Here is a 114,817-nt window from a genome sequence, read left to right as displayed (position 1 = left end):
GACCGGGTCAGTTCCCTCGGTGTCGGCGTCGTTCTCGACGACGAGGAGGTAACGGCCGCGGCGGTCCGCGACGCTGTCGACTCGATCACGGCCGAACCGTATCACGAAGCTATCGAGGAGTTCAATGCGTCGGTTCGGGCCGCTGGCGGTGCTGAACGGGCGGCCGATACCATCGAGGAACTGGGAACGGCACCCCAACTCACCGAAGGCTGATCGGTGGCGCGTCGGCGACACACGAGTGGGCGTAACAACCGTTGTGGGACATCGAAATGCAGTGAGACATCGAAATAGAGACCGATTTTTCGAACCCTCGTACGGTCACCCCGAAGACCGGTCGATCAGTTCTCGTAGGTACGTTCGATTCCGTGGCGACGCAACAGGTGGCGCACGATGTTCAGTTCCCATCTCGTCCGTGTTACGAGGTCCGTTTCGTACCGGGTCGCCTCGACGATGAATCCGGGTTTGCCGAGGTCCGCATCGACTTTATGGATGAGTAACGGTCGGGTTCCGTTTATCGTGTTTCCTCGTTTGAACCGGTAGTACTCGGGGAACGAGTCCGGGAGATGGTGTCGGTTCATGTACCCCGCCGCCTGCACTGCGTCCTCACCGGCACCGGACGCGGTAGTGGGATAGATGGCTTGTCCGACCCCGTCGGGACCGACGTCCTCGTGATATATCCCTTTCGAGCTGTGAAGGTTGATCACGACGTCCGGGTCGGACGATTCGACGACGTCCCAAATCGCCCGTGCGAGCGGCGTGGTTGGGGTCTCCCCCGGCGGGAACTTTCGGTTGAGGTTCCCGTTGTCGTTGACGTAGGTATCGCGTTCGATGGCGACTTGGTTCGCCCGCGGAATCGTGATGAGTTTTCCACTGTCTATCGACCACGATTTGATACCGCCCGCTGCCCTGTTCCCGGCCGGTTCGTTCCCCTGAATGCCGCCGACGACGACGGCAGTCGTTCCACTCTCCCCCGCGTCCGTGACGTACACGTCGGTCTCGTCCGGCGTCCCGTCACGAATCGTGTACGTCGTTCGATCCGCAGCACTACTCGTTCCTTGCATGGCGAGCACGGCAGGGATTCCGGCGGCTACGAGACCTGTACGACGCATAAACGAACGACGCGTTCGATCCGACCCCGCTGTCTCTGTCGACTCCTGTTCTTTCATAACATCCCGCATTACGGACAAATTCGATTTAGTTATAATCCGACATCCCTTTCGAAGGGACCGAATAGCAGCGAACAGGTTCGGTTTGAGTCCGTACGCAGCGGCGGGACGTATCGTGGCGACGAATATCCGATTTCCGAACCGACGCCCGGTCGAACGACCGAACTCGTCGAAAATCGGACGGACGATCACGGTCGAATTACGCGCATCCATCCACGAATTTTGTTCTTCCTGTCGGACATTATTCCGCCGACGAACCCCGATTCGACTCATGCCGGGACGATCGACGGCACTAGCCGACGTTCTTCGACCACGTCCCCGAGGAAAACGAGGTATTGGCGGTCCATAGGACGACGTAGTGGATGCCTGTGGTGCGCTCGAACCTCCGTCGGTTCTCTCGCGGGTCCAGGAACGTTCCACTCGAATCGGCCCTTTCCAAGCACTGTGGAAGTACGGAGTGGGAGCTGAATCCGGCGAATTACTCGGAGAGCGTTTCCGCATCGACCGGTGACGAGCGCTGCCAGTATTCCTCGAATTTTCCACGCGCCCACGAGAGGACCGCCTCGTCGTCCGTGTCCAACGCCGCACGAAGGAAATCGTCCTGATCGCGTAACAGGAGGTGCGTGACGTCGTCGGTAATCGTCACCGCAAACGGAATCTCCCCGTCGTACAGACGGATTTCGGCATCCCCGGACTCGACGAGGTCACGCAGTTGCTCCCGTAACGCCGAATCGTGTGCGATCATGGCGAGCGCATCCTCGGACAGTACCCCTTCGAACGTCTGTGGTCCGTCCAGTACCCGTTGCCGAATCACACCGAGGCTCTGTTCGTTGAACGCGTACGAGAACAACTGGACGTGGCTGGAGCGATGGAGGAGTTCGAGCACTCGCTGAACCGGCGCGCCCGGTTTCGTTTGACTCGGCGTCGTGATCGTCGCGTCCGACAGGTGTCGGAGATCGAAGTCCATCGCCTCGGTGGGTAACCAATCGACTACCTCTCGCAGTTTGAGCTCCGTCTCGACGGTTTCCAACAGGTCCACGAACGCCTCCGCGACGAGTTGACCGGTCGCCGTGGTGGTGTATCTGCGACCATCGTACGTTATCCATCCCCGTTCCTGCAGGTCGCGAAGGATACGTCCGAGCGTCGGTTGGGACGCGGTCAGTTGCGCTTCGAGTTCGCGTCGCGTGTACGAATTATCGCACAACGTATCGAGAACAGTAACGCGATTACTCGACAACGCGAGGAATTCGATCTCGTCGAGTGCGGAGTCCATAGCAACCCCATTTCTCCCGACGCGTATAGCTGTTTTCACACCGTGAATTTTATTCACGGTATGAACGCTCCACACGGAGTAGTTGTTCTTCCACTGTATGAATCTATTTCTGGACAAGTTCATACGGATATGCGTCTTCGTTAGAGTGAAGAACGATGTCTACCGGAATTCAATTTGAGATACTCAAGAAAAGTGTGGCTCCGTTTCGTCACTGGAGGTGTCGGTAGGGATGGGACGGAGTCGCTACCACCTCCTCGGTTTCTTCCTCGCCGCGAGCGCCTTCTTCGGCGGAACCTTCGTCGCGGCGAAAGCCGGGTTGAACTACTTCCCGCCGTTGTTGTTCGTCGCGTTTCGGTTCGACATCGGAACGGCGCTGTTGCTGACCTACGTGTTGTTCGCGTTTTCACGGGAGGAGTGGCTCCCCCGTACGCGCTCGGATTTCGCCGGTATCCTCGCCGCTGGCGTGTTCACGGTCGGCTTGACGAACGCGTTCATCTTTCTGGGACAGCAGTACACGTCGAGCGGGGTCGGGTCGATCATCTACAGTCTCAACCCGATTCTGACTCCCGCCCTCGCGGCCGTACTGCTATCGGACGAGGACCTCACCCGCGTCGGTGCCGGTGGGTTGGCGCTCGGATTCGTCGGCGTCGCGCTCGTGGTCGACATCGACCCCGCTCACGTGCTGGACGGTGCCGTTATCGGGAAGGGAATCCTCCTCGGTGCCGCGGTCTGTGGTGCGCTCGGAAGCGTTCTGATTCGGCGAGCGGGTTCCTCCCTCGGCAGTACCGTTCGCACCGCATGGGCACTCCCGGTCGCCGCGCTCCTCTGCCATACATTGAGTTTCGCCGCCGGTGAACAACCGGCCGCAATCGCGTGGACGCCGACCGCGTTCGCTGCGCTCGGTTACGTCGGCGTCTTCTCGGGCGCGCTCGCGTTCATCGCGTACTTCGGCCTGCTGGACGAGGTCGGGGCGATTCGGGGGAACTTGATTTTCTACCTCGTTCCCATCGTGGCCACGCTCGGCGGATGGGCACTTCTGGGCGAAGCGATCTCGGCACGGACGGTCGTCGGATTCTTCACGATCTTCCTCGGGTTCTCGATACTCGGGCACCGCGTGATCGGAGCGGAAGTCTCCCGAATTCGGAACCGGGTCGCGACGACGCTCGATCCGGCGTCGAAGCCAGTGGCGACGCGCGTCAACGAGACGTCGAGTTGGGGCGAGCAGGATTGAGGGCGAAGAACGAAAATTCGAACCGAGGCGACCATAACCCCGAATCAGTGCCGAACCTGTCCCCGTCTACTTTCATTCGGTTACACGATCCGACTATCGGTTATTTCGACCATCGCGCGATCACGAACAGTACCGCGGTGATCAAGACGAACGCGGTCAACGAGAGGTTCGGGACCGTTATCCCGCCGATTCGATACTGCACGATGCCGCAACTGATCTGGCCGACGGAACAGGCCGTCGGAGCCCCCGTGTACTGTATCCACGAGTGGTACCCCGCGATCAAAACGCCGCCGACCGCGAGTGGGAACGCGGTCCGGTAGACGAGCGGTCGCCCCTCGATCGTCGCGACACCGAGTATGACCACGAGCGGATACATCAGGATCCGTTGGTACCAGCACAGTTCGCAGGGAACGAGTCCGAGGCCGAAACTCAGCCAGAGACTTCCGCCAGTTGCGACTGCTGCGATGATCGTCCCCACCGCCAGCCATCGTCGGCTATCGATCGTTGTAACGTGTCTCATTGGTTTAGCTAACTGACTCGGTAACTGCCTCCAACGCGGTCACCGTTCGTGATTGGTGTGGGTATCGAAGCCCGAAGGGTGGTATCGAAGACGATGGGGTTCCCGGTTCGACCACCATGTGCCCGTACGCAGTGGTCGGCGAAACCCCACAGACTGCGCACATGACACGGGAACCCAATCGGTCATACACCTACGTACGTAAGCGGGGTATGCTAAATGTTCGCTTCTTTGCACGCGAGCATCGTTCTAGCTCGTCGAAACGAATCGACCGCGTCCCGGATCACGCCAACCGGAGGCAAAGAGAGCGGAGACCAGAGAATTCATTTGCCCTCGATTATGAGTGGGCGTATGGTCACATTCGAAGTATCCCTCCCCGACCGTATCGACTCCGATATCGATCGACTCGTCGACCAAGGTGATTTCCTGAATCGAGAGCAAGCGATCGAAGAACTCATCACGCTCGGCGTGTCGGCTCACGCACCTGCTAACGAAGTCGACGAAGAAATGGCTGAGAGCCTCTTTACCCAGGCCGTCGACGACCAACAGGACCCGGCCAGTTACCAGGACGAGCCCCTCTAGTTCGCTAGTTCGAGATAGCGACCGACCTCGTTTCGGGTCGTGTTCTACCGCTGCGGACTTCCGTGGCGGATTCCGTGCACACGATTCGAACAGGGATCATGCGGTATCGAGAATAATAGGTGGCTCAGGTAGAATAGACGGCTCAGGTGAAATTTGTGAATTGGGTCGAATTGTATACCTCGGTAGCGTCGTTCGGGTAGAAGAAATCCCGTAGAAGGAACCGAATTCGGTCCGTCGTCCGGCAGTAGTGTCGAATTCGGGACCTCTCCCAACGATGATTTTTCGGAACCGGTCGAAAGTTACCGTGACAGTAGTATTTTATACTCACCAGAGATGTGTAGTTACCGTTGCTAGAATCGCTAAACTTCGGACATGAGATCCGCATCTCGACGGTGGAGACAGGCCGCAGTTCGTACACTGCGAGGGCCCCGATCCTCCTCAAGAGCAGCTGGGTTGCACACGGGGCGCACGTTGCTCACGACGAGTCCCGACAGATTTCCGATTGATTTAGTTATGTTCAGTCAGAATAGACTTCGTGGTATCGACGAAGGGAACCCGATGACCCGACAGTCTACCCATCGAGTTGTTGCACACTAATGTCACTATCATTTCATTTCGTTCTCGTTCTCGCGCTCGTCTATGGAACGAGTCTGGTTTTCAAATCGCTGACCGAGTACAACGTTCCGATATTGGCGGTCGAGATGTTGGCCGGGATACTGTTCGGCTCGATATTCGACATCGTCAATCCATCGATGCCCGGGTTCGAATTCTTCACCGCGCTCGCGGCGTTCGGACTCCTCATGATCATGTTCGACGCCGGTTTGGAACTCGATCCGGACACGATCCGACGGAATCCACAACAGATCGCGGAGCTAGCCGTGTTCACGTTTTTGCTCCCGTTCGTCTCCGGATTTGCCCTCGCACGGGTGCTCGGACTCAACCTCTTCGCGTCGTTTCTGACCGGCGTCACCATCTCGACGACGTCGCTCGGCCTCATCTATCCACTCGTCGAGGACTTCTCGCTCCTCCAGAGCGATACCGGGCAGACGATTCTCTCCGTCGCGGTGATGAACGACTTGTTATCCGTCGCGGCACTGGCATACGGAATCACCTTGATCACCGCCCCGAAGCCGGTGATCGGCGTCATCCTCGTGACGATTGCGCTGTTCGTGTTCTTCATCGGCCTGCCGTTCTTGCTCGAAGACTATCTCTCGAACACGCTTCAGGAGGGAATGTTCGAAAATCCGGTGAAAGTGGGCGTCTTCCTCATGGTCACGCTGGCGTACTGCATGGAACTCATCGGTATTCACGCGATTCTCGGCGCGTTCTTCGCCGGGCTTCTCGTCGCGGTGATCACGCACGAGGGCCACTCCATTCAAAACTCGATGAAGCCGGTCTCGGACCTGGTGACCCCCGTATTCTTCTTTTACGTCGGGCTGAATTTCGATCTCGAAAGCTTCTCGTCGCGAGCCCGCTTCTGCTCGCCGGAATCCTCGTCTTGGGAATCGGATCGAAAGTGGTCGGTTCGGTGGCAGGTGGGTGGTTCGTCGGTCTCGAACAGGAAACCGTCGCGCTCCTCGCGTCGGCGATGCCGGGTCGTCTCAGTATCAGCGTTGCCGCGGCGGAGATCGGCCTGACACGCGGCATCATCTCCGAAGGTCTCTACAACGCGTTCCTGATCCTGTCCGTCGTCTCCGTCTTCCTGGCGATCCTTTCGTTCCGGTACTTCGTCTTGCGGGACTCGGAGATGGAGTTACCCAGACAAGTGTTGTAACCGCTCGAAACGATTCCCGCCAACAGATAAGTCGATCCGTGTCGTTCTATACGGGGGATACCGCAGGTCGCTACGGCCAGCGTTCGTGGTCTCTATGGGGGATACGGGATGAGTCAAACACTTCCGGAAACGTGGTTTATCAAGGACACACGAGTGAACGCGATGATCGCATGGGCGCTCGCAATCGTTCTCGTCGCACTCGCAATCGTGAGCTTCCTGAACGTTCTGTTGGTCGAAACGGTGATGGCCGCGATTGCGGCGTTCGTCGCCATCTCGCCCGCCGTCGTCTTTCGATCGTGGACTCGGACGGTTCCGTGGCCACTGCTGCTCATCGCGTCGTTGCCGCTGTTCGTCGCGACGGCGCGGCCGGAGTTCTTCGGCGAAATCGTGACCGGGATCAGTGTCGCGACCCTCGCGATGCTCGTCGTCGTCGCGCTCGAATTGACGACGACGGTTCGAATGACGCCACAGTTCGCGGTCTTCTTCACCGTCATCGTGACGCTCGCGACCGCCGGATTCTGGGCGGTGGGATCCGCGGCTTCGGCGACGTACCTCGGGACGACGTTCATCAAAACGAACACCGAACTCATGACCATCTTCACGGCGACGCTCATCGCGGGTATCGTCGCTGGCGTGCTGTTCTGGTTGTACTTTCGGCGTCAACTCGCTGCGAACGCCGACCGATCACGGGGGAGTAGCACGTGAGTTTTCACTCGCCCGTTCACGTTTCGGAACGCCGGGAAGTTCAGTTGGTTCGGTTCCTCCAGGCGGCGATGGTCGTAATCCTACTGATCGGCTTGTGGCAGGGGAACGCCGGTATCGTCGTGAACTCCGGTATCGGTTTGCTCGTCACGTTCCTCCCCGCGTTCTTCGAGCGAAATTACCGTGTCACGATGAACGGGGGAATCGTGCTCTGGATCTCCGTCGCCATGTTTCTACACGCGTTCGGGACGCTATCGGTGCCCGCCTTGGGTTTCATCAGCCCGTACAAGTCGACGTGGTGGTGGGATCACATGACGCACGCACTGTCCTCCTCGCTCGTCGCCGGTGTCGCGTACGCCGTGACGCGAGCGCTGGAAGAACACACGGAGTACATCGTGATGCCACCCCGGTTCATGTTCGTCTATCTCCTGTTGTTCGTCATGGCGTTCGGCGTCATCTGGGAACTCATCGAGTTCTACGTCGGCGTCGTATCGAGCCTCGTCGGCGTCGGGAAAGTCCTCACCCAGTACGGACTGGACGATACGATCTTGGACCTGTTCTACAACACGATCGGCGGATTGCTCGTCGCGACCTTCGGAACCGCCCACCTGTCCGATCTATCCGACCAGTTACGGGCGCGGATGGACTCCACGAACCGATAGGTGATTTTTCCGTCGCGGGTTCCACTCCGTCGTCCTCTCAAAACCATAATATCGATACGGGACGACGAAACGATCAAATGGAGAACGATGCGCCCTCGATCGGCATCCTCGGCCTCGAAACGCACGGAACGAACTACGCCGAGGTACTGACCGCATTGGACTGTCCTCCCGTCTGTGGCGCGGATGCTGATCCGACCGCTCGTCGCGAGTTCCGGGAACGATTCGGTGCCACGACCTACGAGAACCTTTCGGACCTCCTCGAAGCCGATCTCGATGCCGTCATCGTTTGTACTCCCACGAAGTTCCACGAACCGACGGCGACGGCCGCGTTGGAACACGGACTCGACGTCTTTCTGGAGACCCCGCTCAGCCACGACTTGGAATCCGCGGAGAACATCGCCGCGGTCGCCGAGGAAACCGACAACATCTGTATGGTCGGCTTCTACGAGCGGTTTCGAAACATCTGTGACGTCACGAAATCGTACATCGAGGAGGGATACTTCGGGGAGATAATTCACATCCACGGGAAGTTCGTCAGGCGGCGCGGCGTTCCGGGCCGAGGGACGTGGTACACCTCGAAGGACATCGCTGGCGGCGGTGCTCTCATGGACATCGGCGGGCATCTCCTCGACCTCCTGTTGTACTTCCTGGAGTGGCCCGAACTCTCCGATATCATGGCGACGTCCCGCTCGGATTTCGGCCATCACAAGGACTATTCGTACATTTACATGTGGGGGGACGACGGGGACGCGAAGATGTACGACGTCGAGGATTCGGTGACCGCGTTCTGTCAGTTCGATACGGATACGACCGCGACGATCGAAGTCGCGTGGGCGACGAACTCCGAATCCGAACACTCCTACACCATTCGTGGGACCGAAGCGGGTGCCTTCCTCGATCTCACGGACACGTTGCCCGAGGTCGAACCGGTCCCGGATCGACGGAACCATCTCGAACTGTACGAAGCGCGAAGCAATGGCACCGACCACTTCGTGAACTCGGACGTCGTCGCCCCATCGAACTACGCCTATCACGACGAGTTACGCATGTTTATCGACGCCGTTAGATCCGGCGACCGACCGGAGGCGAACAATATTCACCAGGGTCTCGCAGTCCAACGCATTATCGACGAAATCTATCGGGCCGGTACCGACGACTGAGTGTCCTTTCCGACGGCTGTTCGGTCGTCGATTACTTCCGGTTTCTCCTTCGGGAGCGTGGAATACAACTGAATTGCCGACCACGCTCGGTGAAATCGATACCTTCTCGGAACGTATTGACACGTGTTACCTATTTGCGTATGTGGGTTACTACAATTGATTTTTGTGCTACCGGAACGCGTTTTATCCCCCCGCCGAATGGTACAGGTGCACTCTCACCACTTGCCAGGGCGTTTCCCAAAGTCAGTTATGCGACGCTGCCTTGTGCGACGCTGCCGCACTCGGCTAGTGGTGAGGGTTTTGCGGTAAAACCGTTCTTCGAGGAGTGAATATTGGTGGTACGACTATCGGCGATGAAACTGTGAGTGGAAGTGGAGCGGTTATTTTCGGAAGACATCCATTCACTCACGGGTCGATTAGAAACCAGTCAGGAACCGGTTCGGAGCGGTTGAAACGGTCAGGAACCCGTCGAACCGACCGAGGAATCGCGTTCGATATTCCGATGCATAATGTTGGACATTGTCGGACAGGGATATCCAATTAATTTCTTAATAGTGGCTCCTGTCTACCGACTCGTCAAGGGCAGTAGACACAATAATTCCTTGCGATGTCAGGGTAACTGTTCTTGTGAGAGGAGGATCCAGATGGACACAACAGAATCCGGGATGGAATCGTCGAAGAAAAACGCGGCTCGCTTCTTGAGCACCCGAATTCTCACCGCGATTGCGGAGCGAGACGACCGATCGATAGACGACCTTCGACCGTTGTACGAGGTGATCGATCCGGACGCACTCGACGCGCTCTTTGCACCGCGAATGGACGGATCACTACGGGAGGGTGGCTACGTCTCGTTTCCGTATGCGGGATACGTGGTAACTGTATCAAGTGACGGTGTCGTCGAAATCGATCCCGAGGGCGATCAGCCCGGCGGTTGAGTGCCACAATCGGTGTTTCTCGGACTCCACAATCATCCAAACTATTATAGCGGTTCTCGCTCTTTCCCCCACCGAACGTTGCTACGACATCACATATCGCCATGACTCATCAACCCGATCACGATCACGATCCCAATACCGATCCCGAGGAGTCCGCAACCCGATTCCGTCGTAATGGCCCTTTCTTTCGTGATCTCGTCGAACATTCACTCGATGGGTTCCTTACGTTCGATCCGGGCGGTACCATCGTATTCTCGAATCACGCGGCCGAACGTCTATTCGGATGGACCGAGGGCGAACTCGTCGGTGAGTCGGTCACCCGACTGTTTCCAAAACGGTTCCGTGATGCCTATTTGGAATCCCTTCACCGACACGTGCGCGACGGTTCGGGGTCGCCCGATAACGAGTACGTCGAACGAATCGGACTCCGGAAGGACGGTTCCGAGTTCCCCCTCGCGTTCTCGTTCTACGAACACGAACACGATGGACGCCGACTCCTCACGGCGATCATCCGTGATATTTCGGAGCGAAAGCAACGGGAACGGGAACTGGAGAACACCAAGGAGAAGTACGAGCGACTCGTCGAAGCGGCCCCGGACGCGATTTTCATTGCGGACACGGAAACCGGGACGATCGAAGACGCGAATCGAGCGGCGGCGACGCTCATGGGGAAGTCACAGGACGAACTCTGCGGGATGCATCTGGCGGACCTGCACCCGGAAAAACAGTCGGAGCAGTATGCGACACGACTTCACGAGTACTCAGAGAACGGCGGCGATAACGGGGACGCGACGGGCACCAGCGGACACGAACGGACCCGGCATATCGTCCGCGATGATGGAACCCACATTCCCGTCGAGGTCAGTACGGGCGTCACCGACCTCGCCGACAAAACGGTCGTCCAGGGAATCTTCAGGGACGTCTCCGGCCGACAGGAGCGTAAAGAAGAGCTCCGACGGGAACGTGATCTCACCGAACGAATTCTCGAAACGAGCCCGATCGCGATCGGCGTTTTCACACCGGATAGACGGCTCGTTCGGGCGAACGAACAGGTCGCCGAGATTCTCGGTGAACCCATCGAGCAGTTGTTGTCCCGTCCGTCACTGGACGATTTCACTCTGTACGATTCCGAGAACCGGCCGGTCGATCCTCGGGACGCTATCATGGCGGAAGTCATCGAAACCGGCTCCGCGGTGTACGATTACGAAGCGATTCTCGAACGAGCGGACGGCGAGCGACTGTGGGTTTCGTTGAGCGCTGCTCCACTCCAGTCCCCCGACGGTGAACTCGAATATCTCGTCCTGGTCGGGGAAGATATCTCCGAACGGAAGGAACGTGAAGCGGCCCTCGAACGCCACCGTGATCATCTCGATACGCTCAATCGGATCAACCGCCTCATCCGTGAGATCAATCAGACGCTCGTTCGAACGACGACGCGGGAGGAAATCGAGACCAGCGTCTGTGAACGACTCGCCGAGTCCGACCTCTATCAGGGCGCATTCATCGGCGAACGCTCGTTACCAAGTGGCGCCATCGAGCCCCGGACGGGGGCGAACCTCGATGCGAACTATTTTGATCTCCTCACCGAGACGGATACGGTCGAAACGAGTACCGGCGGTGCTGCCGAAGCGATCAGTACACAGGAACCCCAACTGATCACGTCGATCCAGTCCGACCCTCGATTCCCCGATTCGTTACGGGACGAAGCGCTGTCCCGCGGATTTCGCTCCGTGCTTTGTATCCCGCTCGTGTATCGGGAGACGACGTACGGTGTGTTGGTTCTCCATGCGTCTCGTTCCGACGCATTCAGCGAACGGGAACGCGCCGTCTTTCAAGAACTGGGTAGGACCATCGGCCACGCGATTCACGCCGCGGAGAGTAAGAAGCTACTCCACACGGATAGCCGCTATGAACTCACGTTCGATCTCACCGAGACGACCGCGTTCTTCGTCACTGCATCCGCCGACTTGCAGTGTTCGATCACGCTCGAAGACCTCGTACCTTCGACGGACCGGGAACTGCTCTACTATATCTCGTTGGAGAACGCACCGGTCGACGCGTTTCTCGAAATGACGCGTCAGCAATCGATCGTGAAAAAGGCCCGCTGTATCAGGGAGGAACAGGAGCAGAGCTTCCTCGAAATCGTGTTCGTTGGCGCATCGACCTCCCCACAGGTTCTCATCGAACGGGGTGCCCGTATCAAACACGCGAAGGTTATCGAAGGGAGGGGATCGATCGTTGCGGAAGCCCCGGCGGATGCTGATGTCCGTGTACTCACGGACGCCGTGCAATCGATCTATCCAAATGCTCGGCTGACGACGAAACGGGAGGTAAAACGGTCCCTCTCTTCCTTCGGTAGACGCCAGATGCACCTCACGGACCAGTTGACCGACCGGCAACAGGCCGCCTTGACCGCGGCATACAATGCCGGGTTTTTCGAGTGGCCGCGTGAGAGCACCGGTGAAGCGGTCGCAGATTCGTTCGGCGTATCGGCACCGACGTTCCACCAGCATCTCAGAGCGAGCGAGCGAAAACTGTTGCAGATGCTCTTCGAAGAAACGGACACGATGGAGTAGCACGTCATTCCTAACTGTTTAGGGCCCCCGTTTTTTGAGAGGGCTACTCAATCACTGCTCATGAGTACGCATCAATCGACCAGTTCGGATCACCTCACAAAAGCTCAGGTCATCGGCCTGTTACAGCATCGACACCGCCGTGCGGTCATTGCCTTCCTCAAGCGAGAACGGACCGGTCGTGCCCGCTTCGATGACCTCGTCGAATACGTTCTTTCCACGAGCCCACGGGAGGAATCGTCGGCCGACCGGCGCCAACCGGTCAAAATCGGGTTGCTTCACAATCACCTACCGAGATTAGCGGATGCCGGACTGCTCGAATACGACCGACGGAGCGAAACGGTACGGTATTGGGGTGATTCTCGGTTCGAACCCTTCCTCGAAACCGTTTCCACCGACGAATTCCCGCAGTAGTCTTTCCTCCACAGTCCCGCCTCGACTCGCGTCCTCCGCTGGTCACAACGCACGATAGCGGTACTGAAAAAGGCCGAAATTACCGATTATCCGAATTTGGCGTCCGAAACTCCCCCGATCAGGCTTTTGCTTCGTGTGATCCACGTCGGCCGCCGGAGTACGCCGACCACCACAGAATTATCGCCGCGATGACGAGGGCGACGAGGTCGAACAGGGAAACGACGAGGTGAATCGCGACGAGCGTTTGCGACGGGTCCGGGACACCCGTGAGGACACCCAGATAGGCTTCCAGCGGAAGCACTGCCGTGGCGGCGGTGAGGCTCCACCGTGTGATGGTGAATTCCTTGACGCGCCACCACGCGAGTCCCGTCGCGACGAGCATCAGCACTCCGGTGACGAACGCCGTCGCCCGGTGGAACCATTCGGCGAGAATCTGTCCATGGGTGTACGTTTGGGAGAGTGATCCGGGGGTGTGAAGCAGGGGAATGTAACTCCCTGCACACTTCGGGAACCCACCGCCACAGGCCATCCATCCTCGAAGCGCGACGGAGTACGTCGCTGCACCCATCAGAATGAACATCCCGATCAGCGAGATAGTAACGAGGTATCGGAGTACGGTTCGTTCGGTCGTCGCCCGGCCGTCATCGCCGAACGACTCCCCTGTCGTGTCCGATCCGCTGTCTGTCATGGCTTACGGGGTAATTCGGCTCTTCGTCGTATAACTCCCTCGAAACACCGACGTCGAACCCTCATAACCGTGTTTATAATTTCTCCCAGCGGTAACTATTCTCATGCCTTCCGTGTCGTGTACGAGCGTCCTCGACGGTACGCGTTCGACTACGAGGGACTCGGTGTCTGAACGCGGGACAGATACGCCGTGAGATCCGTCGTGGAAATCATTCCGATAACCCCTTCCGTTTCATCCACCACAGGCATGTGGTGAATTCCGTGCGTGATCATACGATCGGAAACATCGCGGATCGAGTCCTGTGCCGTCGCAGTCATGACGTCGGTCGACATGTACTCGGATACCGGCGTCTCGTCCTTGGGTTGCCGTTCGGCAACGATTCGAACGAAGTCGGTGGTCGTCAGAATTCCCAGCAGATGGTTCTCGTCATCGACGACGATAACCGAACCGATCCCGCTCTCGATCATCTCCTGTGCTGCCTCTTCGACGAGCGTGTCGGGTGATGCGGTGTGGAGGGTCGTCGTCATTAGCTGACCGACGAAAATATCGTCCATACACGTAGTCTTTTTCGAATATTGATAAAAGTTGTCGCTACTCACGCTCCTTGCCGACTTTCTCCCCTTCGCCAATCGTGCGACACCGTTCGACTGCGAACCTCGTTCGAGGATACCCCGATCCAGCCAAAGACATATACGGGATAGCAGTGCATTAGTGTTAATGGTTGGCAAACCGGTCTACCTCGGAGCGTCACTCACCGCAGTGATCAGTACGCTCGCGGGGATTCTCGGTGGCAGTGGCGCGCTCGCCCCGTGGGGAATCGTCGGTGGACTCGTCGCGGGATGGACCGCAGAAACGGTCTCGGACGGACTATACGACGGTGCGCTCGCCGGACTCTTCGGTGCCGTCGCGACCGTGATACTCATGGGTGTCTTCAGCGCGGTAAGTACCGCGCTTACTGCCGCGAACGTCGGCATCGCTGGCTTCGTCGGTGCATACACGTCCACCGTCATCGCCGTGATGATCGTTCCTACGTTTGCGGTGGAAGGGATGATCATCGGTCCACTCACCCGGTACGCGAAAACCACGCTCCAGCGACGGCCCTCGAACGGTAGCGGCAAGGTGGAGGAAACGTGATCGCGGAGATCGGTTGATCGTCGTTTGCGGACGACTCCTCGGACGGTGATCGTCCAACGGACGCTCCCGGCCGTCGCGTCGCATCTCGGCATGTGAACGCGTTCGCCATCCGGCCGACGAGAATAGCGCTGGAAGCGACCGCCCGAACCGTTTATGGCCATGTCGGTCGAGTGATACTCCGCGATGCCATACTTCGAGACCCACGATGGCGTGCCGATCTACTACGAGGATCAGGGAGAGGGGGAGACGATTCTACTCGTCCACGGTTGGATGATGAACGCCGAGTACTGGTGGCAGAAGAACTTCGATGCCTTGGCCGACTCCCACCGCGTCGTGGCACTCGACCTCCGAGGACATGGACGCTCCGGAAAGACCGACGCGGGCCACACCCTCGCACAGTACGCACGGGACATCCGGGAACTGATCGAGACGCTCGAACTCACCGACGTTACCCTCGTGGGATGGTCGATGGGGACGATGGTCATGTTCGAGTACTTCGACCAGTTCGGAACCGACCGGCTATCCCGTTCCGTATTCGTGGATCAGAGTCCGAAACTACAGTACGATGATGACTGGCCTCACGGGTCCCCCGGTGAGTTCTCGGGTATCGATGGCGTCGATATCACGACGAACCTCACGTACAACCGTCCGTCGGTTGCAAAACCGTTCCTAAAGGCGATGTTCAACGAACCACCGTCGGCGGACACGATCGACGAGATGTACGCAGAGACGACCAAGACACCGACGAGCGTCGCCATCGATATCTTTCTGGACGTCGTGTATTCCGACTTCCGACCGGTGGTACCCACGATCGACGTGCCGGTCTTGTTGCTCTACGGCGAACGGAACGACATTTTCCCGACGGACGTAGGGGGGTGGCTCGAAGACCACCTCCCCGAGGCGACCCTCGTACGGTTCGAACGGAGCGGACACTGTCCCTTTTGGGAGGAACCCGAAAAGTTCAATCGGAAGGTATCGTCGTTCGTGGAGTGAATCCGTCACGAAGACGATCGTGCTGTGTCCGGATCGATCCTCTTAACGGATCGACCGAGGGGAACTGCTCGTATGGTCGTTACGGAGTCCGTACTCGTGTCCCAAACGTTCAGACCGGAAAATATGGCTCCTTAAGTGGTCCATAGTGCCGATTCTCACTTTTTGGGAATGCGAAAAAGAACTATGCCCCCTGGAGCAAACGAAATGGATGTGGCGAGCAAGACGGCCACTGGCTTGCTCACTCGACCACCGTCAACACTCTGTGGAACGACAAGGACTGTCGTCGTCGAAAACTGTGGTTGAATCGAGCTTACCCGCGTCGATTCGGCAATCGAAGCACGAAAATTCGCGGTCACCCCGGACCTCCCGGACTTGAATCGTTTCCCACCCGCACCCATGTGACGTTCGACCCAACGGGGAACGAGAGACGCCGGTTTCAAGCACGTGAGGTCGTGGGACAGGCCACAAACGTCTGCCCGAAATCCTCCCATCGGAAGGTGGGAGGAGAGTAGGCCGTCTCCCGCCAATTTTACACTGACGACGAGATTCTCACCCAGTGCATGCTGTGAATTACGGCCATCGGACACGACTCCGGCGACGGAGTGTCGATAAAAATCGATAAAACGGGACGATTTATCCGGTGTTCGTAAGCCCACCGTCCAGCACGAGCGATTCCCCGTTAACGTAATCCGCGAGATCGGAAGCCAGGAACAGCGCTGCATTTGCGACGTCCTGTGGTGTCCCAAATCGCTGCGAAGGAATCATCTGCTCGTACATTTCTCCTTCTTCGGTGCCGACGATTTCGACGTCGTCGGTGGTCATCATCGTTTCGATGACCCCGGGGTGAATCGAATTGACACGGATTCCTTCGGAACCGAGCGCGTCAGCGAGTGCGTAGGTCATCAATCGAACGGCACCCTTCGAGGTACAATACGTAACGTATTCCCCGGTTCCTTCGAGTCCGGCGACACTGGAGAGGTTGATGATACTGCCACCACCGTTCGCCACCATACGCTTGGCAGCGGCTTGCGCCCCGAAGAACACGCCTTTGACGTTGATGTCCATGAGTTGGTCGTAGTCGTCTTCGGACACCTCCAGGAAATTTTCACCGCGGAAAATCCCGGCGTTGTTGATCATGATGTCGACCCCGCCGAACTCCTCGGCCGCTTCGACGCTCGCTTCGAGATCGTCTGTTTCGGTGACGTCACATTTGACGAACGTTGCCTCGGATCCCGTTTCCGCAGCGATCACTTCGTGCGTCGGAGTCCCTCCTTCACGCGGAGCGTCACGAATATCGGCAACGACGATGTCGGCACCTTCCTCGGCGAACGTTCTTGCAATCGCACGACCATTGCCACTCGAACCGCCCGTTATGACTGCTACCGAACCGGAAAGCAATTGATCCATGGTACCACATCCTGTCACACGCCACCAATCAAAATATTTCTTATATATTAATGATGTCACGATTCTGGCTCAATTCTCTATCCGGTTCGTTGTCGTTTCCTTCCGACGTTCATAGTCAAGCTTCTCGGAATCAAGATCGCGACACTTCGCGAAAATATTGATGCTCATACACCACCTAGTCGGTGAATATGAGCGCGTCCGGTCCAATTACAGGCCAACGGATCACCGAACTCGTCACGGCTAATCAAGTGATCAGAGCACCCTACTACCAAGCCGACCACGACGAAGGGGTTCGTTTCACGGACCCGGAAAAAGGGCTCCAATGGGGTGCCGACGTCGTTCCCGCCATGATGAGTCTCTTCCGAGTCGAAAAAGACACCCGTGACGACCACCCCGACGGCTGGGTGGGATTCGCTCGCCACTGGCGAGGAGGGACGATGCGGCTGGACTTCGACCTGTTTTCTAGATCCGATGAGACGGACTCGATCCTGGTCGTGACCGCGATATCGGGGCGAAAGGGAGAGCAGACCATCGTGGACGATGACTTCGGAGAAATCGAGCTTTCGGATCAGGTTCCGACGCGGGAGGAATGGGGAGAGCGGCAAAAACGGTACCAGGCGATTCGGAGGAACGATACTGCCGACGGATCGGCAGCGGTAAACGCGTACATTGCGGCGCTGCCGGGGTGGAAGCGTGGGGTTGCGGCACGATTCGACGAAATCGTTCGAAACGAACTTCCCCATGTGCGCCGCGCCGTGAAGTATCACCAGCCGTTCTACGGCGTCGAGGATCAGGGCTGGTTCGCGTCATTCAGTGCGTTCTCGAAACACGTGAAACTGACATTCGTGTGTGAAACGTACCTTGAGCCGAAGCCCCCCAGCGGGACGGGTCCGAAGAGACAGGCCTTGGACCTGAAGGAGACGGACACACTGGACGAGGAGCAGGTCGCTTCCTGGGTCCAACAGGCCGCCGCCGATCCGGGAATGGGCTGGTGAGGAACCCGACGCCTCCGCCCACGAATCCGACATCGAGGGCGAAGTGCAACCCCCTGACGAACGTTTCGATGAGCGGGTCTCCGAGCGTCCGCGGATTTGCTACTCGAAGACCTATTTTCCTTCCCGAATCGCTTCATGGGATAGTGATGAGGGAACGATCCGCAGTATTAGCTCTCGTAGGTCTCTAAAAGCTCCGTGTATCGTTTTCTGATCGTCACGGGGGCGATATGGGCAACGGACCCGACCGTTTCCTGTGTCACCGATTCGTTGCTCAGCGTTGCGGCCGCATAGACCGCTGCCGCCGCAAGTGCGACGGGACTCTTTCCAATGTGGACGTTGTGCCGTTTTGCGGTATCCAGCAAGGCACGGGCCTGCCGCTCCGCATCACCGCTTAGATCGAGTTCGGAGACGAAACGAGGAACGAACCGTATCGGATCCGTCGGTGCGATACCGATCTCCAGTTCGTCCGTGATGTACCGATACGCTCGGTGAATACGGCGCCGCTCGACTCGACTGACGACCGCAAAATCGTCGAGACTGAGCGGTGCGTTTGCCTGACGAGCGGCAGCATAGAGGCTCGCGGTCGCCATCCCTTCGATCGACCGTCCGGGAAGCAGGTCGGCTTCGAGCGCACGCCGATAAATGACACCGGCGGTTTCTGTATCCGACCGCGGTATATCGAGCGCCGCAGCCATGCGGGAAATCTCCCCTAGCGCCTGCTTGAGATTTCGCTCCTGATTCGATTTCGAGCGGTACCGTTCGTCCCACGTACGAAGTCGTTTCATTTTCCGCCGCTTTCGACTCCCGAGGGGCTTCCCGTTCGCATCGATGTTTCGATGGCTGATCGTCGTACTCAACCCCTTGTCGTGGAGTTGATTGGTCATCGGCGAACCGACGCGGCTTCGTTGTTGATCCTCTTCGGTAGAAAACGCCCGCCATTCGGGGCCGTGATCGATTGGACTATCGGAGATGACGAACCCACAGTCATCACAGACTATTTCCGCTGCTTGGTTTGCGACCGAAACCCGTGTCTCACATTCCGGACACTCAACGGTGCCAGCAGCGACATCCCTCTCTCGACGGTTCGAACGGTCCGTCTCGGTTTGCTGGTCCGGGGGTCGTGTTCGTCGTTCCATTTTAGCAACTCCTTCCGTATTTCAGGTTCTTCTGTGACTATGACTGCCATATACCATAGTCGGGGGCGATGGTTTTCACAAAGTAGGAATGAGGGATGGAAACCAGCGGACTCGAACACACGAAGGATGCAATGATGCAATCGACGACCGGCTAGCCGTCCTTCCGTGAACGGCCGTCTATCCATCATCGGCCGTCTGAACGTCTCCGTCTGCCAGTCGATGCTCGTTGAGTCGCCATCGTATTCCGGGAGGCTGATTCAGCGAAACTGTTGGGTCCACTCATCAGGGCGGTACTTCATCCGAGCGAAATGTCGAGATACAGCATCACGATCGTTCCGAAAATCGTCCCGAGGGTTGCGATACGCTCGTACCCTTTCGTGTGTGTCTCCGGAACGATTTCGTCGCTGATGACGAACAGCATCGCTCCCGCGGCGAATCCCATCGCGTAGGGGAGTAAGGCCGAAACCGATTGAACGGCGTACGCACCGAGGACCGCGAGTGGTATCTCGACCAGGCCGGAACGAACCCCCGCGAATGCAGCATAGAAGCGTTTGTCCAATCCCGCGTTGATCGCGGCCACTGAAACCGCCAATCCTTCCGGAATGTTCTGGATACCGATGGCGAGCATTAGCGGAATCGCGGTGCCGATATCACCGCTGCCGAAACCCACGCCAACCGCGAGCCCCTCGGGCATATTGTGGAGCGTAATCGCGAGAATAAACAGGATGACACCGGAGAGTCGTTCGTCGTCTACGGGTAAATCGGTACTCGGATGAGCGGCGTCCGCTCTCCGTCGACCGGTGAGTAGAAAGTGTGCGTGCGGTACGAGTACGTCTGCGCGGTCCAAAAAGAGCGCGCCCAGTGCGATTCCGACCAGGACTGGGATGGGATTTCCATCGGAATAGGTTTCGATCCCGGGAATGATCAGGCTCGTAAAACTCGCAGCAAGCATTACCCCGGCAGCGAATCCGAGCGCACCGTCCATCGCTCGTTCGGATGGATCCCGCCAAACGAAAACCAACGACGCCCCGAGAAGGTTGAAAAATGCGATGATCACCCCCCCGATAAGCCCGTTGACGACCGGGTCCGACCCAAACCACGCTGTAACCTGTGCGACTACCACCGAGGCCACCTCTCATCGTTCGAAATCATCGTTCCCCGGAGAATATTCACCGTCTTCCCGTATTAATGGTTGAGCGACACTGGTTTCGGGAATCGGTTCACTCGGTCCGTCGGGTCTGGGCTGACAAGCACGGTTCGGGAGCAGTCTAACACCATCACCGCCGGGTTTCGGCGTTTCCTTCGTGCGAGAGCCAGTTCATCCCCACGTCCACCGCGCGTCGAGAACGTACCGGTACACTCCACTGATTCCGATCGCAACGGCGTTCGCGAGTAGATAGAGGACGTTCCCCCAGTTCACGAGGCAAAAGAGGATGCCGAGTTGAATCGGAATCGCCGTCCCGCGGACGACGTTCGTTTTGAGCAATCCGACGAGGTAGCCTTTCGAACTCGTGTTTCGACTCGCCTGGAACGTCCAGACGTTATTGAGATTGTATTGTAGCAGGATCGTAATCTCGATGGCGATCAGTGCGCCAAACAAGTAATCGAGGCCCGTTTTATCGACGAACATCCATAGCAGGATCGTTTGCACTCCCGCGGCGACACCCCCGACGAAAACGAACCGCCGCAACTGGGGCGTGAACAGGCTTCTTTGGAGATTACGAGGGAATCCCCGGGACATCTCTTATACCTGAAGTGCTCGGGTCGTGTAGTCCTGTCGCTTCCGTCGCGGCTGTGAACGTCCCTTCGAACAACAGGGTGGACGCCCGTTCGAACCGGAACGATCGGCCGTTCTAGGCGGCGGGGCGTCCTGCAGTGGTGTCCTCGTCGTCGCTGGCCGTCTCACCGAACTCGTCATCTTCGTCCGCCGTGAGTTCGGTGTACGCCGTTGCGAGCACGGCGGTCGAGAAGACCGTCGTGATGGCGCTCGCGGCCTGCGCGAACACCAAGGCGACGATATCGCCAGCGAGACTCCCACTCGCGAGGTCACCGAGGCCGAAGACGAGGTTGATGAGTACCACGAGGAAGAACACGGCGACGCCCAACACGAAGAGGTTGAGGCGGTATCCACGCGTCAATCCCCAACTGCTGCGGAACGCCGTGATGAAGTTCTGGTCTTCGACGGCCACGTACACCGTCCAGAACGCCAAGGTCACGAGCAGGAAGATACCCGGGACGACGAACGCGACCAAACCCAGTGCGACGATGATTCCGAAGACGATCACGCCGACGAAGAGGTTGATCGCGGCCCAGACCATATTCCGGGTGAAGTACTCTCGGGGGAGACGTTCGGTTTCGTCGCTCACGAACACGCGAATGGCCGCGATGCTTACGACGAGCAACGCGATGCCCAACAGTAACGAGACGATTCCTGCACCGAGGGACGGGACGAGCAACGTCGGGTCCACTTGTCCACTGTTGGCGAACTGCTGTCCGGCGTTCAATCGATCGACCCCGAGTCCGAGCACGCCGTCGAGGACGGAGATGACGAAGATGATCCCCATGAGGGTGAGTCCGTTTCGTTCGGTACTGCGGCTGTAGCCACGCTTGAGCACGTCGGTGATATCGATCGGCATAATCACCTGTACAGTACGTCATGTGAGGTGATATAGATGTCGTGTGGTTGCCATCTGGCGAGAACTAGATCGTGATCAACGCCGCGGCGGCGGTGATCAGCGGCCGATCAGGGTAACTATCAACGGCCGACCGGGGTAACTATCAGCAGTCAACCGAGGTAACTATCAGCAGTCGACCGGGGTAGCGATCAGCAGCCGTGGGGGGTAAGTTCCTTCGTGTACAGCGAATCGTCGTTCATATCCTTGAGCGTTACCGTCAGTGCGTCGGATCGACCATCGACGTCGACTTGCCCGAAGAACTGCAGTCCGTCGCTCGGCGGAAGGTTCGCTTCCCCTTCCGGTGGGCTCTTCTCGAAGACGACTTTCGGTCCGAAGGTGTCGTCGAGTTCGTTCGGTCCGAACGTCCCGGCGTGAAGCGGCCCGGAGACGAACTCCCAGAACGGTTCGAACTCGGAGAACGACGCCCGCTTCGGGTGGTAGTGGTGTGCCGCCGCGTAGTGGACGTCCGCCGTTAGCCAAACGACGTTCCGAATGCCTTCCGAGCGCATGAACGAGAGCAACTCCTTGATCTCCAGTTCTCGGCCTTTCGGTATCCCATCGTCCGCGTTCGCGACCGCTTCGTACTTGTCGCCATCGGTGACCACGAGTCCGATCGGCATGTCCGCCGCGATGACCTTCCACGTCGCCTCGGAGTTCGAGAGCGCGTCTTTGAGCCAGTCCAGTTGCGTGTCGCCGAGGAAGTCCGTTTTCGGCCCCGGTTCCGTCTGCGTGTTCCCCGTGTTCGGTCCCCGATAGCTCCGCATGTCGAGCCGAAATAGCTCCAGCGAAGGGCCGTACGGGAAGCGCTGATAGATCGCATCGTCGACGTCGTCTCGCGGACGAATCGGCATGTAGTCGAGGAACGCTCGCTGGCTTCGCGCCGCGAGCAGGTTCACGCTTTTGACGTCGTGCGGGTCGTCCGCCGGTAGTTTCTCGTTCGGATACCAGTTGTTGAGGACCTCGTGGTCGTCCCACTGTGGAATCATCGGAACCTCGGAGACGAACTCCCGGTAGTGGTCGTCTCGGAGGTTGTACCGGTAGTTCCCACGGAACTCGGCGAGGGTGTCGGCGACGTCGGATTTCGCTTCCGTGACGACGTTGTGCCAAACGCTGCCATCGTCGAGTTCGACGCGTTCTTCGAGCGGCCCATCGGCGTAGATCGAATCGCCGGAGTGGATGAAGAAGTCGGGGTCCGTTTTCCGCATCGATTCGAACGTCTTCATGCCACCGAAGTCGGGGTTGATCCCCCATCCTTGCCCGACAACGTCTCCACCCCAAACGAACCGGATATCAGTTCGATCAGTCGGGGGCGTTCGAACGACCCTCCCACCGGATCGCTTCGGGTTCCCGGATCACGAAGGCTCTCGAACTCCACCCGATACTGAATCACTTCACCCCGAGGAAGCCCCTCGATGTCGATCGTTGCGGTGTAGTCGCTGTCAGCGAGCGCGGCCGGTCCTCGGATCGTCCGTTTCTCGGAGAACTCCCGGTCGGTAGACAGGTGGAGGAACATCCGTGCCGGGCCGCTCGCTCGACTCCAGATGAGGGCTCTATCCCCGACGATATCGCCGACCTGTGCACCGTTCGGTGCCGACAGTACGTCCGTCGAACGGGAGTCCCGATCCGCTGGCTTCGACTCTTCGGCTATCGCCGATTCGGGAACCATCGTCCCGCCGAAGGCGACAGCGGCGGTCGTTCGCATCGCATCCCTTCTCGTTACGTTTTCCAGCATGTTGTTTATCGATTCCAGGACGATACTATAGAATTTTATAAGAGTGAACAATACTGCTATGGTATCCCCCGAAACTGTACGAGGGGCCATGGAGACGTGGAAGTCCGAGGAGAATCGACGGTACGAGAGCGGACTAGTCTGCGCGCGGATAGAGGTTTCGAAGGAACCGATCCCCGAATACGAGCACGAGCAGCGCACCGAATAGATCGAACAGGAGGTCGAAGAGGATATCCGATCTGCCGTAGGAAACGAGGATCGGTTCGCGGTCGAAGCGATCGGCGACGGCGTGAATCAGATACTCCATGAGTTCCCACAGAACGCCGAGGCCGACGACGACCGCCAGGACGCGCGGACGGGGGTCGCGGCCTTGGCGGCGAGCGGTAACGAAGGCGAGTCCCCCGAGAAGCGTCGCCGAGTGCGTGTGGGTGAGGTGGTCCCACCACCACACGTCGTCGTACGGACCGAGCATACCGACGGTGTGGGTCAGCATCGCGGCGTCCGAATAGACGCGCTGCCACGGTCCAAAGCCGACGTCGTACTTGTGGTCGATAGCGTCGGGGAGATACGTCGCTACGAATGCAACCAGCGCGTTGACGGCTGCACCGGGATTCCGCCGACGAAGGCCGACGACGAACACGGCAAGAATCGCGTACCGAATCCCTCGCTCCGCTTCTCGGGCCATCGGTTGGTGTTGATCCTCTGCCACGGGTATCAATCGGATGATAACGGCTGCGTTGCACAAATACTGTGCGCTTCCGTCTGTTCGATTTCGGACAAACCGACGACCGATCTTTCGGAAGTCGGAATCGGAAACCGCGGAATCGTCCCGAATCTCGAAGCCGCGGTCCCGCTCCTTCGAGGGGGAGATGACGATTCGGGTTCGTGTCCGACCGTGGTATCCTCGACAGTGGGTCCCCATCTATTGTGCCGTGAAACCGGTTCGGTGAGCGGTGGGGCGTTCGTTTCAACCCCATCGGTCGAACCACCCGACATCATCCCGCCGTCCTCGATTTCCACGAGCGAACTGGCGGATTTTCACCCGCCGGATATTCCGTGACGTCTCGTTCTCACAGACCGTCCTCCTCATCGGGTTCCTTCGTCTACACCACCACTCGTTGCGGAGGTATTCCTGTCACGGTCCGATGTTCGGTGCGACGATCACGGGGACTCGGTGGCGTCGGTCTTCCGGTATCGGAACATTCGGAACCGACCCTGGCTTGCCTATCCGATAGTCGGTCGACGTAGCAGTCGTGATGATGTCCGATACGCCGCCGGAACTCCCGTCGCTCGACGCCGGAGTCACACTGCTCACTACGAACGAGCGCACGACCGGTCCACTCCACTCGCTCGTGCTCGACCGACTGCTCCTCGATCAGGGGTCGGCCGTTTGGGTCGACGCTCGTGGTCACGGAACGACGCGCTCGCTCACCCAAGTCACCCCGTCGATGCGTGTCCTCGACCGGATTCACATCGCTCGGGCGTTCACCCCGTGGCAACACCTGAGTCTCGTGCGGGACCTCGCTGGCGAACTCACGGACGAAACGTCGATCGCCGTCCTCCCCGCCGTCGACTGGTTCTATCGGTCGGAGGACCTCCCCCGAGGAGCGGACGAACGCATGCTCTCGGCCGCGGCCGAACGGATCGAAGCGCTCGCCGAGACGTTCGAGAATCCGATACTCGTGACCTTGCATGCGGACGATGCGCTCTCGGCACCGATTCGCGAGATTGCGGATCGGACGGTCCGGTGTGAGCGAACGCGGTTCGGACCACGGTTCACGGGCGATGAGTACGAGACGTTGGTCTACCCCCTGGAGAATGGAATGGTGCAGACGACGCTCGCGTATTGGAAACGCGTCCTGGCGGATCGGCATCCGGCGATGGTCGATGCCGACGTTCCACCGGAGGTGCGTGCGAATGGGGCGCACTAACTCGACGTATCGTGAGTTGCTCCGGGCGACGGAGTCCCGATGGGGTGACTACCGACGGGCACTCCGACGCGCCGACCAGGGCGTCTTCGATCGCCTGTTCGAGTATTCCCGTGCCCATGCCGACGCAAGTGGATTTTTGAATCATCAACTCGTCGAGATTCCGGCGCTCGTCTCGATGCTGATCGAACAACAGAAGCGACTCGACGATCTGGAGGACCGACTCGCTCACGTCGAGGACGCTTTGAACGATCGGGGATGAGGCCATGGTGTACAAAATCGACTACGTCGACGGCGACGTGCTCACCTGGTCGGTAACCGAGACGGGTGTGAACTGCGAAGTGGACGAATCGTACACGCCGACGATTTACGTGTCGGTGCACGGCGACGGTGAGTTTTCCACGGCACGTGCTGCGCTCCGTGACCTCCCTGCCGTCGCGGGGGTCGCCGTCGTCGATCGACGCGTGAGCTTTCGTCACGATCCCGAGCGGGTACTTCGGGTCGATGTGACCGACCTCACGGCAGTCGACTCGGTGGCCCGAACGGTGAGCAAGTGGGGGTCGCCCGGCGAGTACCGATGTTACAACGTCGACTTCTCGCGGGAGTTTCGCTACTGTCTCGAAGCGGGAATCGACCCGCTTCCGGAGCACGAACTCTCGCGGATGCGAATCGCCATCGCGGAGACGGAACTCGCGAGCGGGACCGTCACGGAACTCACGATCGACGACGAGACGGTAACCGGAAGCGGTGCGGACGTGCTAGCCACGCTGTCGGCCCGCGTCGAACGGGCCGATCCGGACGTTCTCTTCCTGAATACCAGCGACCTCGTTCCCGTCCTCTTTGGGCAGGCCGAGCGGCTCGACGTGGCATTTCAGCTCGGACGACGGCCGGGGTGGCAGCAGTTGGCGGGTGAATCGACGTACGAGAGCTACGGACGAGTCGGCCACTCACCGGCACGCTACAACCTGCCCGGTCGGGCGATCATCGACGGTTCGAACACGTTCATGTGGAATCAGACGAACCTCGATGGCTGTCTGTATCTCGTGAAGCGGTCGGGGAAACCACTGCAGGAACTGGCGTGGTCGTCGATCGGGAACGTTTTGACCGGGATTCAGATCCGGGAAGGCCGCGAACGGGACGTGCTCGTGCCGTGGCACTCGTGGCGTCACGAGCGGTTCAAAACGATGCGTCAACTGCGCGATGCCGACCGAGGTGGATTCACCTTCGCGCCGGACGTCGGCCTGCACGAGAACGTCCACGAACTCGACTTCTCCTCGTTGTATCCGAACATCATCGTCACGCGGAACGTGAGCCCGGAGAAGATTCGCTGTGAGTGTCACGCCGGGCGAGAGGACGTGCCGGGAATCGGCTACTCGATCTGTGACGAGCGGGGCTATCTTCCGGACGTGCTCGAACCGCTCATCGAGGATCGAGAGGGGATCAAAGCCGAGATTTGCGGGACCGAGAACGATGATCGTCGCGACGAGTTGGCGGGCCAATCGAGCGCGATCAAGTGGATCTTGGTGTCGTGTTTCGGCTATCAGGGCTTTTCGAACGCGAAGTTCGGGCGCATCGAGTGTCACGAGGCGATCAACGCGTTTGCCAGGGAAATCCTGTTGGAGACGAAAGCGGTGCTCGAAGCGAACGGGTGGCGGATCGTGCACGGCATCGTCGATAGCGTGTGGGTGACACCGATCGAAGGCGAAGAACGGACGCCGCTGTCCGAGCTTGCGACTCGGATTTCAGCGCAGGTGGAGATTCGGCTCGAACACGAAGCCCACTACGACTGGATCGCGTTCGTTCCGTTGCGCGATTCGGATGCCGGTGCGTTGACGAAGTACTTCGGGAAGGTCGCTGGCGAAGACGAGTACAAGTACCGCGGGATCGAGTGTCGCCAGCGAAGTACGCCGTCGTACATCGATGAGGCGCAGAAAGCGTTGATCCGAGCGGTGGACGAGCATCGTGATCCGGAGGCGGTTTGTGAGGAGTTACGGTCGTGGATAGACCGACTTGAGCGTGGCGCGGTCGACCCGAGCGAGTTGGTGATCACGAACCGGGTTTCGAAAAATCGGGAGGAGTACACGCAATCGACGCGGAGCGTGGCGGCACTGGAGCGAGCGGCCGAGTTGGGGTTGGCGCGGTCGCCGGGTCAGAGCGTGTCCTACGTGGTGGTGGACGATGCGAAGAAATCGCGCGAGCGAGTGGCGTTGGCGGTCGAGAAGCCGACCGAGTATGACTCCGAGTTCTATCGGGTGTCGCTAATACGGGGGGCGGAGAGTGTACTGTCACCGTTGGGATGGCGCGAAAAACACATCGAACGATTCCTCTCGGGTCACGACGAACGCAGCCTCGAATCGTTTCTCTAACGAGTTCGAATTCGGAAAGTTGATCGTATTTAGTCAGCTGCTTGACCGCCGTCCACCGGCAGTGTGTGGCCGGTGATATACGAGGCGTCGGACGAACAGAGGAATGCGACCACACCTGCCATTTCCTCCGGCTCTGCAACGCGTCCCATTGGAACATCGGTCATCGCCGACGTATCGAACGGCATCGATGTCGGGTCGCTCCCACTTCCCACCGACCCGGCCTGAATGTTCGTTTTCGTCGGACCCGGCGCGATTGCGTTGACCCGAATTCCCCGAGTAGCGTATTCGAGGGCGGCTGTTTTGGTTAGACCGACGACGCCATGTTTGCTGGCTGAATAACTAGCGAGTCCGCCCATCCCAACCAGTCCCGCCTCGGAAGCGGTATTTACGATTACTCCGCTTCCCTGCTCTTCCATGACAGGGAGTTCGGCCCTCATGCACGCCCAAATACCCTTCAGATTGATCGCGAGGAGTTTGTCCCAATCCGCTTCTTCGATGTCCGCCATCTCTACGAAGCCGGTGAGGATTCCCGCGTTGTTGTGCGCGAAATCGAGGCTTCCGTACGTATCGACCGCCACATCGACCATCCGCTCGACTGACTCGACGTCGGAAACATCGATTTCGACGAACGTCGCGTTACCGCCATCGTCTTCGATCAGATCAACCGTTTCTCGTCCAGTTTCCTCGACCACATCCGCGATAACGACGTTTGCTCCCTCCTCCGCGAGACGCCGTGCCGACGCGCGTCCGATCCCCGATCCTGCTCCCGTTACCACTGCCGTCTTTTCGTTTAGTCCGTTCATGATCATTCCTCGATGGTGCACGTGAGCGATTCGAGACCGTACAGGCTGTATAGCGGCTGTCGATCCGTCAAATCCGCCTCTATCGTTTCGAATCGGTCGAGCAGTACTTCGAACGCGACGTCCGCTTCGATTCGTGCGAGCGGCGCGCCCAAACAGTAGTGGACACCCTTTCCGAATGCGATGTGGCGATTCGGACGTCGCTCGGGACGGAACTCTTCGGGAGCATCGAAGAGTTCAGGGTCACGGTTGGCCGCACCCAGCCACGCCGTTACGACGTCTCCTTCCCGAATCTGGTGCCCGTTCAATTCGACGTCCTCTAACGCAACACGGTCCAACGATTGAATCGGAGAGCGATATCGGAGCACCTCCTCGATCGCCTGTTTTCGATCGATCTCTCCGGTTCGAATCGCATCGGTCATTCCCCGCTCCTCGAAACACCAGAGGGCGTTCGTCAGAAGGTTCGTCGTCGTGATATTCCCCGCAACGAGAAGGAGCATACAGAAACCGATCTGTTCTCCCCTGCTCAACTCCTCGCTCGTCGCGGCAAGCGTAATGAGATCGTCCCCGCTTCCGTCTTGGCGCTCTTCGAGCAACTGGGCAAAGTACTGACCCATCTGTTGTTGTGCCCACTGAGTCCGCTCTTGGCTCCGTTTGATCGAAGCTTCGGATCCATCCTCGGGACGCGCGACGAGTGCGTCCGACCACTCCTTGAATTCATCACGACGTTTGACAGGAATTCCCAACAGTTCAGCGATGATCGTTATCGGAAGCCGTATTGCGAACTCGTCGACGAAATCGAATCGGTCCTTGCCGTCGATTTGGTCCAATACCTCTTCGGTCAACTCCTCGATTCGAGGCCGATACTCTCTGAGCGTCCCCGGTTGGAATCGTTCGTTGACGAACCCGCGCAGTCGCTCGTGTCCCGGTGGGTCGACCATGATCATCGTCTGAAACATCGCCCCGTCATCGTCCGTGACGTTCTCGGAGCCTGATCGATTCGCGGTAAACGACTCGTAATCGGTGAGCACGTGATTGACCTCCTCATACTGAAAGAGGTCCCACTGCTGTCGCTGCTCGTCGAAGTGTACAGGAGAGCGCTGACGCATTTCAGCGTACCACTCGAAGGGCTCCAATTGTCCGTTTGGACTACGGATCGCTTCCGGCAGTTCGCTCTTCCCCGCGACCGGATCTGTGGACTGCATGAGTTAATTGACCAATTAATCAATTATGGGCTTTTTTCTTATTCTATCTGATACCGGGGTGCAGAAACACAGTTTGGGCAAGAACAGAAACCCTACAAACGGCTCTCAAAGGGCCGCCGTTCCGGAAATAGGGTTTCTCGAATTCGGTTTAGAAGTCGTTCGTGATTTCGAAACGAGGACTCGACGGGAAACCGATGACAAACCGCCTACGCAAGAGCGGAGACTAGTCTTCGCGGGAGATGTCTGCTACGATTCCATCGATAATCGTCAGAACCCGTTCGACGGCGTCGTCGCGGTTCGTCGTCGTCCGTGTGTGTAGTCCCTGCTCGATAAGAAAGCAGATGTGGTCCGCCGTCAGTTCCGCATCGACCGACTGGAACTGCCCGCTTTCTATCCCCGCTTGGAGTATTCGGGTGATCATCGTCCGGAGACTGTCCTCTGCTTGCGTCGTTTCCTTTCGGAAGTCGTCGTCCCACGTCGCGTGCGCCCACAGTTCGACGTAAACCCGTGAAACCGCCGTCTCGATGTCCGACGGTGGGGAAAATATGGCTCGTTCGACTTGTGCTGATGTCGGATGTAGTATCTGTCTCACGAACCGTCTCAGTTCGTCCTCCGCATCGATGATCGGTTGCTCGTTCTGCTGTCCGACGAATATCTCGACGAAGACGTCGAGCATCGAGCGGAGGAGGTCGTCTTTACTATCGTAATAGTGGTATATTATGGAGGGATTTTGACCCAGTTCGTTACCGATATCCTTGATCGATAGATCCGCGTATCCGTGCTCGACTAGCGCGCGAAACGCGGCCTCTCTAATTCGCTGTTCGGTTTCCGGATAGCTGCTCATCGTAGTATCGTTATGTTGGATGTAGGACTAGAAGGTGACTTCAATATTGCCCATGGCGGGAGCGAATCCGATCATGTAAAAAGGAGGTGTCGTTAGTACGCCTTCGTCGCGACCGATGCTCCACTGCTGTCGGTGACTGAAACGGTGTCACCGCCGTTATTCCAAACGGCACCCGACCGACCCCAGTACACATCGCTATTCGTATCCGACCCGCTTCCCGAATGAAGCGTGACCGTCTGGCCCGGACTGAGCGTCGAACTGGAGAACGTGTACGTTTTCCCGGACTCGTCCGAGACGGTCCATCCGGTTACGTCGATCGATGTCGTACCGGTATTCTCCAGAACGACATATTCGTCGTTCAGATTGTCGTTATCGTTGCCCGCTGCATCCTCGTGGATCCGTGAGATACTCACTGACCCGCCGCTGTCTCCGACATTTCGACAACCCCATGCGTTCTGTTCGGCGTCCTGTGCCGACGCTTCGGCGCTGTAGTACGAGTCACTCTTGGTGAACGTCGAATCGTACACACGAGCCTGACCACTTTGGACGAGTTTGTAATTGTAATCGGCTCCCCCATAGTAAACGTAGGCGAGGAGACGACCGTAATATCCGCGGTGGTCCGATTCGGAATCGAATTTGAGCGTTATCTGTTTCCCTTCGAGATTGTTCTTCATGAACGCTTTTGCATTCTCGCCCTCCGAGTGGAGACAATCCTTTCCGGCCTGTGTGTTTGGAACGCCCTCCCACTCATCGGGAGTATTTTCACCGTACGTTTCAGGGGTGTCGACGCCGAGTAAACGAACGGTATCGGTCGTCCCGTTTGCATACTGAACGTCGAGGGTATCGCCATCGACGACGTTCGTTACCGTCACTTGTTGGCTATCGGTTATCTCGGCAGTAGCTGGTGTGACGACGAGTGCGACTGTTAGGCCACAGACCAGTAATACTGTCACTGTCGCTATAACAACCTTCGCGCCGCTGTTTTCTTTTCCCACAAGAAGGAATTAATTTGAAGGCGTATGTAAATTTGTATTGGGAATATGATGAAATAAATAGCCGAATATATCGTCCGCTTTTCGGACCGTAGACTATCCCGTCTACCCCTACCCGGTATACAGATTGCCGATATTCTCGCCGGAAAACGTTGTACAACGGTGCTCCTCGTCGCTGATAACGCTCGTTCAGTCGCTGAAAGAGGAAGACTTTCCTCTTGTCTTTTCTTCGTCGGTTCGAGACGACCCCTCCGACCAAGGATAGATGGAACGCATCAGATGAGCGATTCTCGACGGCAAAGACGGCGATTCCGTCTTTCGTTGTGCCACTGTAACGTGATCGTCTATCTTCGTCAGTCGTCGTTCGATATCCTCTTCGAACTGTGCCAGTGGCTCTCGGTCGATATGTGGATTCTTTCGGAAGCGTTCCAAATCCGACCTGATGTCGAGCAAAGCGCGTGCTCGTTCTTCCGGTTCCTGTTCTGCCGCTCGATCCAACCGCCGTTTCATGTGATTAACTAATGACTTCTTCATCGTTCCCCCACCCGGGCCAATGATGTGATGAGTGATCAGGGACGACCCGGTATAACCGCTTACCTGGTATGCCGTTGTCCATTAAATTTCTACTGGTAGAATGTCCGGTTTTATCCCGATAGATCCGGTTCTATATTCTTCAGAACATTCGTGAGAACGATTACAACATATCTCCCGATCGCATTTCCACAAACGACAATCGTCTATAATAACGGCCGAAATAGCTCTACAAACGGTCCGACCGTTGCTGTCGCTTGTGTCTTCGCTGTCCCCGGTTCGATTCTGACACCAAAACGCCAGATTATTTATACGATGTCTGTCCGAGATATGTATCTATGGGATAGTATGAGTGGGTATTTCTCACACAGTATCGAAGACGTCCTCTAAATCGAGCAGTGGACCAAATAACGGAACTTTGCCATGATTCGTTCTGCAGTCAGCAACAGTTCGACACGATGTCGAGATGATCGTCTCTGGATGCGAAAGAAAATGGCATAAATCTGCGGTCCACGGGGACAGGACCCGTAAAGACATGAAGGCCGGCGACGATTGAATTTTCATGACACGATCTGAAGAGTTGGCAGAGTTCAAAGAATCGCTCGGGGAACTGATCGAAGAGGCACCCGAACTCGAACAGTTCGTCGGGTTCGTCGAGTCCTCGGAAGCGACGTCCGTTATCGACCACAAGACCAAGGAGTTGATGTCGCTCGCCATCGGCGTCGTCACCCGCTGTGATCATTGCATCCTCTGGCACACCGACGCCGCACTGGAGGCCGGTGCGACCCACGAGGAGATCGTCGAGACGCTGAAGATCGCCGTCGTCATGGGAGGTGGCCCGGCGATGACCTACGCAACCGTCGCGTACGAGACGCTTCGGGCGCTCGAAGCCGAGCGCGAGACGTAACTCGTCGATGGAACCATCGGTGCCGACGTCGGAAACCGTCGAGACGACCGCGGGGCAACTCGAAGCGCTAGCCGATGACCGTCACAAACGCGATGAGGATGACTCCCGACGCACGTACTATCCGCTCGATTGCTCTTTTCATCCATCAGCCAAAATCGTTTACCGACTCCGTGCTCTCGTCATCGCGTGGGTGCTGGGTGACTCGGCCTTGACCAGTACAACGGTCGATATCATATCGTAGGACACCGAGTCACCGTACCCTTGTGAGGGGGAAGTGGCGAACTGATAACTCTCCACGCTTCCCTCGTTCACTCCATCCTCGGCTAGTTCGACGTGTCTTCCCATCGCTGGAACCGTCGTTCTGGAGGCGAGGATATCGAAACGACACTCGTAAGCCCCGCTCTCGATGTGTCCGGATGAAGTTTATCTTGTTGGGTATCTAACCATCGCACGATGTTCCGTATGCTCCTTTCGGCAATCGGCATCGTCGAACTGTTGTCTCCGGACGTACTCATCGACCGGGCGGAGCGCCTCGCACTCGATAATCCCGACGACTGTGAACTGCGGCCATGGGTCGTTCCCGGTGCGCGGGTCGAAGGATTCGTCTTCTTGATCACCGTGTGGCGAAGCGACCGCTCGTACGCCGCGTTCAAACGGTTCCTCGGTGTTATCGGACTTCTCGCGCTGGCGTTCCCACGTGCCTACGTCGACTATGGGACCAAACTCGCGTACACCGATGCCAACAACTGTCAGTGGAAACCGTGGGTCTACTTCGGTACCCGCTTGATCGGAGCGCTGTACGTGATCATCGCCCTCGACGAACTACGGAAGGACTGATATCGAACCGGTGTCCGTGTGGTAAGTGCTACCGAGCGATCGGAGCCGATTATTCCGTCTTTCGCCAGCGCGGTGCAGAATGAAGTTTTGGGACTGCCGCACTCAGGTCCATTTGAGCGGCGCCGTAGAACTGCTCCCTGCCGACGGGAGTAGTAACGCGGATGATCGAGGTCTCACTCGTCGATCGGAAGATGGACAGTTTCCAGCGGTTCTCGTGTCCCCATTCACTGTGGAGCGTCGACTCGGAATCTCCGACGGACCGTGACCCCAACTCCCAACTCAACCGAGTCAGATGGGACAGATCGAACGGCACTACGCTCGGTAACGTCACACAACTGGAGGGATTTTTCGGAGTGTCGTGGATGGCCATACCATACTACTTCGAGACCATGATTAAAAATGTAGGTATCTGCCGCTCATCTGAAATCTCGTTCCGTCCGTCTCGTTCGGTATCGGACTTCCCGCCGGTGTGACGCGTCGAATCCGTGGTCGAGTCGGCATCGCCGCTTGGCTACCCACTTTGAAATCGGATCCGGTTACGGATACTCACGCGCTGAAATAGCCCTGACCATCAGACCACGTGAACAGGGACGTCGGAAAGGCCGAGGACGCGCTTCGTCGTCGAACCGATGAGGGGTTTGTCGGGGTCCGACCGCCCCCGCCGTCCCATCACGACCAGATCGATGTCGTTTTCGTGGACGTATTCGACTACCTCGTCCTCCGGGATTCCGGATTTTACGACGGTAACACAGTCGACGCCGCTTTTGCTGGCTCGCTTTTTTACTTCGTTTACGAACTTCTGTCCTTTTTTCTCCAGTCGCTTTCGGGTCTCCTTGATATCGCTCGGGATCGCGACGAACCCCGCGTCCCCCATGTCCATCACGTAGAGCGCGTGGACGGTCCCACCGCTATCCTTCACGAGTTCCACTGCCTGTTCCGTTGCGCGTTTCGCCGCTCTGCTCCCGTCGGTCGGCACCAAAACACGCTCGTAAACCGCCCCCTCCGTTTCGTCCATACGTACTGTCTCGACCCAACAACTAATGAATCGACGCCCATCTCTTCGCGCGGTACCGCCTTCGTTGAACGGATGGTGCTCGTTAAATGACGGCGAGTCAGCGGATGCGCTCGGTCGCGATCTCGGCACCGTCGACGAGCGCCCCTAGCTTCTCCCACGCGATCTCGGGGGAAACCATTCCGAGTCCGGCCTGCGTGCCGAAGCCACAGTCCGGCGCGGCGATCAGCGGCGTCGAATCGTCGACCGCGTCGGCGACCCGTTCGAGGCGGTCCGCAATCGTCTCGGGGTGGTCGATGATGTTCGTTTTCACGTCGACGACACCGGGAATCAACGTCCAACCGTTGGGTACCGGATGTTCGGAGAACGCACGGTACTCGTGTTGGTGGCGGGGGTTGGCCTGCTCGATACTGAGTCCGGTGATGTCGGCCTCGTATATCTCCGGTAGCATCTCGGCCAGATCCATATCGAGGTGGTGGGGTCCCTCGTAGCTTCCCCAACAGGTGTGGAGTCGGACCTGCTCTTCGGGAACGTTCGACAGCGCTTCGTTGAGCGCCTCGACGTGGAGGCGCGTGGCTCCCTTGATGTCTTCGAGGGACTCGCCCGCGTACGCCGACGTCTGACCGACGGTGAGGAGTTCGGGGGCGTCGATTTGGAGGGTCATTCCGGTCTCGACGACGAGTTCGTACTCCTCGGCCATCGCGTCCGCGGCGGCGAAGAGGAACTCCTCGTAGGAGTCGTAGTAGTCGTTGACGTGCGTGGCGGTGACGATACTGGGCGACGCGGAGGTCACGAACGTCTCCTCGAAATCGGCGTCGGTGGCCGCCAGCGCGTCGCGGAACCCTGCGAGTTCGGCCTCCGCCTCGTCCTGGCCCGTGTACTCGATGGGACCGGTGACGACGGGTTGCATCGAGAGGTCGATGACGTCCGTCTTGAACGTCTCGTCCGCGTACTCGGGGAACTCCTGCAGGTCCGCCCAGAGTTCCTGCTCACGCTTGCCCTCGATACCGCTGAGTCGGTCCGCGACGTACCAGTTGAACGAGACGCGGGACTGTTCGCCGTTGTTTGCGATGTCGATACCGACCTCGGCCTGCCGTTCAACGATGTCGCGCGTGGCGTCCGCGACGGTCGCGTCCCACTCGTCGTCATCGACGGCCTCGCCGTCCTGGCGCTTCGTGAGGAGATCGAGCAATTCCGGCGGTCGGGGAAGGCTTCCGATGTGCGTCGTGCGAATTCGGTCGTCGTTCGTGGTCATTCGATAGTCATGTGGGTAATAGAATCCAAACGAAATATAACCCACGGTAGTCACAAATTCGTTCTCACGGCACTATTCGGGTTCGATCACGGCGAGGTGATATCGAACGGCGGTTCGGTCCCCGGCGGGAGCGGCGTTTCGTAGCTCCGCTCGCCGGTTACCTCGTGGAACTCCTCGGTGGCCTCCGCTACGATGGCCGGGTTTTCGAGGAGTTCGTACGCGGTTCCGCCGAGAACCTTCGCGGCATAGACGGCTCCTTTCTTCCCGAAATCGCCGTTAGCCGCCGTCGCCTGCCACGTATGTCCCGGCGTCCCGACCGCCCACGTCGCGGCGCGGAATTGGCCGGTCGGGGTGATCCAACTCACGTCGCCGACGTCGGTTGACCCCCCGCCGACGTTCCCCTCCGCGTGTGGCGGCACCGGGACATCGTAGATGCTCGCATCGCGTATCTCGTCCGCGTACTCCTCGGGGACGTCTTCCAGACCCGCTTCGACTTGTTCGTCGGGAACGGTTCCCTTGAGATCCGCCGCGAACGCTCGGTCTTCGTCGGTGTACCCGACCTCACCCAGTTCCCGCATCGTTTCCCAGATGACGTCGCTCACCGTGCGATTGGGGAGGTAGTCCCAACAGCCGGTGACGAACTGGCGATCCACCTCCGTCTGTGTCATCATCGCCGCACCGTCGGCGATCTCGGTCATCCAGTCGCTGATGCGCTCGACTTCGGCCCTCGTCGGGGCGCGAACGTAGTACCAGACGGTCGCCTCTGCGGGCACGACGTTGGGGGCCTCGCCGCCGTTCGTGATGACGTAGTGAATACGGGCCTTCTCCGAGACGTGTTCCCGCATGTACTCCACGCCGGTGTTGAAGAGTTCGACGGCGTCGAGCGCACTCCGGCCGGATTCCGGCGACGCGGCGGCGTGGGCCGAGACCCCTTCGAACGTGAATCGAATCGAGTCCATCGCGAGCGACCGGTCGAGCGTCGGCGTACTGAGAGTCGATGGATGCCAAGTTATCGCGGCGTCGAGGTGATCGAACGCACCATCGCGGGCCATGAAGACTTTGCCCACGAGCGTCTCCTCCGCCGGACAGCCGTAGAATTCGATCGTCCCGTCGACGTCACCGCGTTCGATGGCACGCTTCACCCCGATGGCTCCACCGACCCCGGCGACCCCGAAGAGGTTGTGACCGCAACCGTGTCCCGGCCCACCGGGTTCGACGGGGTCGTGTTCCGCCTTCACCTTCTGTGAGAGGTCCGGCAGCGCGTCGTACTCCCCGAGGATACCGACCGTCGGGTCGCCGCTTCCGTACGAGGCCCGGAACGCCGTCGGCATCCCACCGAGTCCCTCCTCGACGTCGAACCCTTCTTCCTCCAATCGGTCGATGAGAACCGCGCGGATTCCTCCTCGTGGAGACCGAGTTCCGGTGTCTCCCAAATACGCTGTGCCATCGATCCCAGTCGCTCCCGTTCGCGTTCTATCGCTTCGAATACGTTCGCTCTCGCCATGCCTTCGGCTCTCGTGCCGCGAGTATGAACGTTCGGCTCCCTAGCAGGGTTCTCCGGTTTTCGGGGGTCATCACCCCACGTTCGCCCTCGCGGGTATGTTCCGTGCGATCAAGCCGTGGACAAATTCGGGAAAATAGCACGGACAAATCCAGGGAAGAAGGTCTTTTTGTGAACCGGAGCCAATACCACGTAACGCCATGATCGACAGGCTCAAAGAGGACGTCCAAACCGCGATGCGCAAGGACCCTGCGGCACGGCACCCGCTTGAGGTCGCGCTTGCGTATCCCGGTCTCCATGCGATCTGGCTGCATCGCATCGCACACGGCGTGTGGTCCGCGGACCACTTCATCATCGCCCGGTTGATTTCCCATCTCTCCCGATTTCTCACGGGCATCGAAATTCACCCGGGTGCCTCGATCGGTCGTCGGTTCTTCATCGACCACGGGGACGGCGTGGTGATCGGTGAAACCGCGGAGATCGGTGACGACGTCATGCTCTATCACGGGGTGACGCTCGGCGGTGATTCGATGGAACGCGAAAAGCGTCATCCGACCGTCGAGGACGGCGTCACGATCGGAACGGGTGCAACCGTACTCGGCCCCATCACGATCGGGAAGGAAGCGAACATCGGCGCGGGGGCCGTGGTGTTGAATTCGATTCCACCACACTGCACCGCGATCGGAAACCCCGCGGAACTCACGGGTGATTGCACACAGACGGTCCGTGAGTGGGAAGCATCACTCCGCGATACGGACGAATCCTAGCTCATCAGCGATCGTTTCCCGACACATAGATTTCGATTCCCTGCTATCCGCTTTTGGACGCCACTGATCGCTCCGAGGGCCGGATCTAGTCGGATTCGAGATCGTCGCCGAGCGAACCCTCGTACTTGTCCTGCTCCTCGTCGGGAAGATACTGCCGCTCCCACTCGATCACCTCCGGAAATCCGGCGAATTCGTGAAAACTACCGACGGGCTGGGCGTCGAAGTTCTCATCGATGCGTCTCATCGCTGCGACGGGGTCGTCGGCGAAGTCGCTGAAGTCGGAGTAGACGTTGGCGATGGTCGATAACGTCGCGGCGATGGGGAACAACACGATGTCGAATCCCCACGATTCGAGCGACGGCAGGTCGACGTACGGCGAGGTGCCGGTCTCACCGACGAAATTGTAGACGAGGGGGCCGTCGACTTCCCGGCCGACGTGTTCGAGTTCCGATTCGTCGGTGGGTCCCTCGACGAACGCGACGTCGGCACCGGCTTCGAGGAACTCGTTTGCGCGAATGATCGCTTCGTCGAGCGACCCATCGCCGGTTCCTCGCGCGTCGGTCCGGGCGATAAGAACGAAGTTCGGGGCGCGGTCGTCCCGAACGTCGGCCGCGGCCGCTATCTTCCCGACGGCTTCCTCCCGCGGGATGACCCGTCTCCCTTTCGTGTGGCCGCAGCGTTTCGGGAACGTCTGGTCTTCGAGGTGGATCGCACCGACACCAGCTTTGATATACTCCCGAACGGTCCGGACGACGTTCGTCGCGTTTCCGTAGCCGTTGTCGGCATCGGCGACGAGTGGAACGTCGATACGCTCCTGGATGTTCGTCGCGTTGCTGATCATCTCCGGCATCGTGATGAAACCAGCGTCGGGATAGCCGGTCTTCGACAGCGAAGTCCCGTATCCGGTCATGTAGATGGCGTCGAAGCCGACAGCATCCGCGACGGCGGCGGTGAGTGGATCGTGAACTCCAGGGCAGACTAGCAACCCGTCGCTATCGAGACGTTCCCGGAGCACAGCACCGTAGTCAGTCATGGACGATCACGCGGTCGACGCTGGGGAGTCGTTGGGGAATCGATGTCGGTGCCGTTCGGACGTCGCCGATGTCCTCACACAGTGTCGGAGCGGTGTTCGAGTACATCGTCGGTCAGTACGACAGCACCGTACTTTGCGTTGGCGTCGAAGCGCGTGGCGAGATGTCCGTCTTCGGCGGGAACGTACGAAAACCGTGCTGGTGAAACGACCTCTCGTTTCTAATCGCCGAAGGACTACCGGTAACTGGTAGCCTGTCGTCGACCGTGTTATTCCATTCGTTCGGACGGATGCTGTCTGATAGCAACGGTTAAGTATGATACCATGCCACATGAAATTGCGTCGTATTGGCTTACAAAAACTACGCTCAGGACGTTCACCTGTCGTCCACGCCTAAAGCAGATGTCGTCCTATCGTCTGCTTTCGTTTACTCACAATTTTCACTGCTCGTACGGGTCTCAGTAGTCGATTGCAACGAAACGACAGGACGGAGGACCTGAAGAATGATCACTGCAGCGAGGGTCGAAATGTCCAAATCACGTGCCAGTAATTGGAGGGTCACCTCACCGCGTTCACGCACAACGGGAGGTGGGAGACGGTGAGTGTGTTTCCCAGTTCGCGCCTTCCATGACACAATAGTGGTAAAAAGACTTTAGACCAAATTCAATGTAGCTTTGCTACCCACTAACAATGGGAGTGAGTCACCGATGGGTTCCGATATTACACGAGATATGCACGTAGAACTGTTCGTCCGAGTAAATCCCTCACATGGAGCAGAGCAACAAAAGCAAGCAGTTATCGACCGGCTCAGGACGCTCGAACGAAACGGAAACATAGAGAGCGTGGACGTCCATGTCTGGGGGAGAGAGTTTCGATTAGACGGCCCGCTTGAGGGAACTGACTATCACGAGTCAATCAGTAACCACGTGAACGAGTTCGAACAATGGCTCGCTGAAAACAGCGTGTCCATGGACGGGTTCTTTTCCCACCGGGACATCGATTCCAGCATTTCGGACGAGCGCTATTCAGTCATCTCACTCCCGTTTATTTGCCTTGCAGTATACCAGGATGACGAACTACGGGATCTCTACCCCCATCGTGATAGTGAGATGACCTACACGGTTCACGACTGTCTCAACCGTCTCGAAACGGAGGGTTCTCGAAGTGGGGCACGATAAATATTTTTGCTTCGGTTGCCCTTCGGTGACCCGTTTTTTGAGATGTCTATGCTTCGTTTGCAAGAAGTAGTCGAACTGTAGAAATATCCATTTGTTAAATACCGGAAATAAAATCATAGACCTTAGCATTGAACGCTCCGGAATTATCCATATTCACTAAATGTCCCGCGTTGGAGATCTCGATTTGAGAACTGTTTCGTATATTTTTCGCGATTTGGTCGTTCTGCTTGCGGACTGCATGGTGCTCGTGATCACTAGTAATCACTAGTGTCGGACTAGTTATTCGAATATCGTTTCGTAAATCACAATCGTACATCGCATCAAATATCTTCACGAATTCGTCGGAGCGTATTCGATCGACGTCACTTAGCACGTAATTCCGAGTATCTTGTTCGAGTGATATCCACTGGTGTCCCTGTGAAAGTTGGAAGAATGGAAATGAAAGTTCGAAGTACAATTGTGGTCCCAACCCATAGAGCATAAGATGTCTCTGTATCTTCGGAAACAGCAATTCTTTTTGGGCGTGTGTTAGCGGGAGCGGTGGGAACGATTGAACCGTATTCGCAAGAATAATCCCCGAAACATCGTTCGCATATCGGCTTGCATACTTTTGTGCAATCATGCCGCCAAGCGAGAGTCCACAAAGAACAGGCATTTCGACGGAAAGGTCGGTGAGCAGGCGTCGGAGATCCTCTGTAAAAAGATCGATCGAATAGGTTGATTTGGGTGAGCCACCAGTTCGACCATGACCACGAATATCGTACGTAATAACGCGATATTCGTCCTCAAATCGCTCGATTTGGTTTCCCCACATCTTTTCGCTCAACCATCCACCATGGATGAATACGAGCGGAGAACCCGTGCCGCGTTCCGTATAGTTCGTCGTCAAGCTTTTAGTTTCCATTAGTCGAATTTCCCAATTTCTGACCGAGTGCGATTATATTCCTTTGATAGCAGGACAACGGTACGAGTTACTAACGGCGGTGACCCATTTATTGACGTTTTCCAACACCTGAAGCGCTGGGTATGCGCTAATGGCCCGTATCACTTTGATTCCTGTTCTGAGTCTGGAAGCTCATCGATGAGAACCGTCGATTTCCCTTTGATAATCTCCAGGTCGTCTTCGTTGTAGACGAACGTCGAAAGTGAATATCGGTTGTCGTCGAGAATATCAATCACCTCGACCACTGCCGTTAATGTTTCACCGGGTTCGACTGGCCTGAGGAATTCGAGGTCTTGAGAGAGATAAATCGTTAGACCCGGTAGACGTGCCAATGCCGCGCTGATCAATCCTGAAACAAGCGTTCCATGGGCGATTCGTCCACCAAATCGGGTCTGCATGGCAAATTCATCGTCCAAGTGGAGCGGGTTCGTGTCCCCACTAGCTTGTGCAAAAGCACCGATATCCATGTCAGTGAGGGTCTTGGTAAACTCGACGGTATCTCCAAGGGAGATGTTGTCCGGCTCTTCGACGGAGCGCTCAAAAGACCAGGTGGGTTGTTCGCTATATTCTGGTTCGTCATCAACACTGTTTTCTCCGGTCGAGAAGCCAAAGGCAGCGAGTGAAGCTCGATTTACCTCGACGAAACTATTTAACACGTGCCCGGAAGCTTCCAGCCATGATTTGGTGATACTTCGAGTGGGGTCGAGCGAGGATTCGTTTTTGCTCATGATAAGCTATTATCCGAACTAAAGAGTACGTGGTGGAGCATATTAATAGTAATTTCGGCATTTTCAACTCGACTGTTCGATAGGGTAGAGAAATTAGAACATGAATATCGATGTGGAAGCCCACTGAAAACCACTCAATGGTTCTCCTCACCACTAAATGTCTTTCAGGGGTAGATTTTTACAGTAGGACCTCGTACTGCCGGTCGAAGATGGCGAATCAGGACGACCGAACCATGTGGCCACCCGCACTGTTTGCAAACCAAATGCAACAGGCGAGTGAGGACGTAGCAGAGCAGCAGGTAGAGATGTGGAAGCAGATGGTATCTGGAAACGCTGGCGCGAGGGATGATGAGCTCTCGAAGATCAGATCGCTCGGGAGTGAAACCGCGATTTTCAAAACTCGCGTCCAGAGCGGCGGGCGAATCAGTATCCCGGATGCCGAGCGAGAAGCGCTCGATATCGCTGAAGGGGACATCGTCCAGACGATCGTCATCCCCATGAAAAATCAGTCGGAGGAAACCCATGAATAACAACCCATTTGCCCCGATGTTCGAACTGCAGCGTCAGTCGATAGAACAAGGTCAGAAGATGATCGAACAATCTATCGAAGTCCAGAATGAGATGAACAAATCCTTTGTCAAGGCGGTTGAGAGTCAAAAATCGGCTCAAGAGAAAGGTGTTGATGCCTGGAAATCGGCCACCGAGACGTCCCTCAACGTCGCCGATGCGACGGCACCAACGGACTCGACGGCATTCACCGATATGCAAGAAACGATCGATGATCAGTTCGATGCGTTGAGCGACATCCACACCGATGTCTGGGAGTCGGTTGAGCGCAATATCGAGACCGGTGCGGAAGTCTCGGAAGACGTGAACGAAACACTTCTTTCGTTCGTTACCGATTCCGTCGAGATGGCGATGAAGACAAGCGAACAGTTCGAAGAGCAGTCCGAGACCGTCGTCGATGCGACTGACGTTGAGATTGAGTAGCCCCGCAACAACATTTTTGCCACCCTACGTCATAATAATCATCCATGACAAATTCATCCGAGAATTGGAACGAGTATATGGGAGAGATGAACGAGGCGTTCCTCGAGTCACTCGAACGGAACGTCGAAGCACAAACCGCCTTCGTCGACTCTTGGATGAACGCATTCGAGAGCCATGAATCGGACGAAATAACAAAAGACGGAATGGAAGGGTACGTTGGTGCGTATGAAGCGTGGATGAATGCCGCTCAAAAACAATTCGAGCGAATAAATGATGCACTTGAGGGCGAAGAGGTCCCCATCGATGAGTTCCGTGATATCTGGCTGAAGGCGGCCAACGATGCATTCAAGGAAGTAACGACTACCTCGGCATTTTCGTCGATGACTGGCGAATCCGTCGAGAACTCGATGGCATACAAGCAGACCGTCGACGAAGCCACTGAACAGACGCTCGGTACCTTTGGCCTTCCGACCGAAAGCGATATTCAAGAAGTCGGTGAGCGCTTACTCGAAGTAGAACGCCGCCAACACGAAATCGAACAGAAACTGGATCAAATCCTCGAAGAGATTGAGAGTGAATGAACCCCTTTACGCTCATCGCCGACATGCAGCGTCAGCAGTGGGAACAAGCAGCCGAGATCATGGAACGTGGCGCTGCTCTCCCGGAGCAGACCGAACGGATGATGGATGTCGAGGTCGGTCAGACCCCGTGCGAGGAGGTGTACTCCGAGAACAAACTCACCCTCAATCACTATGAACCAACGACGGACGAGCAACACGACGTTCCGATCCTCATCGTTTATGCGTTGATCAATAGGCCGTACATTCTAGACCTACAACCGGATCGCAGCGTGGTCAAAACGCTGCTCGACGAAGGATTCGATGTGTATCTGATCGATTGGGGCGAGCCGTCGAAGCTCGATGCACACCTCACACTTCACGACTATGTGGACCGATACATCGACAATTGCGTCGATGTCGTCCGCGAACGCTCCGGTGAGGATGCGATCAATATTCTCGGCTACTGTATGGGTGGGACGATGAGCGCGATGTATGCGTCGTTACATCCGGAGAAAGTTAGAAATCTTGGACTGATGGCTGCTGGACTGTGCTTCGATGGAGAAGGAGGTGTTCTCGAACAGTGGGGGGACGAAGAGTATTATTCTCCAGAGGCAATCACGGAGACGGTTGGGAACGTCCCTTCGGACTTCCTCGATGTCGGATTTGCGCTCATGGATCCCGTCGATAACTTCGTTACGAAGTACGTTCGTTTGTTCGATAACATCGAAAACGACGAGATGGTCGAGAATTTCGCCCGAATGGAAAAGTGGATCGGCGATGGGATCGATGTCGCTGGGGAAACGTATCGTCAATTCATAGAAGACATCTATCAGGATGACAAATTGGCGAAGAACGAACTGTATCTGGGAGATGAGCATATCGATTTGGACAATATCGATATGCCTGTTCTTCAGATCGTCGGGGAGTATGATCATCTGATCCCTCCAGAAGCCAGCAAGCCGTTCAATACTGTAATCGCGAGTGAGGATACCTCTATCATCGAATTCCCAACAGGACATATCGGCCTGTCCGTTTCATCTAGCTCGCATACAAAACTGTGGCCCGAAGTCAGTGAGTGGTATGCGGAGCGGTCAGTAACTCGGACTGATCTCGAGGACGTTCCCGGGATCGGTTCGGCATATACTGAACGATTGCAGCATGCCGGTATCGACAGCCTGACGAAGCTCGCTAACGCCGATGTAAATCGCCTTGCAGAAGAAACCGATGTTTCGGAAGCAACCGTGCGTAAGTGGGTCGATGAGGCGGCTCAAATAGAGGCGTCCGAGTAACCTCATTTCGGAAAGTCGATTGAAGAGATATCCGATTTCGGGCTTAAACGGTGAAAACAGGAACTCCCGAGGATCTGATCACTCGTTCTGTGGTGCTTCCAACGTGGGGAGATCCGTGTGCTGAAATACCGTGTTTTCCCATCACGATCAAGTCGATATTATTCCCACTCGCGTACTTTACGATTTCCTGATGCGGAACTCCTCTGAGACATTCGGCTGTCGTTTCCAAATCTCTCTTATTGGCGTTCGAAGCGACCTGTTCGAGTAACTCGTTCCCGTTCGTTTCGATTTGTTCGAGAAACAGTTCTTCACTACTCATGGCTGGTGTCTCTCCATAGACTCCTTCATCGACGACAAATAGTATGTGAAGCTTCGAATCGTATTTCTCGGACAGATCGATCGCGTGTTCCACTCCCCGTTTTGCTCCTTTGCTTCCATCAGTGGGCACGAGTATGCTTTCGTACATCGCTGTATTCTCTATCAGCTCGATTGCACTTCAATTGGTGGGTACTCTTGAGAATGAGGGCACTATTATTGCGTATAGTTCACTTGTATGAAATAAAAATGCGAAAAAGAGATGGTCATGTCGGGATCTTCCCACGAAATTGTGCTAAGTTGCCGTCCGTCTACCACTCCATGCCGCCGTTGATACCGAGGATTTGGCCGGTCATGTACGATGACTCTTTGCTCGCCAGGAACCGAACAACGCCGGAGACGTCTTCAACTTCGGCAAACCGATTGAGTGGAATTCGATTGCGGATCTTGTCCTGTATTTCACCGTCGACATCTGCGAGCATGTCCGTCTTCGTGAAACCTGGTGCTACACAGTTAACAGTCGATCCCGAGTTTGCTAATTCGAGCGCAAGTGTGCGGGTAAATCCAAAGATTCCGCTTTTCGTGGTTGCGTAGTTTGCCTGGCCGTAGTTTCCCTGTTGCCCAACGACGCTAGAAATGTTGATGAGCCGCCCTTGTGGTGATTCCTTGATATCGTCGTAGAAGGCTTTCGTGCAATTGAAAACGCCACCGAGGTTAACATTGACGACGTGATCCCAATCTTCACGCGTCATATTCTTGAACGTTCGATCCACGGTGATTCCCGCATTATTCACTAGCACATCAGCAGGACCAAACGTATCACGGACGCGTTCTTCCATCTCGTCGACTTCCTCTCTGTTGGTTACGTCTGCCTGTATGGCGATCGCACTGTTTCCTTCGGCTTCGATCCCCTCTGTAACATCAAGTGCTTCACGTTCAGAAGATCGGTAGTTCACAACGACATTTGCACCGTGGTAACCGAGATCTTTGGCGATTTCTGCTCCAATTCCCCGTGAAGCACCAGTGATGACGCACGTTTTCCCGCTCAGATATTCCGTTTCGCTCATGTATTCTGTCATAGTATGACGGTCTTGTTGATATCGTTATTTGCAAAATTCAGCCACCCTCCGACTTCTACTTGTCATCTTTGAAATTTTAACGCTTGGTTCGACTACGACTCTGTATATAAAAATTGTCCACAAATTAGTTATCTTTGCGTTTTTATATGTATGTTTTCACGGCTTTACTAAACAAACACCCCAACGCTTATAAAATATTTTGAACATATGGCAGGAGTATCCCTCTCTTAGCGGTGCCCGTCTTTCCATAGCATCGATAGACGAACGAACATTCACTTTTCGTAGAGAAGTCGATTTCTCGTCTCGGAGACAGCAACCGATGGTACTCGACGACTACTCGTTTAGGGAACGGTACGGTTGGACCGAAGACAAGTATCGCGTGTCGTGGTAAATCATCCCGTTATCCCCTCCGGAGTTCTGCAGAACGAGACGCTGAAACAGCAGGACGAGTTCCGAGATAAACGTTCCACGTGAAGAAAATCGAGATATCAACGTCGGCGGGAATGTATCCAGCTAAGTAAAGCAGAATGTGGATTCGAATCTCGATTTTCCTCGTCAACCTCGTCTTGTTACTCCCTGTGACGTCCCCATTTTTGACAAGCATGGGAAAGAGAAGTGGCGGAAAAACGGTCGTCCCGTTCGGGGAGATTCTGTAAGTTGATTAATATCTAATAAGCCCGTTATCGACAGTAGATGCCAACACAGAAGTTTCGAGTTTCGATGCTTATCGTCGTGGTCGTTCTTCTCGCACCTGTCGTATCGAGTGGATTGACGCACGAGGATTTGGCGGTCCCAGAGGAAACAAATCACCGGGCGGACGAGGTTCCGATAGAGAACGTCACGTTCGTTTCCGCACAAGGGAAGGAGTTTCCGACGGGGCAGGCGAGGTTAGTAGCGTTCGACACGGCGACGAACGAACCGATCTGGATTCACAGCAAGTACGACCGATATATGGATGTGGATCCGCTCGGAGCGAATCGCATACTCTTCGTCGCACGCGATGGGAGTATGGACAAATCCGCCTTTTCCTTCGATGTGACGTTTTACGCCATCGAGATGAACTGGCGCACGGGGACGGTGCTCAAGAAGTTCGAGATTCCTCCCGGTACACACGATATCGACTATCTCGGAAACGATCGATACGCCATCGCCGACTTGAGCGCCAAAAATCGGGTTTTCGTGTACGACCGTTCCGAAGATGAGATCGTGTGGGAGTATCGGTTTCGTAACCACTTCCCCGCGAGTGCGGGCGGCGGCCCCGGTGGATACACCCACCTGAACGACATCGACGCGGTCGACAACGGTTCCGCGTTTCTCGTCAGTCCACGGAACTTCGACCGTGTCATGCTTATCGACCGAAAGACGAAACGCGTTCGCTGGACCTTGGGGGAGGAGGACAACTACGACATCCTCAACGAACAGCACAACCCGGTTCTCCTCTCGCAGGACCCGGTTACGGTTCTCGTCGCGGATAGCGAGAACGACCGCGTCGTCGAGTACGAAAAGACGAAGAGCGGGTGGAAGCGAACCTGGTCCTATGGGACCGGGTTGGATTGGCCGCGGGACGCGGATAGACTTCCGAACGGAAACACACTCATCGTCGACAGCAACAACAATCGGGCCCTCGAAGTGACACCGGGTGGCGACGTCGTCTGGAAAGTCGAGATACCGTTCGAACCGTACGACATCGAACGACCGGTGTACGGCGACGAACCGTCGGGACCACCGATAAACGAACTCAGGAAAAACGGTACCATCGGTACGAAAGCCGTCGGGCAGGAGCGGACGAACGTAGCGGAAAGAATCGATGCCACATACACATACGTCTACACTACCGCACAATGGGTTCTCCCGACCTGGATCGGTCCGCTAGAATTCAATCTCCTCATCCTCGCAGCGCTTGTCATCGGGGCGTGGGGCGCTGTCGAGGCGTTTCATTGGAGGGAGTGGACGGTAGCGAAGCGAATGAGGTTCCGACAGGGCGACAACTGAGGACGGTTCGGTTACGAGTGGCCGAATGAAGGCTCCTGATCCGGTCATCGATCGAACTCACCGGCGTTTTCGGTGCCCTACGAGAATCCGGGAGACCGCCGGTCGTCTCCATTGGCGATGCGGTTATCCGATTTGTTTGGCTCGGGGAAAATATCTTTATTATCCCGGAACAGTAGCGGAACACATGGGCCTAATACACGTCTGTCTTAACGTGACGGATGCCGAAGAGTCAGTCCAGTTTTACACGGAACAACTCGGATTCGAGGAGTCGTGGTCGTTCGAGAGCGGCGACACCATAAACCGGTACGTCACCGACGATGATGGCGTCGAAATCCAACTCTCGGATACTAGCGGGGTGGACGAAGTGGATGCCGGTACCGCTTGGGACCACCTGGCGCTATCGGTCGAGAGCGTCGACGACGCGTTCGAACGAATCGATCACTTCGGGACCGTCCAAGAACCACAGGATCAACCCGCGGCGGGGGCGCGCACGGCGTTCATCGAAGACCCGGACGGCCACGTCGTGGAACTCGTCGAACCACTCGAGGAGTAACCGACCGTACGAGTGCGGTTTACGGAGGAGCATCGATTTCGAAAAAATACCGAGCTGAATCGTTCCACAAAATATCAATGTGACACAATTTTATCCATAAATCGAGTTTGCGTGAACAACAGTACCAGTTCTTTAGGAAAATGGATCCAACCGCTACGCTACTGACAAGAGTATTGATTATCTATAGCAATACTATCTCGCTCTGATTACGTTATTGTGACTGGCATCGTCGCGACTAATCCAGTAATAGAAAAAATACCAATCAATATATAACGCTCAATGATGTGGTTGGCGGACAGAATGGATTCTCGTGAGAATGAACCCTCTGATGCACCAACGGAAAGGGATGGTGAGTGGCGGATACACTATTGTGAATAAAACAAAATACTGACTGGACCCGCCCGATGTCTAAAACATATACTTTAATAGGAAAGTAAATATAAAATATAATAGGATAATTTTCGACTTTGTTAGAATATTTCCTATCAGTCTTATCATACTGTAGCCGGAAGCCTTCACAATGTACACACCGCATTACACGCGTTCGAACGGAATCACGGGAGATATCCGCCATGCGTCAAACGTTCACAACCGGTGTTCAATACTATTGAATGGTCGAGTCTAAAAGTACGTCCGACTGAGTACTCGATTGAACCGTTATTACGGACTGAACCACGTATTTAACCCCCTTAAGGGTTTTAAACCGTTTATCTCTTCTCTGGAGATCAGAAGGATAGTCGACTGTAATTGACGAATATTCGATTAAGATTACAGGCATATATTTGTAATCCCTTTTCGATTCAGTTCTACCTCGATCTTCATGCGTGGAAATCCGTTCAATACTGTTGAATGGATCGAACTCGATACGTTTCCCGACATCCCATGGTGGAACTAGTAGTGAGTGTAGCGGAGTTCGATAACGTTTGCCGCCTGCTTAACCGCGCTGACGAGTTCTTCGAACATTTCGGATTCGTCCAGACGGCTTTTCGGGCCCGAAACCGAAATCGCACTGATGACCTCGTCCGTGCTTCGGTCCATGATGGGCGTCCCTATCGTAAGGACACCCTGTCGCCGTTCCTGATCTTCGACCGAGTATCCACGGTCGCGAATTTGCTCCAACTCGGCAAACAACGTGTCCCTATCCGTTATCGTGTGTTCGTTCGCTTTCGGGAGCCCGTGCGTCTCGACGATGGATTCGACGCGAGATCGAGGAAACTCCGCCAACATCGCCTTTCCGAGCGCGGTCCAGTGCATGTGCGTATACTCCCCAATAGGAGCGTTGTCGTGAATAGCGTCCCTCCCACCTGCCTTGTAGAGTAAGATACGTTGTCCATCCTCCTCGATGCCCAGATTTGCGACCTCGCCCGTGTCCATCGCTAGCTGGTCCACTTCCAATTTCGCGACTTGGTAGAGCTTAGAACGGTTCCTGATCCGCCCACCATACTCTAGGAACCGGTAGCTGAGCGAGTAGTCGTTGTTCTTCTGGACGACGAAACCCAGTTTCCGGAACGTTTGGAGGTAGATGTGAACCGTACTCTTCGGAAGGGCTAGTTCCTTGGAGAGGTCCGAGACACCTGCCCGTTCGACAGTCTTCAATTGCTCCAGGATGAGAAACGCTTTTTCGACCGACCCCAGTGTGTCCGCCCCGGTATCGTTCGTCGCGTCGTCGTTCATCGAGTTCCCGCACATACCCACCACCACGCAGCAGTTCGGTTTAAACGTAATTCCTCCACGATTGTGAAATCGGGGACCGGTGTGATCGACACTTCTTTCCGGAGGAGAGACTACGAGTTAGGATCGAACGACGTTTTCCAACTCCTCCCCCCTGTTCGTTTCGGCGAGTCGATTCACGTTGCTCGCAACGATCTCCGCCAACCGATCCCAGTGCTTCGGACTGTGACCCGCGTTGTGCGGAGTGATCGTGACGTTCTCGAATCGCCATAGTGGATGATCCGCCGGTAACGGTTCGGGATCCGTGACGTCGAGTGCCGCACCGTTGATCTGGTTCTTCTGAATCGCGGATACCAAAGCATCAGTGTCGATTATCCGTCCTCGACCGACGTTGACCACCCTCGCGTTTGGCGGCAACGTCTTGAACTCCTCCTCCGAAACGAGCCCACGGGTCGTGTCGCTCAGCGGGGCGGCGATCAGGAGATAATCCGTCCTCGATACGGCGTCGTGGAACGCCTCCCGTTCGAACCCGATGACCTCGTCGGTCGGACCACCTTTCTCGGGAGTGTACCGTACCCCGATGGTATGGACATCGAACCCGGCGAACCGATCGACGATCGCCGTTCCGATCGCGCCGAGTCCGACGACGGTGACGGTGCTGTCTTTCAGTTCCTCGGCTTGGAAATGTCGCCACTCGTGGCGCTTTTCGCGCTCCCATCCCTCCCGAAGTCGACGCGAGAAGGAAAGCACGTAGCCGAGGACCTGTTCCGCGATGTTCGGCGCGTGAATACCTGAGGCGTTCGTCACCGTGACACCCATCTCGGAGAAGGCTTCGAGCGGGAGATGGTTGTAGCCCGCCGCAACGCCCGCGAACAACCGAAGGTTTTCGGCGTACTCCAGGAGGCTTTCGTCGATATCGACGCCGGTGACGACGTCCGCTCGCTCGATGAGGTCACGCTCGTCGGACGAAGTTCGGGCGAGATGGACCCGGTGAGTCGGCAGGCGTTGGGAAAGCCGGTCAGCGTAATCTTTCGCTGGCAATCCGTGCGTGTCACTTCGCAGTACGAGGATGTCTGCTGTCTCGTCGTTCATGGATATTCTCCGCCGTCGGGTATGACACCCGTGGCAGTAATACTAAACAGCCCAAGGTCGGTATATTAGTGTTTTTCTCAATGATTTATGCTACAGAACTCACGACATATCGTTCATCATTGTTTTCTGAATAGATAATTTCCAAAATTGCACCAAAGATTTATACCTGTGTGCTTAATTGTGGCAAACCATGTCGGCTGAGGCATCAAGACGACAGTTTGTCAAAACGATAGGAATCGGTGGAATCGCCGGGCTTTCCGGCTGTATCAGTGCCGTCACCGACGGAAACAGTTCAGGTGGAAACGGGAAGGACTTCCAATACTGGGAGTACTTTCACTCCCAGTCGGAGGTCGCAAAGCAGTTGATGGAGTCGTCGGTCGACGACTTCGAGAAGCAACACGACGCGACGATGAAGATGAACTGGGCGAGTTGGGACGACATCAACGGCGGCAAATGGAAGAACAACATGCAGAACGGAAACCGCCCGGTTATCTACGATTCGACGAACTCGCTCAACGGACAGTTCATCGACCCCGGATGGGTGAAACCGGTCGACGAGTACAAACACCGACTCGACTCTGACGCGCTGAAAAACGCCAAATGGGCCTTCGAAATGGCCCAGAGTTGCTACCGTGGCTTCGACGCGGACCTCTACGAGATCCCGATCGGACTCGAAGTCGGCGCACCGTTCATCGCCCGGGCCGACCACTTCGAAAAGGCCGGTCTCTCCATCGAGGACGACTTCCCGCCGAAGGATTATCAGGACCTCCTTCGAATCGCGAAGCAACTACAGAACAAGGGTCCGGGAGACTACGGGTTTCAGATTTACGGCGCACAGGGGGACGTCACCGACGAAGCGCTCATAACGTGGACCGCATCCGATGGCGGCTACGACGGTATGTACCTCAACGAGGATTGGTCGGACGTCAACTACGACAACGACGTGTGGAAGAAAGCGACCAGACGGTACGTGGATATCTACCAGAAACACGGACTCTCGTCGGACAAGGCCCCGACGGCGTCCAACGAATCCGTCGCCCAGAACCTCATCTCCGGTTCCGTGAGCATGTACCAGGGTAGCACGAAGGACTTCGGGCTCTTTCGGAGTCGTGCCGAGGATATGCTCAAGTCGGGGAAAATCGTGTTCGCACCGTCGTGGAAAGGGAACGCCGGGAATAGAGGCGATTTCTTCACACAGTGTGTCGCGCTCATGCGCAAACCGGACGGCGTGAAAAAGAGCGTCTGGAAGAAACACGAGGATACGGCTATCGCCTGGATAAACAAGCTCCTCTCGAAGGATTTCCAGAAACAAGTTCCGAGTTCGTTGGCGACACTCCCCGTCAGAAAGGACGTTTGGGACGGCGTGAAAAACAACGAAGCGATCGGAAACAGCAAGTTCATCTCCACGCTGGAGACGACGGTGGACGGCATGGAGAACGGGTGGGCAAGCCATCCCAAGATGAACGCCATCCAGTACAACATCGCCGGTCCGCTCTTCCAGGAGGCCGTTCGCGGGAAAATCTCCCCCGAGCAAGCCTGTGACCGCACCGCGAAACAGATCCGCAAACAAATAGAGCTCTGATATGTCGACACGAAACCTATTCGACGTGAGAAATCGAACCGAACAGTTATCGGAGGACTGGTTCTCATATCTGCTGATACTCCCGGTTCTCCTCTTCCTCGTCGTGCTCATGTGGATGCCGTTCATGCAGGGAATCTACATGAGTTTCAACAACTGGCCGTTCGGCGGTGAACCGACGTGGACCGGCATCGAGAACTACACGTTCCTGTTCGGATGGAACCCCTTCTACACGTCGCTGAAGGTGACCTTGATGTTCACGCTCACCACCGTGTTTCAATTGGTCGTCGCCGTGATGGCCGCGCTCGCGGTTCGTGAACTTCGGCGTGGAAAAGGGTTCGTAACCGGGACGTTCCTCATCTCGTACACCGTCCCTCCACTGATAACGGGCACCATCTGGGCGTATATGCTCGAACCGGACCTCGGGCCAGTCTTCGGCTTTCTCACGAAATGGCACGTCCTAGATAAGACCATCTACTGGGGTAGCCACGGGGATATGGCACTCGGCGTCGTCATGTTCGTGACGACCTGGACGTTCTGGCCGTTCATGTTCCTCATCATCTCTGCGAACCTCGAAAGCATCCCCGAGGAGATGTACGAAACGGCACAGATGTACGGTGCGAACCGATATCAGACGTTCCTTCGTGTAACACTTCCCCAACTGAAAAGCGCGATTTTGGTCGCGGTGAGCATCAGGCTCATCTGGAACATGACGAAGATTTCGCAGGTGCTCCAACTCACCAACGGAGGGCCGGGCTACGATACCTCGATCCTCGCGGTGCTACTGTATCGGTTCGCCTACGGTCAGGGACAGATGGGCGTCGCCTACGCGGTCGGAATCGTCCTGCTCCTCCTGACCATCGGCTTCGTGTTCGTGTTTATCCGCGAGTTCGAGCGCGCGAGTGAGGAGGGAGCATGAGTACCGAAGGCTACGACACCGTCGGTGTCACCGTCAAAGCGACCACGTACGGTGTGATCGGGTTTCTGGTGTTATCGAACCTCATTCCCCTGTTGTTCATCGTTTCGGTGTCGTTCATGCCGCCGAACGAGTTCTTCGGTGCACCACACCTCATCCCGCACGCACCGACGTTGAAGGCGTGGACGAACGGCTTTACCGAACTCAAGACGAACCTCCTGAACAGTTTCCTCATCGGTGCCGGGACCGCGATACTGGCATTGATCATCACCATACCGGGAGCGTACGCGTTCGCTCGAAAGGAGTTCTACGGGAAGAAAGCGGGTTTTTACGCCATCATCTCGGCGATGATGTTCCCGTACATCCTCCTCGTCATCCCGATCATGGACCTCTGGAACGACTTGGGACTGTACAACACCATTCCCGGAATGATCCTGGCGTATCAGGTGTTCGTCACCCCGTTCGCGATTTGGATCCTCCGGGACTTCTTCGAGAAACTCCCGGACGACATCGAGGAAGCGGCCCAAGTGTACGGCTGTACGCAGTTCACTGCGTTCCTTCGGGTGATCCTTCCGTTGGCCGCGCCGGGCATCGTCGCTGTCGGCTTCCTCGCCTTCCTCACCGGATGGAACGACTTCCTCTTCGCGAACCTGTTGACGACCGGTACCGGACCGGTTCCGGCCGTCCCGGTGCTGTATGGGACCATCGGCGGTGGGTCGGGTGAACGAGTGTATTGGGGGAAACTGATGGCCGAGACGCTCATCATCGGAATCCCACCGACGATAATCTACCTCGTCGCACGGAACTACCTCGAAAACGCATTCACCGTATGACACGACCTTCGATACCACAACCAACAATGACGCAAACAACAGACGAGACCAGTTCGAACGAATCGACAGTGAAATCGGACGCCAGCCAACCTTCCGGAGCGAGCGGGACGACACACATCCAGATCGATGAAATTCGGAAGACGTTCAACGACGGGGAAATCGTCGCATGCGACGACGTGAACATCGACATCGATGAAGGCGAGTTCGTCGTCTTCGTCGGACCACTCGGGATGCGGAAAAACCACCACGCTTCGTTGCATTGCTGGACTCGAAGAACCGGATAGCGGTCACATCCTCGTGGACGATGAGGACATCACTGGGTTGAAATCGAAGGATCGAAACCTCGCATTCGTCTTCCAGAGCATCGCGCTGTTTCCACACATGAGCGTGCGGAAGAACATGCGGTTCGGTCTCGACATGAACACGGACCTCTCCAAGGACGAAAAGAACCGGCGCGTGGAGGATGTCGCGGAAACGCTCGACATCGCCCCGATGTTGGATCGAAAGCCCTCGGCGTTGTCCGGCGGACAACAACAGCGCGTCTCGCTGGGCCGTGCGATGGTGATGGAACCCGCAGCGTTTCTACTCGATGAGCCGTTTTCCGCGCTCGACGCCAACCTTCGGGACCACATGCGCGTCGAAGTCAAGAAGATCCAACGTGAACTGACCACGTCCATGATCTTCGTGACACACGATCAGGAGGAGGCGATGACGCTTGGCGACAAAATCGTCGTGATGAACGACGGTCACGTGCAACAGATCGGAAGTCCGTACGACATTTACAACGACCCCACGAATCGCTTCGTCGCCGACTTCATCGGGTCGCCGTCGCCGAACTTGATCGAGGGGACGGTCGAACGCGATTCGACGGGTCTGTCTTTCGTTACCGACCTCGGCACGATTCCCGCGACGGATGAGCAAACCGCGGTGATGAAAGACCGCGTAGGGGAAACCGTCGTTTACGGTATTCGACCCGAGTACCTGCGTCTCGATAGTGGTCGAGACATGTTCGTTGCGGACGTCGACGTGATCGAACCGCTCGGCGACAGGGACGCGATCCACCTATCCGCAGACGGAATTTCCCTCTCGGCGCTCACGTCACAAGGTGAGATTTCACAGCACACGGACCGCGTTCGGGTGGATTTCGAGACCGAAGAGGCGTGGATATTCGAAACATCAGGGGCCCGAATCGTCTGATTTCACTAGTTGGATTGTTTCTCCGGGTGTCCGGCGATAATATGTAATATGATGGGATTCGAACGTACACGACGAAAACGGCAATCATGACACGACAAGATACCACGTTCCGTGCGGCAGTAGAGGGTGCAACCGTCGCTCACAGACAATTCCGAACCGAGTTGGACGTCGAAACCAAGGACTCGAAGATGGACTTCGTCACGCAGGCGGACACCGACACGCAACAGCGGGTCATCGAGATCATCAAAGATCGATATCCCGAGGCGACCATCGTCGGCGAGGAAGAGGACGAACGCAAGTCCCTTCCCGATGACGGAAACGCCTGGGTCATCGATCCAATCGACGGAACGACGAACTTCGTCAGAGGAGTTCACCTCTGGACGACGACGGTAGCCGCGGTCCGTGATCACGAAACCGTCGCCGCGACGACCGTCGCCCCGGCTTTGGACGACGTCTACACCGTGGATTCGAACGGTACGATGCTGAACGGCGAGCAAACAGCGGTGAGTATGGAAACCGACCCTGAACAGTTCATCGTCGCGCCCATTCTCCGATACGGTTCCGAACGGGACGAGGAATTTGGAAACCTTCTTCGGGGACTGATACGCCAATTCGGCGATTTACGGCGTTTCGGCTGCGCACAGGTGACGTTAGGAATGGTCGCGAGCGGTGCCATCGACGCTGCCGTCTCGACGCAACCGGAGCCGAATCCGTGGGACACGATTGCAGGAGTGTATTTGGTCGAACAGGCAGGTGGAACGGTAACCGACATCGATGGTACCCGTTGGACGCCGGACGCCGAGGGCATCGTCGCAACGAACGGCACACGACACGACGAAGTCGTCGAACACGTTGCACAGACGGTTCGGTAAGTCATACCTGAACCCCTCCCGGGCCACCGCACCCATACGAATCATGAGCTAAATCGAGAATACATTCTTCGATGACTGGTTAACTGATTTCTCCAGTAATCATTTTATAACTAAGAAATCACAGGGAAAGATTCTCCTCTACACGAGAACAATCTCGCTGAAAGGCGGCAAAATAATATTTGCGCGCTAAATTGCCTCGTTCAGAAACTCGCCATACGTAATTTCATTCTTGTATTTCCCGAGAACGATAATATTATTTTCACATAACCTTATCGACCTGAAACACCATTTATTCCCGTGATCTACCTGTGCTGTGTGGGGATCATCTCTTCCAAATTCGGCGTTCGAAACCCCGATGACGTGATCGCTACTCGGCGGGGGCCCCGAGAAACGTAAACGGCTCGCTAGCGACCATTTGCTCGGACACTTCTCCCGAGAAGGTGTTGGATTGATTCGGTCCCAATTCGAGAACTCGCGCATCCGCTTCGGAAGAGACGTCGATGTCGTCCAATTCGATCCAAAAGACGTTGGGCGTGAGCGCCGACTCGAAGTAGTAAATCAGGTCCTTGTGATCCACGACCGTTCGCCATCGCGTCGATGAAATGTGGGGTTCGTCCGGCGTGCTGATACCGTACGGCACGGATACGTTTCGAATGACGCTAAATACGCTTGCGGTCGCAGTACGCCGATCCTCGACGTGAGGAATCGCGTCCGCGTAGAAACGGGCTCTTACGAACCGGTCCGCTGGACGGTTCGTTCCGGGAAGCATCACCGTGCCACCGATCTCTTTCCAGTACTCGGCCAATGCGAGCTGTTTGTCGAAGGTCGGCGAGTTGGTCATGACTTGGTAATCGCGGCTATGATGGACGACCAACTCCCCATCTACGAATTCCATGATCGCACTGTCACCGGTGGCGTCCGATAGCGAGAGGTGGAGTGCAGCCAACCGATCTTCGCCCGGAACTTGGGCGGTTACGACTGCGAAATCCTCCCGTCGAACGTTCTCTACGGCCTCGGCGACGGTCTCGAAATTATCCAGCATATACTGCGCCCACAGCGAGATCGACATTGCGGATGACTCGCCGTCCCAGTCCGGATATTCCGACTCGGGCAACCAAAGCAAGTTGGCTACTAAACCAGCTTCGTTCACGCCGTCCGTCGTGACCTCATCGAAGGCAGTGGCGACCACGCTACCATACTGAGCCGTCCAGGTCAACGAGGCCGGCCCGACCTTGCCATCGCGCTCTATGCCACGGGGGAGCGTCCAAATGTTCGTTCCGATATCCACTTTCCAGTCCATCGACCGGGCCGTGAGAGTGCGGTCATCAGGTCCGAGATACGAGAGGCGAGTACACATCTAGGGCCGACCTCCTGTGGGCTGGTTCGAGATTACAGTGTAATCCATGCGTCAATGAATCGACATCAGATTTCATAAACATTCGCTTCGGTGTCACGGCACGCCATCATCGGTTTTACACGGAAGACACCAAACGAGTTGTCAAAATTTGGAGAAGGTAATGTGCAGTCCGTCGGAATTATCTAACTCTATCGAACCGGGGTGAAAATCACGGTTTGACGAAGATTTTCACTTGATCGCTCCCTTCGTCGAGGAGCGATTCGAACCCCTCGTCGACTATATCATCGAGACCGATGCGGTCGGTAACGAGCGGATCCGGATCGAGCGTCCCGTCCGCGAGCATATCGATAACCATCCCGTATTCCTCGTTCGAGCGCGGCCCTCCCAGATACGCGAGCGTTCCGGTGAGCGTCCGTTCGCCGAGGACGAGTGTGTTCGGGGGCATATTCACCGTCTCTTCCCAGATACTCACGACGGTAACGGTCCCGCCAGGCCGTGTACTTTCGAGCGCGGCGTTGAACGTCGGTTCGATGCCAGCGACTTCGAACGCCGCATCGACGCCACCGTCAGTCGATGAACGTATTTCGTCGACGGCATCGACCTCGGTTGGGTCGATGAGATGGTCGGCCCCGGAGTCCGCCGCTCGGTCACGGCGGGCCGCCCGGGGCTCCGAGACGAAAATCCGTCTGGCACCGGCCGCCCGTGCACATTGAATCACCGACAGGCCGATGGGGCCGCTGCCGAAGACCGCGACGGTGTCGCCTGCACTGATACCCGATCGACGAACGGCATGGAGACCAACGCTCAACGGTTCGACTAGCGCGCCGTGTTCGAGCGGAACGTCCTCCCCGAGTGGAACTGCCTTCTCTGCACTCACAACCACGTTTTCGGCGAACCCACCGCCGCCACCGGACAGACCGACGAAACCACCGGAATCACAGATATGATAATTTCCCTCCCGACATTGGCGACACTCGCCACAATAGAGGATGGGATTGATCGCCACTGCGTCACCCTCGGTAAGGTTTTCCACGTCCTCCCCTACCTCACTGATAACACCGCTGAACTCGTGTCCCATCGTGATCGGTGCCCGTTCACCCGAAATCGCATGTGGATCTCCTTCGGGGATGAATATGGGTCCTGCCGCGTACTCGTGTAAATCGGAGCCACAGATCCCGCACGTATCGACCTCCACGCGTACATCCGTCGCTCCAACACTCGATTCCTCCGTCTCTTCGACGCGAATGTCACGTTGTCCGTGCCATCTTGCGGTCTGCATAGCACCACAACTTCACCAAGATTCGTGATAGATGTTGTGGTGATTTCGCAGAGAATCGGCGGAACGGGATCACGGATGAAATAGCTAACTACGTCACCTATTGTACCTATTTCTTAGGATTTCACCGGGTCAATATATACGACGTGATCGACGCTCGGATGAATACGACACCGGTCGCTTGACTCTGGAGTACGGTTCTTAGAGCAAGTTGACCGCTCGCGTCCAAGCGTTCGAAGGGACGAAAATAGGATGTCCACTCGCCGGTCTATTCGGGATTCGAATTCCCGGTCGCCTCCGTGTCGTTCCGCATCGATGCGCTGTTCGGACTTCGTCGTTCGAGCGCAATCGTGACGAGTCGAATGACGACGGAAGGGATAACGACCGAAAGCGTGGAGATTCCAGCAATCGCCGCGATCACTACAGCAAGGCTCGGGGCCGTACTCAGTAACAGCCCCACTACCAGGTACAGGGGGAGTCCGAGTAGGATCACGACGACCGCGTCTATCGAATCCTGCTGTCCGGGTGGTGGACGACCGGTATTCCGGTTACTCTGTTCGTGGGGCAATCGTTTTCGGGGTGGTTGTTGCATAGATGGCTACTCGTGCAGTCGGTCGAATCGATTCGCGGGCAATACAGCATCTCTCGGCGCAGCGATACCGCTAACGCGTATCAGAACGCCTCCCACCAGCAGCCCCGTCACCGTTTTTAGACGGGGCGGCCGTCAGGTTCGAAATCGGTCGTCGTGGATCGGTTTTCTAGCAAGTCCGGTCTTCATAGCGACTGCTGTTACGTGTACGGACCACAGCGCAACCGATGCGTAAACCGAGAAGCTCCTTACTCCGTGGAAAATCTCATGATTGATGACCTCTCGTATCACTTCCGTCGTTTCAGAATGGTATAAAATCGCATTGAATGTTGGTAGCCAGTCACATACTCCGAGAAGCGAAAAGATCACGACCAGCGACGACAGCAATTGCTCGCAACCGCGTTTCACCGAGTAGCCGCTGACGGAAACCTCGACTCACGTATATCGTGACGACCGTCTTTTCGATGTAGACAGGTACTCACAGTTCTACGACGATATAGTCATTGACGGCGTGAATCCGATCGATGGGCAACTCGAAGAAATCGTTCTCGTCGACAGCGATATCGATGCCGTCCTGATCGGCGGTTTCATCGGGGTCGATAACGAGGTGCAAGAGCTCCCCTACATTCACGTTCGTTGTAATATCGGAGACCTCCCCGAGGGTAGTTCCATGCGTCCCGATGGCTGTCATCCCGATCAAATTAGTAGCGAAGACATCTGCCATACTATCTTGTGTTGGAGTATACTATTCAAATATTCCCATACGACCTCGACGAAATATTCGAACCGTCGAGGGGTTCGAAATCCCCGTTCGGCAACATTCGTGATCAAATCTCCGGGTTGGGCAAATCGGTACTGGGAAAACGAACGGGGGTGGAATCGAACCACCGGGGCCACGGAGTGGCCGCCATCGACGCGGTGTCGATGGTGCTTCTACCAACAAGCAACCCGTTCTCCTCGGATTTCTCGCTATCGGAGCGTAGATTGACTGTGCCAGGAGAGTGGGCACAGCCAGGCTAGCGTATGTATGACGTGCGACATGGCGTTGTTTGCTCAGCGATGCTCGAACGCGTAGGAACCTGGCAATCGAGTCCACATCCTACGGCGCTCGCATACCAATCAATGGCCGCATCCGGTATTGTTATGCGGTTCCTTCCGTTGAAATATCTAACACGAACGAAGTGAAACAGTCTACGCGAAACCGTTTCCCCCGCCTCGGAGTCGGCCCTATCGATCTATTGATGAAAAATCACAGATAATTACAACGAAATAGCCAAGAGAATTACGCTCCTCGGGATTCATTCTCCCGTCGTACGGAGGACCGAAATCGCTGACGAACGGTTCGAAAGGATTCGAACACTCATGACACGAATACGAAACCTCGTTATCGGAGGTGTACTAGTGATACTCGTTCTCGCCGGGAGTGGATACCTCGCGGTGACGAGCGGAGCAGTACCGAAACCATCCGCTGGCGTTCAGGACTTCGGAGACTGGGGGAGCGTCACCCCTCATCAAACCGAGGTCGTTACGACGTTCTGGACGACCAATCCGTATCCTATCGAGTTTACGACCGGCAACACACTGCACGCACGCTACTCGCTTTCCCTCAACGGAGTCACCGTTGCTACGGGAACTCGAAACAGGGTGGACCTTCCCCGCGGGAACACGACACAAACTCAGTCTACATACATCCAAAACGACCGGCTGAAGGACTGGTGGGTGAATTTCATCGAGGCGAACGAAACGATCCATGCGACTGCTCACGGGAACGTTCGCATCGCCACTCCCGTCAAAAACTGGTCGTATCACGTCTCGAAGACGCATACCCAGTTTGCGGACCGAGCACCCATTCTCGATTCGCTCTCACACGCCGCCGCGAAAACGGAAGGGAAGTACGTCCGTACTCGGCGAGTTGACGTCGTCCCGTTCATCGGAACGTGACCGTCGGCGCGGAGGTGCAGGACGTCGAGACGACGTTGGGGCGTGTCAATCGGAATCGAACGACGGTCCTAGTGCGATTTCGAATTCACAACCCGAGCGAGACGGTTCCCATCGTCGTCGATCCGACCGGACTCAGAATGAGGGCCGACGTAAACGGCATCCCCATGTTTCACTCGGGAAGCGGTGTCCTTTCGGCGAACGCGACGAAACGGAAGCTTCTATTGCCGGGAGAAACCCGGGACGTCGTCATCCCGATCACGATGAACAACGACAAAGTCGATGACTGGTTCCGCTCGCACGTTCGCAACGACGAACGTTCCACCATCGTGGTCCACACACAACTCGTCGTTAACCCGCTCGGAGTCGGCAAGCCGATTCGTGTGCCCGACGGGGACGGTATCACCTATCGATGTACCATGCAGACCGCCATTTTCGAGGATAATCAGACGGCCAAAACGACGTGTGGATGAATCACTCGGTTGCAAGCATGGCCATTCATCCTGCTCGAATCTACCTCGATGATTGCAGTTCCGTCGATCCCGTTCCGCTACCGAAAAGCAACTTGTTTTTTGGACGTGAAAGCGTAGTGACTGCTACGATGTCGAACGATCTCGCTCGATTCCTCGCCGGTTCTCCGGAACGCCGAGAGTTGCTCACCCATCTCAGGAAACGACCCGGATCGCCAGCGGAACTCGCCGACGACCTGTCCCTCTCCCGGCGGAGCATTCAACGCCATCTCGGCCAATTCGTCGAACGTGGCTGGGCGACTAAAAGCGGTGGCACGTATCGGCTCACGACGTCGGTGACTGCATCGTCGACGAACACACGACCTACTTGAAGACGTTGGACCGAATCGAGACGTTCGAGCCGTTTCTCAGGAACCTCCCCGATATCGAGCACTCTCCTGATCCACGGTGGTTGGATGGCGCTTCCCTCGTCACAGTCTCCCCCGAGAATCCACAAGCACCGATCCGTGCATACCTCGAACGCGTCCGGGAGTTCGACTCCGACCATATTCGAATGATCTCACCGGTTCTCAGTCGCTTGTTCCACGACGTCCACGCCGAACTAGCACTGGATGGCGTCCACACCGAACTGGTGATGGCCGAAGACACGATCGATCGAGCACGCAGTCTGAATCCGACCGAATTTAAAATCGTCGTGAGCGTCGGTGTCCTCGACCTCTACCGCTATCCGGATAGCCTCGGGTTCGGCCTCACCCTCGGTGACGACCAGCTTTTAATGGGGGCATACGACAGTGGTGGCCACCTCGAAGCGTGCGTCCATTCGACCGATACGGAGTTCCTCCAGTGGGGCGAGAAGTTGTTCGAACGGTACCGCGGACAGGCCGATTTGATCGAACCCTCGTTTTCATTCCCGTTTTCGCTCGGACCCTGAGGAGTATCGCGCGGGTTTGCAGGAGATTCACCATGGACGACCACTGGCGGAGACGCCACTGATTGGCACGTGTGCAGGCAGATATCGTAAACTGCTCCGCAGATAAAACGACGTATATGAACGTCCTGGTCGTCGGCGGTACCGGATTTATTGGCACGAACGTCGTTCGCGAATTGGTGGATCGAGGGCACGCGGTGACCGTTCTCGCGCGTGCAGCGGAGAACGACCACCCCGCGGACACCGTTCGAGTAGCGAATGGGGACGTGACCGAGTACGAATCGATCGAAGGAGCGTTCGCCGACCAAGAGGTCGTCGTCAATCTCGTGGCCCTTTCGCCACTGTTCACGCCGGATGGCGGGGAAGGGATGCACGAGCGCGTCCATGCTGATGGCACCGCGAACGTGGTCGAAGCGGCAGAAGCACACGACGTCCGGAAACTCGTTCAGATGAGTGCCCTCGGTGCGGACCCCGATGGCCCGACGGCCTATCTCCGAGCGAAAGGTGCGGCGGAGCGAACGGTTCGTGACGCCGACCTCGATTGGGTACTCGTACGCCCATCGGTAATCTTCGGCGACGGCGGCGAGTTCGTAGACTTCACGAAGATGCTCACGACCCCATACGTAACCGGTTTGCCGGGCGGTGGAACGACCCGTTTCCAACCACTGTGGGTCGGCGACCTGGCCCCGATGCTCGCGGATGCGGTCGAAAACGACGAGCACGACGGGGAAGTCCACGAACTCGGCGGTCCGGACGTGCTCACGCTCGCCGACGTAACGCGGTTGGTGTACCAAGCCGACGGGACGTCGACCAAGGTCGTTCCGATACCGATGGTATTCGCCAAACTCGGGTTACACGTCGGTAGCAAACTCCCGGGATTCCCCATGGGTATCGACCAGTATCGGTCACTCCAATTCGACAATACGGTCCGAGAGAACGACATTCGGGCATTCGGTCTGGAAACGGACGACCTTCGTTCGCTGGCCGAGTATCTCTCGAATGGGACAGATGGACAGCAGTCGCCTAACACCCCGTCGGCGTGGACCGCAAGAACGACCTTGCTTCTATTCGCCTTCCTAGCGCTGACGTGGCACCTCCCCGATGTGGTCGATATCTACAGCTATGGGGAACTCCCTCGGGTGTTATTCCTCCCAGCGTACCTCCTCATGCTCGTTCTGTATGATAGTTTCTGGGGGCTTGAGAACGTCGTCTACGCTATCGATCCGATCGTTCCCGGTTCGGAGAGGTATCTCTGGAACGCCGGTCTCATCGTAACGTACTACCTGTTCGCTGTGGTCGTAACGTGGCTTGGACGGCGTCTCAAACCGAGCGGACACACGATCACGACATCCTGAATAGATACGTGCAAACCCGATGGCCCGTCCGTACCCGTGGACCACCTCTATCGTATCAGTATCCGAAAGCACGAATGCTATCGACAAAGACATCGACGACGGAGCGTTCGATAGTTTCCCTCGGAGAAGAGCGAAAACGACGGCGAACCGGCAAACCGTGACTGGAACGGACCCGGTAACGATGAGAGGATTATATCGGTTCCCGCCAGTCGAAGACGAGCCAATGGTAGGCAGTCTCGAACTGCCGCTGTGTAAGTAGTACAGCCGTGACCGTTACGATCAACAGCGTCGTAAAGATCGCCGTCAGTGGGACCAATACGACCCTTTCAGCGACACTCCCTTCCGGAATAGTTGCCGAGACGTCCATACTCATTGATATAAATCGGGCTGATAAGTGCTTTGTGTTTTTGTTATCCACCGCTTGTATCACGCTTCGGCAAGAATTGGACGGTTCGTGGAACGGAACGACATGTTGGATTGCTAACTACCCACAAAGCCTATTACTAATTGATAAGAGAAATTGATATGAAAATCGTACCTCACATCCACCACCTCTTCGTATCTGATGATCGATCAGATATCGTCGTCGAGTGTCGAAGGTGTGGAGAAACGCTCTGTGGGACTGCCGAAACGTGTCCTAATTGTGGTTCCGATTCTATTTGCCATCTCGAAATCTCGTAACCACCGGCCGTTTGTCGATTCACTGGGGAATTCGTCGACGCTGATCACCGGACGACTTCTCAATCGACATCGTATAAATTGTGACACCCAGTAATGTATTTGCTGAGGAATTGTTTACAACAGTTTGAGATTGCATTTTGCCACTATAAATTGCACTTCAAATTGGAATAGATTCATTTCGCTTCCCAAGACGGATCGATCACCTCGGTGGATAATCAGACAGGGTTCAAAATGAGACGGCAGAGCTCTCTGATAGACATCGTTTCAGTTTGACTGTCATCGGCATTTGACTCGGAGCTATCGGTGGGGGTGTCCTCGTCGTTCGCCGATACGTCCTTCGATTTAGACGTCGAACTCCGAGTCTCCGCCGTCGAGGACTGACTTTCTGCCGTCGAGGATTCGGATGACTGATCGGAATCCTCCTTCGTCCCTCCTGCCGTGGTATCCTTGGAGCTATCTTCGTCATTACTAGACGATTGACTGACTTCAGAATCCGTAGAGTCGGATACAGCATCCGAATTCGACCCATCATCCGAGTTCGATGTATCGTTCGAATCCGATTCACTATCCGAGTTCGGTGTATCGTTCGAATCCGCGGATTCCGACGAACTTTCGGACGTGGTCGTTTCTTCGGGCGAGAAGTCACTCGCACTCGAAAGCTGACCTCCGATCCAGTTCAGTAAGGTATCGGTATCGTGGTGGGGAGCGATCGTTTCCCCATCGAGAACCATCGTCGGAGTGAACGTGACTCCGTAATCACCGGCATCGTAGCGGTTTTCTTCCACAGTATCATCGAATCGGCCGGAGGAGGCGCGGTCGATGATCGTTCCTCGATCGGAGACGTCTGCCGTCTGCATGCGGCCTTTCATCTCGCTGAACGAGACGTTTCCGGAGATGAGACCCGAAAACATGTAGTCGAAGAATTGCCAGTAATCGTCGGGCGAGACGTCCCAAACGCTCAATGCGGCTTCCGAGATCAGCGGATCGCTATCGGAGATGTAGTAGGTCGACGTACCGTGCGAGGATGTCCCCGGCGGTTGGTATGCGAGCGCCCGAAACCGTATGTTCATCTCACCGGATGTGACGTATTCGTTCAGTACCGCTTCGAGATTGCCTTCTCGAACGAATTTTTGGGTAAACGGGCATTTGAAGTTGCCATAAACGGTCGCGGTGGGATTGTTCGGATCCGTTCCCATCGTCGCGTACGTAAGTTCGTCAGTGTCGTTCGGCACCGGCGCTTCGGGAATTGCCGTTTCCGCGCTCGCGGGTATGGCGCCACCGACACCGACCGCTGCGAGAACGCCCGTCGTCTTCATAAATGTCCGCCGAGATGGATTATTCTTTGACATCGACTGGGTGGATTCACCGGTAGGTTATAGACCCGCTCGGTCGTCCAGGTGAATTTCGCTGTTTTGAACTCTTGCGTGACTGTTCGAACTCATTTTCGAACAGTTCATTCGTTATTAACGATATTAAATGCAGTCTAAACCGACACTATTTCACGGGTTTATTATCAATATGGGAAGTAGTTCGAAACGGGGGACAGGTAGTACGGAAGTAGAGAATTCACGCGGTCGAATAGGTGCTTTCGGTCGGTCTATCCGTGTGGATACGCCACCCGTAGTCGTCTCCCGTTCCGTTTTCGTCGTGGAAGTAGTATTTCTCGCGTCTACATTCAACGCCGAAGTCGATTATTAATAAATCGCAAGTTTGGGGGTAAACACATATGCCCCGATACTACGATGAGAAAGCGTCCCAATGACTTCCCTTTCAGATTACGAAACCATACGCCTGGTCTGGACCGACATCAATGGCGTTGCACGCGGAATCTCCCTCTCCGGTGACGAAGCATCACACGCGATCGAAGAGGGAGTCGGGTTCGCCAACGGGGTCGCCGAACTGACCCTCGAACCTGCGCTCCTCGACGACCCGAAATACGGTGCCGAAGCGGGCGACATGATGGCGGTCCCCGACGTCGACTCCGTGATGCCGATAGAGTGGGCCGCCGACACGGCGGCGGTCTTCACGGATCTGACCAACGTAGATAGTTCACGCTTCGACCTCTGCAGCAGGAGTGCGCTCAGGAGCGTCCTCGAAGACCTCGCGTCGGAGGGATACACGGCACGTGTCGGTGTCGAAACCGAGTTCTCGCTCCTACGTCCGGACGACGATGGTGGATGGGTCCCCTACAACGACCGCTGTTCGTACGACCTCGACGCCCTCGACATGGGATCGGACCTCATCCGCGATTGGACGAACGCGATGGAAGCGGCGGGGGGCCACGTTCTCGGTGTCCATCAGGAATCGCAACCGGGGCAGTACGAGATCAATATCGAGTACGACGATGCCCTGCGGACGGCGGATACCGTCATGTTCCTCCGCCATATGCTCAAATCCGTCTCGCGGCAGCACGGATGTAAAACGACGCTCATGCCCCGACCGCACTCACACGAGGACGCCAATGGGATGCATCTCCACCTCAGCCTGTGGGACCGTACGGGGTCGGAGAACGAGTTCAAAAGCGATACCGACGATATCCGATTTCCCGCGGGAAAGCATCCGGTCGGGGAGTCCGGGCTTTCCGAGACGGGACGGCATTTCGTCGGTGGCCTCCTCGAACACATGAAAGCGCTGACAGCGATCTGCGCGCCGACGGTCAACTCGTACAAACGGCTCCTCCCAGGAATCTGGGCCCCGGTCAATATCGCGTGGGGACCGGACAACCGTTCGACGGTGGTTCGCCTACCCCCCGAACTCGATTCGGCGACGCGTATCGAACACAGGGTACCCGACTCGTCGTGTAACCCGTATCTCGGTCTCGCGGCCTCGCTCGCGGCTGGATTGGACGGTATCCGAAACGAGATCGATCCGGGCGAACCGACGATCGAGAACGCCTACGACGAAGGCTACGAGAGTCTCCCCCGTACCCTCTGGACGGCGCTCGAACACCTCGAAAACGACGAAGTGATCGAGGATGCCCTCGGTTCGGCGCTCGTCGAGGAATTTGTACAGTTAAAACGGGACGAGTTCGACCGATCGATGGACCACGTGACCGAATGGGAACGCGAGGAGTATCGGGACGAGTTCTAGTCCTTGGCGGGTTGGTCCAGCATCGGACCGATCGCTTTCAGAATCTTCGCCTCCGAGAGCCGAAGGTGTTCTCCGACGGTCGAGACGCCCGTCGGGTCGTGTTCGGCTAAATCTTTGAGTTTACACGAACGGGGGGAGTCGTAGTATCCTTCTTCTATGGCGAGCGAGAGCACTTCGAGTTGCCGAGCGGAGAGGTTCTGTATCGCTTTCTTGACTTCGAGAAGTCCCATGAACATCCCCTCGAACTCGGGGGAGTGCAGCGAGTCGATCTGTACGGTGCCTAGTTGCTGTAACTCCTCGTGAGCGCGACTCACCTGTTCGTGCGTCGGGGCGAGGACGTCCCAATGTTCCCACCCATCGGCGACGGTCGCCGGTATCGTCGGGAAACAACTGTTTCCCAGTAGTACGTTCAGTACCGGTTCGGTCTCGGTGTCGTAATCGCCTTCCAGACAGACGACGCCCCGGTTGGTGGCGCTGGTGAAACTGACGAGTCGACTCGTGTTCATCACCGGATGATCCTCTAGCCAATCGACGAGGTCGTCGATTTCCCCCTCTTCGACCTGCGTCACCTCGATCATCGTGACGCTCGTCCCGTGAACGAGATAGGAGTAGATGATGGATGCACGCGCGTTCGGGAACGCATCGTTAAAACTGTTGGTCCAACATCCCTCGTGCTTTATTCTAAACGAGTATTCGATCATGGCGGAAATAGAACCATCGTATCCCTATATGGTTGTTGATAACTGAAAATCTTGAAATATTTCAGCGGCGTTTTTGTCCCCGATGAGGAGCGCCGAGTCATCGTCTCCCCGCAAACTCGGCGCACGCTGATAAGTGCTCCCAAAATGCCGGAGATACAGTTTAGGAGATCATAGATAATTCAGAGTTGGAACAATGTCAGATAAAGAAGGGGGTAGCGTTACGTACAACGATGTGGATGATAGTTATTTCGAAGATCGTGGCTTACGGCGGCACGCGAGGATTTGGTCGCTGTGGGCACTCGGCGTCGGTGCCGTCATCTCGGGCGATTTCTTCGGCTGGAACTTCGGCCTCGCCGCTGGTGGGTTCATGGGCCTCGTCATCGCAACGATCATCATCGCCGTCATGTATCTGGGCCTCTGTTTTTCCATCGCGGAAATGGCACCGGCGCTCCCCCACACCGGGGGTGCCTATTCGTTCGGACGGACGGCCATGGGTCCCTGGGGTGGCTTTATCACGGGTTTGGGTGAGAACATGGAGTACGTCATCACCACCGCGGTCATCGTCGTCGGTATCGGCGGCTACATGAACTCGGTTACACAGGCATTGCTCAGTTTTTCCATGCCCGCGCCGGTTTGGTGGGCGATATTCTATGGTATTTTCGTCGGACTCAACATAGTGGGCGTCAAGGAAAGCTTCCGGTTCACCGTCTTCATCACCTTCCTCGCGTTGGGCATATTGGCGGTCTTTTTCATCGGTGCGATTCCGCACTTTTCGTTCGATTGGGCACTGACCGTACCCGCTGATTCGGGTCAGAGCAAACTATTGCCGAAAGGCATCAAGGGCATCTTCCTGGCGTTGCCGTTCGCGATTTGGTTTTTCCTCGCCATCGAGGAACTGCCGTTAGCGGCGGAAGAGGCACACGATCCGGAGCGCGACCTGCCCAAAGCGACGATACTGGGCATCGTGACGCTGATCATCACGGCGTTCCTGACGTTGTTCCTCAACAGCGGCATCGCACCTGGCGCGGCAAAGGTCGGCCAAGCGGATAATCCGTTGTTCTTGGGCTTCAAAACCATATTCCCCGGCAGCATCGGTGCGGCGTTGCTCTCGTTGATCGCCGTGGCCGGATTGGTGGCGAGCTTTCACGCGATCATCTTCGCGTTCGGGCGTAACATCTACTCGCTGTCCCGGGCGGGGTACTTCCCACAGTGGCTCTCGGTCACCCACGACGAGCGCGATACGCCACACGTCGCTTTGATCGCCGGTTCGTTGATTGGCTACGTCGCGGCGCTGTTGATCTGGCTCACGCCGAGCGACAGTCCGGTGGGGGCGGTTCTGTTGAACATGGCGGTGTTCGGCGCCATGATCTCGTACATCATGCAGTCGTTGGCGTTCATCCTGCTCCGGCGAGAGTATCCGAACCTCAGACGACCGTATCGGAGTCCGGTCGGCGTGTTCGGTGCGGTGGTCGCAATCGTTATCGCGGCCGTTACCTTCGTGTTCCTCTTTTTGAACCCGTCGTATCGGTTCGGCGTTATCGGAGCGGCGCTGTGGTATGCGGGCGGGATCATCTATTTCGCTGTCAGGGGTCGCCACCGTCTAGTGCGGGCACCGGAGGAGGATTTCGCCCTGAACCAGCAGAACGCGGCGACGAACGACGCCGCTCCCGACATGGCCGAGCGGCGCGATTCGACGGGCGACACCGTTCGAGAACCCTCCGAGTGATCCGACTCCCCGTCTGCTGGCGGCTCTCCCGACGTATTTTATAAACAGTCCCACATCAGCCGGGAAATATTTAGGCCGGGTCCGAGGGTTGTGACCGGTATGCACAGCTACGAGATGCGAATCGACGGGCAGGATCGAGGTGGGACCGAGCGTTCCGTCGAAAATCCCGCTACGGGAGAGACGGTCGGTACCGTCTCGACCGGAACACGAACCGACGCGAGCGAAGCGATCGACGCTGCGCGGAGTGTACGAAAGGAGTGGGCGGAGAGCAACCCCGCTCGACGTGAACGTGGATTGCTTGCCGTCGCCGAGCGGATCGAGGCGGATCGGGACGAACTCAGCGAACTCCTCGTCGCGGAGACCGGAAAATGTCTCGGAACGGCCGAAGGCGAGGTCATGGAAACCGCCCAGCAGTTTCGCTTCTTCGCGGGTGTGGTGGACAAGGTTCGAGGTGACACGATCCCAACTTCGACGAACCGGCTCAACTACACGAAACGGGTCCCCTACGGCGTTACCGCACACATCATCCCGTGGAACTATCCGCTCCTGTTGGGGTCCCGAGGGATTGCGGCCGCCCTCGCCACGGGAAATACGGTCGTCGCGAAGCCACCGAGTCGAGCACCGCTATCGACGATGAGGTACGGGAATATTCTCGCCGAGGAGTTCCCCGACGGCGTCGTAAACCTCGTTCCGGGGTCGGGGAGCGAGGTGGGAGCGGCCCTGAGCGATCATCCCGGCGTCGATCTGATCACGTTTACCGGTTCGACTGCGGTCGGTCAACAGGTGCTGGAGGCTGCGGCAGCGAACATCACGCCGGTCGACCTGGAACTCGGAGGGAAGGCTCCGGCGGTCGTCCTCCCCGACGCCGACGTCGAGAATGCGGCGCGCGGCGTCGCCCGAGGAATCTTCTCCAATGCCGGGCAGAATTGCGTCGCTACCTCACGCGCCATCGTCCACGAAGACGTGAGGGCGGAATTCACCGAACTCGTGGTCCGGGAAGCGGAACGTATCTCCCTCGGATCCGGGGACGATCCGACGACTGATATGGGGCCGGTCATCTCGGCGGAAGCGCAGGACGACATTCTCGGCTACATCGAATCGGGACGGGAGGAGGGAGCGACCCTCCGAACCGGCGGGGGTGTCCCGGACGATCCGGAGTTGCAGGACGGATACTTCGTCGAACCGACCGTGTTCGATGACGTGACGCCGGACATGCAAATTGCGCGCGAGGAGATATTCGGCCCAGTGCTCTCGATACTGAGCGTCGAATCGGTCGATGAAGCCGTCGCCGTGGCGAACGACTCGCCGTACGCGCTCGCGGCGTCCATCTGGACCGACGGGTTGCACGCCACTCGCATCGCTGACCGACTCGATCACGGCCTCGTCGCAGTCAACACGTTCCCCGTGTCGATGCCTCAAAGCCCGTGGGGAGGGAACAAGGAGAGCGGTCTGGGACGGGAAGGCGGTTACGAGGGCGTCGAGGCGTTCACCACCGTAAACAGCGTCGTCGTCGAGCACGACGGGATGGACCCGTACTGACCGCATCGATCTGTCGTCTTGTCCGAACGATGGGGCGAACGCGAGGTGGATACGTTCCCTGTCGGGTGTGCTCCTGGGACGAAGAAATCCAAGCGACCCGCCACGACTATTTAAATACTCATAGGTATGGGGAGTAAGGGGTATGAATCGAATACTGGTACTATCTACACCGTAACCGGAACGCTGCACGCAGTGCCGGATTCACGCGACTCATAGAACACGGTGACACAACAATGACACAACAATTAGCGGAATGGAACGTCCCGAATAGGATCCTGTTTGGTCGTGGAGCTTCAGACGAAGTCGGTTCGTACATCGACCGATTCGATGCGGAACGTGCGCTCGTCGTGACCGACGAAGGTGTTCGCGAGGCGGGCGTTCTCGAACCGGTACTCGAATCGATCGAGGAAGCCGGAAAGGAGTATGCCATCTTCGACGGTGTTCAGCCTGATCCGACTGACACAGTCGTTCACGAGGCAGCGGACGCCTACGACGACGCCGACGCGAACCTCATTCTCGGAATCGGTGGTGGGTCGTCGTTGGACACCGCAAAAGCGGCATCGATCATCGCAGCGAACGACGGCCACATTCTCGACTACGAAGGGAGTGGAAACGTCCCGGAATCCCCTCCACCGAGTATCTACATACCAACGACGTCCGGAACCGGGAGCGAGGTCGGTCATTGGTGTATCGTGAAGGACTCCGAGACCGACGTCAAAGAGGAAATCGGGGACGTGAAACTCCTCGCCGACCTCGCGTTGATCGATCCCGATCTGACGGCGAGTGCACCACCGCCGGTAAAGGCGGCGACTGGAATGGACGTGTTGACGCACGCTATCGAAGCGTACGTATCGATCAAGGCACAAAGTCAGACCTCCGCTATCGCGCTCGATTCGGTCGAGAAAGTCGGCGAATTCCTCCCCCGTGCCGTCGAGTACCGTGACGGCGACCCTGCTGCGCTCACGGCGATGGCCAGGGCAAGTATGCAGGCCGGGATGGCGTTCAACGGCGCTGGATTGGGTGCAGTACACGCGCTCTCTCACCAAGTCGGCGGCCAGTTTGGTGTTCCTCACGGATTGGTCAACGCGATCATCCTTCCGTACGTGATGGAGTACAACCTGTCACAAGTTCCCGAGAAGTTCTGTACTATCGCGGAGCGCCTCGGGGAACCGATCGACCGCAACCGCCGAACACAGCTAGAGGCCTACAAAGCGGTTCGTGTGGTACGCGAACTGGGTGATTCGGTCCGGATCCCCAGGACGCTGGACGAGACGGCGGCCGAACGCGAAGCGATTCCTGCGTTGGCAGCGCAGGCACTCGAAGACGGAAGTCTCACTGGAAATCCTCGTTTGACCGATGTGGACGACATGGAGCACATCCTCGAACGGGCGTTCGACGGCGTATTCGAGTACGAATCACGCCTGTGAATCCCCGTCGGTGCTAAAACTCACGCGTTCTTTGCCATCTCCGCCGACAATCGAACTTTCAGTGTCGGAATAAGGTGCCCAACTCGATTTCGGAGTAATCGACGTCGATTTTCCGAAGTGCATCCCACAACGTCGCCTGGTTGCTCGTTATCACTGGTTTATCCAGATCCCGTTCCAATCGGTCGATGATCTCGAACGTTCGATACCCCGTACAACTGATGAATATCGCGTCAGCATCCTCCCGGTTCATTTCCCGGGCTTGTCGGTATGCCATCTCCGGGTGGTGGGCACAGATTTCTTCGTCGGTCCTACATCCCAACCCGTATATGTCGAGCACTTCGTAGCCTGAATCCTCCAGAAAATCGACTTCCAGTTCGTTGAGCTCCGGTATGTACGGAGTCGCAACTGTGAGCGATTCGACATCGAGTGCGTCTAACGCACGCTTGATCGACGCCGCCGTCGCGACCGCAGGAACACCGGCCACCGTTTCGATCCGTCGTTCGATCTCCGTTTCGAATCCCTCGCCCTTGAGCAGGCTACCGGTCGTACAGGAGTAGGCGATAACATCGACATCGGTGGTTTTGAGCAATTTTGCACAGCGTTCGACATCGGCCGACATTCGTTCCAAGGTTTCCGCGTCGGCGACCCCATCCTCAAGTAGCATGCGAGCCACGTGTACGGAAACGCCATCGGGTGTGTGCCGGAAGTACTCGCCCTCGCTCGTTCTGTCGGACGACGTTACGACGAGTCCGATCCGGTTCCTCCACCCGTACATCATTCGGCCTCGATGCCGCTACTTTGGGTTTCGGCACCGCGTTCTCGCCAAAACTCGCGCTTCCATGCGGGATTCGATAGCCGATAGAGTCCAACGGTGAGCAGGGGAATCACGAGTACCGCGGTGAACAATACGGCCAGAATCGGATACACCTCACTGACGAGGCTGATGATACCGATTCGGGAGAGCGCTATCGCACCGAGGAGGATCAGTAGTCCCACTGATCCGCGTTCCAATGACGAGAGACCGTCCCTGGCGGCAAAGAACCGATGATCTGACTCTTTGATATCCTCATCGATGCGTTCCGTGATGGAGTGAACGAATCCGACTCCGGTTTCGGTCAACGTCCATCCGATCGCGATTCCGTAACACACCAACAGAACTGGTGGGTCGAGCATCGCCAACCACGGCACTGATGCACCCATCACGTCGCCGTTGGGATAGTACGCCAGCAGGGATAGATACGATAGAACGAGGGGAATCCCAAGCATAAATGCGCTCAGTACGCCGGATACGACCGCTTCCGAACGGTTTTCCATCCGGTCGATCAGGAACAGCGGTGGAATAAATCCGATGAGCGAATATCCGGCGTAGATCAGCGCGGATTTGATCGCGGCAGGGACGCTCGGATCGTTCACGTATGCCGTACTCCCGCTCCGAAGGATATCGAGAGCCTGTCCGCCGTTGGTTGCGAGGACGTATCCGAACATGGCGAGATATACCGCGTAAATGAACGTCGTACCGTAGACGCTGAATCGCTCGATGGCTTCGCGTCCGAAGTAGAGGACGAAGAAGATGAATCCGATGAGAAGAACGTTCGCCAAGAACACCGGAACGCCGAGGATCTGATTCATCAGATTACCCCCTGCGGAGGCGACGACTGCGATAATGACGACGGCGAGAATCACGTAGATTGCCTCGAAGACGGGCCATCCGTGCCAGATGAGGTTCTTCATGAGCGATTTATAATCGTAGAGGTCGAATCTCCTCGAAAACTCGTAAACGAGGGCACCACAGATCGCAAGCACCGTCACGTAGGTGAGAATCGCGACGCTTCCGAGCGCCCCATACTTCGCTACGTACTCCACTACCTCCCGGCCCGTCGAAAATCCTCCTCCGACGCTTACCGATTGGAAAACGATCGCTGGAACCATGATCCGTCGAAATCGTGATTTTGTGAGGTATGCGAACACAATCCATGACTCGTGAGTATTGGATATTAAGGTTTTTACGCCAAATTTATGAAATTCATGTGGTTATTTGCCCATATAGGAATCGATCCTAACGAACAATTATATGTCGGAGTTGCATTTTTACTCCTCGACATCACCGATAAATCCCTCTCGTTTAAATACCGAACGACGAAATTGGTTTCCTCATCGAGAATTCCCGTATAACAGTCCACCGCATCAAAACGCGGCATATCGCTTGTACTCGGGTAGCAAAGGGTTCGGAGACGAGGATTCCGCTCCGAAAGAGTACCTTCGTCGATGCCAACCGACGTTTAAACCAGTTCGGGTATAGCGAACATATTAGTGGTGTCCAATGTTATCTATGGACATGGTAACACGGAATGGGACGTCCGCTTCGACGGTATCGACGACCGAGACTTCCTTAGCGGTCATAGAGACCATCAGGACGCACGATGGTATCAGGTTACGCCAGTTGGCCGAGGAACTCGATCTCTCGAAAAGTACCGTTCACGCTCATCTGACCACCCTTCGGGACACGCGATACGTCGTGAAGGAGGGCGAATTCTACCACTTGGGACTGAAATTTTTCGAATTGGGGGAGTACGTCATCTCCCGGAAGGAAATCTACGACATCGCCGAGGAAGAGATCACTGCTCTCAACGACCGAACGAACCGAATAGCGGATTTCAGTGTCGAAGAACACGGACGGGTCGTTTCACTGTACAGCGAACTTTACGATTCCCAATCGACGTTTCTCAGTGATCGACGGACGTTTTATATGCACAATACCGCGTCGGGGAAAGCCATCCTGGCCGAATGTAGTAACTCGCGCGTAGAGAGAATCACGGATCAGTGGGGACTTCCCCATGAAACCGACCACTCTATATCGACTACCGATGAGCTTTTCGCGGAACTCGAAAACACTCGCGAACGAGGCTACGCCGTCAACGATGAGGAGGTAGTTACCGGCCTCTATTCCGTCGCCAAACCGGTTTATCAGCCTCATGGACGAGTCTGCGGTGCTGTGAGCCTGGATTGTCCCAAATATCGCGTTACCAACGATACCATCGACGATTTCGTAGCACACCTCGACCGGACCGTCCAGAACATCGAACGAACCCTCGGTGAACGCTCTTCTACCGGATAAACGGTATCCGCTATCGTCCGGACTAGCAACCGAATCGGTAAGCCCGATACTCTCCGGAACCGGTACATCGTCCGTCTCTTTTCGCAAGAGACTATACGGTTTGCATCCAACTTCTCTGCGTTGGTGATATAATGGCTCTTCTACCCGAACCATCGCCCGATATCGATACTGCACAGGCGGGGGATATCGAATTGTTGGATATCAATGAACAGGACATTGACTCGGTTTTGAGTACGCTGTCATCCAAGACCGCTCGAACGCTCCTCGTCGCAATTACAGAGGAACCGGGAACGCCGTCCGCGCTCGCTACCCGTCTCGATGTCTCGCTTCAGACGGTCTCATACCATGTCGACGCCCTCGAAGGAGCGGATCTGATCAGGGTCGCGGGGACACGGTACTCCGAGAAGGGACGCGAGATGAAGATCTATGCACCGTGCGAAAATCCCGTCGTTCTCGTCTTCGGTGCCGACTGAGGAGCGATTATTCCTCTCGTCGATTCATCTCCTCCCACGTACTCCCCTAGACTTTTTCCGATTCCGCAACGAGTGTATATTAGCACCAATGGGTTTCGTGAACAAACTCAAAGAGCTATTCACGACGAAGAGTGATGCGCGATTTGAATGCCAGATGTGCGGTGAAACCTTCGATACCGTAAAAGGGGTATGTCCGGAGTGTGGTGGCCAAGTCACGAAGCAGGGCCAACTGTCGTCCGATAATCGACCCGGACCCTGATGACGGGTGCACGTACTGTTGGCTGACAACCAACGGTCGATCCATCGTCGGTCCAAGTACAAACGAATCCACACAACGGATGCGGATCACACGACAAACGGGGGTACCTCACGATGTTCGAGGGGTTCGAACTTCCGACTCCGACCATTAGTGAGAACGGGTCTGCAAGTAGCCGTCGAGTCCGCGATTATGGCGATACGCGTTACTGTCTTATTTTCGAACAGTAGCACAAAGCATATACCGAACCCCTCGAAGGAACAAGTGTGGCGAGGTTGCCTCTGACACCCTGAATGTGTCCCCGTGGGTCTGGCGCCATCACTCCTGATCCATACTACCCCCCTGCACCCGCCACGTCCTCCATACCTGCTCGCACGCGTGCCATGGCGTGCCTTCGAGCAGGAATCAATCATTCATAATGCATACGCTGGCCATGTCAATACGACGGGATCCTGATCGACAGACGCGATTACGGGACGGTCTGACCGCTGTTGGGCTATTTCTGTGTTCGGCTGGATTTTTGGCCGTGATTGCACGGTTCGATCCGCCAGTTTTCCGATTTCTTCGGTTGGAGTACTTCGCCGTCGGCCTTCTCACTGGAAGTGCGGTGCTCGCCCGTTACGATCGAAACCTCCGTCGCGTCTGGCTATTCAACTTCGCGTTCGCCGCGGGATTCGGAATCCACCTCGTTGGCATGGGCATTACCGGCGAAATGCCAGGCCTCCCGTTCCGGATTCTGTGGGCGATTACCGTCGGACTCGTGATCGCTGCCATTCTCGGGACGTTGGGTGGAGTACTCGGACTGGGCGTTTCTCGATTGGTGGCCAGCATCCGCTGACCCCTGGCCGTTGGGAGTCCCCAGTGTCGGGACGTAGCACACTGAATTCGATGCAGCCGACCCCGTGAGAAGTCTAGGACCACGGAGTCAGGTACGGATGAACGAATCCTCCACGATGGTACTATCCACCAGTGACACCGATTTGCCATAGTTATACGCTACGTACTCGATAAAAGACATCTATTAGACAATAGCAGCAAATGGTTCGTCGAGATACTGTTCGATGGCAGAAATACCGAACACCATTTTTTGAGATATCTTCTTTAAAGACACGAATTCGTGAATATTCCCCGATTTGAGACTTTTTTCTGAAAACGATCGAATTCGAATCGATATACCGGCTTTATCGACACGGACGACGGAACGATGAATAAATTATCCAACTATTACCTGGGATCGACAAAACTACCCTGAAATCACCCGAAAACGGTAATCCGGTGCGGAATTCGATCCGGGAAACATGCGTACTGGCGGGCGACTGCTGCACGTTCGATGGTTTCGGACAGAGGCAAAGTCCCATAGGTTTCATGGCTGATGACGAGTCCCACATCGATCAAGCACACGCCCAGTGAAATCCAGTGAAATCGAACGGTTACCGGTGTCCCTTCACCATCGATCGTTCAGTCGACCCGAGTTCGGCTCTGTTCGCGCATGAACTGCTGGAGGTACCAGTAACCGCCTGCAAATTTACCGGTCGTGCCGGAGTACTTCCAACCGCCGAACGGTTGTGCCTGAACCAATGCGCCCGTCGTCGCACTCTGGGAGCGATTCACGTAGCACATACCGGACTCGATTTCATCGAACCACCGGTCGATTTCGTCGTCGTCTTGCGAGAAGAGTCCGGCACAGAGCCCGTATTCGGAGTCGTTCGACTTCTCGATTCCCTCGTCCAGATCGGATATCGGGTGAATCGTGACAAATGGGAGGAAGTGTTCCTCACGTGCGAGTTCGTGGCTGTGAGGGATGTCCGTGACGACGTCGGTTCGACGAACCGACCGTCCGCGAGTTCACCGTCCGTAGCGACGTTTCCACCGGTTCGAACCGTCCCCTCTTCTTCCGCACGTGCACAGATATCCTCGTACGATTCGAGCGCGCTGTCGTTGATGATCGGTGAAACGAAGGTCTCCCGTTCCGTCGCTCGACCGATATTCAGGTTTTCCGTTTCGGCGACCAAACGATCCGTGAATTCATCGATCACGTCCTCCTGAACGTACACGCGTGAGGTCGCGGAACATTTCTGTCCGCTGAAGGAGAAGGCACCCTTCATTACGCCTTCTACCGCGTCTTCGAGCGCTGCGGTGTCACTGACAATCACCGGATTCTTCCCACCGAGTTCAGCGATCACGGGTCCGTGTTTCCCGTGCTCGGAGAAGGTCTCCTGAATGGACAGTCCGACCTTCCGCGATCCGGTGAAAACGACACCCGAAACGTCTTCGTGCTCGACCAGCGGCTGACCGACGTCGCGACCACCGCCCATAACGAGGTTCAGAACACCGTTCGGCATCCCGGCCTCGGTGAAGATGTCGACGCACTTGTGTGCGATCAGCGATGTCGTTTTCGCGGGTTTCGCGACGACGGTATTGCCGGTGATCAACGCACCGGCGGTCATACCGACGAAGATGGCCATCGGGAAGTTGAATGGTGCCACGACCCCAAACACGCCGTACGGTCGTAGCAAATTCCTGGTGTGCTGGCCGGGGGTTGGCTCCCCGGTGTCGAAAGCGTACCCATCGGACCGCTCGAATTCACGGCTGTAGAATTCGAGAAAGTCGATGGATTCGTCGACGTCGGCCATCGCTTCCGTCCGGTTCTTACCGTTCTCCAGTGAGATGGTCGCGGCGAGTTCGAACTTCCGATCACGCATGATCGCCGCAGCGTTGCGGAAAATCTCCACGCGGAAATCGACATCGGAAGCCTCCCATTCGGGAGCGACGGCGGCAGCAGCGCTGACGGCAGCGTCCACGTCTTCCGAACTGCCAGCGGCGAACTCGCCGACCTCTCGGTCCAGATTTCCGGGGGATACGACGTCGAAACGGTCCCCCGTATCGACCCTCTCGCCGTCGATCCAAAGTAAGTGAGTCCCCCCGAGTTCCGCTCGGACGGACTCGACGGCTTCCTCGTACGCTTCGTGAAACTCCTCGACGGTACCGTTTTGCTCGTACTCGTGGAACGTCAATTCGTTATCAAAGTCTCTCGCTTGCACACTCGTAGGTGGCACTCGACCGGTATTATAGTTTGGGATTTACTGTCATACCCTACTCGGTACGGTACCGGACACCATATCGGAATCACCCATCGTTCGACTGAAAAACCACGACGAACCGGCGGAAAGCGACGATGAAACCCACGTTCCGCAGGGTCATACTCACCGTATGATATCCCGATACGCGACGACATTCGAAGCGGTGTACCGTGTCGAAACACCCGTTCGTTCGCGCCGTCAGTCCTGGTTCGCGGCGCTCGCGGACGGGGCGGGGCTGGTTAGTTCTCCGCCCGGCCACAGCAGGGAGGCACCGATCGCTGCGGCGAACCCGATCGGCGGTGCGATGAGACGAACCGTGATGATCGAGTTCATTCCGAAAGCGATCCAGAGGATGGTCGCGCCGGGACCGGCGACGAACGCCGCCACGAGGCCCGCCACGGAGAGGTTTCGTCGCCAGAAGAAGAGGAGAGTGAACGCAGGCCCGAAGGCGGAGAAGAGTCCGGTTCCGGAGTAACTCACGAGCGTGTACACCAGGTTCGACGTCAGGAGTGCGATCACGAGTCCGATCACGCCGACCGCAAGCGTGGCGGCGCGGGAGACGCGTAGTTGGGCCTTATCGCTGAACTCCTGACCCTTCTTCAGAATGTCGGTGTAGACGTCCTGTGCGACCGCGGAGCTAGCGACGACGATTTGCGAGGAAGCCGTCGACATCATCGCCGCTAGCGCGCCCGCGAGGAGGATTCCCCCGAGCAGTCCCGGGAGGTGTTTCAAGACCATGAACGGGAGGACCATCTCGCGGTCCGCCTGCAGGGCCTGCGGCGCGCCGTCGATAACGCGCGCGAGGAGGCCGAGGAGCACTGCGCCCGACGAGGTGAGGATACCCCAGACGGTCGCCACGATGATGGCCGAGCGGCGGTCGTCGCCGCTGCGGACAGCCATGAACCGAGCGTCGAGGTGCGGGTAACCGCCGAGGTAGAGGAAAAACCAGCTCAGGTTAGCGCCGAGGAAGACGAGCGCGGCAGCACCGGTCCGTCCGCCGAACCACGCCGACCGGTTTCCCCCGGAGGCCGCGAGTCCGCCCACGAGTGAGGTGGAGGGATCGAGGAACACGCCGACGAGGAGATAGCCCGGAAGCACCACGAGCGTGAACACCATCAACAGCGCTTGCATCACGTCGGTCCAGACGACGGACGGGAATCCACCGGCGAGCGAGTACGCTGTCACGATGCCGCCGATGAGAAGGACACCGATGACGGGGTCGATTCCGAAGGCCTTCTTGAAGATGTTGCCGCCAGCGAGGAACTGCGACCCGACGTAGCCCATGTAGAACACGAAGGTGACGAGCGCCGGGAGCGCACGGACGACCGGCGAGTCACCGGGGATTTTCTCCGCGAGAAGCCCTATCGGCGTGACCGCGCCCGTTTCCTTGCGACCTTCCATGAACGGCCGCGCGTAAACGATCCACTGAAAGATGGCACCGCCGGTCGTGCCGACGAGCACCCAGACGGCGGAGAGTCCTATCGACCACGCCAATCCCGGCACGCCGAGGAGAAGCCAACCGGACATCCCGGAACTCCGTTCGGAGAGTGCAAGTGCCCAACCGGGGATTTGTTCGCCCCCGAGGAAGAAGTCCTCCTCGGAGGAGACCAACTTCGTTCCCCAGTGACCGATCGCTACTACCAGGATCAGATAGCCAACTAGCCCGATAATGGTTTCCATACCCGCTTGTACCATATTCGTATGGGACTTTGTAGCATAATATATCAATGTACCGGTTCGGTTTCATTCCCTTCGAGTCGAGATCGCGTTCAGTCGATTTCGGCTTCGATCTCGTCGATCGTGTCGAACAGTTGCTGTACCGTGTGTCCCTCGATCTGATCGTTGGTCAGTCGATAGGTCGCACCGTCGATGGCGAGACCCCCGAGAACGGACCCATCGGGCTTCGTTATCTTCGCACCCACGCTCCGGAGTCCCTCGCGCTGTTCCTCGTCGTTGATCGCGTACCCCCGTTCGCGGACCCGGTCTAACTCCTCCTTCAGTGTGTCCCGATCCGTGATCGTGTTCTCCGTGAGTTTTGGAAGTCCCCAGCGGTCGATTATCTCGTCGACGCGCTCCTCGGACATCTCCGCGAGCATCATTTTCCCGCTTGCGGTCACGTGCATGTACAGGTACTGTCCGATCTTGAAGTCGGTCATTGCGGAGCCACCGATGTTGTGGTAGACCACGACGAGACGACCGTTCTCCTCGGTAGCGAAGGAGATTTCCTCGGGTATCCTGTCAGCGAGGTCGCGGGCTTTCGAACGGACGACGTCGAACGCTGGCTCCTTGTTCTTGGCGTGCTGGGCGTGCGAGAGGAATCGCAAGCCGAGTTGGTACGTCCCGCGTTCTTTCACCACGTATCCGTATTTTTCGAGGGTGGTCAGATGGTAGTACAGCGTGCTCTTGGAGAGGTCGAGTTGCGACCTGAGTTCCGCGAACGTCGCTCCGTTCGCGTCCTCGATCGCGTGGATTACGGCGAACGACGTTTCCGTCGTGGTGAACGTCCGGCTTCCGTCTGTCATAGTATCACATCACACAACCTCGACGCAAAAGCGTTCGCATTATGGGAACCACGTGTCGGCGGACACTCACGCCCGGGAAACCGCAGTCACATCTGGACACACGATCCGTGTAGTTCACAATGTTCGAACCAACCGTTCGCCACGTCAATTACACCCATATGTCTGTAACGTCTATCGTGATGCTTCACCATTACCATTACAGCCATATGTTCGTAAATATATCTGCGTTGTCTCGCTGGAGTACGCCGTGAGAGAGGACAGTAATTGGTCCACCCCAGTCATTTCCCGTGTTATTTCATACTATGTGAAACGGAGGTGATCGTGAGTGAACTCGACACCCGTGTCGTCGTCGGAACCAACCATCCTATGATGAGTAGTATCACATCCCATGCGAACAGCTAACTGACCGAGTTCGAGTATTGTGAACACCATGGCTCTACGGGGCTTCGTGGTAGTTATCGACCAATATTCGGTGAAATAGAATCATTTTTGCCACCCGAACGTCGAGTGGTGGACGTGATCCCACCGATAGCGAACAACTTCGTCGCCGGAGAGTCGTCCGAAGGAGCACTGGAGTACGCCGCTGATCTCAACGATCGAGGCATTAGCGCCATTCTCAACCTTCTCGGTGAACATTACCACGAGCGCTCGCCCGCGTTCGAGGACACCGAAGAGTACTGTTACTTGACCGCGGAGATCGATGACCGCAACCTCGACGCGTCTATCAGCGTCAAACCCAGTCAGGTCGGCCTCGACGTCGGCACGGACGTTTTCGCCGAGAACGTAGAACTCATCGTCGACCACGCCATCGACCACGACGTTTTCGTCTGGGTCGATATGGAGGACCACACGACGACAGATGCGACGCTCGACGCCGTCGTCGAAAACGCCGACCGCGACGGGGCCGACGTGGGCGTCGCCATCCAGGCGAACCTCAAACGGACCGGCGACGACCTGCAGCGACTGGCACGGAGCGACGCCACCGTTCGCCTCGTCAAGGGCGCGTACGACGAACCCGCATCGGTTGCGCACGCGGACAAATCGCGGGTAAACGAGGCGTATGAGGAGCACCTCGATTACCTCTTCAGCGAATTCGAGCACGTTTCCGTCGGTAGCCACGACCCACAGATGATTTCGCTCGCCCGGGACCTCCACGACGAGTGCGGCACGCCATACGAGATACAGATGCTCATGGGAGTCCGCGACGACGCGCAGGTCGACCTCGCGGAGGACGGAGTACGCGTCGTCCAATACGTTCCGTATGGTGGGAAATGGGCCCAGTACTTCTACCGCCGTGTCATGGAGCGCAAGGAGAACCTCCTCTTCGCCGCCCGCGCGATCCTCTCGTGACGATGCGTACCGGCACCAACCGGGCTACCGCTTGACGGGCCTTCGAAACCGTGAACCATAGGATTCGACGGGAGCGAGGGACACAGGTATCGTCGCTACTGCTGATCAGAAAATCGTCGTGAAGTGCCTCGATGACAGTCGATAACTTCCCGCAGTGACAGTTATATCTGTCATTTCTATTATATTTTTTCAATATTTGAAGTGAATAAAGAGATTCATAGTATGTATGAATTATTTTCTGCGGAACCGGTATTGAACGACATCCATTCCAGTCGAATCAGTGCCCAACCACAATATTACGACAATTGACGATAGATAATTTTATGATTGACGAAACCAAAGTCGGAGTCGATGCGTTACAAGTGTACTCGTTGTGGTTCAAGCGGTATCGTTCGTGACTACGGGACCTGGTCATGCGAAAATTGTGGATACGTACCACCACATGGAGCGGATTAGTGCAAAAAGAAACGAATAGACGCACAAACTCGCAGATTCGAGTCGATTCGAAACACGAATTGCACGTCCTCCGACTTTCCCAGGTAGCGGTAGAAGGACGAGGAACGTATTTAAATAAACGAGAGGGATCCGAATCTTACTTCCCAAAGTTTCCGAAGTCTTTACACATCACTACGGTCAGTATCACCGATGGGACGCTCGGAGAACCGAGTTCTGACCTTCGGTAGACTCGATGGCGCAGACGAGATAGACGCGACAAAGCGATTCCTGCTCGTGATTGCGTACAACAGGGAATGGTAGGGGGCCAGATGTGACCGATTGATACGACTTCTCTCAAAAAGCGATTTCGGACTGAGTTCGACGGTTCGACGAGGAAACCATCCAAAAGGCGGCCACTGACGCGTTTCGGTCGGTCAACCGCCGAAACTCGGTCGTGAAGAGCAGGCACCGATGGCTCACCGATGGTGTAAGTCACCGAGAAACGTCGAGTGCGATGCTGAGGAGAGGATAGAGTCGCTTTTGCAACGATTCGTCTTCGAGGAGTTCGATGGCACGGATTCGCGTACGAGTACGTCACGAACGACCACGAAGGATGGGAAATTTGTATTGGAACAATAGAGGGAGACTTTCGAGAGGTACATCCATAGGCGCGTCCCGACTCACCCCCCACTGCCACGGATACTCGCCCCACAAGGGATTTACCAACGCGACAGATCGTAATTCTATGAATCACACTGACGGGATTTCCCGACGAAAACGGCTCTGTATCGCCGGTGCGGCGGGTATCGCCGGGAGTATTCAGACCCTCCGTATTGCCCGCGGAGAGGGTGGTGCGATGGCCATCATCTCAGCGCTGTCCTTCGTAGTGGTGCTCGTACTCACAGGCTGGCAACTCTACAGGGAATCGAGTAGTTCGGATCCGGATCGACTCTGATTTGGCTTACGGTTTGATGTAGGCGTACCCCTCGTGTTGAAGCCGCGTTAGTTCGCCGACGCCCGAGGGAACGAGTTCGACGCCGTCGATCAAGTCCTCGCTGGTGATGTTCGTTCCATCGATCGTGTTGTGACACTGTTTGAAACTGACCCCCCGATTGAGAAGGGTCTCTACTCGCTCCTGATACGGAGAGTCCTTCAAAAGGAGCGAGAGGCCACCGCTGTTCGCAACGAGTGCGACGGCGTCGAGGGAAATCGTCTCATCGTCGAGCAGATTGGCCATATTACCGAGGACTCTATCGTGTCGTTCGGGGTCGTCGTTCGAGTGATGGAATACCGCTTTCATGCTCGCAAGGATGCGGCAACGAGGAAAAAGAGGCGGGATTTCCACCAGTCCGGGGCGTTGTGACGATACCACCTATCAGAGAGAACGGGCCGTAGAAACTACCGACCAATGACCCCCGTCCGAAGATGATGATTTCTGAACCCGTGAATCGGAATTCTCTCTCGAATAAGAAACCCAAACTGTGGACCGATACTGGATATATGTGTAGGTATTCGTATATATTGCACGGCGCGTAACAAATGTATGCGTCTCATCCAAGTTCTCATTCCGGAGGGGGACCGAGCGAACGTCCTTGCGGCGCTCGACGAGGAGGGGATCGATTATGCAGTCTGGGAAGAAACCGGCCGCGGCGACTTCGAAGCGCTCGTTTCGTTTCCGGTCCCCGACTCCGGCGTCGAACCCGTGCTCGATAGTCTGTACGCGGCCGGGATCAAGGAGAAATCGTATACTCTCGTCATGCCGACCGAGACGGTGGTCTCCGAACGGATCGGGGCGCTCAAGGACCGGTATCGGGGGTACCGTATCTCGCGTGACGAACTCGTTGCCCGGGCCGAGGACCTGGCCCCCGAATCCTCCACGTTTTTCATTTTCCTCATCGTGAGCACGCTGATAGCGACGACCGGGTTGCTCCTCAATTCGGCGGCGACGATTATTGGGGCGATGGTCATCGCACCGCTCATGGGACCGGCGATTTCGGCCAGTGTCGGGGCCGTTCTCGCGAACAATGATATGACGAAACGGGGCGTGAGACTGCAAGTAACCGGTTTACTTGCCGCAATCGTGACTGCCGCCGTTCTTGGCCTGTTGTTGAAAGAGACGGTCTTCCTCCCGCCGACCGATATTCGAACGATTCCGCAGGTCCTCGAACGCACCTCGCCGAATTTCCTCTCGCTGTTTTTGGCACTCGGATCGGGTGTCGCCGGAGCAGTGAGCGTCATCCGGGGAGCGGGGTCGTCACTCGTCGGGGTCGCAATCGCAGTGGCGCTCATCCCTCCCGCCGCCACCGCGGGCCTCGGTCTCGCGTGGGGTGATCCTGGAATCGTCCTCACCGCTGGCGTTCTCGTGCTGGTGAACTTGCTCGCGATAAACCTCTCGGCGCTCATTCTGCTGTGGCTTGCGGGGTATCGCCCCGAAAAAGGAAAACACGAGATACAGGCCCGACGGGCCGTTCGTACTCGAATCGCGACCGTCGTTGTCGGTCTCGTCCTCCTGTCCGTCGTCCTCGCCACCGTCACGTGGGCGTCGTTCGGAGTCGGAACCGTGAAGACCGACGTCAATACGGAGGTCAAGGCGATGTTCAACAGCGGCCAATTCGGAGACTTGGAGTTCGAACAAGCGACCGTGAACTACGATATCGACGAGGTCCTTCTCGACCATCCAGCGGATGTGACGGTCGTCGTGTCGTACGGACCGAACGGACGAATACCACCGGACGTCGCACACCGGATCGATGAGCGGCTAACGAAAACGACCGGACACGAAGTCGTCGTCCACGTCGAGTTAGTACAAGGACAGGATTCGACCTGACACGGGTCGTAAATCGGCGACCGTTCGTGTCCATTGCCGGTTACACTCGTTGGCCCCGTTCGGTGCGAACAAGTACTATAGCGGCCAGTGTCGTACCCGTCTCACATGGACTACTACGAGGTCATCCGTCGTCGTCGGATGGTGCGGAACTTCCGTGACGACCCCCTCGAAGCGGAGGCAGTCGAGCGAATCGTCACTGCCGGACTGCAAGGCCCGTCGGCCGGTTTCAGCCAAGGGTTCTCCTTCATCGCGCTGGAGTCGCCCGAAGACCGCGAGCGCTTCTGGGCGACCAACGAACACAACCCCCAACCCGAGCGCGTCCGCCGGGCACCGCTCGTGGTGGTGCCGTTTGCCTGCAAGGACGTCTATCTCGACAGGTACGCCGAACCGGATAAGGGGCGAACCGACCGCGACGAGTCGTTCTGGCCGGTTCCGTACTGGTATATCGACACGGGAATGGCCGCCTTGAACGTCCTCCACGCCGCCGTCGCCGAAGGACTCGGCGCACTGTTTTTCGGCATCCCCACCGAAGACTGGTCGGCGCTCCGAGACGCGTTCGACGTCCCCGAGGCGTACGATCCCATCGGCGCTATCGTCGTCGTCATCCCACGGACGACCGGGTCGAGAGTTCCGCCGATACCCGACGACGGAAGGAAGTCGAGGAACTCGTTCACGGCGGCCGCTGGAACGAAGCGTTCCGCTGAGGAAGTCGCCCGACGAACGTCGCGTTATCGTGTCAGAGGAACGTTCGATGGTGTCGTGCCAGATGAACGTTCGATGGGGAGCAACGTCGTATCACGCCGAACTGATACCGCTTCCGCGTTGAAGAGATTCGTCGAAGCATCTCTACTATGCGGGTTCATCGCATCCGCTCCAGCGACCGGACGGTATCCGACATGATCCACGCCGTCTCGCTCTCGGGTTCCTCGATACAGATCGCAAAGAACGAATCGCGGCCGTTATCGACGGTTATTCTGTACCCACTACTCACCAAATCTGGTTCACCGTCAAAAGACGGTTTAGGGGCGTTCACACTTGCCCTCAGAGTCACCAGTTGATAACGGCAGTGGATTGTATCGACGCCCAACGAGCGGGAGATTTCGGGCACGGATGGTGGAACCGCTCCATAACCCCTTCGTTGTCAAAGTTGGGCTCTTAATTTCTATAGTATAAAAATATATATTTACATATGGTCTCTATGGCTGTCTCGATTCGATGCGCGAAAAAACCACGCGGCGACGGATGCTCGGTGGAATCGGACTGACCGGTGCGTACAGCGTCTTCGGAAACAGACTTCGGAGTTGGGGCCGAGACCGGCACGAGCGGAAGAAGAAAGGAAACGACGGCAACACTCACGACGAGAACTGTGGTCGAATAACGAACGCCCGTGTCGAGGTCACGTCGCTCGACATGTCCGGTCTGTCGCTCGGACACGTCACGTTCCGAAACGGCTCGACTCGTGGGAAGACGCTCGACCTCTTCGTCAGTCCCGGTAGTGGGGCCGCCGCTCCTGCCGACGGATCGACCGATCGTTTCTACGCGGTCGGCGACCGCGGACCGAACATCCACCACGATGATGCAAAGGAGGTTACCGGCCTCGATCCCTCGTTCTTCGGCGACCAGTCCGGCGGGAAGATATTCACGAACCCCGGATATACGCCGTCGATCTACGAGATCGAACTCGATGATGGGACGCCACGCGTCGTGAACACAATCGCGCTCGCGGACGCGGACGGACACGACATCACCGCTATCAGCAACCCGTTGACCGTGACCGACACCGAGGCCGCGTACTCGATGAACGGGGCACGCATCCCGTACGATCCGAACGGGATGGACGTCGAAGCGGTCGCCCAACTCACCGATGGAACCTTCTGGATCTCCGAGGAGTACGCACCGAGCCTCGCACACGTCGCCGCCGACGGGAGGGTACTCGACCGTATCGTCCCGGCGGGCGTGGACGCCGACCTCTCGGATGCCACGTATCCCGTGACGGGTGACCTCCCGGCGATCGTCCGCCGACGAAAGCTCAACCGTGGGATCGAAGGGTTCGGCGTCACGCCCGACGAGAGCGAGATTTTCTTCGCGCTGCAGAGCCCGCTCGCGAACCCGGACGTCCACACGTCGAACACGTCTCGGAACGTCCGCATCTTCCGGTTCGATCTCGATTCCAAATCGGTCACCGACGAGTACCTCTACCGACTCGATCTTTCGGGTACGTTCGAGAAGGACAACGCGGACGGTTCGCCCGACCAGCACGACGTGAAGGTCAGCGAACTCAAGGTTCTCGGTGAGGGGACCCTGCTCGTCCTCGAACGCGTGAGCGAGACGATGAAGCTCTATCGCGTCGATCTCGATGGCGTCTCGACGGTTCCCGAGACGTTCGACGACGTAGATACGACGCCGACACTCGAATCGCTCGATGCTGCCGGTCTGGCGGACGCGGGCGTCGAAGCGGTCCCGAAGGACCTCGCGTTCGACACCGACGACTACGACGGCCTCCCGTCGAAAGTCGAGGGCGTCGCCATCCTCGACGACCGGGAATTCGTGCTGATGAACGACAGCGACTTCGGACTCGGCGATGCGACTCCGCAAGTCGTCCGCGTCCGTCACCACCGATCCCTGTAGGTGGTCAGTTCGGATTTGCGAATCTCCCGAAGAGCGTCGGCATCACTCGTCCTCTCGGCACCGGAGACGGCATCCGCACTCGACTGGTTGCAATATCTGCCCATCTCGAACAGACTATATGCGTCTGAGTACCACACCAAAGTGGATATCATGACCAGTGATCGATTTATTCGGGGGCTCCCCCGAACTAACCCCACTATCTGATTCTGACGTACAGTTCCTCGATACCACGCTCCGCGACGGCGAACAAGCGCCGGGAATCTCGCTTACGCCGACGGACAAGGCAGAAATCGCCCGCAAGCTCGATGCGACCGGCATCAGTGTCATCGAAGCCGGGAGCGCCTGCACCGGAGAAGGTGAGAGAGAGACGATTTCGAGGGTAACCGACCTCGACCTCGACGCGATGGTGACGAGTTTCGCCCGCGGCGTCAAACACGACATCGACCTCGCGCTCGACTGCGGGGTCGACGGGGTGAACCTCGTGGTTCCCGCGAGCGACCGCCACATCGAGGGAAAGGTCGGGACCACGCGCGAAGAAGTGATCCAAACGACGGTCGAACTCACCGAATACGCCAAGGATCACGGTCTCTGGCTGGAAGTCCTCGGCGAGGACGGCTCACGGGCCGACCTCGATTTCCTCGAACGATTGATGAACGCGGGCGTCGAGGCCGGAGCTGACCGAATCTGCTACTGTGATACGGTCGGACACGCGACCCCGGAAGAGGCCGCGGCCGCCGTCTCCCGGTTGGCACCGCTCGGTCCGACGAGCACCCATACCCACGACGATCTCGGACTGGCGCTGGCGAACGCACTCGCGAGCATCGAGGCCGGAGCGGATCTCGTTCACGCAACCGTGAACGGAATCGGCGAGCGGGCGGGTAACGTCGCACTCGAAGAGGTCGCCGTCGCGCTCGATCACGGCTACGATCTCGAAACGGTCGAGACCGAACGGCTGTACGACCTCGCGCAAACGGTCGCAACGGCGACCGACGTTCCGCTCGCACCGAACAAGGCCGTGGTCGGCGAGAACGCATTCGCACACGAGTCCGGCATCCACACGGACGGGACGCTCAAGGACGAGGCGATGTACGAACCGTACCCGCCGGATACCGTCGGTCGTGAACGCCGACTCGTCCTCGGAAAACACGCCGGTAGGGCGGGTGTCCGTTCGGCACTCGACGAACACGGCGTCAGCGTGTCCGGTGACGAACTCAACACGATCGTCGAGCGGGTGAAGGCCATCGGTGAGCGAGGACGACGCATCACCGACACCGACCTGCTCGCAATCGCCGACGAGGTACAGGGTCGCGAACGGGACCGACCGATCGAACTTCGGGACCTAACTGCCACCAGTGGGGGTGCGACACCAACCGCGAGCGTTCGACTGGCCGTCGACGGCGAGGAACACGTCGCCAGCGGTGTCGGAAGCGGTCCCGTCGATGCCGCCATCACCGCCACCCGGAAGGACTCGACATCGACGCGACGCTCGAATCGTATCACGTCGATGCGATTACCGGCGGGACGAACGCACTCGTCACCGTGGAAGTCGAGGTGTCACACAACGACCACTCGGTGTCGGTGAACGCGAGCGATGCGGACATCACTCGGGCGAGCGTCACGGCCATGCTCGACGCCTTCAATCGGCTCCTCGAAACCGATCGACGGGCCGTCACGGTCACCGAGTGACGATTCCAAGGACATTTTTCCTAATCGGGCGATCAGCAAGTCGTTCGTGCGACGTTCGTCGCCTGCTCGGGGGCAGGATGTATTCGTTCTCGGCCAATTGATTTCACACCTCCGCGTAGATTCTCGTATCGACGGCTGATCCCGGCAATTTTGAGACGTTTCGGCAGGAATAAACCCACGACAATAAATCGCAGGGTATGAATCGAAAACGACCATCGAATATCCAGGGGAGACCATGAGCAGTGTGGACGTCGCAAAACGTGTGAGCGCTGTCGCGAACCGCTACTTCGTCGTCTGGGTGCTCGCGTTCTCCGCTATCGCGTTCGTGGTTCCACCGGCTTTCACGTGGATCGGTCCGTACATCACCCCCCTTCTCGGCATCATCATGCTCGGGATGGGAATCACGCTCCAACCGGCGGACTTCGAGCGCCTCTTCGACCGACCGCGTGACGTCATCATCGGGGCGCTCACCCAGTGGATAATCATGCCGACGGCGGCCTACCTCGTCGTTCTCGCCCTCTCCCTTCCCCCGGAACTCGCCCTCGGTGCCATCCTCGTCGGGGCGGCACCCGGCGGCACCGCCTCGAACGTGATGAGCTATCTCGGGGACGGGGACGTCGCCCTCTCCGTGGCGATCACGACCGTGACGACGCTCGCGGCACCCATCGTGATGCCCGCCTGGGTCGTCTTCCTCGCCGGGGAACAACTGAACGTCACCTTCGCGGATCTGTTCTTCAGCATCGTGCAGGTGGTACTGATTCCCGTGATCGCCGGGTTCGCGCTTCGATACCTCCTCGATGCCGACGTGCCCCGTCGGTCGCGGAAGCGAGTGTCGAGGTGTTCCCGGCGGTGAGCGTCGTCGCCATCGTCGCCGTCGTCGCGGCCGTCGTCGTCTCAGCCAGGAGACGATTGCGAGCGCCGGAGCAGTCGCGGTGGTCGCCGTCATCGCACACAACACGATCGGTCTCGGGTCCGGATACGGCGTCGGCCGCCTTACCGGTATGAGCGAAGAGCGGGTTCGGACCTGTGCGTTCGAGGTCGGCCTGCAAAACAGCGGCCTCGCCGTCGCGCTCGCGACGGCGTTCTTCTCGCCTGCTGTAGCCCTCATCCCGGCACTATTCAGCATCTGGCACAACGTCAGCGGCCCGGCGTTGGCATCCTACTTCTCACGGGGGAGTAACGCCGGATCGACGTCCCCGGCACCGGTATCCACCGACGACTGAGTGGATCGGTTCGACCGTTCGTGCCAACGAGGGACGTCGTCACCGTGACACCGTCAGCTAACGGCGTATATTACCAATTATAATTTTTAAAAATATAATAATTCATCAATTGAATTTATTTCGGTATAGATCTATACTCAGTGCATGTTCGAACGGAGAACATTCCTCAAGGCGGTTGGTGCAGCGACCGGTATCAGTGCAACCGGGGTGGACGTCTCCGGTGCGTGTGAATCACCGAGAAACGGTTCGCCGTCACACGGCCGTGGTGGCGCTCACGAACGGTTCGTGGGGGCGTGGAGCGGGTCGCCAGTCCCCCCGGGGCAGAGTGGCCTCTCACGGACCGGGTTCGAGAATCGAACGTTGCGGGAAATCGTCCATACCAGCGTCGGAGGATCAGCTGTTCGCATTCGACTCACGAACGAGTACGGGACGAAAGGCGTGACGATCGATGCGGCGACGGTCGGAATCCGCGATACCGGAGCAACCGTTCTGTCGAAGACGAACAGAACGGTAACGTTTGGGGGCGAGAAATCCGTTTTCATTCCGGCAGGGGCAGTCGTCTACAGTGATCCCATCGAATTGTCCGTCGAACCCGATCAGGACCTCGCCGTCAGTCTGTACGCATCGGCCGCTACTGGCCCCGCGACGTGGCATCCGCTCGCGCTCCACACGACGTATATCTCCCAACGGGGAAACCACACGGCCGACGCGGACGGTGACCAGTTCACGAACTCGACGCAATCGTGGTTTTTCCTCGGTGGTGTCGATGTGATCGCGCGGAAACTCACGAGCACGATCGTGGCGTTCGGCGATTCGATCACCGACGGATTCAACTCGACGCCGGGTGCGGATCACACCTGGCCCGATTACTTGGCACGACGGCTCACCGATCACCGGTCAGTGCATCGATCGATCGTTAACGCCGGTATCTCGGGTAATCGACTCCTTCACGATGCGAACCCGGGACTTTCGTTCGGCAACAACGCACTGGCGCGACTCGACCACGACGTCATCGAGCAACCGAACGTCTCCGACGTGATTATCCTCGAGGGAATCAACGACATCGGTCAATACCCTCCGGCAGTAACCGCCGAGCAGATGATCGCCGGACTGACGCAGATCGCCAAACGAGTGCACGCCAGCGGGAGCAACATCTTCGCCGGAACCCTCACGCCGACTCGGGGGGCGAAATACGGAAACAGATACGATTCGCCGGAGGGAGAGGCCAAACGGGAGATGGTGAATCGGTTTATCCGGACGACGGACGTCTTCGATGGTGTCATCGATTTCGATGCCGCGATCCGCGACCCGGCCCAGCCAGATCGAATCCGTCCGGAATACGATAGCGGCGATCACCTGCATCCAAGCGATGCTGGCTATCGTGCGATGGCCGACGCGGTCGATCTTTCGCTCTTCAAACGGACCCATCGACACACGAGGTGAGCAACCGAACATGGCTTCCGTCCGCATCGTTCTCGAATTCGGCCCGGAGGAGACCACGAACGATCCGATTCCAAGGATATCGTCGGCGGTTTTATCCATATTCCCCGGCAACTGGACGACTCGGCCGTAGAAGGGATGGTCAGCCAGTTGCGACCGTCTGCTCTTGGACCGAATCGGTACCCAAATGTCGCTCGAAGAACTCGCGGAGGAGATGGCTTTGATCGATAGCTTCGGATACATTGGTCTATCCGACAGTGTCGATTCGATGATAGACGCGAAACGCGTGACGAAAATTGTGTCACTAGGTAACACTTAACATTGCACGGGTTGGGTAGGAACACGAGTCTACGGACTCGGACAGGAGCATACAGGCATGGAGTTCGAGGGTGAATTCGAACTGGAGGGGGTAGAGCCGGAGGACGCCTGGGTCGTATTGTCGGATCCCGTCGCCGTTCGGGATGCGCTCAAGGGATGTCGGTACATCGTCCCGATGGATGACGGCGACTTCGATTTCGACAACTACGAACCGGAGGAGGACGTCCCGACGTTGCCCGACGTCGATCCGGAGGTCGTCGCGGATCGAGCGTTCGTGGAAGGGGGCAAGTACGCGGCGTTGATGCAGATCGGCGTCGGGAGCGTGAAACCGCGATTCGAAACGCGGGTCACCATCATCGAACGGGAGTATCCCAAAATGGTGGCCACGGCGGTGGTGCCGCCTCGGACAGCAGTTTCGAGATGGAATCCGGAATGACCATCAGCGACGACGTCGGATCGAAGGTCGAGTGGTGGACGGGAGCCGACGTCTCCGGGCGAATTGCACAGTTGGGCGGCCGGGTACTCAACCCGGTCGCCGACAAGATAGTGAGCCAGTTTTTCACGAACATCCAGCAGCAGATGTCGGACGTCGACGAGAGCGAACAGGGACGGAGTATCACGAACCGACTCAGGAACTTGCTATGAAAGCCGCACAATTCGAACTTCACGAACCGACGACCGTCGACGAGGCGGTGGACCTCCTCGACGGTCTCGACGAACCGACCATCCTCGCCGGGGGACAGAGCCTCGTTCCCCTGATGCGGTTTCGACTGGCACGACCGTCGACGGTCGTCGATCTGAACCGCATCGAGGATCTCGACTATCTTCGCGAGGAGGACGGATACCTGAAGATCGGTGCCCTCACGCGGCACGTCGAAATCGAGGAATCGCCGCTCATCGCCGAGAAGTACGGCAGTTTCGCCGATACCGCACCGCTCGTCGCGGACCCGCAGATCCGCAACCGCGGAACGGTCGTCGGCTCGTCGCCCAGTCGGACCCGAAGGGGGATTGGGCGACCGTACTGTTGGCTCACGAGGGAGACGTGGTCGCGCAGGGACCGGACGGCGAACGCGTCATCCCCGCGGACGAGTTCTTCCTTCTCCCCTACGACAACAACCTGAAGGAGGGGGAACTCGCCACCGAACTCCGAGTACCGGTTCCGCCGGAAGACGAGGGGAGCGCGTATCACAAACTGAAACGGAAGGTCGGCGACTACGCGATGGTCGGAGTGGGTGCTCGCGTGAGAGTGGACGATGGCGTCATCACCGACGCGACCGTCGCGCTGACGGCGGTCGATATCACGAACGTTTCCGTTCCCGACGCCGCGGAAGCGCTCGAAAACGAATCGCCCAGTGCCGACCTGTTCAAGCGGGCGGGTGAACTCGCCGCGGAGGCGTCGAATCCCGAGGCCGACGAACACGGGAGCGTCGAATACAAGGAAAACATGGTCCGGGTCCTCACGCAGCGTGCGCTTGCCGACGCAACGGAACGGGCGGGAGGGGACTGACATGAACCAGACGAAGGACATCACACTCACGATCAACGGAACCGAACACGAACTGAGCGTCGAGCCGCGAGAGCTACTCGTACACGCGATTCGGGAGAACCTCGACCTGACCGGCACGCACATCGGCTGTGACACCGGGAACTGCGGGGCGTGTACGATCAATATGGACGGCGAAGCCTACAAGTCGTGTCTCCTCTTCGCCGTGCAAGCCGACGGGAGCGACATCACGACGGTCGAAGGAATGGGGAGCCTAGAGGAAGCGGGAATGGGAGAGAGCGACCTCCACCCGATTCAGGAGGGCTTCCGCCAGATGCACGGCCTCCAGTGTGGCTACTGCACGCCGGGCATGATCATGGCCGGAAAAGCCCTGCTGGACGAGAACCCGGACCCGACGGAGGCGGAGATTCGCGAGAAGATCAGCGGCAACCTCTGTCGATGCACGGGCTATCAAAACATCGTCAAGTCCATCGAGTACGCGGCGGACGTGCTCAACGGCCGCGAACCGCCGGAGTCGCCCGTCGAAAACGAACAGACGGACGCCGAGGCGGAGGCCACGGCGACGGACGGCGGCGAAGCGACTGACGGCAGCGAGGCAACCGACGGTGGCAACGTGACGGACGGTGGCAAGGCGACGGGATGCGGGGCGGACTCCTGCTGTCGGAACGTTTCGGAGGACGGAACGACAGACGGGACCCGGACCGCGGACGACGGAGGTGACTCCCCATGAGCAGCGAGTTCGACCGCAGCGAAAAACCGGACGAGGGGTATCGACACGACGCCGACGGCGGCCCGCACCCCGAGGCCGACCACGGACACGGTCGCGGTGGCATGGGTCAGGAGGTAAAACGCAAGGAAGACCGGCGGTTCATCACCGGCCGGGGCAACTACGTCGACGACATCAAGAAGGACGGGATGCTCCACTGCGAAATCGTCCGCAGTCCGTACGCCCACGCTCGAATAAACAGCATCGACACCAGCGGGGCGGAGGCGCTCGACGGAGTCGTGGCGGTCCTCACCGCCGAGGACCTCGCGGCGCACGACCTCGCGACGATGCCGACCCTGATGTCGGACACGCAGGACGTCCTCGTCTCCGATAAAGTGAAATTCCAGTCGCAGGAAGTGGCGGCGGTCATCGCCGAGGACCGCTACATCGCCAAGGACGGGGCCGAGAAGGTACGCGTCGATTACGAAACGCTCGACCCCGTCGTGGACGCGAAGGCGGCGATGGGAGGAGAACGCGCCGCTGGTTCGCGACGACATCGAGGGACAGGAGAGCAATCACATCTTCACGTGGGAGACGGGGGACGAGGACGCGACGAAGGCCGCCTTCGAGGATGCGGACGTCGTCGTCGAACAGGACATGTACTACCAGCGTATCCACCCCGCACCCATCGAAACCTGCGGTTGTGTGGCGGACTGGGATACGGCCAACGAGAAGATGACAGTCCACATGACGTCCCAGGCCCCCCACGCCCATCGGACGCTGTTCTCGATGGTTTCCGGCATCCCCGAGAACAAGATTCGCATCGTCAGTCCCGACGTGGGCGGCGGGTTCGGCAACAAGGTGCCCATCTACCCCGGCTACGTCGTCGCTGCCGCGGCGTCGTACGTCATCGGTCAACCGGTGAAGTGGGTCGAAGAGCGGTCGGAGAACATCCAGACCACCGCCTTCGCCCGCGACTACGACATGACGGGTCGTATCGCGGCGACTGAAGATGGCATCATCAAGGGTGTCGATGTGGACGTGCTGGCGAACCACGGCGCCTACAACGCCGCGGCCCAGCCCTCGAAGTTCCCGGCAGGGTTTTTCAAGATATTCACCGGGTCCTACGACATCGACGCCGCCCACGGCAAACTCGAAGGTATCTACACCAACACCGCACCGGGGGGAATCGCGTATCGGTGTTCCTTCCGCGTCACCGAGGCCATCTACCTCATCGAACGGATGGTGGACGTCCTCGCCGACGAACTCGACATGGACCCGGCGGAGGTCCGGCGGAAGAACTTCATCCCGAAGGATTCGTTCCCCTACGATAGCGCCACGGGATGGACCTACGACTCCGGCGATTACACGCGCGCCCTCGACAAGGCCTTGGAGGGCGTCGGCTACGAGGAACTCCTCGAAGAGCAACAGCGGCGCATCGACGAGGACGAGGAGAAGTTGCTCGGCATCGGACTCTCGACGTTCACCGAAATCGTCGGTGCCGGTCCGGGCAAGCAGTGTGACATCGTCGGCGTCGAGATGTTCGACTCCGCCGAAATCCGCGTTCATCCGACCGGAAAGGCGACGGTCGGCATCGGCGTCCAGACGCAGGGACAGGGCCACGAGACCACCTTCGCACAGATCGTCGCCGAGGAACTCGGTCTCGACGTGGACGACGTGACGATCGAACACGGCGACACCGACTCCGAACCGTACGGCCTCGGGACCTACGCCTCGCGGTCGACACCGGTCGGCGGGGCCGCGACCGCGGTCGCGGCGCGGAAAGTGCGTGAGAAGGCAAAGAGCATCGCCGCGAACGAACTCGAAGTCGCCGAGGCGGACGTCGCGTGGGACCGAGATTCGGGGTCGTTCCACGTCGAAGGCGCGCCCGACCGGTCGATGTCGATAACGGAAATCGCCGCCGCCTCCTACATGAACTCGCCCGCGAATCAGGAACCGGGTCTGGAGGCGGTCGATTACTACGACCCGCCGAACATGACCTACCCGTTCGGGGCGTACGTCTGCGTCGTGGAGATCGACCGCGAAACCGGTCACCTCGACATCCAGCAGTTCTACGCGCTCGACGACTGTGGAAACCGCATCAACCCGATGGTCATCGAGGGACAGGTCCACGGCGGCGTCGCACAGGGCCGCGCTCCTCGAACACGTCACCTACGACGAAAACGGCAACGTAACCGGGGGAGACTTCATGAACTACCTCCTCCCGACCGCCGCCGAAATCCCGCACATCGACACCGACTACACGGTCACGCCGTCTCCCCATCATCCTATCGGGGCGAAGGGCGTCGGCGAATCCCCGACCGTCGGGTCACCACCCGCTATCGTCAACGCCGCCGTCGATGCGTTGTCCCACGCGGGCGTCCGTCACGTGGATATGCCACTGACGCCCGACCGCGTTTGGGAGAAGTTGGACGAAGCGGGTCTCTCGTGTGAGCCAGCGGATCACGTCGACGTCGACAGCGAAGAGGCCGATGCCGACTGATCCGGTCTCGGCGGCGACATCCTCTTTCGCACGCGACCCGTGTGTACTAGTAGCACGCATCAGAAGATGACGACAGACAGACCACCCGACGACGACCCGACCGAACGGGACGCTACCTCGCCCGAGAAGGTGGACCGACTGGCCAGCGAGTGGCGCGAAGCTGGCCGTTCGTTCGCCGTGGTGACCGTCGTCCGACGAGAACCGCCGGTCTCCGTGAACGTGGGTGACAGAGCGCTCGTAACGCCCGACGGGGAACTGGTGGGGTGGGTCGGTGGTGCCGCCTGCGCCCAGTCGGTCGCCGTCCGCGAAGCCAAACGCGCCCTACGGACGGGAAAATCGGCGCTGTTAGGATTGGCACCCGACCCGGACACCGTCGCTCGTCCCGGCCTCGACGCGTTCCCGATGACGTGCCACAGCGGCGGCGTCCTCGAACTGTTCGTCGAACCGGTGATGCCGACACCGCGACTCGTGGTCATCGGCGACTCGCCGATGGCACGCTCACTCGCTCGACTCGCGGGCGACATGTCGTACGTGGTGACCGTCGTCGCCGATTCGGAGGCCGCCCCTCGGGCGGACGAGACTATCACCCCCGACGACGAGGGTGTCGTCGAACGGATCGAGGGGGCAGAGGCTATCGTCGTCGCGACGATGGGGGCGTTCGACGAGAGTGGGATCGAAATCGGGCTTCGAGCGGGGGTTCCGTACGTCGGACTCGTCGCCAGCACGAGACGGGCGAAGAACCTGTTCGAGGACGTGGCCGAGCGCCTCGGCGTCGACGCCGACGACGTCGCCGACGCCAGGTCGTCCCCGCCGGTCTCGATCTGCGAGCCGAAACGCCGGAGGAGATCGCACTGAGCATCCTCGCGGAACTCGTGGCGGCCCGACGCGGTGCGACGGACCGTCCGCCCGTCCCGAGCGAGGGAATCGAAACCCGAACCGAAAGGGACGAAGCGGCGAACGACGGTGAGGAAGCGAACGCGGACGCGGATGAGAATGAGGGCGTGGACGAAAATGAGGACGTGGGCGAGGATGAGGGCGCGGATGCGAATGCGAAGAACGGGGAAACGGTGATCGATCCGGTCTGCGGCATGGACGTCGTCACGGACGAGGCCCCGCGACGGTCGACCTCGACGGCAAGACCTACTACTTCTGTGGACAGGGATGCGCCGACGCGTTCGAAGACGACCCCGAACGCTTCCGCATGGAGGAGCGACTTCGATGAACGAACGAGCGGACGGTGAGCCGTTCGCCGACCTGACCGAAATCGACCTCGGAGAACGGTTTGCGGAGACGGGATACGTGGCCGATGACGAACTGCTGACGACCGTCTTTTTGGCGCTCAAGCTCGGCAAACCGCTGCTCGTCGAGGGTGATCCGGGGAGCGGCAAGACCGAACTCGGGAAGGCGCTCGCCGACGGGTTCGACGCGGAACTCATCCGCCTCCAGTGTTACGAGGGACTGACCGCCGAGAACACGCTGTACGAGTGGAACTACACGAAGCAGTTGCTGGCGATTCGCTCGGGTGAGCGATCGATCGACGAAACGAACTCCGTCTTCGATTCGGGGTTCCTCCTCGAACGCCCGCTGTTGCAGGCACTCACACACGAGGGCGTCACGCCGCCGGTCCTCCTCATCGACGAAGTCGACAGATCGGACGAGCAGTTCGAGGCGTTCCTCCTCGAACTGCTGTCCGACTATCAGGTCAGCATTCCGGAGTACGGCACCGTTACCGCCCAACGACCCCCGATCGTCGTCATCACGTCGAATCGGACACGGAGGGTGAGTGATGCACTCAAACGACGGTGTCTCTCCCTCCACGTCGAACCACCGTCGTTCGAAGCGGAGTGCCAAATCGTCCGGCGGAACGTTCCCCACCTCGACGCCACCGTCGCCAGCGAGGTGTGTGGTATCGTCCGGCGTCTCCGTGAGGAGTCGTTCCTCACGGGACCGGGCGTCGCCGAAACGCTCGACTGGGCGCGAGCGGTCGCAACGCTCCGGAGCGATGCGGAGATGGAGAATCTCAGCGCCGCGGCAGTCGAGCGAACGCTCACCGAACTCCGGGCGGAGGCGGCCGAGCGTGCCCTCGTCGATACCGACTCTCTGAACCGACTGGCGACGCCGCCCGCGAAGCGAGTCGGCGAAACGGGACGGAAACGGATCGAGCCCCGACGACGGTCGGTGAACGTCGTCCGGACTTCGTCGGCGCACGCGACCACGTCATCGCACAGGTCGTCCGCTTCGCACGGACGCTCCGATTTCACGGCGTCGACGTCCCCGTCGACGGGTCGCTTTCGGCGGTCGAAGCGCTCGCGGCGACGGGGGTCACCGACCGAGGCCGTGTCCGCGCCGCGACGCACGCAACGCTCGTCTCCGACCCGCACGACAGCGAGGTGTTCGACGAGCGTTTCCCCGTATTCTGGTACCGTCTCAACACCGGTCTCGAAGCGATTGCCACGGCGGACGACGTGAGTCGCCCCATCGAATCCGGTCGGTCGTCCGACCGTCCGCCCGCCGACGCTTCTACTGACTCCGAGTCGAAGGAACTGCTCGAAGATGCTCTCGGCGATGTGGGGAAGGAGACCCTTTCCGAGTCGACGATCAGAACGCGGAGAATCGCCGATGAGACCGAGAGTCCCCTCGAACGGTTCCTCGATGATCACCGTTCGGGGACGTTCAGCGCGAGCGGTGACGGGCAAGAGGTCGAAGGCGAGGGAAACGGCGACCGCGCTTGGACGACAGTAACACGGTTCGAACGCGCCCTGGCGACCCTCTCGGGACGACGGTGGCACCTGGACCGAACCGGGTACGCCATCGACGCGCGACGACTGCTTCGAGAGAGCCTTTCGATGGGCGGCGTTCCCCCGTCGCTTCCGACACGGGACCGGCGGGTGAGCGAGGTCCGCGCGTGCGTCCTCGTGGACGTGAGTCGATCGGTTCTCGATGCGATCGACCGGGGGTTCCTCCTCACGTTTCTGGAGTCACTCGTGCGTGACTGTCGGTCGGTCAGGATCTTCTTCTTCGATACGGACATCGAGGAGGTGACCGACGTCTTCGAACGGGCGGACGACGATCCGGCGACCGCGCTCGAACACGCCGAGGTGGTGTGGGGCGGCGGCACGAAGATCGGCGCGTCGCTGTCGACGCTCCCGGCACGGTGGCCGAACGCCATCGACTATCGGACGGCGACGCTCGTCGTTAGCGACGGCCTCGACGTGGGTGACGTCGACGACCTCGAAGCGGCGATGGCACGGCTTTCCCTTCGCTCGGGGTCGATTCTGTGGCTGAACCCGCTCGCCGCCTCACCGGCGTACGAACCGACCTGTCGGGGAATGGCCGCCGTCCTCCCATACATCGACGGCCTGTTCGCCTTCGCCGGTCCGCGGGACGTGGCGGAGGTCGCGCGGCAACTCGACCGGTACGGACCGCGCGGACCGTTGGGCTTCGAATACGATTTCCGCGAGCGAGCGGCGGGAGGGGGTGTCACTGCTGGATGACCGACCCGCTTGATACCGACCTCGTGGACCGAATTTATGCCAGCGTTCGGGGGACGGCGGCGACCGCGACGGCCCCGCGCGTTACCGTCGGCGAGCGGGTCGTTCTCGTCGAACTCACGCACCCAGACCACGGTCACCTTGCGGGGGTCGCCCATCGGCCGCGGGGCGAGCGCCCGGAATCGTGGCCCGAGAACGTTTCCGCGCTCGCATCGCTGGCGACCGACGGGGACATCGACGGGAAGGTACGCCGAGCCGTGGGTATCGCGACGCTGAACGCCCTCTCCGCGCCCGAAGTCGAGTGGCGATCCGGCGACCCGATGGCGTCCCTCGACGACGACGTCGCCACGATCACCACGGTCGGCCTGTTCCGTCCGGCGTTCCGGAAGTTCGCCGCCGTCGACGTGCGCGTGGTCGAACGCGAGAAACCCGAATCCGTCCCGTCGCCGGACGACGTGACCGTGGAACTGTTCCCGCCGGACGAGTGCGAGACGGCGTTTGCGGGTGCGGGCGTCTGCTTTATCACCGGGTCGACGCTGGTGTACGGGGGATTGGATCGCTATCTCTCGGCACTGAGATCCGCCGACGTGCCGCTCGTCGTTCTCGTGGGTGCGACGGCATCGTTCGTCCCCGGTCCCGCCTTCGATGCCGGTATCGACCTCGTGGCAGGGGCGCGAGTGGAGAATCCGGCGGGCGTTCGAGCGAGTGTGCGAGCGGGGGACTGCGGGACCGACCTGCACGACAGCGGACTGGAGAAGGTGTACGTCGCCCGAAGCTCCGAGCTTCCGGGGCTCTCGCTGGACGCGGAGAAACTGGACGAAACGAGCGAACGATCATCCGAAACAGGACAAACAGAACCATGAGCAGAACCGACAACGATTGGAGTACACCGGAGAACGAAGTGTTACAACGAGCCCGCGAACTCGTGGAACGCGGCGACCGGGGCGTCCTTGCCACCGTCGTCAACGTCGAAGGGAGCGCGTATCGTCGCCCGGGGGCGAAGATGCTCGTCTCCGCGGACGGGACGGAAGTCGGCCACATCACTGCTGGCTGTCTGGAAGACGAAGTTCAGCGTCTCGCCGCGGACGTGCTCGCGTCCGGGGAACCGCGTCTGGAGACGTACGACCTGATGCCCGAAGCGGACGACGACGTTTGGGGACTCGGCGTCGGGTGTAACGGCGTCATCGACGTCCTCCTCGAACCGCTCGATGAGAGCTATCGACCCGTCCTCGACGCCGTCGGCGACGGCTGGGACGTCGGCGTCGTCACCGTCACCGACGGTCCGGACGAACTGGTCGGAACGCGGGCGTACTACGACCCCGAAGCGGACGGTTTCGACGTGGACGACGACACGGAGTTCAGCTTCGACCCCCTTCGGGAGGTCGTCGCTCCCCTTCTCGCCGATGGTACCTCGGAAACCGTCGTCGTCGATGACGTCTCGATTTTCGTCGACAGCCACCGCTCGCCCGACGACCTCGTGGTCGTCGCACCGGCAACGACGTTCGACCGATCATCGAACTCGGGGCGATGGCGGACTTCCGCGTAACGGTGGTCGGCTTCAGGGGAGCGACGGCGACGCCCGACCGCTTCCCGAACGCCGCCGACGTGCATTCCACGTCCCCCGCACGGATCCGTGACACGCTCGACTTCGACGCGAACACGTACGTCGTCGTCGCCACCCACAACTTCGTCGACGACCGGATCGTCGTCGACGAACTCCTTCGGACCCAAGTGCCGTATATCGGCCTCATGGGCCCCCACGAACGGTTCGAAGAGATGCTCGATGACTTCAAGACGGAAGGGAAAACGTTCAGCAGCGACGAGCTAACACGACTGTTCACTCCAGTGGGACTCGACCTCGGTGGCGGGTCGCCGTATCAAATCGCGCTCAGTATCGTCTCGGAAATCGTCGCCGTGCGTAACGACCGAGACCCGAAGCACCTCAGGGAACGCGAGGGAACGATCCACGACCGGGTGACGCCGTCGATGGATACCGATTGATCGATGCCCCGTGGCATGCTTCGATTTGACCGACGAAAGGCCTCCGTTCACTCGTTCTGCGCGACGTGGTGAGTCACGTCGTCGAGCGTGAACAACCGTACGTCGTCTCTCTCGGACACCGCCTCACGAACCGATCGTGTCGCGCCATTTCGCGTAAAGAGGGCGTATTTTCTGGTGGGATCCTCACCCGAGTTCGGTGACCAGCGGATTTCTTCCGCGTGGGTTTCGAGTGATGCGAGCGCGCTGTAGTCGAGCGGCGCGGCCGTGAATTTGCACTCTCCGGCGACCATCGTTCCATCCGTGGTGAATCCGACGGCATCGACCTCGTGGTTCTTGTACCACCATCGGCCGATGTCGAGAAACGTCTTCTCCGGGTACAAGCGAGGGAGCGCTTCTTGACACAGTACTTCGAACTCAGGGCTAACGAAGTCAGGGAGTTCCGGTTCGATCACGGCCTCGTAAGCGTCTCCACCCAACCGTTCGTACCGATCTTCGTTCCCGTAAACGAACCGGAACCAGAACCGAAACAGCGGATCGAGAATACGGTAGTGGCCACGACGCGATTTCGACTTCTCCTCGGTCAGTGGTACCTCCCGTTCGATGAGGCGGAGCCGTTCTAACTTCTGGGTGTACGTCGAAATCTGTTTCCCGTCGATGCCCACCGCCTGTGCGATCTCGTTCGATGCCGTCTTCCCGGCCGCAATTGCGGTGAGGATCGCGAAGTACCGATTCGGGTTCGTGAGTTCGGTTCGCAGGACGTACTCCGGTTCGTTGTGGAGATACCCCCGCTGTGAAAGGACTTCGTCCGTGAGAACCGTTCCGAGGTCGTGATCGAGTTCGATACCGTCGAGATAGTACGGAACGCCGCCGAAGATGCCCCACGTATAGATTCTCTCTTCCGGCGAGTAGCTGGTCGGGACGAACTCCTGCGCGGCAGTGAAGTCGAGGGGTCGAAGATCCAACCGCTCCGTGAATCGGCCATACAGAGGACTGTTACCCAACAGCGTCGCCTCTTCCATCATACTGATCGACGATCCAACCAAAATGAGTGTCCCCGCGGTATCCCGAAACCGCTGATCCCACAACCGTTGAATGACCGAGGGAAGACTTTCGTCGGCATCGATGAGGTATGGGAACTCATCGAGAACGATGATCCCGTCTCGGTCACCAAGGTAGCCGAGGAGAGCCTCCCAATTTTGCTTGATCTGAGCGATGCCCGGGAACGATTCCGATGCGACATCGACGAATTCGTCGAGTTGTATTTGGGGTGTCGTCTCCGTCGCTTGGTACAGGACCGCGTCGTCTCTCCCCGCGAGCGAGTGCTGCACCAGTTGCGTTTTCCCGAGACGACGACGGCCGAAAACGACGACCATTTCGGCTTCGTCGGAGGTGTAGCAGTCCCGTAACCGTGACAGTTCGACCTCCCGATTCACGAATCGATCCATGAGCTACCTCGTTCCCGTAGCAGGATAATACTTCCGAATAGCCTAAATCGAAATAGCCTAATTGAAAATTGGCTATTTGAAGAGAGGTTATTTCGGTCGTCGAATGACGGTAGAAGCAGTACTAAATTCGTCTTACGGGTGCATCATCCGGTTTTGCACGCTCATCGATGCAGAAGACACGGAGCATGACAGGTCGGGGGCCATCCGAAGCCCTCCAGGCAAACACGACGTTCACCCCGACCAGCCGTATTATTAATACTGGCCAACAATAACGGTTTTCGACGTTTTTTGACACACGAACTCGGGTCCGAAACGAGAATCAACGATACGGACGAGAAAGGGGGAGTAACTACTTCGCCGATTCGGACTCCCGCTGGCGATTCGAATCCGAACTCACCTCGTGTGAACCGTGGTCGTCGTGTGTCATTCGGGAGTCGGTCGTACGGGAACGAGCAGTCCGTCTTTCGACGGTGGTTCCCCGGAAGTCGTCGCGGTCGACGTGTGCACCATCCCATCCCTCGAATTCGAGCGTGATTGGTCGAGCAATCCGCTGGAGCACGTCGGAGATACGACGTTGAAGACGGGTCAGACCATCCGAATCCGCGGATGGGGAAATCCGGAACTCGCTCCCGACTCGCGTAACGGCATCCCGATCCAGCAGTCGGTCGATGGCCGCATCGACGACCTCGTCGTCGGCCTCGATCGAGTCGCCGAGTTCGCGGCGCGTTTGCGGCCGGTCGTCGAGAATATCGTAGATACGTTTGGCGACGTATTCACCGTACACGTCGTGGCCGTCTCGGTTCGTCTCGGGGACGGTCGCCCCCTCGTGACGAACCGTCTGTATGGCGTTGAGGACGAACCAAGCCCCGACGACGAGGAACGCGGCCGGGAACAACACGGTTCCGTCGTCGAACACGGACAACGCGACACCGCTGAGAAGCAACTGCACTCCGAAACCAGCGTGCGTCACGGATTTTCGGAGGTCGTAGGCGTCCGAAAAAAGATCGGTGAGACCGGCGCTGACGGTTGCGAAGGCCGTCGTTGCTAACTGGGGAGCCGTCGATTCGAGGAAGAAGTGAAAGATGGCGAGCGCGGCGAGCCAAGAGAAAACGGCTCGCAGCGTGAGACGCTCGCGGAGGGCATCGCCGAAAGCGGTGGACATCTGTCGAACGATTGGATGGCTGTCAGTTAAATCCTTCCCAACGACTGCTGGCGTGGGGACACCGACCGGCGGAGATGGTTCGGATTTTTAGCGGGAGTACCGTCAGTTGTACGTGGTGTGGACGCCGTCGCTCGGTCCACCGGCCGACAGATGGTCGAACTCGTTCGTCGGAGTGGTGCCGTCGGCCCAGGCCATCAGGCCATCGATTTCGACGTTGAGCCCGTCGTACGAACTGAATCGGCGGGACTGCGATTCGATGTAGTTCGACAGTTCGCCGCTCTTTGCCGTCTCTTCGTCGGGATACGTGTCCGCAAACGTGAGGTGGGTCGTCTCGCTCCCGAACCGCCACGATTTGAGCTCTCCCGTGATGGCGTCCTTTCGGAAGCCACGGGAAGTCGAACCGTCCATCGCCTCCGGATAGCACCAGAGTGCGTCGGGATTGTCGACGACCCCGAGCATCGACGACACGTACTCGTTGCCGTCGGCGTAGTGGCTCGTCTCCGTCGTCGCCGCGTCGATGATCGCTTTGGCGTTATCGACCGAATCACCCTCGATCATCGGGGACATCAGTAGCAGGGCGTCTTCCGAGACAGCGTAGACTCGGTTCGTATCGTAGAGGTCGAACCCGCGATACCGTTCCCGGTCCGACCGAGTAGTTCGCGTTGTCGTACTGTTTCGCGTTGTCGTCGCGGTACCCCGTGACGTCGTCGCGGGCGACTCCCCGTCGCTGGCGAGTTTCTCGCCGACCGTCTCCGGATCGAACGATCCGAGGGACAGTTCCGCGACGAAGTCGAGCGTTATCGAGGTGTCGACGTCAGCCACGTCGACGTAGTCGCTGGGGATGGGACGCAACATCTCCTTTTCGAGACGGGAGTAGGCGTTCTCGTGCATCGATTCCCGGCGTTCACTGATCCCCGCGACGTCGAAATACAGGAAGCCGTAGCCATCCCGCAGCGGGGTTTTCGTCGGGTCGGGGAGCCACTGCACGAAATCCGACGACGGCGTTTTCGCCGACAGTTCCGTCGTGGGCTGGTCTGTTGTAGACGGATCCGCCGTGGATCGTTCGGCCGGACCGCTCCCACCATCGGACGACAGGCCGCCGAGACACCCGGCGATCGACGCGAGCGTTCCGCTACTAACTGCGAGACCTGCCGACTTGAGGAGGGTTCGTCGTGAACGGGGCATCGCCTACACGTGTAGCCCTAATGGCATAAGTTTTCTCCACCCCGTCCGGCAATTGGAGTTCACAAAGGATAGTCGGGAAAGGATTCGCCGTCGCGTTCGATCCGAGTGGGAGGAACCGTACAACCGATAGCGGAACCGTTTTTCGGCGCGCATCACTTTTCGTGTCCACCACCGTAGCGTGATGCATGCGCGTCACCGTGTACGGCCCGCTCCGAAGTGCAACGGGTGAGAAAACCGTCTCGCTCGCCTTCGACGGAGGGACCGTCGAAGAGGCGCTCGCGGCCTTCGTCGAGGACTACCACCGAGCAGAGACGCACCTGTACGCGTCCGACGGGAAACTCCGGGCCAGTGCCCGTTTCTCGGTGAACGGGGAGCGCGTCGATTCGGACGATCACTGTCCGGCCGATGCGGAGCTAACGGTATTTCCCGCCGTTCGGGGGGGAACCGATAGCAGGTGACGGTTTCCGTACCGAACACGGGACGACGGGAAAAGAAACACCGAACTCAGCGGTCGTACTGTGCCCGAATCAAATCAGCGAGGCCCCGGTCTTCGAGGCGGTCCATCGGTGCGAGCATCGTCAGTTGGACGACGCCGGGCAAGCGTCCGATTTCGACACCGCCGGTGAACGTACACCGCGCTCGCACTTCGCCTTCGGTCATATCGAGGAGCGCTCCGGCGCGTTCGAAGGCGTTGTCCGTCGCGTCGTTGATAGTCGCGCCGCTGCCGACCACCTGTAGCGGACCCATCTCGTGGATCGTTTCGACGTCGTAGTCGGCGGCGAGTCGTTCGCCGCGTTCGAGTTCCGCTTCGGTGTACGGCTTGCTGACGTACGGAAGGTCGGCCTCGTTCGGGAGCAGGAGCGGACCGTCGATATCGAGGCCTTTGATGACTTCGACCCCGATTTCGGCGCGGCCGCTCACGTCGGTGGTGTGGAGCGACAGTTCACCGTCGCCCTGGTTGGCGTGCATATCGCCGACGTAGACGCCGCCCCCGTCCACTTTGACGGGACAGACGAGGACGGCACCCTCGCGGACCGCGTTGATATCCATGTGGCCGTCGGTTCGGTCGGCGAGTTCGTCCTCGTCGGCGAGCCCCCAGTCGTGCTCCGCGCCGATGAGGAACTGGCCGAAGTCGCCCGCGTTGTGCGAATCCGGCATCTCGATCGGCGGTGTCGTTCCGATGTTGCCGATGAACGGGCGGAGATGGCCGAGCGTTCCCGGCATCTCCGACGGTTCGTACAGCAGGATGGGGTGTTGCCGGGAGTTCTCGGGCAGCGCCATCGCCTCCTCCGCCCGATTCGCCAGGTCATCAGCGCCGCTCTCCCCGACGGTCAGTCCCACCGTCCGGTCGTCGTCGAAAACCACCGTATAGCCGTACTCGAAACCGAACGAGGAGGCGTTCGCTCCGCATTCGGAACACTTGACCGCTCCCTCACCCGTTCCTTCGACGATGCTCTCCGGCCACTCGGTTCCACACTCCGGACACTTGTGATCGACGAACGGGTCGTCGCCGAACGCCCCCTCCCGCTCGCGCATGCTGCCGGTACTCGTCGCGATGCTCGTCACTTCGATGCGCTCTATCGAGAGGGCGATAGCGTCGCCGACCTCCGCGTTCTCGACGCGAATCGGCCGCGTCACCTCGTGGCCGCCCCGGAATTCCGGCGTGATCATCGGCCCCCAGCAAGCCGGTGGCGTATGCGTTTTGATCGTGCCACCGTCCGCGACGGTTCCCGCCCACTCCTGATCCGGCCCAACGAGACCGAGCGTGTACTGATCGACCGAAAGCTCCTGTTGGACTTCTTTCTGTGCCATGGTACTCGCCCCCTATCTTGGGCCGCTAATAGCATAAACGATCGTGCAATTTTTCGGACGGCGACGTATCGTACGGAGTACTCGACGGAACGGATCGTAACTCCGGCCGAGAAAAGCGGCGTCGGAAACCGGGAGTATCAGTCGTCCCGGCTAGGTATCTCACCGGCGGGTACGATTTCACACTCCGGGAGGTCGGCCAAGACGTCCTCCGGACCGGGTGGCGAGTACACCGCCAGTAGTTGCAGCGGTTGCCAGCCGGTGTTTATCGTTCCGTGTTCGATTCCGGCGGGGATGAAAATCATTTCGCCTGGACCGACCTCGCGCGTTTCGTCCTCGACGGTCTGCTCTCCCTCCCCGCTGATGACGTAGAGGATCTCGTCGCTGTCCGGATGCGTGTGTAACTCGTGGCCTTTCCCCGGCGCTAGCTGGACGCTCCCGGCGCTGAATCGTTCGGAGCCGTTGACGTCGGGAGTGGCCATCCATTTGAGCGTTCCCCAATCGAACATCTGGGTCGGTACGTCCTCGCTGCTGACGAAGTTCTCGTCTGTCATTGCCCCAGGAAACGATCGACGTTCATCACGATAATTGTATCGCGGCGACGGTCCGTAGTAGCGGTCGGTCGTCCCCGCCCGACGACCCTCGACGGCGAGGATCTTCACTGGCGAGAATCCTCACCGGTAAGTATCTTGATTACCGTGCTCGATGTAGAATAAGGGGGCTATGAAATTCACACGCGAGGAGTCGCTCGCGCGACTCGAAGAGACGGTATCCCGAGGCGAACCAATCATCGGAGCGGGTGCGGGAACCGGCATTTCGGCGAAGTTCGCGGAACGAGGCGGCGTCGATATGCTCATCATCTACAACTCGGGGCGGTATCGGATGAACGGCCGAGGCTCCCTCGCGGGACTGCTCCCGTACGGCGATGCCAACGAAATCGTCGTGGAGATGGGTCACGAAGTCCTGCCCGTCGTCGAGGACACGCCGGTCCTCGCGGGGGTCAACGGAACCGACCCGTTCCGCCAGATGGACGTCTTCATCGAGGACTTGAAACGTCGCGGGTTCTCGGGCGTTCAAAACTTCCCGACGGTCGGACTCATCGACGAGGGAAGCCAGTTCCGGCAGAACATCGAGGAGACGGGGATGGGTTACGATAAAGAGGTGGACATGATCGAGGAGGCCGCCGAGCAGGACATGTTGACCTGTCCGTACGTGTTCACCGAGGAGCAAGCCCGAGAGATGACCGAGGTGGGAGCCGACGTCATCGTTTCGCACATGGGTCTCACCACCTCCGGCGACATCGGTGCGGAGACATCGCTGGATCTGGACGACGCCGCGGAACGCGTTCAGGCCCATCACGACGCCGCGAAAGCGGTCAACGAGGACGTCATGGTCATCTGCCACGGCGGTCCGATAGCGTGGCCGGACGACGCCGAGTACGTGCTCAACGAGACGGAGGGCGTCGTCGGGTTCTTCGGCGCATCGAGCCTGGAGCGCCTGCCGACCGAGGAGGCGATTCGGAACCAAGCGCGGGAGTTCAAAGAGATAGAGTTCTAGCATGGCGGTCGTACTCATCGGAACGCTGGACACCAAGGGGGAAGAACTGGATTTCGCCCGTGAGATCATCGAAGCGCACGACATCGACGTCCACCTGATCGACGTCGGGGTGATGGAAGACCCGGATATCGAACCGGACACGTCGGCTCACGAAGTCGCCGAGGCGGCAGGGACCAGTCTCGAACACCTTCGAGCGGAAGCCGACCGTGGGGAAGCCATCGAGACGATGGGCGACGGCGCTGCTGCCATCGCGTCTCGGCTCCACGACGATGGAATTCTCGAAGGGGTCGTCGGACTCGGCGGATCGGGAAACACCTCCATCGCGACCACGGCGATGCGTGCGCTGCCCGTCGGAATCCCGAAACTGATGGTCTCGACGATGGCCTCCGGCGACACGGAACCGTACGTCGGCGCGAAGGACGTGATGATGCTGTACTCCGTCGCCGACATCGAAGGCCTCAATCAACTCTCCCGACGCGTGATCTCGAACGCGGCGCTCGCGATGGTCGGCATGGTGGCCAACGAACCCGACATATCGGTCAGTGAAAAGCCGACGGTCGGAATCACCATGTTCGGGGTGACGACGCCGTGCGTGCATACGGCACGCGAATATTTGGAGTCTGAGGGGTACGAAACGATCGTCTTTCACGCGACCGGAACCGGCGGCCGCGCGATGGAGGAGTTGGTGCGCCAAGGCCTCATCGACGGCGTGCTCGACGTCACGACCACCGAATGGGCCGACGAACTCGTCGGCGGCGTGCTCAGTGCCGGGGAAACACGCCTCGACGCCGCCGCCGAGACGGGTATCCCGCAGGTCGTCTCGGTGGGTGCGCTCGACATGGTCAACTTCGGTCCGCGGGACTCCGTGCCGGACGCCTTCGAGGACCGAAAGTTCCACATCCACAATCCCCAGGTGACGCTGATGCGGACGACGCCCGAGGAGAACGCCGAACTCGGCGAGATCATAGCCGGAAAACTGAACGCGGCCACCGGGCCGACCGCGTTGTTTCTCCCGCTCGATGGGGTCTCGATCATCGACGTCGAAGGGGAGGATTTCTACGATCCGGAGGCGGATTCGAGGCTGTTCGACGCCCTGCGGGAGAACCTCGACGACGACGTGGAACTGATCGAAATCGACGCCGCGATCAACGACGACGAGTTCGCGACGGCGACCGCAAAAAAGCTCGACGAGTATCTGCGGACGGCCGACGGCGGTCAGTGAACGACCCCCAGACACCTCCTCGGCACGGCGAATCGGTGAACTACCGGATGCCGTGAAACGGTGCGGGAGCACGAGTGGAACGGCCGAACTGAACGACCATCGGTGGATCGTTCTTGGCAATCTTTTTAATGCCTCCTGTCCTAGTTTTAACCAGATAGATTCTTCTATACTATTCGGGATAAAATTACATCGAACCAACGAGGGGAGACATCCCGGAGAGTACCGTGTTCCCGGTTCATCGACGAACTGCGGACGGGGAACACGGGAAACGGGCGTGCTTACAGTTGGACCGTT

General features: G+C 58.0%; 110 protein-coding genes and 8 pseudogenes (2 of these 118 only partly in view). 72 read left to right on the top strand and 46 right to left on the bottom strand.

The window, feature by feature from the left end:
• Positions 1-213 carry the 3' end of a nucleotide disphospho-sugar-binding domain-containing protein gene (locus A4G99_RS18540; RefSeq protein WP_342764520.1) on the top strand. Its footprint begins 660 nt before the window's first position, so 213 of the gene's 873 nt are visible here — the last part of the coding sequence; the start codon falls outside the window, past its left edge; the stop codon is at positions 211-213.
• A gap of 125 nt (positions 214-338) precedes the next feature.
• Here A4G99_RS18540 and A4G99_RS18535 read toward each other — a convergent pair whose 3' ends face one another.
• Together A4G99_RS18535 and A4G99_RS18530 are read right to left on the bottom strand one after the other, a co-directional pair.
• Positions 339-1,109: a deacylase gene (locus A4G99_RS18535; RefSeq protein WP_066147333.1), complete on the bottom strand. Its 771-nt coding sequence runs from the start codon at positions 1,107-1,109 to the stop codon at positions 339-341.
• Between the two features lie 535 nt (positions 1,110-1,644).
• Positions 1,645-2,439, bottom strand: coding sequence for a winged helix-turn-helix domain-containing protein (locus A4G99_RS18530; protein WP_066147024.1), 795 nt, complete (start codon positions 2,437-2,439; stop codon positions 1,645-1,647).
• Between the two features lie 229 nt (positions 2,440-2,668).
• On the opposite strand from A4G99_RS18530, the gene A4G99_RS18525 reads away from it, so the two are divergent.
• Complete coding sequence (locus tag A4G99_RS18525) at positions 2,669-3,670, top strand: DMT family transporter (protein ID WP_066147022.1); 1,002 nt, start codon at positions 2,669-2,671, stop codon at positions 3,668-3,670.
• 100 nt (positions 3,671-3,770) lie between these two features.
• Here the strand turns inward: A4G99_RS18525 and A4G99_RS18520 are convergent, their stop codons facing one another.
• Positions 3,771-4,190 carry a disulfide bond formation protein B gene (locus tag A4G99_RS18520; protein WP_066147020.1) on the bottom strand — a complete coding sequence of 140 codons (420 nt, stop codon included), beginning with the start codon at positions 4,188-4,190 and terminating at the stop codon, positions 3,771-3,773.
• Positions 4,191-4,538: 348 nt separating this feature from the next.
• Between A4G99_RS18520 and A4G99_RS18515 the strand changes: the two genes are divergently transcribed.
• From A4G99_RS18515 to A4G99_RS18475, 9 genes are all read left to right on the top strand, one after another.
• Entirely contained in the window at positions 4,539-4,769 is a 231-nt protein-coding gene (locus tag A4G99_RS18515) for a ribbon-helix-helix domain-containing protein (RefSeq protein ID WP_066147018.1), read from the top strand.
• 596 nt (positions 4,770-5,365) lie between these two features.
• Complete coding sequence (locus A4G99_RS18510; protein ID WP_066147016.1) at positions 5,366-6,406, top strand: cation:proton antiporter; 1,041 nt, start codon at positions 5,366-5,368, stop codon at positions 6,404-6,406.
• A complete protein-coding gene (locus tag A4G99_RS18505) occupies positions 6,358-6,543 on the top strand; it encodes a hypothetical protein (RefSeq protein ID WP_066147015.1) in 186 nt (61 codons plus the stop codon). Before A4G99_RS18510 ends, A4G99_RS18505 begins: the two co-directional genes overlap by 49 nt.
• Before the next feature lie 108 nt (positions 6,544-6,651).
• Positions 6,652-7,248, top strand: a complete 597-nt coding sequence (locus tag A4G99_RS18500) for a hypothetical protein (protein WP_223301986.1) — start codon at positions 6,652-6,654, stop codon at positions 7,246-7,248.
• Positions 7,245-7,907 (top strand): hypothetical protein, encoded by a 663-nt coding sequence (locus tag A4G99_RS18495; protein WP_066147013.1) that lies wholly within the window; start codon positions 7,245-7,247, stop codon positions 7,905-7,907. Before A4G99_RS18500 ends, A4G99_RS18495 begins: the two co-directional genes overlap by 4 nt.
• 77 nt (positions 7,908-7,984) lie before the next feature.
• Complete coding sequence (locus A4G99_RS18490; protein WP_066147011.1) at positions 7,985-9,067, top strand: Gfo/Idh/MocA family protein; 1,083 nt, start codon at positions 7,985-7,987, stop codon at positions 9,065-9,067.
• Between the two features lie 644 nt (positions 9,068-9,711).
• Positions 9,712-10,002: a HalOD1 output domain-containing protein gene (locus A4G99_RS18485; protein ID WP_150123156.1), complete on the top strand. Its 291-nt coding sequence runs from the start codon at positions 9,712-9,714 to the stop codon at positions 10,000-10,002.
• Between the two features lie 101 nt (positions 10,003-10,103).
• Positions 10,104-12,578, top strand: coding sequence for a PAS domain S-box protein (locus A4G99_RS18480; RefSeq protein WP_066147008.1), 2,475 nt, complete (start codon positions 10,104-10,106; stop codon positions 12,576-12,578).
• Between the two features lie 60 nt (positions 12,579-12,638).
• Positions 12,639-12,989 (top strand): hypothetical protein, encoded by a 351-nt coding sequence (locus A4G99_RS18475; RefSeq protein ID WP_066147005.1) that lies wholly within the window; start codon positions 12,639-12,641, stop codon positions 12,987-12,989.
• 118 nt (positions 12,990-13,107) lie between these two features.
• On the opposite strand, the gene A4G99_RS18470 is transcribed toward A4G99_RS18475, so the two are convergent.
• Together A4G99_RS18470 and A4G99_RS18465 are read right to left on the bottom strand one after the other, a co-directional pair.
• Complete coding sequence (locus A4G99_RS18470) at positions 13,108-13,677, bottom strand: hypothetical protein (RefSeq protein WP_190303808.1); 570 nt, start codon at positions 13,675-13,677, stop codon at positions 13,108-13,110.
• 149 nt (positions 13,678-13,826) lie between these two features.
• Positions 13,827-14,231, bottom strand: a complete 405-nt coding sequence (locus A4G99_RS18465; RefSeq protein ID WP_066147003.1) for a CBS domain-containing protein — start codon at positions 14,229-14,231, stop codon at positions 13,827-13,829.
• Between the two features lie 163 nt (positions 14,232-14,394).
• On the opposite strand from A4G99_RS18465, the gene A4G99_RS18460 reads away from it, so the two are divergent.
• Both A4G99_RS18460 and A4G99_RS18455 read left to right on the top strand, forming a co-directional pair.
• The gene (locus A4G99_RS18460) at positions 14,395-14,811 is read left to right on the top strand and encodes a DUF5518 domain-containing protein (RefSeq protein WP_066147001.1); all 417 of its coding nucleotides are present in this window, start codon (positions 14,395-14,397) and stop codon (positions 14,809-14,811) included.
• 183 nt (positions 14,812-14,994) lie between these two features.
• A complete protein-coding gene (locus A4G99_RS18455) occupies positions 14,995-15,804 on the top strand; it encodes an alpha/beta fold hydrolase (protein WP_066146999.1) in 810 nt (269 codons plus the stop codon).
• 633 nt (positions 15,805-16,437) lie between these two features.
• Here A4G99_RS18455 and A4G99_RS18450 read toward each other — a convergent pair.
• A complete protein-coding gene (locus A4G99_RS18450; protein WP_066146997.1) occupies positions 16,438-17,211 on the bottom strand; it encodes an SDR family oxidoreductase in 774 nt (257 codons plus the stop codon).
• Positions 17,212-17,399: 188 nt separating this feature from the next.
• Between A4G99_RS18450 and A4G99_RS18445 the strand changes: the two genes are divergently transcribed.
• A complete protein-coding gene (locus A4G99_RS18445) occupies positions 17,400-18,206 on the top strand; it encodes a DUF1801 domain-containing protein (protein ID WP_066146995.1) in 807 nt (268 codons plus the stop codon).
• A 167-nt stretch (positions 18,207-18,373) separates the two neighbouring features.
• Here the strand turns inward: A4G99_RS18445 and A4G99_RS18440 are convergent, their stop codons facing one another.
• From A4G99_RS18440 to A4G99_RS18415, 7 genes are all read right to left on the bottom strand, one after another.
• Positions 18,374-19,342, bottom strand: a complete 969-nt coding sequence (locus A4G99_RS18440; protein ID WP_066146993.1) for a transcription initiation factor IIB family protein — start codon at positions 19,340-19,342, stop codon at positions 18,374-18,376.
• 295 nt (positions 19,343-19,637) lie between these two features.
• Positions 19,638-20,465: a ZIP family metal transporter gene (locus tag A4G99_RS18435; protein ID WP_394337467.1), complete on the bottom strand. Its 828-nt coding sequence runs from the start codon at positions 20,463-20,465 to the stop codon at positions 19,638-19,640.
• A gap of 195 nt (positions 20,466-20,660) precedes the next feature.
• Positions 20,661-21,083 (bottom strand): GtrA family protein, encoded by a 423-nt coding sequence (locus A4G99_RS18430; RefSeq protein ID WP_066146989.1) that lies wholly within the window; start codon positions 21,081-21,083, stop codon positions 20,661-20,663.
• 112 nt (positions 21,084-21,195) lie between these two features.
• The gene (locus A4G99_RS18425) at positions 21,196-21,978 is read right to left on the bottom strand and encodes a hypothetical protein (RefSeq protein ID WP_066146987.1); all 783 of its coding nucleotides are present in this window, start codon (positions 21,976-21,978) and stop codon (positions 21,196-21,198) included.
• A 188-nt stretch (positions 21,979-22,166) separates the two neighbouring features.
• Entirely contained in the window at positions 22,167-23,240 is a 1,074-nt protein-coding gene (locus A4G99_RS18420) for an alkaline phosphatase (RefSeq protein ID WP_255359126.1), read from the bottom strand.
• Positions 23,237-23,749, bottom strand: coding sequence for a PhoD-like phosphatase N-terminal domain-containing protein (locus A4G99_RS27530; RefSeq protein WP_223301985.1), 513 nt, complete (start codon positions 23,747-23,749; stop codon positions 23,237-23,239). Before A4G99_RS27530 ends, A4G99_RS18420 begins: the two co-directional genes overlap by 4 nt.
• Positions 23,750-23,882: 133 nt before the next feature.
• Complete coding sequence (locus A4G99_RS18415) at positions 23,883-24,431, bottom strand: hypothetical protein (RefSeq protein ID WP_150123167.1); 549 nt, start codon at positions 24,429-24,431, stop codon at positions 23,883-23,885.
• Positions 24,432-25,002: 571 nt separating this feature from the next.
• Here A4G99_RS18415 and A4G99_RS18410 point away from each other — a divergent pair.
• The 3 genes from A4G99_RS18410 to A4G99_RS18400 are packed head-to-tail and all read left to right on the top strand — an operon-like array spanning position 25,003 to position 28,040.
• Entirely contained in the window at positions 25,003-25,677 is a 675-nt protein-coding gene (locus tag A4G99_RS18410; protein ID WP_066146985.1) for a hypothetical protein, read from the top strand.
• On the top strand, positions 25,664-25,936 hold the full coding sequence (locus A4G99_RS18405; RefSeq protein ID WP_066146983.1) for a hypothetical protein: 273 nt from the start codon (positions 25,664-25,666) through the stop codon (positions 25,934-25,936). Before A4G99_RS18410 ends, A4G99_RS18405 begins: the two co-directional genes overlap by 14 nt.
• A gap of 4 nt (positions 25,937-25,940) precedes the next feature.
• Entirely contained in the window at positions 25,941-28,040 is a 2,100-nt protein-coding gene (locus A4G99_RS18400) for a type B DNA-directed DNA polymerase (protein WP_066146981.1), read from the top strand.
• A 29-nt stretch (positions 28,041-28,069) separates the two neighbouring features.
• On the opposite strand, the gene A4G99_RS18395 is transcribed toward A4G99_RS18400, so the two are convergent.
• The 4 genes from A4G99_RS18395 to A4G99_RS18380 all read right to left on the bottom strand — a co-directional run bounded on the left by A4G99_RS18395 (position 28,070) and on the right by A4G99_RS18380 (position 31,842).
• Positions 28,070-28,843 carry an SDR family NAD(P)-dependent oxidoreductase gene (locus tag A4G99_RS18395; RefSeq protein WP_066147327.1) on the bottom strand — a complete coding sequence of 258 codons (774 nt, stop codon included), beginning with the start codon at positions 28,841-28,843 and terminating at the stop codon, positions 28,070-28,072.
• Between the two features lie 2 nt (positions 28,844-28,845).
• Positions 28,846-30,045: a cytochrome P450 gene (locus A4G99_RS18390; protein ID WP_066146979.1), complete on the bottom strand. Its 1,200-nt coding sequence runs from the start codon at positions 30,043-30,045 to the stop codon at positions 28,846-28,848.
• A gap of 223 nt (positions 30,046-30,268) precedes the next feature.
• Positions 30,269-30,889 (bottom strand): TetR/AcrR family transcriptional regulator, encoded by a 621-nt coding sequence (locus A4G99_RS18385; RefSeq protein ID WP_066146977.1) that lies wholly within the window; start codon positions 30,887-30,889, stop codon positions 30,269-30,271.
• A 92-nt stretch (positions 30,890-30,981) separates the two neighbouring features.
• Positions 30,982-31,842 (bottom strand): lamin tail domain-containing protein, encoded by an 861-nt coding sequence (locus A4G99_RS18380; protein WP_066147325.1) that lies wholly within the window; start codon positions 31,840-31,842, stop codon positions 30,982-30,984.
• 1,132 nt (positions 31,843-32,974) lie between these two features.
• Here A4G99_RS18380 and A4G99_RS18370 point away from each other — a divergent pair.
• On the top strand, positions 32,975-33,319 hold the full coding sequence (locus tag A4G99_RS18370) for a carboxymuconolactone decarboxylase family protein (RefSeq protein ID WP_066146973.1): 345 nt from the start codon (positions 32,975-32,977) through the stop codon (positions 33,317-33,319).
• Between the two features lie 159 nt (positions 33,320-33,478).
• On the opposite strand, the gene A4G99_RS25300 is transcribed toward A4G99_RS18370, so the two are convergent.
• Positions 33,479-33,664, bottom strand: coding sequence for a hypothetical protein (locus A4G99_RS25300; RefSeq protein ID WP_150123155.1), 186 nt, complete (start codon positions 33,662-33,664; stop codon positions 33,479-33,481).
• Positions 33,665-33,772: 108 nt separating this feature from the next.
• Here A4G99_RS25300 and A4G99_RS18360 point away from each other — a divergent pair, with 108 nt between their 5' ends.
• Positions 33,773-34,156: a hypothetical protein gene (locus tag A4G99_RS18360; RefSeq protein WP_066146969.1), complete on the top strand. Its 384-nt coding sequence runs from the start codon at positions 33,773-33,775 to the stop codon at positions 34,154-34,156.
• Positions 34,157-34,727: 571 nt separating this feature from the next.
• Here A4G99_RS18360 and A4G99_RS18350 read toward each other — a convergent pair.
• The 3 genes and pseudogenes from A4G99_RS18350 to A4G99_RS18340 all read right to left on the bottom strand — a co-directional run bounded on the left by A4G99_RS18350 (position 34,728) and on the right by A4G99_RS18340 (position 37,927).
• Complete coding sequence (locus A4G99_RS18350; RefSeq protein WP_066146964.1) at positions 34,728-35,171, bottom strand: universal stress protein; 444 nt, start codon at positions 35,169-35,171, stop codon at positions 34,728-34,730.
• A gap of 97 nt (positions 35,172-35,268) precedes the next feature.
• Positions 35,269-36,423: a cobalamin-independent methionine synthase II family protein gene (locus tag A4G99_RS18345; protein WP_066146962.1), complete on the bottom strand. Its 1,155-nt coding sequence runs from the start codon at positions 36,421-36,423 to the stop codon at positions 35,269-35,271.
• 86 nt (positions 36,424-36,509) lie between these two features.
• Positions 36,510-37,927, bottom strand: a pseudogene (locus A4G99_RS18340) (amidohydrolase).
• Between the two features lie 197 nt (positions 37,928-38,124).
• Here A4G99_RS18340 and epsC point away from each other — a divergent pair.
• On the top strand, positions 38,125-38,691 hold the full coding sequence (gene epsC, locus A4G99_RS18335; RefSeq protein WP_066146961.1) for a serine O-acetyltransferase EpsC: 567 nt from the start codon (positions 38,125-38,127) through the stop codon (positions 38,689-38,691).
• An 85-nt stretch (positions 38,692-38,776) separates the two neighbouring features.
• Here the strand turns inward: epsC and A4G99_RS18330 are convergent, their stop codons facing one another.
• Complete coding sequence (locus A4G99_RS18330; protein WP_066146959.1) at positions 38,777-39,724, bottom strand: oxaloacetate decarboxylase; 948 nt, start codon at positions 39,722-39,724, stop codon at positions 38,777-38,779.
• A 68-nt stretch (positions 39,725-39,792) separates the two neighbouring features.
• Here A4G99_RS18330 and A4G99_RS28890 point away from each other — a divergent pair, with 68 nt between their 5' ends.
• On the top strand, positions 39,793-39,927 hold the full coding sequence (locus A4G99_RS28890; RefSeq protein ID WP_255359125.1) for a hypothetical protein: 135 nt from the start codon (positions 39,793-39,795) through the stop codon (positions 39,925-39,927).
• Positions 39,928-40,428: 501 nt separating this feature from the next.
• On the top strand, positions 40,429-40,899 hold the full coding sequence (locus tag A4G99_RS18325; protein WP_066146957.1) for an HTH domain-containing protein: 471 nt from the start codon (positions 40,429-40,431) through the stop codon (positions 40,897-40,899).
• Positions 40,900-40,993: 94 nt separating this feature from the next.
• Here the strand turns inward: A4G99_RS18325 and A4G99_RS18320 are convergent, their stop codons facing one another.
• Positions 40,994-41,803: an alpha/beta fold hydrolase gene (locus tag A4G99_RS18320; protein WP_066146955.1), complete on the bottom strand. Its 810-nt coding sequence runs from the start codon at positions 41,801-41,803 to the stop codon at positions 40,994-40,996.
• A gap of 140 nt (positions 41,804-41,943) precedes the next feature.
• Positions 41,944-42,570 (bottom strand): MaoC family dehydratase, encoded by a 627-nt coding sequence (locus tag A4G99_RS18315; RefSeq protein ID WP_066146953.1) that lies wholly within the window; start codon positions 42,568-42,570, stop codon positions 41,944-41,946.
• Positions 42,571-42,779: 209 nt separating this feature from the next.
• Between A4G99_RS18315 and A4G99_RS18310 the strand changes: the two genes are divergently transcribed.
• Genes A4G99_RS18310 through phaC form a run of 4 tightly spaced genes read left to right on the top strand, consistent with a single transcriptional unit; the run spans position 42,780 to position 45,409 of the window.
• Positions 42,780-43,100 (top strand): AbrB/MazE/SpoVT family DNA-binding domain-containing protein, encoded by a 321-nt coding sequence (locus tag A4G99_RS18310; RefSeq protein WP_066146951.1) that lies wholly within the window; start codon positions 42,780-42,782, stop codon positions 43,098-43,100.
• The gene (locus A4G99_RS18305; protein ID WP_150123154.1) at positions 43,093-43,560 is read left to right on the top strand and encodes a hypothetical protein; all 468 of its coding nucleotides are present in this window, start codon (positions 43,093-43,095) and stop codon (positions 43,558-43,560) included. Before A4G99_RS18310 ends, A4G99_RS18305 begins: the two co-directional genes overlap by 8 nt.
• Before the next feature lie 44 nt (positions 43,561-43,604).
• Positions 43,605-44,141: a poly(R)-hydroxyalkanoic acid synthase subunit PhaE gene (locus tag A4G99_RS18300; protein WP_066146948.1), complete on the top strand. Its 537-nt coding sequence runs from the start codon at positions 43,605-43,607 to the stop codon at positions 44,139-44,141.
• Positions 44,138-45,409, top strand: coding sequence for a class III poly(R)-hydroxyalkanoic acid synthase subunit PhaC (phaC, locus tag A4G99_RS18295; protein ID WP_066146947.1), 1,272 nt, complete (start codon positions 44,138-44,140; stop codon positions 45,407-45,409). Before A4G99_RS18300 ends, phaC begins: the two co-directional genes overlap by 4 nt.
• A 43-nt stretch (positions 45,410-45,452) precedes the next feature.
• Here phaC and A4G99_RS18290 read toward each other — a convergent pair whose 3' ends face one another.
• A complete protein-coding gene (locus A4G99_RS18290) occupies positions 45,453-45,875 on the bottom strand; it encodes a universal stress protein (RefSeq protein ID WP_066146945.1) in 423 nt (140 codons plus the stop codon).
• A 160-nt stretch (positions 45,876-46,035) separates the two neighbouring features.
• Positions 46,036-46,791: a beta-ketoacyl-ACP reductase gene (locus A4G99_RS18285; RefSeq protein WP_066147323.1), complete on the bottom strand. Its 756-nt coding sequence runs from the start codon at positions 46,789-46,791 to the stop codon at positions 46,036-46,038.
• A 705-nt stretch (positions 46,792-47,496) separates the two neighbouring features.
• Between A4G99_RS18285 and A4G99_RS18280 the strand changes: the two genes are divergently transcribed.
• Together A4G99_RS18280 and A4G99_RS18275 are read left to right on the top strand one after the other, a co-directional pair.
• Positions 47,497-48,795: an aryl-sulfate sulfotransferase gene (locus tag A4G99_RS18280; protein WP_223301983.1), complete on the top strand. Its 1,299-nt coding sequence runs from the start codon at positions 47,497-47,499 to the stop codon at positions 48,793-48,795.
• Between the two features lie 184 nt (positions 48,796-48,979).
• Positions 48,980-49,348, top strand: a complete 369-nt coding sequence (locus tag A4G99_RS18275; protein ID WP_066146941.1) for a VOC family protein — start codon at positions 48,980-48,982, stop codon at positions 49,346-49,348.
• A gap of 891 nt (positions 49,349-50,239) precedes the next feature.
• Here A4G99_RS18275 and A4G99_RS18270 read toward each other — a convergent pair.
• Positions 50,240-51,037 (bottom strand): IclR family transcriptional regulator, encoded by a 798-nt coding sequence (locus A4G99_RS18270; protein WP_223301982.1) that lies wholly within the window; start codon positions 51,035-51,037, stop codon positions 50,240-50,242.
• A gap of 102 nt (positions 51,038-51,139) precedes the next feature.
• Positions 51,140-52,111, bottom strand: a complete 972-nt coding sequence (locus A4G99_RS18265) for a D-2-hydroxyacid dehydrogenase (protein ID WP_066146939.1) — start codon at positions 52,109-52,111, stop codon at positions 51,140-51,142.
• Between the two features lie 190 nt (positions 52,112-52,301).
• Here A4G99_RS18265 and A4G99_RS18260 point away from each other — a divergent pair, with 190 nt between their 5' ends.
• From A4G99_RS18260 to A4G99_RS18240, 6 genes are all read left to right on the top strand, one after another.
• Positions 52,302-53,693 carry an ABC transporter substrate-binding protein gene (locus A4G99_RS18260; protein WP_066146937.1) on the top strand — a complete coding sequence of 464 codons (1,392 nt, stop codon included), beginning with the start codon at positions 52,302-52,304 and terminating at the stop codon, positions 53,691-53,693.
• A 1-nt stretch (position 53,694) separates the two neighbouring features.
• On the top strand, positions 53,695-54,609 hold the full coding sequence (locus A4G99_RS18255) for a carbohydrate ABC transporter permease (RefSeq protein WP_066146935.1): 915 nt from the start codon (positions 53,695-53,697) through the stop codon (positions 54,607-54,609).
• Positions 54,606-55,439 carry a carbohydrate ABC transporter permease gene (locus A4G99_RS18250; protein WP_066146933.1) on the top strand — a complete coding sequence of 278 codons (834 nt, stop codon included), beginning with the start codon at positions 54,606-54,608 and terminating at the stop codon, positions 55,437-55,439. Before A4G99_RS18255 ends, A4G99_RS18250 begins: the two co-directional genes overlap by 4 nt.
• 26 nt (positions 55,440-55,465) lie before the next feature.
• Positions 55,466-55,723: a hypothetical protein gene (locus A4G99_RS27525; protein ID WP_223301980.1), complete on the top strand. Its 258-nt coding sequence runs from the start codon at positions 55,466-55,468 to the stop codon at positions 55,721-55,723.
• Positions 55,632-56,636, top strand: coding sequence for an ABC transporter ATP-binding protein (locus tag A4G99_RS18245; protein ID WP_223301979.1), 1,005 nt, complete (start codon positions 55,632-55,634; stop codon positions 56,634-56,636). Before A4G99_RS27525 ends, A4G99_RS18245 begins: the two co-directional genes overlap by 92 nt.
• Positions 56,637-56,722: 86 nt before the next feature.
• On the top strand, positions 56,723-57,508 hold the full coding sequence (locus A4G99_RS18240) for an inositol monophosphatase (protein ID WP_066146931.1): 786 nt from the start codon (positions 56,723-56,725) through the stop codon (positions 57,506-57,508).
• A 367-nt stretch (positions 57,509-57,875) separates the two neighbouring features.
• Here the strand turns inward: A4G99_RS18240 and A4G99_RS18235 are convergent, their stop codons facing one another.
• The 4 genes from A4G99_RS18235 to A4G99_RS18225 all read right to left on the bottom strand — a co-directional run bounded on the left by A4G99_RS18235 (position 57,876) and on the right by A4G99_RS18225 (position 61,454).
• Positions 57,876-58,865, bottom strand: coding sequence for a linear amide C-N hydrolase (locus A4G99_RS18235; protein ID WP_066146929.1), 990 nt, complete (start codon positions 58,863-58,865; stop codon positions 57,876-57,878).
• Positions 58,866-59,073: 208 nt separating this feature from the next.
• Positions 59,074-60,144 carry a 2,3-butanediol dehydrogenase gene (locus A4G99_RS18230; protein ID WP_082837900.1) on the bottom strand — a complete coding sequence of 357 codons (1,071 nt, stop codon included), beginning with the start codon at positions 60,142-60,144 and terminating at the stop codon, positions 59,074-59,076.
• Between the two features lie 265 nt (positions 60,145-60,409).
• Complete coding sequence (locus A4G99_RS25295; RefSeq protein WP_150123153.1) at positions 60,410-60,733, bottom strand: hypothetical protein; 324 nt, start codon at positions 60,731-60,733, stop codon at positions 60,410-60,412.
• A 475-nt stretch (positions 60,734-61,208) separates the two neighbouring features.
• Positions 61,209-61,454 (bottom strand): PRC-barrel domain-containing protein, encoded by a 246-nt coding sequence (locus A4G99_RS18225; RefSeq protein WP_066146927.1) that lies wholly within the window; start codon positions 61,452-61,454, stop codon positions 61,209-61,211.
• Between the two features lie 677 nt (positions 61,455-62,131).
• Here A4G99_RS18225 and A4G99_RS18220 point away from each other — a divergent pair.
• From A4G99_RS18220 to A4G99_RS18205, 5 genes and pseudogenes are all read left to right on the top strand, one after another.
• The gene (locus tag A4G99_RS18220) at positions 62,132-62,671 is read left to right on the top strand and encodes an LEA type 2 family protein (protein ID WP_190303807.1); all 540 of its coding nucleotides are present in this window, start codon (positions 62,132-62,134) and stop codon (positions 62,669-62,671) included.
• The gene (locus tag A4G99_RS18215) at positions 62,668-63,141 is read left to right on the top strand and encodes a hypothetical protein (protein ID WP_066146923.1); all 474 of its coding nucleotides are present in this window, start codon (positions 62,668-62,670) and stop codon (positions 63,139-63,141) included. The genes A4G99_RS18220 and A4G99_RS18215 overlap by 4 nt, the downstream gene beginning before the upstream one ends.
• Positions 63,142-63,269: 128 nt before the next feature.
• Positions 63,270-63,509: a helix-turn-helix domain-containing protein gene (locus tag A4G99_RS27520; RefSeq protein ID WP_223301978.1), complete on the top strand. Its 240-nt coding sequence runs from the start codon at positions 63,270-63,272 to the stop codon at positions 63,507-63,509.
• Positions 63,506-64,069: a winged helix-turn-helix domain-containing protein gene (locus A4G99_RS18210; protein ID WP_223301977.1), complete on the top strand. Its 564-nt coding sequence runs from the start codon at positions 63,506-63,508 to the stop codon at positions 64,067-64,069. The genes A4G99_RS27520 and A4G99_RS18210 overlap by 4 nt, the downstream gene beginning before the upstream one ends.
• Positions 64,070-64,185: 116 nt before the next feature.
• Positions 64,186-65,085: pseudogene (locus tag A4G99_RS18205) on the top strand (complex I NDUFA9 subunit family protein); the annotation flags it as partial.
• A gap of 1,232 nt (positions 65,086-66,317) precedes the next feature.
• Here A4G99_RS18205 and A4G99_RS18195 read toward each other — a convergent pair.
• Positions 66,318-67,451, bottom strand: coding sequence for a thioredoxin domain-containing protein (locus A4G99_RS18195; protein ID WP_082837899.1), 1,134 nt, complete (start codon positions 67,449-67,451; stop codon positions 66,318-66,320).
• 409 nt (positions 67,452-67,860) lie between these two features.
• On the opposite strand from A4G99_RS18195, the gene A4G99_RS18190 reads away from it, so the two are divergent.
• Positions 67,861-69,192 (top strand): glutamine synthetase family protein, encoded by a 1,332-nt coding sequence (locus A4G99_RS18190; protein WP_066146915.1) that lies wholly within the window; start codon positions 67,861-67,863, stop codon positions 69,190-69,192.
• Here A4G99_RS18190 and A4G99_RS18185 read toward each other — a convergent pair.
• On the bottom strand, positions 69,189-69,893 hold the full coding sequence (locus A4G99_RS18185) for a helix-turn-helix domain-containing protein (RefSeq protein ID WP_066146913.1): 705 nt from the start codon (positions 69,891-69,893) through the stop codon (positions 69,189-69,191). The two genes, A4G99_RS18190 and A4G99_RS18185, sit on opposite strands and share 4 nt — an antisense overlap.
• A gap of 193 nt (positions 69,894-70,086) precedes the next feature.
• On the opposite strand from A4G99_RS18185, the gene eat reads away from it, so the two are divergent.
• The 3 genes from eat (at position 70,087) to A4G99_RS18170 (ending at position 74,585) form a co-directional block, all read left to right on the top strand.
• On the top strand, positions 70,087-71,619 hold the full coding sequence (eat, locus tag A4G99_RS18180; protein ID WP_082837898.1) for an ethanolamine permease: 1,533 nt from the start codon (positions 70,087-70,089) through the stop codon (positions 71,617-71,619).
• 99 nt (positions 71,620-71,718) lie between these two features.
• Positions 71,719-73,158, top strand: a complete 1,440-nt coding sequence (locus tag A4G99_RS18175) for an aldehyde dehydrogenase (RefSeq protein ID WP_066146909.1) — start codon at positions 71,719-71,721, stop codon at positions 73,156-73,158.
• Between the two features lie 233 nt (positions 73,159-73,391).
• Positions 73,392-74,585, top strand: coding sequence for an iron-containing alcohol dehydrogenase family protein (locus tag A4G99_RS18170; protein WP_066146907.1), 1,194 nt, complete (start codon positions 73,392-73,394; stop codon positions 74,583-74,585).
• 58 nt (positions 74,586-74,643) lie between these two features.
• Here A4G99_RS18170 and A4G99_RS18165 read toward each other — a convergent pair whose 3' ends face one another.
• A complete protein-coding gene (locus tag A4G99_RS18165) occupies positions 74,644-75,363 on the bottom strand; it encodes a maleate cis-trans isomerase (protein ID WP_223301976.1) in 720 nt (239 codons plus the stop codon).
• Positions 75,360-76,448 (bottom strand): hypothetical protein, encoded by a 1,089-nt coding sequence (locus A4G99_RS18160; protein ID WP_150123152.1) that lies wholly within the window; start codon positions 76,446-76,448, stop codon positions 75,360-75,362. The genes A4G99_RS18165 and A4G99_RS18160 overlap by 4 nt, the downstream gene beginning before the upstream one ends.
• A gap of 472 nt (positions 76,449-76,920) precedes the next feature.
• On the opposite strand from A4G99_RS18160, the gene A4G99_RS18155 reads away from it, so the two are divergent.
• From A4G99_RS18155 to A4G99_RS18145, 3 genes are all read left to right on the top strand, one after another.
• The gene (locus A4G99_RS18155) at positions 76,921-77,700 is read left to right on the top strand and encodes an IclR family transcriptional regulator (protein WP_066147315.1); all 780 of its coding nucleotides are present in this window, start codon (positions 76,921-76,923) and stop codon (positions 77,698-77,700) included.
• A gap of 131 nt (positions 77,701-77,831) precedes the next feature.
• Positions 77,832-78,173: a helix-turn-helix domain-containing protein gene (locus tag A4G99_RS18150; RefSeq protein ID WP_066146903.1), complete on the top strand. Its 342-nt coding sequence runs from the start codon at positions 77,832-77,834 to the stop codon at positions 78,171-78,173.
• An 824-nt stretch (positions 78,174-78,997) separates the two neighbouring features.
• Positions 78,998-79,267, top strand: a complete 270-nt coding sequence (locus tag A4G99_RS18145) for a hypothetical protein (RefSeq protein WP_223301975.1) — start codon at positions 78,998-79,000, stop codon at positions 79,265-79,267.
• A 620-nt stretch (positions 79,268-79,887) separates the two neighbouring features.
• On the opposite strand, the pseudogene A4G99_RS18140 reads toward A4G99_RS18145, so the two are convergent.
• The 3 genes and pseudogenes from A4G99_RS18140 to A4G99_RS18130 all read right to left on the bottom strand — a co-directional run bounded on the left by A4G99_RS18140 (position 79,888) and on the right by A4G99_RS18130 (position 84,031).
• Positions 79,888-81,470 (bottom strand): annotated as a pseudogene (locus A4G99_RS18140) (aldehyde dehydrogenase family protein).
• 237 nt (positions 81,471-81,707) lie between these two features.
• Positions 81,708-83,189, bottom strand: a complete 1,482-nt coding sequence (locus A4G99_RS18135; RefSeq protein ID WP_223301974.1) for a sodium/proline symporter — start codon at positions 83,187-83,189, stop codon at positions 81,708-81,710.
• Positions 83,190-83,278: 89 nt separating this feature from the next.
• Positions 83,279-84,031 carry an IclR family transcriptional regulator gene (locus tag A4G99_RS18130; protein ID WP_066146899.1) on the bottom strand — a complete coding sequence of 251 codons (753 nt, stop codon included), beginning with the start codon at positions 84,029-84,031 and terminating at the stop codon, positions 83,279-83,281.
• Positions 84,032-84,547: 516 nt separating this feature from the next.
• Between A4G99_RS18130 and A4G99_RS18125 the strand changes: the two genes are divergently transcribed.
• From A4G99_RS18125 to A4G99_RS18120, 3 genes are all read left to right on the top strand, one after another.
• Entirely contained in the window at positions 84,548-85,381 is an 834-nt protein-coding gene (locus tag A4G99_RS18125; protein ID WP_066147311.1) for a proline dehydrogenase family protein, read from the top strand.
• 351 nt (positions 85,382-85,732) lie between these two features.
• The gene (locus A4G99_RS29925; protein WP_150123151.1) at positions 85,733-85,837 is read left to right on the top strand and encodes a hypothetical protein; all 105 of its coding nucleotides are present in this window, start codon (positions 85,733-85,735) and stop codon (positions 85,835-85,837) included.
• Between the two features lie 724 nt (positions 85,838-86,561).
• A complete protein-coding gene (locus A4G99_RS18120; protein WP_066146897.1) occupies positions 86,562-86,771 on the top strand; it encodes a hypothetical protein in 210 nt (69 codons plus the stop codon).
• 6 nt (positions 86,772-86,777) lie between these two features.
• Here A4G99_RS18120 and A4G99_RS18115 read toward each other — a convergent pair whose 3' ends face one another.
• The gene (locus tag A4G99_RS18115) at positions 86,778-87,116 is read right to left on the bottom strand and encodes a DsrE family protein (RefSeq protein ID WP_066146895.1); all 339 of its coding nucleotides are present in this window, start codon (positions 87,114-87,116) and stop codon (positions 86,778-86,780) included.
• A gap of 243 nt (positions 87,117-87,359) precedes the next feature.
• Between A4G99_RS18115 and A4G99_RS18110 the strand changes: the two genes are divergently transcribed.
• The 20 genes and pseudogenes from A4G99_RS18110 to A4G99_RS27480 all read left to right on the top strand — a co-directional run bounded on the left by A4G99_RS18110 (position 87,360) and on the right by A4G99_RS27480 (position 106,143).
• Positions 87,360-88,643 carry a TIGR00341 family protein gene (locus A4G99_RS18110; protein WP_066146893.1) on the top strand — a complete coding sequence of 428 codons (1,284 nt, stop codon included), beginning with the start codon at positions 87,360-87,362 and terminating at the stop codon, positions 88,641-88,643.
• 105 nt (positions 88,644-88,748) lie between these two features.
• Positions 88,749-89,543 (top strand): nitroreductase family protein, encoded by a 795-nt coding sequence (locus A4G99_RS18105; protein ID WP_223301973.1) that lies wholly within the window; start codon positions 88,749-88,751, stop codon positions 89,541-89,543.
• Positions 89,544-89,858: 315 nt separating this feature from the next.
• Complete coding sequence (locus tag A4G99_RS18100; RefSeq protein WP_082837895.1) at positions 89,859-91,271, top strand: esterase-like activity of phytase family protein; 1,413 nt, start codon at positions 89,859-89,861, stop codon at positions 91,269-91,271.
• 157 nt (positions 91,272-91,428) lie between these two features.
• Positions 91,429-92,957: pseudogene (locus tag A4G99_RS18095) on the top strand (2-isopropylmalate synthase).
• A 235-nt stretch (positions 92,958-93,192) separates the two neighbouring features.
• A pseudogene (locus A4G99_RS18090) lies at positions 93,193-94,180 on the top strand (bile acid:sodium symporter family protein).
• A 144-nt stretch (positions 94,181-94,324) separates the two neighbouring features.
• Positions 94,325-95,623 carry an SGNH/GDSL hydrolase family protein gene (locus tag A4G99_RS18085; protein ID WP_066146891.1) on the top strand — a complete coding sequence of 433 codons (1,299 nt, stop codon included), beginning with the start codon at positions 94,325-94,327 and terminating at the stop codon, positions 95,621-95,623.
• Positions 95,624-95,996: 373 nt separating this feature from the next.
• Positions 95,997-96,374: a hypothetical protein gene (locus A4G99_RS27515; protein ID WP_223301972.1), complete on the top strand. Its 378-nt coding sequence runs from the start codon at positions 95,997-95,999 to the stop codon at positions 96,372-96,374.
• Positions 96,371-96,583: a CoxG family protein gene (locus tag A4G99_RS27510; RefSeq protein ID WP_255359124.1), complete on the top strand. Its 213-nt coding sequence runs from the start codon at positions 96,371-96,373 to the stop codon at positions 96,581-96,583. Before A4G99_RS27515 ends, A4G99_RS27510 begins: the two co-directional genes overlap by 4 nt.
• A pseudogene (locus tag A4G99_RS28885) lies at positions 96,580-97,037 on the top strand (FAD binding domain-containing protein); the annotation flags it as partial. The gene A4G99_RS27510 and the pseudogene A4G99_RS28885, both read left to right, overlap by 4 nt.
• Positions 97,038-97,157: 120 nt before the next feature.
• The gene (locus A4G99_RS28880; RefSeq protein ID WP_394337469.1) at positions 97,158-97,445 is read left to right on the top strand and encodes a hypothetical protein; all 288 of its coding nucleotides are present in this window, start codon (positions 97,158-97,160) and stop codon (positions 97,443-97,445) included.
• 1 nt (position 97,446) lies between these two features.
• Positions 97,447-98,172: a (2Fe-2S)-binding protein gene (locus tag A4G99_RS18070; protein ID WP_082837894.1), complete on the top strand. Its 726-nt coding sequence runs from the start codon at positions 97,447-97,449 to the stop codon at positions 98,170-98,172.
• Positions 98,169-98,582 (top strand): annotated as a pseudogene (locus tag A4G99_RS27495) (carbon monoxide dehydrogenase); the annotation flags it as partial. The gene A4G99_RS18070 and the pseudogene A4G99_RS27495, both read left to right, overlap by 4 nt.
• 46 nt (positions 98,583-98,628) lie before the next feature.
• Complete coding sequence (locus A4G99_RS18065) at positions 98,629-100,602, top strand: molybdopterin cofactor-binding domain-containing protein (RefSeq protein ID WP_342764518.1); 1,974 nt, start codon at positions 98,629-98,631, stop codon at positions 100,600-100,602.
• A gap of 115 nt (positions 100,603-100,717) precedes the next feature.
• Entirely contained in the window at positions 100,718-101,506 is a 789-nt protein-coding gene (locus A4G99_RS18060) for an XdhC family protein (RefSeq protein WP_066146889.1), read from the top strand.
• Between the two features lie 226 nt (positions 101,507-101,732).
• Complete coding sequence (locus A4G99_RS29920) at positions 101,733-101,873, top strand: YHS domain-containing protein (protein ID WP_082837935.1); 141 nt, start codon at positions 101,733-101,735, stop codon at positions 101,871-101,873.
• Complete coding sequence (locus A4G99_RS29915; protein ID WP_082837893.1) at positions 101,870-103,120, top strand: MoxR family ATPase; 1,251 nt, start codon at positions 101,870-101,872, stop codon at positions 103,118-103,120. Before A4G99_RS29920 ends, A4G99_RS29915 begins: the two co-directional genes overlap by 4 nt.
• Positions 103,042-104,145 carry a VWA domain-containing protein gene (locus A4G99_RS18050; protein ID WP_190303806.1) on the top strand — a complete coding sequence of 368 codons (1,104 nt, stop codon included), beginning with the start codon at positions 103,042-103,044 and terminating at the stop codon, positions 104,143-104,145. Before A4G99_RS29915 ends, A4G99_RS18050 begins: the two co-directional genes overlap by 79 nt.
• Positions 104,142-105,005, top strand: a complete 864-nt coding sequence (locus tag A4G99_RS18045; RefSeq protein WP_066146882.1) for a Rossmann-like domain-containing protein — start codon at positions 104,142-104,144, stop codon at positions 105,003-105,005. The genes A4G99_RS18050 and A4G99_RS18045 overlap by 4 nt, the downstream gene beginning before the upstream one ends.
• On the top strand, positions 105,002-105,688 hold the full coding sequence (locus A4G99_RS27485; protein WP_223301971.1) for an XdhC family protein: 687 nt from the start codon (positions 105,002-105,004) through the stop codon (positions 105,686-105,688). Before A4G99_RS18045 ends, A4G99_RS27485 begins: the two co-directional genes overlap by 4 nt.
• A complete protein-coding gene (locus A4G99_RS27480; RefSeq protein WP_255359123.1) occupies positions 105,670-106,143 on the top strand; it encodes an XdhC family protein in 474 nt (157 codons plus the stop codon). The genes A4G99_RS27485 and A4G99_RS27480 overlap by 19 nt, the downstream gene beginning before the upstream one ends.
• Before the next feature lie 47 nt (positions 106,144-106,190).
• Here A4G99_RS27480 and A4G99_RS18035 read toward each other — a convergent pair whose 3' ends face one another.
• From A4G99_RS18035 to A4G99_RS18025, 3 genes are all read right to left on the bottom strand, one after another.
• Positions 106,191-107,588, bottom strand: coding sequence for an ATP-binding protein (locus A4G99_RS18035; RefSeq protein WP_066146878.1), 1,398 nt, complete (start codon positions 107,586-107,588; stop codon positions 106,191-106,193).
• Between the two features lie 349 nt (positions 107,589-107,937).
• Complete coding sequence (locus tag A4G99_RS18030) at positions 107,938-108,750, bottom strand: hypothetical protein (RefSeq protein WP_066146876.1); 813 nt, start codon at positions 108,748-108,750, stop codon at positions 107,938-107,940.
• A 102-nt stretch (positions 108,751-108,852) separates the two neighbouring features.
• Positions 108,853-109,935, bottom strand: coding sequence for a hypothetical protein (locus A4G99_RS18025; RefSeq protein WP_066146873.1), 1,083 nt, complete (start codon positions 109,933-109,935; stop codon positions 108,853-108,855).
• A gap of 185 nt (positions 109,936-110,120) precedes the next feature.
• On the opposite strand from A4G99_RS18025, the gene A4G99_RS18020 reads away from it, so the two are divergent.
• Complete coding sequence (locus tag A4G99_RS18020) at positions 110,121-110,393, top strand: MoaD/ThiS family protein (protein WP_066146870.1); 273 nt, start codon at positions 110,121-110,123, stop codon at positions 110,391-110,393.
• 46 nt (positions 110,394-110,439) lie between these two features.
• Here the strand turns inward: A4G99_RS18020 and A4G99_RS18015 are convergent, their stop codons facing one another.
• Both A4G99_RS18015 and A4G99_RS18010 read right to left on the bottom strand, forming a co-directional pair.
• The gene (locus A4G99_RS18015) at positions 110,440-111,747 is read right to left on the bottom strand and encodes an acetamidase/formamidase family protein (protein ID WP_066146865.1); all 1,308 of its coding nucleotides are present in this window, start codon (positions 111,745-111,747) and stop codon (positions 110,440-110,442) included.
• Positions 111,748-111,884: 137 nt separating this feature from the next.
• Positions 111,885-112,298, bottom strand: a complete 414-nt coding sequence (locus A4G99_RS18010; protein ID WP_066147307.1) for a cupin domain-containing protein — start codon at positions 112,296-112,298, stop codon at positions 111,885-111,887.
• 169 nt (positions 112,299-112,467) lie between these two features.
• Here A4G99_RS18010 and A4G99_RS18005 point away from each other — a divergent pair, with 169 nt between their 5' ends.
• Positions 112,468-113,301, top strand: coding sequence for a phosphoenolpyruvate hydrolase family protein (locus A4G99_RS18005; protein WP_066146862.1), 834 nt, complete (start codon positions 112,468-112,470; stop codon positions 113,299-113,301).
• A gap of 1 nt (position 113,302) precedes the next feature.
• The gene (locus A4G99_RS18000) at positions 113,303-114,523 is read left to right on the top strand and encodes a Tm-1-like ATP-binding domain-containing protein (protein ID WP_066146859.1); all 1,221 of its coding nucleotides are present in this window, start codon (positions 113,303-113,305) and stop codon (positions 114,521-114,523) included.
• Between the two features lie 278 nt (positions 114,524-114,801).
• Here A4G99_RS18000 and gfo6 read toward each other — a convergent pair.
• A pseudogene (gene gfo6 / locus A4G99_RS17995) lies at positions 114,802-114,817 on the bottom strand (D-xylose 1-dehydrogenase Gfo6) (it continues 1,054 nt past the right edge of the window).

Source organism: Haladaptatus sp. R4, assembly GCF_001625445.1.
In the GTDB taxonomy this organism is placed as follows: Archaea; Halobacteriota; Halobacteria; order Halobacteriales; family Haladaptataceae; genus Haladaptatus.
This window is presented reverse-complemented; position numbering and strand designations above follow the sequence as displayed.

Excerpts from the sequence above, each read along its gene's own strand:
- A4G99_RS18535 (WP_066147333.1), bottom strand. The coding sequence starts at position 1,109 with ATGCGTCGTACAGGTCTCGTAGCCGCCGGAATCCCTGCCGTGCTCGCC.
- A4G99_RS18515 (WP_066147018.1), top strand. The coding sequence starts at position 4,539 with ATGGTCACATTCGAAGTATCCCTCCCCGACCGTATCGACTCCGATATC.
- A4G99_RS28890 (WP_255359125.1), top strand. The coding sequence starts at position 39,793 with ATGTCCTCACACAGTGTCGGAGCGGTGTTCGAGTACATCGTCGGTCAG.
- A4G99_RS18430 (WP_066146989.1), bottom strand. The coding sequence starts at position 21,083 with ATGTCCCGGGGATTCCCTCGTAATCTCCAAAGAAGCCTGTTCACGCCC.
- A4G99_RS18420 (WP_255359126.1), bottom strand. The coding sequence starts at position 23,240 with ATGAAGACGTTCGAATCGATGCGGAAAACGGACCCCGACTTCTTCATC.
- A4G99_RS18395 (WP_066147327.1), bottom strand. The coding sequence starts at position 28,843 with ATGAACGGACTAAACGAAAAGACGGCAGTGGTAACGGGAGCAGGATCG.
- A4G99_RS18170 (WP_066146907.1), top strand. The coding sequence starts at position 73,392 with ATGACACAACAATTAGCGGAATGGAACGTCCCGAATAGGATCCTGTTT.
- A4G99_RS18245 (WP_223301979.1), top strand. The coding sequence starts at position 55,632 with ATGAAGGCGAGTTCGTCGTCTTCGTCGGACCACTCGGGATGCGGAAAA.
- A4G99_RS18230 (WP_082837900.1), bottom strand. The coding sequence starts at position 60,144 with ATGCAGACCGCAAGATGGCACGGACAACGTGACATTCGCGTCGAAGAG.
- A4G99_RS18130 (WP_066146899.1), bottom strand. The coding sequence starts at position 84,031 with ATGACAGACGGAAGCCGGACGTTCACCACGACGGAAACGTCGTTCGCC.
- A4G99_RS18100 (WP_082837895.1), top strand. The coding sequence starts at position 89,859 with ATGCGCGAAAAAACCACGCGGCGACGGATGCTCGGTGGAATCGGACTG.
- A4G99_RS18525 (WP_066147022.1), top strand. The coding sequence starts at position 2,669 with ATGGGACGGAGTCGCTACCACCTCCTCGGTTTCTTCCTCGCCGCGAGC.
- A4G99_RS18280 (WP_223301983.1), top strand. The coding sequence starts at position 47,497 with ATGCCAACACAGAAGTTTCGAGTTTCGATGCTTATCGTCGTGGTCGTT.
- A4G99_RS18195 (WP_082837899.1), bottom strand. The coding sequence starts at position 67,451 with ATGTCAAAGAATAATCCATCTCGGCGGACATTTATGAAGACGACGGGC.
- A4G99_RS27480 (WP_255359123.1), top strand. The coding sequence starts at position 105,670 with ATGGCGGACTTCCGCGTAACGGTGGTCGGCTTCAGGGGAGCGACGGCG.
- A4G99_RS18120 (WP_066146897.1), top strand. The coding sequence starts at position 86,562 with ATGAATCACACTGACGGGATTTCCCGACGAAAACGGCTCTGTATCGCC.
- A4G99_RS18320 (WP_066146955.1), bottom strand. The coding sequence starts at position 41,803 with ATGGAAACTAAAAGCTTGACGACGAACTATACGGAACGCGGCACGGGT.
- A4G99_RS18290 (WP_066146945.1), bottom strand. The coding sequence starts at position 45,875 with ATGTACGAAAGCATACTCGTGCCCACTGATGGAAGCAAAGGAGCAAAA.
- A4G99_RS18030 (WP_066146876.1), bottom strand. The coding sequence starts at position 108,750 with ATGTCCACCGCTTTCGGCGATGCCCTCCGCGAGCGTCTCACGCTGCGA.
- A4G99_RS25300 (WP_150123155.1), bottom strand. The coding sequence starts at position 33,664 with ATGGGAAGACACGTCGAACTAGCCGAGGATGGAGTGAACGAGGGAAGC.
- eat (WP_082837898.1), top strand. The coding sequence starts at position 70,087 with ATGTCAGATAAAGAAGGGGGTAGCGTTACGTACAACGATGTGGATGAT.
- A4G99_RS18310 (WP_066146951.1), top strand. The coding sequence starts at position 42,780 with ATGGCGAATCAGGACGACCGAACCATGTGGCCACCCGCACTGTTTGCA.
- A4G99_RS18360 (WP_066146969.1), top strand. The coding sequence starts at position 33,773 with ATGTTCCGTATGCTCCTTTCGGCAATCGGCATCGTCGAACTGTTGTCT.
- A4G99_RS18265 (WP_066146939.1), bottom strand. The coding sequence starts at position 52,111 with ATGAACGACGAGACAGCAGACATCCTCGTACTGCGAAGTGACACGCAC.
- A4G99_RS18045 (WP_066146882.1), top strand. The coding sequence starts at position 104,142 with ATGACCGACCCGCTTGATACCGACCTCGTGGACCGAATTTATGCCAGC.
- A4G99_RS18020 (WP_066146870.1), top strand. The coding sequence starts at position 110,121 with ATGCGCGTCACCGTGTACGGCCCGCTCCGAAGTGCAACGGGTGAGAAA.
- A4G99_RS18345 (WP_066146962.1), bottom strand. The coding sequence starts at position 36,423 with ATGACCACGAACGACGACCGAATTCGCACGACGCACATCGGAAGCCTT.
- A4G99_RS27485 (WP_223301971.1), top strand. The coding sequence starts at position 105,002 with ATGAGCAGAACCGACAACGATTGGAGTACACCGGAGAACGAAGTGTTA.
- A4G99_RS29925 (WP_150123151.1), top strand. The coding sequence starts at position 85,733 with ATGCGTTACAAGTGTACTCGTTGTGGTTCAAGCGGTATCGTTCGTGAC.
- A4G99_RS18025 (WP_066146873.1), bottom strand. The coding sequence starts at position 109,935 with ATGCCCCGTTCACGACGAACCCTCCTCAAGTCGGCAGGTCTCGCAGTT.
- A4G99_RS18490 (WP_066147011.1), top strand. The coding sequence starts at position 7,985 with ATGGAGAACGATGCGCCCTCGATCGGCATCCTCGGCCTCGAAACGCAC.
- A4G99_RS18005 (WP_066146862.1), top strand. The coding sequence starts at position 112,468 with ATGAAATTCACACGCGAGGAGTCGCTCGCGCGACTCGAAGAGACGGTA.
- A4G99_RS18440 (WP_066146993.1), bottom strand. The coding sequence starts at position 19,342 with ATGGAACGACGAACACGACCCCCGGACCAGCAAACCGAGACGGACCGT.
- A4G99_RS27510 (WP_255359124.1), top strand. The coding sequence starts at position 96,371 with ATGACCATCAGCGACGACGTCGGATCGAAGGTCGAGTGGTGGACGGGA.
- A4G99_RS18060 (WP_066146889.1), top strand. The coding sequence starts at position 100,718 with ATGACGACAGACAGACCACCCGACGACGACCCGACCGAACGGGACGCT.
- A4G99_RS18425 (WP_066146987.1), bottom strand. The coding sequence starts at position 21,978 with ATGCCGATCGATATCACCGACGTGCTCAAGCGTGGCTACAGCCGCAGT.
- A4G99_RS18165 (WP_223301976.1), bottom strand. The coding sequence starts at position 75,363 with ATGATGTACGGGTGGAGGAACCGGATCGGACTCGTCGTAACGTCGTCC.
- A4G99_RS18070 (WP_082837894.1), top strand. The coding sequence starts at position 97,447 with ATGAACCAGACGAAGGACATCACACTCACGATCAACGGAACCGAACAC.
- epsC (WP_066146961.1), top strand. The coding sequence starts at position 38,125 with ATGATCGACAGGCTCAAAGAGGACGTCCAAACCGCGATGCGCAAGGAC.
- A4G99_RS18315 (WP_066146953.1), bottom strand. The coding sequence starts at position 42,570 with ATGAGCAAAAACGAATCCTCGCTCGACCCCACTCGAAGTATCACCAAA.
- A4G99_RS18465 (WP_066147003.1), bottom strand. The coding sequence starts at position 14,231 with ATGGACGATATTTTCGTCGGTCAGCTAATGACGACGACCCTCCACACC.
- A4G99_RS27530 (WP_223301985.1), bottom strand. The coding sequence starts at position 23,749 with ATGCTGGAAAACGTAACGAGAAGGGATGCGATGCGAACGACCGCCGCT.
- A4G99_RS18275 (WP_066146941.1), top strand. The coding sequence starts at position 48,980 with ATGGGCCTAATACACGTCTGTCTTAACGTGACGGATGCCGAAGAGTCA.
- A4G99_RS27525 (WP_223301980.1), top strand. The coding sequence starts at position 55,466 with ATGACGCAAACAACAGACGAGACCAGTTCGAACGAATCGACAGTGAAA.
- A4G99_RS18470 (WP_190303808.1), bottom strand. The coding sequence starts at position 13,677 with ATGACAGACAGCGGATCGGACACGACAGGGGAGTCGTTCGGCGATGAC.
- A4G99_RS18175 (WP_066146909.1), top strand. The coding sequence starts at position 71,719 with ATGCACAGCTACGAGATGCGAATCGACGGGCAGGATCGAGGTGGGACC.
- A4G99_RS18010 (WP_066147307.1), bottom strand. The coding sequence starts at position 112,298 with ATGACAGACGAGAACTTCGTCAGCAGCGAGGACGTACCGACCCAGATG.
- A4G99_RS27515 (WP_223301972.1), top strand. The coding sequence starts at position 95,997 with ATGGAGTTCGAGGGTGAATTCGAACTGGAGGGGGTAGAGCCGGAGGAC.
- A4G99_RS18150 (WP_066146903.1), top strand. The coding sequence starts at position 77,832 with ATGGCTCTTCTACCCGAACCATCGCCCGATATCGATACTGCACAGGCG.
- A4G99_RS29915 (WP_082837893.1), top strand. The coding sequence starts at position 101,870 with ATGAACGAACGAGCGGACGGTGAGCCGTTCGCCGACCTGACCGAAATC.
- A4G99_RS18520 (WP_066147020.1), bottom strand. The coding sequence starts at position 4,190 with ATGAGACACGTTACAACGATCGATAGCCGACGATGGCTGGCGGTGGGG.
- A4G99_RS18305 (WP_150123154.1), top strand. The coding sequence starts at position 43,093 with ATGAATAACAACCCATTTGCCCCGATGTTCGAACTGCAGCGTCAGTCG.
- A4G99_RS18390 (WP_066146979.1), bottom strand. The coding sequence starts at position 30,045 with ATGCAGTCCACAGATCCGGTCGCGGGGAAGAGCGAACTGCCGGAAGCG.
- A4G99_RS18510 (WP_066147016.1), top strand. The coding sequence starts at position 5,366 with ATGTCACTATCATTTCATTTCGTTCTCGTTCTCGCGCTCGTCTATGGA.
- A4G99_RS18260 (WP_066146937.1), top strand. The coding sequence starts at position 52,302 with ATGTCGGCTGAGGCATCAAGACGACAGTTTGTCAAAACGATAGGAATC.
- A4G99_RS18500 (WP_223301986.1), top strand. The coding sequence starts at position 6,652 with ATGAGTCAAACACTTCCGGAAACGTGGTTTATCAAGGACACACGAGTG.
- A4G99_RS18460 (WP_066147001.1), top strand. The coding sequence starts at position 14,395 with ATGGTTGGCAAACCGGTCTACCTCGGAGCGTCACTCACCGCAGTGATC.
- A4G99_RS18455 (WP_066146999.1), top strand. The coding sequence starts at position 14,995 with ATGCCATACTTCGAGACCCACGATGGCGTGCCGATCTACTACGAGGAT.
- A4G99_RS18235 (WP_066146929.1), bottom strand. The coding sequence starts at position 58,865 with ATGTGTACTCGCCTCTCGTATCTCGGACCTGATGACCGCACTCTCACG.
- A4G99_RS18325 (WP_066146957.1), top strand. The coding sequence starts at position 40,429 with ATGGGTTCCGATATTACACGAGATATGCACGTAGAACTGTTCGTCCGA.
- A4G99_RS18485 (WP_150123156.1), top strand. The coding sequence starts at position 9,712 with ATGGACACAACAGAATCCGGGATGGAATCGTCGAAGAAAAACGCGGCT.
- A4G99_RS27520 (WP_223301978.1), top strand. The coding sequence starts at position 63,270 with ATGTCGAACGATCTCGCTCGATTCCTCGCCGGTTCTCCGGAACGCCGA.
- A4G99_RS18250 (WP_066146933.1), top strand. The coding sequence starts at position 54,606 with ATGAGTACCGAAGGCTACGACACCGTCGGTGTCACCGTCAAAGCGACC.
- A4G99_RS18155 (WP_066147315.1), top strand. The coding sequence starts at position 76,921 with ATGGTAACACGGAATGGGACGTCCGCTTCGACGGTATCGACGACCGAG.
- A4G99_RS18415 (WP_150123167.1), bottom strand. The coding sequence starts at position 24,431 with ATGGCCCGAGAAGCGGAGCGAGGGATTCGGTACGCGATTCTTGCCGTG.
- A4G99_RS18370 (WP_066146973.1), top strand. The coding sequence starts at position 32,975 with ATGACACGATCTGAAGAGTTGGCAGAGTTCAAAGAATCGCTCGGGGAA.
- A4G99_RS18300 (WP_066146948.1), top strand. The coding sequence starts at position 43,605 with ATGACAAATTCATCCGAGAATTGGAACGAGTATATGGGAGAGATGAAC.
- A4G99_RS18410 (WP_066146985.1), top strand. The coding sequence starts at position 25,003 with ATGATGTCCGATACGCCGCCGGAACTCCCGTCGCTCGACGCCGGAGTC.
- A4G99_RS18350 (WP_066146964.1), bottom strand. The coding sequence starts at position 35,171 with ATGGACGAAACGGAGGGGGCGGTTTACGAGCGTGTTTTGGTGCCGACC.
- A4G99_RS18450 (WP_066146997.1), bottom strand. The coding sequence starts at position 17,211 with ATGGATCAATTGCTTTCCGGTTCGGTAGCAGTCATAACGGGCGGTTCG.
- A4G99_RS18105 (WP_223301973.1), top strand. The coding sequence starts at position 88,749 with ATGGACTACTACGAGGTCATCCGTCGTCGTCGGATGGTGCGGAACTTC.
- A4G99_RS18015 (WP_066146865.1), bottom strand. The coding sequence starts at position 111,747 with ATGGCACAGAAAGAAGTCCAACAGGAGCTTTCGGTCGATCAGTACACG.
- A4G99_RS18505 (WP_066147015.1), top strand. The coding sequence starts at position 6,358 with ATGCCGGGTCGTCTCAGTATCAGCGTTGCCGCGGCGGAGATCGGCCTG.
- A4G99_RS18285 (WP_066147323.1), bottom strand. The coding sequence starts at position 46,791 with ATGAGCGAAACGGAATATCTGAGCGGGAAAACGTGCGTCATCACTGGT.
- A4G99_RS18445 (WP_066146995.1), top strand. The coding sequence starts at position 17,400 with ATGAGCGCGTCCGGTCCAATTACAGGCCAACGGATCACCGAACTCGTC.
- A4G99_RS18085 (WP_066146891.1), top strand. The coding sequence starts at position 94,325 with ATGTTCGAACGGAGAACATTCCTCAAGGCGGTTGGTGCAGCGACCGGT.
- A4G99_RS18385 (WP_066146977.1), bottom strand. The coding sequence starts at position 30,889 with ATGAGCAGCTATCCGGAAACCGAACAGCGAATTAGAGAGGCCGCGTTT.
- A4G99_RS18475 (WP_066147005.1), top strand. The coding sequence starts at position 12,639 with ATGAGTACGCATCAATCGACCAGTTCGGATCACCTCACAAAAGCTCAG.
- A4G99_RS18400 (WP_066146981.1), top strand. The coding sequence starts at position 25,941 with ATGGTGTACAAAATCGACTACGTCGACGGCGACGTGCTCACCTGGTCG.
- A4G99_RS28880 (WP_394337469.1), top strand. The coding sequence starts at position 97,158 with ATGGTCGGAGTGGGTGCTCGCGTGAGAGTGGACGATGGCGTCATCACC.
- A4G99_RS18115 (WP_066146895.1), bottom strand. The coding sequence starts at position 87,116 with ATGAAAGCGGTATTCCATCACTCGAACGACGACCCCGAACGACACGAT.
- A4G99_RS18000 (WP_066146859.1), top strand. The coding sequence starts at position 113,303 with ATGGCGGTCGTACTCATCGGAACGCTGGACACCAAGGGGGAAGAACTG.
- A4G99_RS25295 (WP_150123153.1), bottom strand. The coding sequence starts at position 60,733 with ATGCAACAACCACCCCGAAAACGATTGCCCCACGAACAGAGTAACCGG.
- A4G99_RS18270 (WP_223301982.1), bottom strand. The coding sequence starts at position 51,037 with ATGTGCGGGAACTCGATGAACGACGACGCGACGAACGATACCGGGGCG.
- A4G99_RS18135 (WP_223301974.1), bottom strand. The coding sequence starts at position 83,189 with ATGGAAACCATTATCGGGCTAGTTGGCTATCTGATCCTGGTAGTAGCG.
- A4G99_RS18255 (WP_066146935.1), top strand. The coding sequence starts at position 53,695 with ATGTCGACACGAAACCTATTCGACGTGAGAAATCGAACCGAACAGTTA.
- A4G99_RS18185 (WP_066146913.1), bottom strand. The coding sequence starts at position 69,893 with ATGATCGAATACTCGTTTAGAATAAAGCACGAGGGATGTTGGACCAAC.
- A4G99_RS18110 (WP_066146893.1), top strand. The coding sequence starts at position 87,360 with ATGCGTCTCATCCAAGTTCTCATTCCGGAGGGGGACCGAGCGAACGTC.
- phaC (WP_066146947.1), top strand. The coding sequence starts at position 44,138 with ATGAACCCCTTTACGCTCATCGCCGACATGCAGCGTCAGCAGTGGGAA.
- A4G99_RS18225 (WP_066146927.1), bottom strand. The coding sequence starts at position 61,454 with ATGGCAGATGTCTTCGCTACTAATTTGATCGGGATGACAGCCATCGGG.
- A4G99_RS18190 (WP_066146915.1), top strand. The coding sequence starts at position 67,861 with ATGACTTCCCTTTCAGATTACGAAACCATACGCCTGGTCTGGACCGAC.
- A4G99_RS18035 (WP_066146878.1), bottom strand. The coding sequence starts at position 107,588 with ATGGATCGATTCGTGAATCGGGAGGTCGAACTGTCACGGTTACGGGAC.
- A4G99_RS18480 (WP_066147008.1), top strand. The coding sequence starts at position 10,104 with ATGACTCATCAACCCGATCACGATCACGATCCCAATACCGATCCCGAG.
- A4G99_RS18330 (WP_066146959.1), bottom strand. The coding sequence starts at position 39,724 with ATGACTGACTACGGTGCTGTGCTCCGGGAACGTCTCGATAGCGACGGG.
- A4G99_RS18530 (WP_066147024.1), bottom strand. The coding sequence starts at position 2,439 with ATGGACTCCGCACTCGACGAGATCGAATTCCTCGCGTTGTCGAGTAAT.
- A4G99_RS18405 (WP_066146983.1), top strand. The coding sequence starts at position 25,664 with ATGGGGCGCACTAACTCGACGTATCGTGAGTTGCTCCGGGCGACGGAG.
- A4G99_RS18240 (WP_066146931.1), top strand. The coding sequence starts at position 56,723 with ATGACACGACAAGATACCACGTTCCGTGCGGCAGTAGAGGGTGCAACC.